The sequence below is a fragment of the Conexibacter stalactiti genome, assembly GCF_033542075.1.
GTDB lineage: Bacteria > Actinomycetota > Thermoleophilia > Solirubrobacterales > Solirubrobacteraceae > Conexibacter > Conexibacter stalactiti.
In genome coordinates, this window is the sequence record NZ_JAWSTH010000002.1 from 1 (window position 1) to 113,549 (window position 113,549).

Below are 113,549 nucleotides of genomic sequence, written 5' to 3' on the forward strand. Positions count from 1 at the left end.
GGGACCGGCGGCGGTGGCGGAACCGGCGGCGGGGGTCAGGGCGGCGGCCAGCCCGCGCCCGCGCCCGACCGCGTCGCGCCGGCCGTGCGCAAGCTGTCGCTCTCCGGCGCGCGGCTGTCGCGCCGCGGCAAGGGCCTGAAGGTCGCCTACCGGCTGTCGGAGCGGGCGACGCTGAAGCTGACGGTCGTGCGCGCCGGCAAGCGCGGCAGAACGGTCGCGCGCGCAGCGCTGACGGGGCGCCCCGCAGGCCCCGGCGCTTTCCGGCTGCGCGCCCGCGTCGGTGGCAGAGCGCTCGCACCTGGCCGCTACCGACTGCTCGTGACGGCGGTCGACGCTGCCGGCAACCGCGGCAGAGCCGTCGCGGTCGCCTTCCGCGTGGTGCGCTGACGGATCCCGGGGCGGCGCGCCGCGCCGCCCCTTCCGCTCGGCAGGGAACCGTCACGCGGTCCGTGCGGCTCAGGCATGCTGCGCAGACCATGCGCATCGGTGCGATCTGCGAGTGGAAGGTCAACGCCCACTACCGCCACCTGATCCCGCTGGCCGCGCTCAGAGCGCGCGGCCACGAGGTCGTTCACGCGACAGAGGGGATCGACGCGCACGACGCGCGCTCGCGGCCGGAGCTGTTGCGCGGCTGCGACGTGATCCTCGGCTACCGCGCGCTGGAGGAGCTGGAGGTGAAGGGCGTGCGGACGGCGATCGCGCGCGGCGCGGCATTCGTGTGGGACACCGACGACGACCTCAGCGCGCTGCCGAGAGAGAGCCCCTACTACAGAACCCACGGCGGCCGTCAGGCGCAGCGGATCTTCGCTCACACGGTCGCGATCGCGCGCGCCGCGCATGTCGTGACGACGTCGACGACGGCGCTCGCGGAGCGCTACCGCGGCGAGGGGATCGAGCGGATCGAGACGATCGACAACCACCTCGCCGGCGGTGCCGCGTCAGCCGGCCGCAGGCGGCACGACGGCATCACGATCGGCTGGACCGCGGGGCTCGAGCACGCCTCCGAGCTGCCGCGGATCCCGATCGTGGACACGCTGCGGCGGCTGCTCGATGCCCATCCGCAGCTGCGCGTCACGACGCTCGGACTCGACCTCGACCTGCCGTCGGAGCGCTACGCCCACCACGCGGAGGTCCGCTTCGACCAGCTGCAGGAGTTCGCCGGCGGCTGGGACGTCGGGATCGCGCCGCTCGCGGACATCCCCTTCAACCGCACCCGCTCGAGCGTGAAGCTGAAGGAGTACGCCTCCGCCGGGACGCCGTGGCTCGCCTCGCCGATAGGACCGTACGCCGGGCTCGGCGAGGCGCAGGGCGGCCGGCTGGTCGCCGACGACGGCTGGTTCGACGCGCTCGACGACCTGGTCCGCCACCGCTTCGCGCGCGGCCGTCTCGGCCGCAGAGCGCGCGCGTGGGCCAAGACGCAGACGATCGACGCGGTCGCCGGGCGCTGGGAGGCGGTGCTGGAGGAGGCCGTGCAGCGGCGCCGGGCGCAGGGGCGCTAGCCGCTGCCCTGCAGGTAGGTCAGCACCGCCAGCACGCGGCGGTGGTCGGTCTCCGACGGGGGCAGCGAGAGCTTGCCGAAGATGTTGGAGATGTGCTTCTCGACGGCGCCCTCGGTGACGACGAGCGCGGCGGCGATCGCGCCGTTGGAGCGGCCTTCGGCCATCAGCTCCAGCACCTCCTTCTCGCGCGGGGTGAGGTCGTCGAGCGGGCCGTCGTGTCCGCGCCGCGTGACGAGCTGGGCGACGACCTCCGGGTCCATCGCGGTGCCGCCGCCGGCGACCCGCTCGACCGCGTCGACGAACTCGCGCACGTCGGCGATGCGGTCCTTCAGCAGGTAGCCGACGCCGCCCTGGCCGTCGGCGAGCAGCTCGGTCGCGTAGGTCTCCTCGACGTACTGCGAGACGATCAGGATCGCCGTCCCCGGCACGCGCTTGCGCGCCTCCAGCGCCGCGCGCACGCCCTCGTCGCGGAACGACGGCGGCAGCCGCACGTCGCAGACGGCGATGTCGGGCTTGTGGCCGGAGACCGCGCGCACGAGCGCGTCGCCGTCCTCGACCGCGGCGACGACCTCGTGGCCGCTGTCGCGCAGCAGCCGGATCATGCCGTCGCGCAGCAGCGCGAGGTCCTCGGCAATCACCACCCGCACGTCGCGCACCTTTGCGGGCTGTGGTGGTGATTGCTGAGGCAATCGCACGCAGACCATCGAGCTTCGAACAGCTGCATGCGATTGCCCGCGATGACGACGCGCATCAGGGGTGGTGCCGGGCGGGTTTCACGACCCGCACGGTACCTCGGCGTGCAACGTCGTGCCGCTGGAGCGCGGCGAGACGACATGCAGCTCGCCGTCGAGCGCCTCGATGCGGCGGCGCAGGCCGAGCAGTCCGCTGCCCTCGGGGTCGGCCCCGCCGACGCCGTCGTCGGCGATCTCGATCACGAGCTGGCCGTCGCTCATCGACAGGCGCACGAGCACGCGCAGCGCGCGGCTGTGCTTGGTCGCGTTCGCGAGCGCCTCGGCGACGACGAAGTAGGCGGCCGCCTCGACCGCCGGCGGCAGCCGGTCGGGCACGTCGGCCTCGATCGTGACGGCCAGCGGCGAGCGCGCGGCGAGCGCGGTGACGGCCGCCGCGAGCCCGCGGTCGGTGAGGATCGGCGGGTGGATCCCGCGCGCGAGGTCGCGCAGCTCGGTGAGCGCGGTCTTCGCCTCGCCGCGCGCCTCCGCCAGCAGCTCGCGCGCCTGCTCGGGATCGCTGTCGAACTTGTCCTCGGCCATGCCGAGGTTGAGCGCGAGCGCGACCAGGCGCGCCTGCGCGCCGTCGTGCAGGTCGCGCTCGATCCGCTGCAGCTCGGCGGCCTGCGCGTTGACGGCGCCGGCCCGCGTCGTCGTCAGCACCTCGACGCGCTCGGCGAGCTGCTCCTCACGGCTGGGGCGCAGCAGCGGGCGCATCAGCGCCAGCTCGGCGACCGTCAGCAGCCGCACGAGCCAGCCGGCGACGGGGATCAGCAGCAGGCCGATGGCGGCGGTCAGCAGCGCGAGCGGGAGCGTGTCGACCTCGTAGATGCCGACGTTGGCCGACTCCGGCAGCGCCCAGTACCAGGCGGGCAGCGTGACGAGGCCGAGCACGAGGCCCCAGATCGTCACGACGAAGACCGAGATCGCGAAGCCGACCGTGCCGCACAGCAGCGTCCAGGCGCAGTCCTTCCACGTCGCCGGATCCTTCGCCATGAACTTCAGCTTCTGGAACCAGCCGCTGCCGCGCGGGGCGTCGCGGTAGCGCTCGGCGATCGGGCCGTCCTGCACCAGAGCGGCGCGGCGCCGCTCCAGCCGCGCGAACCAGCGGAAGCAGTAGAAGGAGCCGAGCGCGACGAACAGGCCGATCAGGAAGATCAGCAGCGACAGCGTCACCGAGACGGCCGTCACCCACAGCGTGAAGCCGACCACGCTCGTGATCAGGCCGACGCTGTGGAAGGCGAAGTCCCGGCCCCACTGGGCGCCGAGCGGGCGGAGCGTCATCGTCGGCGGGTCGAAGGCCACGGTCGGATCATCGTGCATCGCGTCGGTCATGGGGGAGAGCATCCCGCGCGGGTGGGGTCCGCGCCATGGCGCTCGCGGGCGTTCCGGGTTGGGGTTAACCCGACCACGGGTGGGGCGGGGCGCGGGCGGCACGAGGGGCGCCGCCGGCGCGGGCGGGTGCCGGCCCGGCAACGACGAAGGCCCGCCGGGTGGGCGGGCCTTCGTCGTTTCAGTGCGGCTGAGAGGACTTGAACCTCCACGAGCCGAAGCTCACAGGCACCTGAAGCCTGCGCGTCTACCGATTCCGCCACAGCCGCAGGGAACGGTCTCGGAAAGGTACACGGTACGGGCCCTCGAACGCGTTGCGACCCCCGTCGCGTTCGCTCCCGCCAGCCGCACCGCGCCCGCCGTTGCCGCTTTGCTACTCTGATCGCCCCCTGCCGCTATCGTCTAGGGGACTAGGACGCCGCCCTCTCACGGCGGAAACCGGGGTTCGAATCCCCGTAGCGGTACTACGAGAAAGCCCTGCAAATGCGGGGCTTTCTTTTTGCCCCGGGTCGAAGTTGCCGTGGCTACGGCCCTCGTTCGTGCACAAAACGTGCACACCAGATCCGTCCGCCGCCGTTCCGGAGCGGCCCTCCAGGCGGCGCATCACCTCCGCCCGCGCGGCTTCGACCTCGGCTTCCGCGTCGATCGGCGGCTGCTCGGCGTACTCGTCGAACAGGTGCCCGTATGTGTCGAGCACGTGTCTCTCGCTCGTTCCGATCTGTCTCGCGACGTAGTGGACGAGCAGCCCCGCGGCCAGCAGCAACGAGCAGCGTGTATGGCGCAGGGTGTACGGCTTTGGCACGACCGAGAGCCCTGCGAGCCTGCACGCTTTGCCCCAGCGTCTGGCGCGCCACACCTGCCAGTCGGATCTCGTCCAGCCGTGATCGGGATCGGCCCCAGGCAGGATCAGCGAGTCCAGCGGAGGCCGACCGCACGCGACGTAGTACGTCTCCAAGTCGCGGTAGAGAAGGTTGGTCATGCGCGGTGAGCGTCGCTGCCGGTTCTTAGTGGGCTTGAATGTGCCATCCGGGTTCGTGGCGCGCTCGATTCGGATCGTGTTGCTGAGCGCGTCCTCCCAGCGATGACCTCGGAGCTCCCCTGGTCGCTCGCCAAGGTACGCCAACAGGCTGACGATCGTCGCGTCGCGCAGGCGGGTCAGCTCGTCCCGCTCATCCGGGATGACGTAGCCCGAGACCCAGCGCCCGTTTCGAAGGCGTCTCGGCACGACGCTGTCCATCGGCCCGGCGATGATCGCGCGGATGCTCTCGACGAGGATCGGCGGAAGCGGGCGAACGCCATCTCGGTAGTCCGGCTTGGGCGCTCTGACGAGCCCAAGGGGGTTGCCGACAATCTCCTCCGACTCGGCTGCATGGGTCAGGATCGACGACAGCACCGTCCGCACCTTCTCGATCGTCCCCGTCCCCATGCCGAGAGCGACGAGCTCCGCCTGCCACGAACGCAGGCCCCGAACGGTCAGTTCCGTCACGGCCAGTTCACCGAGCGCCGGTTGGATGTGCAGCTCGTAGACCTCGGCGTAGCGATCTCGGGTCGACTGCTCGAGGGTAACGGCGTGCTCGGGGGTCCATCTCGCCACGACCCACTCGTCGAGCGTCAGCGCTCTTTTCGTCAGCTGTTCGACTGCGAGTGGACCGAGCTGTCTCCGGCGCTGCACCTCGCGGTCCCATGCTTCGGCGTCCTTCTTGAGCTCGAACCGCCGGCCGCGCTGCGCGCCACCCTCTCGCCAGCGGACCAGCCACTTCCCGTCGACCTTCTGAACCGACATTTCGTTCCTCCAAGTGTTCGTTCTCTTGGCACCTTAGGACGCAGATGCGACAGCTCACGAGCGCCGGCGTCGCCCCCGGATCGCTCCTGCCACATCTGTGTTGGAAGTTGCCGAGGCCGGGCGGCGAGAGACCGTTCCGCGACTGCCGGCAGGGAGAACCTTGAGATCGGGTGCGACGAATCGCCACTGCCCGCCCACGCGGCGAGCCCCGACTACGCGACCCGCCCGCGCGGCTCGCTCGAGCGTCTTCGGATGGATCTTGAGATGAGCTGCGGCGGCCGTCGTGTCGAGCAGACCTTGGGGTCGAACCTGCTCGAGGTACGGGCTAAGGCGCTGCGCCAGGACGATGAGCCCTTCCTCGTCAAGCGCTTCGATCAAAGCGGTGGCCAGATCCGCGTCGAGACTGCGCGTTGCCGACGACGTCGTGCGGCCAGCACGTGCTGCCGCAGGCGGCTCATTGGGATGTGAGGGCAGCGACACGTCCCTTCATGTCGTAAATCCGCCGAAGGACACCCCTCTGGATTCGGCCCGACCGCAGGTCGCGTTTGTCGCTGGCTCGTCAGCCCCAGCGTGGCTCGCTGGGAAGCGACAACGGTGCTGCCGCCTCGGCTCGCTCGGCCTGCGCGAAGATCGCGTCGCGGAGCCCAGTCAGCGTGTCGGCCCCGATGATCGTCGGCCGCTCGCCCAGCCAGACCGGAAGGTGCCGGTCGCCGACGACGACCCCAGAGGCCTCGGGATAGACGTGCTCGCGCGGCGCGGCGTGCGAATCCATGATGCAGACGACTGCGAGGACGTGCGGCCGGTCGATTCTGAGCAACTCCGCGATGGCCTGCGCCTGGCAATCGGCCTCGGCGAGATGCTCGTACCGCGGGCTGGGCCCTCCGGGCACCACGACTGCGACTCCGCCCGGACCGATGAGGCCGTGTCGAATCTCGACGCGGCCGATCCGGAGCTCTTGCAGCAACAGCCACCCGGAGATCTCCAACGCCTCTCGGCTTGTCTCGAGCAAGCGGGCAGCGTGAGCGCGAACCTCGCCTTCACCTGCCACTCGCGCCAGCGCTCTGAGAGCGCTGACGGCGAAGGGCGATTCGAGTCTCGAGGTCAGGGGCTCCAGTGCCATCGGAACACCGTACTCCTGCGCGACGACGAGATGAAGGGCGTGGTTTGCCCGAAGTCGGTCAGAGCGCTGGCGCGCCACTCGTCGGTACCACCTGTTTCGGGTAGGTCGAACCTCGATCAACGTCGAGCGCCGTGGTGTGCCGGATGAGAACGGGTCGAAACGAGCGGCTTCCAAATCCAGGGGGGTGGATTTTCGCGAATCTACGACGAGGTCGCATGAAACCGCGCGCGCGAGGCGGTCGCCGCTCAGGGTCCCAGCTGGTGAGGGGGGCGTGAGGACGGTGGGTGCACTCCGGATTAGGCAGCCGGTCGGACGACGAGTCCGACGTCAGAGCGCCGCTTGCAGTTCGTCGACGACAACAGTCAGCGCTTCGGTGGCTGCGGCCGAGCAGCTCCTCCGCGAGCAGTACGAGCGGCTGAGATCGGAGGTGATCGCGACGGTGCGCGTGAAGCTCGCCGCGAGGAACCTCCGGTTCCCGGAGATCGACCTCGAGGCCTGGTACAACGCCGCATGGCACGGGCTGTACCGGACCGTGGCGGACGACATCGAGGACGTCAGCAACCCTTGTGGCTGGCTCGTCGTCGCGATGGAGCGTCGCGCGATCGACGAGATCCGCCGGCTGCATCCTGATCAGCTCGCGGAGCTTCCGGAGACCTCGAAGCTCGCCGAAGGTGTGGTCGAGCCCGACTTCGCGGGCCAACTCGATGACATGGATCGCATCCGCAAGTGGCGCAGCGGTATTCGCCTGCGGCTGTCCAAGCGTGAGCGCCAAGCCGCGGTCCTGCACTTCATCCAAGGCTTCTCTCGCGTCGAGACAGCGGAGCTGCTCGGGGTACCGCCGCGACGGGCCGACAAGATCTTTGACGCAATCACCACCAAGACAGCCGGCCTGTTGTCGGCGATCGACAGCGGCAGTTGGTGCAATGACGAGCGGTCGCTGATGGTCGCGTTCGCAGCTGGTGTCCTCGATCCCTCCGGTGAGCGGTACGAGATTGCGCTGCAGCACATCTCGGAATGCGCAGGTTGCGCCGCCTTCGTGCGGAGCACACGCAACGCCTTCCTGATCATCCCCGCGCCCGCCGTCGTTGGCGTCGCTACGGCGGTCGGCGGCGGGGCCCTCGGCGCCACGCTCGGCCTGGCTGAAGTCACCTCGACCGGTGCTGGGGCCGGTGTGACCGCGGGCGGCGCGGGACTGTTCAGCGGTTTGGGAGTGAAGACGGCGACGATGTGCGCATCGGTCGTCTGCGTGACTGGGGCCGGCGCCGGCGTCGCCGTCGTAGAAACCGTGCGGGCACCGAGTACGCCAGCCGAGGCGCGCGCCGCGAGACCGTCGGTGTCGAGACCAAGGAGGACACTCAATACTGCGATCGATCCAAGACCGATCGTCTCGACTCCACCGGCGACGCCGACGACGACCACCGCCGCCGACCCGCCGAGAGGGTCCGGTCCAGCGACGTCTCCTAGACCAGCTGCTGGCAGAAGAAGAGCGCGGCCGTCGCCACAACAGCGTGCGCGGGCGAGGGCCTCGGCTGCACAGCAGCAGCAAGAAGACGAGTTGGGGATCGAGCCGGGCGGGTCAACGGCCCCTGCCAGCTCGACGTCGTCGAGCAGCGCCAGCACAAGTTCGGCGAACTCGACGGCTTCCAGCGGAACGAGCGCGTCGAGCGCGTCCACGGCCGGCAGCGGCACCGCGACCGGCAATACCTCCTCTCCGCCACCGTCGCAGAGCAGCCCGTCGACCGGCACGCGCGGAGGAGGCACGAACGAGTTCGGCATCGAGCCCTGAGCAGCCACCTCCGCGGCCGAGGCCCCGTCTTCTCGTCCCGTTGGGGCGAGAAGACGGGGCCTTTCGTCGTTAAGGACCGACCAGGCGTTGTCGCAGTTGGTCGTGCGCTGACTGAATTCGCAACCCGCCGGGGTGTCCGAGCGTGAATCCGCGACGGCGGGTTCATGTTGGATCGAAACCTCTTCGAGCCGCCCCCCAGGTCGCCGTCAGCGCCTGGTCGCGGATTGGCCACAACCACCCCCGGGCGGGTGCGTCTGTTCGAGACGCCCCTTCCGGAGCGACGCGTTGCTCGACTCGACCGACCGACCGCGGCACCGAGACGGTGCAGATCGTCGCTGGCAGGTACAGCTGCCCATGCCGTACGCCCGTCTTCCTCGACTGGTCGGCTGCGCGTACTTCGCTCCGCCCACGTCGCGCCGCTTGCTGCTGCGACGCTCGTAGTCGCCGCGGGAGCGACTGTTGTCGGCCTGCAGCGGCCGAGCTCGCGGCAGACTGAGGACGTCGCGGCCTCAGCGCGTCACGCGCAGCCTCTGGCAAGAGCGGCGTTGCCGCGTCGCGATCGCCGCAGCGCAGCCGCGCGCTCGCGTTCTGCGTCGTTGCGCGACGCGGCGGCTCGGCGTGGCGGAGAACCGCGCCGCGCCGAAGCACGGCGGCGTGAGACCCCGGCACGCCGCGACGCGCGACGTCGCGACCGCCAGACGGCCCCACCTCCGCCCGGCGCGCGAGCCGAGCGATCTGCTCGGCGTGCCACGCGGCACACCACGCCATTGTCGGCGAGCCGGGCGGCCTCCACAGCGCCGGCGCCGGCGCCGAGGACGACAACGGCGACGACGACGCCCACGGTGAGCTCACCCGCCGGTCCGCCGGCGGCGTCGAAGCTGCCCGACGCAGCCCACTCCGCGCCGCCCACGTCCACGTCGAGCGCGCCGGCGGCGGGCGCCGCGCGCTCGTCCAGCGCAGCTCCTTCTCCCGAAGCCCGCGAATTCGGCATCGAGTGAACGGAGCAGAGAATGCGCCTCTCAATTCAAAAGTGCACGCAGCTGCTGCTGGTCGCCGCAGCGGCAGCCTATTTTTCGGTAGCTACTGACAACAGTAGCCAGGTCGCGATCATCCGGCGAGCTGCCGGAATCCCTGCGAACGCCGGCGGCCTCGAAGGCTTCGTCCAGACCTGCGACGCCCTCGTAACGCCGTGCCTGGTAGCGGCCTCGGCCGCGACACCGCTGGCGGCGATCGGCGGTGGCGTCGCGATGGCGTTCGGCTCGCGGCGCGGCCTTCAGATCGTCATAACGGCACTCGGCATCCTCGCGCTGCTCGGTAGCGTCAAGGGCATCGTGGCTTGAGGTCGGCGATCGACATGACCGTCCTTCCCACGTTTCACCTCTCACGGCCGGCGCTGTCGCCGCGGAGACTCGTGCTCGGCGGCGCCGCGCTCGCTGTCGCGCTGCTGGCGCTGCAGGCGATCGTCGCACCAGCGCGCGCCGATGCTGTCCTTGGCCTGCCGAGCCCCGGCGAGATCGTCAAGGACGGCGTCGAGTCCGCCTTCGACTTCGTCATCAAGCAGCTCTTCGGCGGGATCCCAAGCAAGCTGACCGAGGCCGCCGTCAGCTGGCAGTTGCACCTGCCGTCCGAGGCCTTTACGAACTCCAACGTCGCGGAACTGAACCGCACGACGACGGCAGCAGCGTTCGCGTTGCTCGGGCTCGTCATGACGGCCGGTGTCCTGCGCTACTGGTTGACCGGCTTCCTTGAAGGAGCCGGCGGCGTCGAGGGCGTCTCCGGCTTCGCGCGCGGCATCGCGGCAGCGCTCGGGGTGATCGCATGGCCGTGGGTCTTCGACTCGGCGATCACGCTCGTCAACAGCCTCACCTTCGAGCTGATCCAGGCCCGGAGCGTCCACGACGACGTCTCGCGGATGCTCGGCGCCGCCGTCGGCATCTCGCTGACGAGTGGCCCGGTGGGGATGCTCGCCAGCGTCGTCATCGTGATCGCAGGCACGTTGCTGATGCTCGGCCTCTTCGCCTTGCACATCGTGCTCGCCTGCGGGCTTCTCGTCATCTTCGTCGCCGGGCCGCTGCTGATCGTGCTCGCACCGTTCCCCGGTACGGCGTGGATGTCGGTGCTGGCCTTCCGCGCGTTCACGACGCTGCTGGCGTGGCCGGTCATCTGGGCCGTCTGCTTCGCGTCGTTCGCCGCGGTCTTCAACGACTTCGTGACCTTCAGAGGCGACGGTGGGGTCCTCGACAAGGCGCTCATCAAGCCGCTCACCGGCGTGGCGATGCTGTACCTCTGCGTCAAGCTCCCGCTGCTGGCGACGAAGGCGTCGATGGTCGGCCTCGCCGGCGCAGGTACGGTCGGGTTCGCGGCTCGCTATTTCGCCGTGCGTCAGGCAGGTGCCGCGCTCGGCGGCACGAGCGCCGCGGGCGGGTCCGCTACGCCGAGACACCGCGGCGGCGCGACAGCTGCAGGTTCGGCTCGGCCAACAGACGTTGCACCCCGGAGCGGGGTCGATCGCGGCGAGGCGCCGGCGACTGCGGCTGTGGCCGCGCACGCCGGTTCGACGGCAGCTCAAGCGGCCGCGGCGGGCCGGTCCTCCTCGCACGACACCAGTACAGCCGGTCCGGCGTCACCGAGAGGCGACCAGAGATCGACGTCACGAGCCACCTCTGAGTCGCCGGCAGGGATGCGCGTCCTCGGCGACCGGCCGCGCGAGCTTGAGGAGGCGATGCACAGAGCTCGGCGCCGAGCTGGTGCTCCCGGTCAGCCGGCTCCAGCCACAGACGGCGACGTGGCGACCTCGCTCAGACAGCTCGGCCCCGAGCGTGCGGGCCAGCTCGGCAACGTCTACGACCGCGCCATCGCAAGCGGCCGAAATCGGGAGGAGGCGATGGCGGCCGTCACGAGCGCGTCGGCGATCGGCGCGGCTCGCGCCGAGCACGCGGGCAGACCTGCGGCGGCCAGATCGTTCAGCACCATCGGATCTGCGCCGACGCATGCCTTCTCGGCCGGTCTTGAGGCGTATCGGGCCGAGCTTCCGCAGGAGCGAGCTGGGCAGCAGGGGCCCGTCGCGCTTCCCGGTCGGCCGCCCGCCGAGCCGGATCGGCCAGCCACCAGAGCTGATCGCCCGACCGCGCCGTCGAGACCACCAGGCGGTGTGTCGTGAACTCCGCCTACAAGCACCTCGAGACGAAGCTGAAGCTCGGCGAGCTGACGCTGGGTCAGTGGGCCGGGATCGTGTTCGGCCTCGTCGTCGCGATCGGGTGGGGGATGTACCTGTCGCCGTTCGGCGCGTACGTCTCGCTCTTCTCGGCGGTCTACGTCGGCGGCATTCCGGTGATGGCGGCGTGGGTCGCTTCGCAGGCCGACTTCGACCTCTGGCAGCACCTCGCTGCGGCGGCGCGCTGGCGTCGCGGCAGCCATGTCTTCCTGCCCGGCGCGGGCTCGTCGGCGACCGGCTACGCCGTCGTCGTCGCGCCGACGAGAGCGGCCTCGAACGCCGCCGCCCCCGACCTCGATCTGGAGGCGTTGTGGAACTCGCACTGAGAACCTCTTCCCGGCCGGCACGCGCATCGATGCGCGAAGCCGGCGAGCTGCTCGCCGTCGAGGCGATCTACCGCACCGGCCTGCTCGTCCGCAGCGACGGAGCGCTGGTGCGCGTGCTGCGGGTCTTCCCGCCCAACCCGCTCGTGCTCTCGGAAAGCTCGCGGGCGGAACTGGCCGCATCGTTCTGCCACCTTGCCGGCCGGCTGAAGGCGGGGCAGTCGCTGCAGTATTACGTCGAGGCGCGGCCGGTCGGTCTCGACGCGGTGCTGGCGCGCTGTCGCGACGAGGTCGAGACGTGGGCTGGCCCTGCGCCCACGCGTGACCGGCCGGCGGCCGACGCGCGCGGGCTGGATCGCTGGCGGCTGTACTCGGCGATGGAGCAGTCGATCCGGCTGCACGCCGACGAGCAGGCCGCCGTCGACCTCGGCGCGTACGTGATCGTGCCGTTCGAGCCGTCGCACCGGCAGAACGGCAACCTGCTCGACGAGGTCAAGCGTCTCGGCCGAGCGGCGCCGGCGCTCGAACGCGACGAGCGCGCACACCGCCGTGCCGTGCGCGACGCGACCAGCCACGTCGACCAGATCCGGGGCGAGCTGAACGCAATGGGCATCCGCAGCCGACAGCTCAACGGCGCGGAAGCCGTCGAGCTGTTCTGGAGCCGCTTCAACCCGTCGAGCGCCGATCGCCGCTCGGCTCCGACGTTCGGACCCGAGGTGCTCGGCGAGCTCGACGTTCAGCGCGATCGCGAGGAGGCGCGCTCGGTCGCGCAGCAGCTGCGGGCGGCGATCGCGGCGAGCACGATCGACTTCACCGATCCACGCCACGCGGTCGTCGAGCGCGACCTCGAGCAGACGATCTGCGCGGCGTCTACGGCGGACGGCACCTATTGGGGCTGGCTGCTGGGCGCGATGGTCGCCTGCCAGCAGCCGTACACGATCTCGGTCCATGTCCACGCGCTCGATCGCAACCGCGAGCGGCAGCGGCTGAAGCTCTCCTACAGACGTCGCTTCATGCTCAACCGCGAGCGGGAGGCGAAGAACCGCGCGCCGGACTTCGACGCGTATCAGGCCGAGCGCGAGCAGCAGCAGCTGCTCGCCGAGATGTCGGGTCACGAGCGCGCCTCGATCTACCGGCTCGCGATCTACCACTCGACCCGCGTGCGCGGGCCGGAGCCCGATGTCGGCACGCTCAGTGAGGCAGTCGACCAGGTCGCCGAGCACCTCAGCTCCGCCTCGGACTGCCGGATCGACGCCGGCAAGTTCCAACAGCAGGAGCTGTGGCGCTCGAATCTGCCGCTCGGCGACGACGTCGCCGGTCGCGCGCGGAAGTACGCGACGCGCAACGTCGGCGATTCGACGCCGCTGCTGTCGACGAGCGTCGGCTCGGCGGAGGGGATCCCGTTCGCGTTCAGCTCGCCGGGCCGCACGCTGGAGCGCTGGAATCCGCGGGAGCGCGCGCACCTGACGCAGTCGACGCTGATCTCCGGCCGTTCCGGGTCCGGGAAGACGGTCGCTTGCCTCTCGCTGCTGGCGCGCTCGATCGCGATGGGCGCGCGCGCGTACGTGATCGACCGCAGCAGCCACTACCGCACGCTGACGCGGCTGATCGACGGCGCCCAGCACTTCGACATCGGCGTCGACGGCGGTTGTGCGCTGAACCCGTGGGACGTCGACGACGTCTCGCACGTCACGCGCGAGAAGGTCGCGTTCCTGCTCGGCCTGCACGAGACGATGCTCGCCGAGGGCCTCACGACGCTGGAGAAGGCGCAGCTGGGGCCGGCGATCCGCGCCGTCTACGAGCGCTGCCACCTCGAAGGCCTGGTGCCCCGCGAGTCCCTGCTGGTGCAGGAGCTGGAGGACCGTGCCGCCGGCGAGCAGGACGGCGGCTCGAGCGAGATCGCGTGGGTGCTGCGCAGCCTCGCCGAGCGGCTTGGCGAGTACGTCGGCGACGGCGCGTACGCCCACGTCGCCGACCGCGAGTCGACCCACCTTCCCGACGCGCCGCTGCTCGTCTTCGACACCGAAAGCTGCCCGGAGGCGGTGATCCAGCCGGTCCTCTTCACGGCGCTCGAGTTCGTCAAGCGCGCCGCCGTCAGACACCGCGCCGCGCATCAGCGGCTGATCGCTCAGACCGACGGGCCTCTGCTCGCCGGCTGCTCGATCCTCGTCGGCGACGAGTTCTGGTCATTCGTCCGCGGCTCGCTCGGCGCCTACGCCAACGACCTCGCGCGGCGCCTGCGCAAGCTCGGCCTGACGCTGCTGATCGCCACCCAGCAGCTGACCGACCTCGACTCCCCGGAGGGACGCGCGCTCGTCGCGAACTCGACGCAGCAGATCTTCCTCGGCCAGCACCTCAGAGAGCTGGAGGCGATGCGCAGACAGCTCGCGCTGACCGACGAAGAGGAGCAGCTGATCTCCCAGCTCCGCACCGTCCACGGCAGCTACAGCGAGATCTACTGGATCAACGGCGACGTCGGCCGCGGCAAGGTCCTGCTCCCGCTCGGCTCACTCGAGTACTGGATGTTCACGAGCGAGCCGCTCAGAGACGTCCCGCTGCGCGAGCAGAAGATCGCCGAGCACAACGGCAACGTCTGGGCCGCCGTCCACGACCTCGCCGACTACCGGCCCCCGGCCGCCGGCGAGCAGCTCGTGCCGACCAGGAGCGCCGGCTGATGCCGGCGCCCATCAGAGCCCACGCCGCCGTCGCGTTGCTCGGCAGCGGCCGTGCCGGCCGCGCCGTCGGCGCGCTCGTCGCCGGCATGGTCGGCCTGCTGCTGCTCGTGGTGCTGCCGCTGGTGCTGTTCGCCGGCGTCGTCGGCGGCGCGCAGCAGGCCTGCCAGCAAGGCGCCGTCGGCCCCGACGGCACGCCGCGCTTCCCAGCCGGATCCGGCGAGTGGCTGTCGACCGCATACGGCCCGCCATGGAACTCGCTTCAGGGCTACGGCGTCACGGCGACCGGCATCGACCTGCGGCCCTCCAGACCGGCGTACATCGTCGCCGTCGACCCGTCGGTCATCCCGCTCGGATCCAAGCTCCACATTCGTCCGAACCCGTTCGGCAACCCCGACATCGTGTTCGCCGCCGAGGACATCGGCGGCGCGATCAGAGGCAGACGCATCGACTTCTACGACTGGCGCGGACGGAGATACCAGTACGGCTGGGGCCGACGCCCGGTCGAGGTCGAATACGCCAGAGCGACGGGAACAGGCGGCGTTCTCGAGCAGACGCCGGCGCCGACCGCCACGCCGCTCGCGCCCGACCTCGCCGCCGAGTGCGCCGGGCTGGTCGACGACGGCGGACCGCTGCAGCTGACGCCCGGCCAGCGCGCGAGAGTCCTGCCCGACGGCTCCGCAGCCGCGCCGGCCGACGCGCCGGAGGAGATCAAGAAGTACATCGCCGCCGGCAACATGATCCACACGAAGCCCTACGTGTACGGCGGCGCGCACGGCCAGAGCCTCCGCACCATCCGCAGCGGCTACGACTGCAGCAGCTCCACCAGCTTCGCGCTGTTCCGCGCCGGCCTGCACGGCGAGTTCCCCAGAGTCTCCGGCGACCTCGAATCATGGGGCGCGCCAGGACCCGGAAGATGGCTGACCGTCTACGCCAACGGCGGCCACGTCTGGTCAATCGTCGCCGGCATCAGCTTCAACACCGCCCACTACGGCACGACCATACCCGCCGGCTCCGGCCCCCGCTGGAGCACCGACACCATCGGCCAGCTCGCCAACGACAGCTTCGTCGTCCGCCACTGGCCCGGACTCTGAGGAGAACGACGATGAACGCGCGCCTCCCGATCCTCATACTCGTCGCGCTGCTCGCCGCCGCCGGCGTCGGCTGCGGTGCCAGCGATCCCTACCTCGACGAGACGCCGATGACGGAGACGATCGTCGGCGACCCGCGACAGCCGCCTCCGGAGCGAGTCGGACCGCGCCCCGATGTCGATGACGACATCGCCGACGCCGAGCCGACACCCGAGGCGGCGCTGCGCCGCTACGCCGACCTCTCGATCAACTGGACCGCCGACACACTCGCCGACAACCAGCGCGCACTCGCGCGCATCTCGATCGGCGGCGCTCGCCAGACTGCCTTCCTCGCCGCCGAACGCATCGACCGCGACGACACGCTCAGACGCTCGCGGGTCAGCAGCACCGGCAGCGTGCTGTCCGCGGCGCCCGGTTCGGCGTCGGCGAGAGGCTCGTGGGTCGTCGTGACCCGCGAACAGATGGTCGGGCGCGACGCCTACCGTGGGCTGCCTGCCACCTACCATGTCACGATCGCGAAGCTCGAACGACGCTCGGTCGGTTGGGTCGTCTCGAGCTGGGCGCCGCAGTCGTGATCGGGCCAAACTGCGGCGCGACGGGATGTCATCTCATCGCGCAGGTCGATGCGGATGCCGCCGACGGCTGAGAGGTCGGCGACGAGCCGGTCGTCGGCGAGCGTCGCCCGCCGCTGGCGGGCGCCGACGACTTCCCGGCCTCCAGCTCCACCGCGATGAGCATCAGCTCGGCGAATCGTCGATCACCGCCGTCCGAATCCGATCCCGCTACTCACGCGGCAGCAGGTTCGGATCGGTCTGCTCGCATGCAAAAGCCAACGGCGCAGTCATGGCCGTCTCCTTTCGATCGAGCACCGATCGCGTGTCGCAAGCACGGCGCAACCACCGTCTGCGGGATGTGTAGTCGTGCGAACGCGACTGCGCCAGAGGCGACCCGAGCGGTCTACGGTGTGGATGCGCCGAAGTCACTGCTTCGGTGCAACCGGTCCGGGCGGGCGTAGCCGCGCTCGTCCGGACCACTGATATTGGTTGTTCCAGCCGGCGACAAGATCAAGACGAGCAGGCGAATGCAAGCGGGGTGCGAGTGAGGATCAACGTCAACCGGCTGCGCCGCCGCTCTCCTGGCAGACGGGTGCTCGTCTACCTCGATCAGTCGGCGCTGTCAGCGTTGGCTCGGGAGTCGAGGATGGCGGGAGTACTGGCTTCGTTGCGGGCGTCGGTCGAGGGCGGTGATGTGCTCTGTCTTCGGTCGCAAGAGCATCAGGACGAGACGCTGCTGGCCCCTCGCGAGATGTGGGATGCGATCGACACGCTCGGCGACGAACTCGCGACCGGCGTCGAGTTCAGAGCCCGCGAGGAGATCCAGTGGAACGAGATCCATGCGGCCGCCGCGAAGTTCTTGGGCATCGGCGCGCCGCACGATGAGGTCTGGCGAGAGGCGTTCTGGGAAGACCCGCAGACGCCGCGTGATCGTCTGTTTACCGACTTCATGGGCGGTGCGGTTCGGGTTCGCGTTCGGTCAGAACCGGCCGATTGGCAGATCGCCGAAGTCGATCACGAGAAGTCGAAAGAGAGTCGGGCGTTGGAGGAGGCGTACGCCCATGACCGGGCCGTGGCCGGTGGCTCCTTCGACCGGCTCGTAGAGGCGTACGTGCGCGAGAACATCAGATGGACGATTGGGCTTCTGGCCGATCCGCACTGGTTCGCGGCCTACTACGGTCGGCTCCAGGCGGACTTGCAACGAGACGCGGATCTCGTCAATCCGGACATAAGCCCCGGCTCGCCATTCACTCGGCTCCAGGCGTTCGTGAACAAGGGAAGTCAGACGAAGTGGCTGATCGACCGATTCCCGGCGCTGCGGCAGCGTTCGGAAGAGTTCGCGACCAGCGATGAGCTGCGCCACGTGCCGTCGATCGCGTACCCGGCGATCTTGCGCGCCGCGCTGGCGGCGCTCCCCCGGCGGAGAGTCAAGCCCGGCGACGGCTACGACATCGCCCACCTGACGCAGGGCCTCTCGCGCTGCGACGTTGTCACGGCTGACAGCGGCATGGCGCAGCTCTGCCGCGACCGGAAGCTCGTTCCCTCGGGTTGTCGACTGCTGAGCTACAGAGAGCTTGAGCAGCTTCCCGTTGCAATCGAGGGAGCCGCCGATCTTCTGAGCTGAGCGGCAGAACTCAGCGCGCCGCCCATGGCACCGGCTCGACATCGAGGCTCGAACGTGCGAGTCGCAGCCGCGACCAGTAGTCGCCGTCATACCCGAGCACCCGAAGCAGGCAGAGTTGGAGGCACCAGGTAGACAACTGCCATGCCTCGAACAGTTCGTCGCTGTCGGGCCACTCGGGATCGTCGAACTTTCTCGGAGCGTGAATCACAGCGTTGCGGACGTTGTGCAGCGTTTCCGGACCGCCGTCATCTGGTTTTCCGAGTGCCTTCTTCCGCGCGAGCAACGCGTCGAACCCGTCTGGGATATCAGCGCTAACGCCGGCCCACGCCAAGAGGAGTCGGAGCCGCGCTGCCGTGTCGAGCTTGCGCGAAGACGACGTGTCCTGCGTGATCCATCCTTGTCGACGAAGGACTGCCCAGCTGAGGAGTTCAAGCCCCGTACAGGCGACGGGAACGCGTACGTCGAGAACCTCCGAGCTATCAGCCGAAAGGAGGTGGTTGATCGCCCGCTCGACGACCACCTCGAGCGCTCTATCGGTGCCGAGCTGCGCATAGCCATCAGCGACTGATTCGACAGCTGTGGGCACGAGCTGCTTTGGGCACCACGTGGCGAAAGACTTTTCGGGCCGCAGGCGCGGGGAGCCCCAGTTGGCCCATACCACCCGCCCTTTCCGATCAAGTCCGCAGGTGGGGCCGATGCCGACTTCTCGGCTTGACACCAGGCTGAGGACAAAGAAGAGGTAGTGCTGCAGCCGTTCGATCGAAGCGGTGTCGACCGGCGACCTAGTGGGTGTGGCCGCGATGGCAGCGCCGAAATCGTGGTCGCCCCTCGGATCATCGATCGGCGCAAGAACGAGGTTCCAGCCGGGCAGTCGAAACGCGACCTGGCCTTGGCGAGAGCCGTCAGCGAGCTGAGTCAGCACACGGAACTCGGGGTGCTGGAACGACTGGCTCAGGTGCACCACGAATCGAACGGCCGCGCTGAGTTCTCCTGCGTCGAGATTTGAGAGGCGAACGTTGCTTTCCACCCATGAGCCTCTGCCTGGACGCGACGGCAGCGAGGACTTCGTTGGAGGCGTCAGCGACGATCCCGGCGGTACGCCGGTCACGCTTGCGTGGAGGTCGACCACGAGGTGAGGGCTGACCTTGGAGGGTGGTCCCGAAAACCGAGCGCCGAAGCTTGCACCTGGGAAGAGGCGCAGCTCAAGCTGACCGACCGCGTCGCCGCTCGTTCCTCCCGCCTCGACCGCGAGCTTTCCCGCGTAGACGATAATCGCCCCGTCGTTGCCATTCGGACGGTAGATCGGCTCGACGCGGGTGGATCTCTCAGATGGCAATGGGCCTCTTCTCACGCGGCTGGTGATGGATCGGCACCTCCTCGGCGGCCGGTCCCTCCTGGCGGCTAGGCGCAATGCTATAAACGCCAGTGTGTCGGAGGCGCCGAAGCGCGCTGGTTCGAGCCAAGGAGACGCTGGCACATGGCAAGAGGGAATGACAGCGACCGCTACGTCGTGCCGAACCCGGACGGTGGGTGGGACGTGAAGAGAGAAGCCGCGCAGCGCGCCAGCGCCCACACGGGCACCAAGAAGGAAGCAGTCGATCGCGCACGAGAGATCGTGGGCAATCTCGGCGGCGGCGAGATCCGCATTGCGAACAAGGAAGGACGGCTGATCGACTCAGACACCGTCAGAGGCCCTCGGCACTCGGAATCGAGAGCGCGCGACCGCAAGTAGCGGCGACGGGAGACAGCATGAGAGTCCGGTTTGCGCAGGGCGACGACGACGGGTGGTCCGAGTGGTACGAGCTGGAGGTCGTGCCGCGCATCGGCGAGTCGGTCAGCCTCGACGACCCCGATCACTGCGCCGTCGTCGAAGACGTAGTCCATGCGATCGACGGAGCGACGCACGTCGCCACCGTCACGTTGAAGACGGCCAAGCCTCGGACGGGAAGAGCCCTCTTCGCATGAGACGTAGGAGATGAGGTGGACCGCCACACTCAGAGCACGTAAGCAGGACGTGGAGCGGCTACTCGCCGAAGCGGTGCCGGATCTCTCGGTAGCAGGTGAGGACGATTCGCATCTCGTTTTCGCGTTCAGCGACCCGCCCGACGACGGAAGCTTCGAGAGCGAGTCGCATGCCGCGAAGGCTGTGATCGATGCGTTTGTCCGGCACATCAACGGATTCGGAAGGCTCCGTTGGGGACGATCGTTCGAAGGCGTTACGGTTGCGTCAACCAGAGCCACTGACTCGAATGGGAAGGTCACGCAGTACGAGTTTCTTGGGCAGGCAGTCGCGCATCTGACGCCCGAAGACTTCGCCGTCATGGTCGAGCGGCTCGGGTTCCCCAAGCCTTCGCCACCATTAGGTCTTGACGTGGTCAACGCGCTGGATGGTGCCGGCGTGACGAAGCTCGCGGAGTCGAACCCGCAGGTGGCCCGAGTTCTTCAACTCGTCGAACTCATGTTGGAGGGCGACCACGACATCAACTGGGTCGCTGGGTACTCCGCTCTGGAGGCGATAGACCACGACCTTGCCGCTCGGGGGGTGGACGGACACGCTCTAGGTTGGTGGACGAAGCGGGAACGAAAGGACTTCAACGCGACAGCGAACAGCGTGGAAGCACTTGGCTCCCGCGCTCGTCACGGCAAGCCCTCCGGCCTGAGAGAGGCCCGCATGCACACCACAGACGCAAGCTGGTTCGTGCGCCGGGTGACGGCCTACTGGCTGACGCATCTTCTAGGCGAGGGGACCTGACGGGAGGAGGGAAGTCACTCCGTCGTCGTCGGCGGCCGTTCGCGCCGTTCGGTTCGATGGAGGACTCGGAGGAACGTGGCCGCTTGTTGCCAGCCGATGCGATCAAAGTAAGCGGTGGCGGAGACCTTCTCTTCGGCATTCGCAAGCCACGAGTCAAGCCATCGGTAATACGACCAGCCGTAGGGCGACGCAAGAGCCCACGCGCGGAACCTGACGTCTACGGTCAGCCAGCATTCCACGCTTCGGATTCGGGACGCTTGTGCTGCGTCAAGGCCCAGGTAGTGCGTGAGGTAGCCGGGCGGCAACGATCTCGTCGTGCCGGGGCACCACAGTCTCAGTGTGAGCGTGAACCGTCTGGTGCTAACGCGAAGAGCGCCTTGATCGGTACGAGCCAACTCGCTGCCGGCCGGCAGCACGAGATCGAATCTCTCGTAGATGCCACCCCCGATAACGATGGTCATGACGACGGTCTCCGAAGGCTTCAGTCGAGCGGCGGTACCCCCTGAGAAATTGGGACGGTCCTCGATCGGCCGAGAGAAGAACTCGACGAACGGATTCTGCACGAGCGCATCAGGCAGATCACGTGCCGTGATGTGGCGAAGATCTCGCGCCGCCGGACGGCCCCCAAAATAGTCCGTCAAATGCACGGCGAGTTCGTTGAGCACCACGTATTCGGCGAGGGCCTGTGCAAGCGCCATGCGTGGCAAGCCGGTGAGATTGCCCTCACCTGCTGGCCCCCAGGCTTCGCGGATAGCAGGGTCTTCACGCGAGGCGGCGCGGATGTACAGCGCGAACCAGTCCGCAAAGGGGTAGTCGCGGCCAGGCGAGATGGCTTGAGACTCCTCCGGGTCGTAGATGAAGAAGCCGCTGATGCGTCGGCTCCTCGACCGCGCGCTCACGAAGATTCGCGACGCCAGCAGGGCCAGGCCCGCCGCCATCGTCAGCGTTCCGATTACCAGAGCGGTGAGGTCGGGCAGCCGTTCCAGAATGAGCGACGCCAGGACGTTGATGCTGAAGCCGACGAGGATGGCGGCTGCCAGCACCTCCGCAAAGCCGAATTGCGCTCTGAGCAGACCGGCGAGATGACCCGTGGCGGGCTTGTCGTCCTCTGGCACGAAAGTGATCGTATGGGTGCGCGCCGACGCGTTCGGCCTCCGAGAGGGAACGGCATTCTGGAGATTGCCTGAGGTCGTACGACCGAATCGCGTGCATAAGTCCGAGGGTCGCGCCTTGTCGCCGGCAGGGTATGACCGGCCAAGGAGCATCGGCGACGGCAGGCGTCGAGCGGCATTTCCTAACCGAGTCCTGCGGGCGGCGCCACGTAGGCCCCGTCCGCAGTTCGGGCTGAACCGACGCCGGTCCATGACCAGACGGTCGCGGGTTCGGAATCCGCATCATCGTAGATGGACCTGCGCGCACGATTGAGCGACGTAGGAGCAGCCAGCGCTGTCGCGACCTCGCTGGTCCGTCAGCGCTCAGAGAGCGCGCTCATTCGCGCCTGACTTGGTTTCGTGTCCAGGGCCCACGTTGAATACCGCGACGACGAAGGCGCCGATGCCGATCGGGCCGCTGATTTGCTGACGAGGGATGTGTTGCTGGCGTCATGGCGCGGGCATGCTGAAGGGTGCGAGCCGCCGAGACCTTGCTGGCTCAACGCACTGGACGAGCGATGCCGACGACGGCTGCCGAGCTGCTCTCTTCGCAAGGTCGACCACGACAAGGGGCCCCTTTGACATGTGCACAGCAGTCAGGTTCTCAGACGGCAACGGCCATCTCTACCTCGCACGCAACCTCGACTGGACGAGCGGCTACGGGGAGCGGGTTGTACTGACGCCCACCGGATACGCCACCAGGTCGCCGTTTGGTGCGGTGGCCGGCATCCGGCATGCCGTTATCGGCATGGGCCTCGTCGAGGAGAAGACGCCGCTCTACTTCGACTGCGGCAACGACGCGGGCCTCGCCGTCGCGGGCCTCAACTTCCCAGGGTACGCGCAGTACGCACCGGAGCCGGTCGAGGGAGCGACAAACGTCGCCGCTTTCGAGTTCCCCCTCTGGGTGGCCTCGCAGTTCGCCAGCGTCGACGAGGTCGAGGCCGCGCTCGGCGACGTCGTCATCGTTGACAGACCGATCAACCGAAAGTACCCGAGTTCGCTGCTGCACTGGATCATCGGCGATGCCACTCGTGCTGTGGTGGTGGAGTACACCAGCGACGGGATGCACGTTTTCGACGACGATGTCGATGTCCTCGCGAATCAGCCCGGCTTCGCCTGGCATCACGAGAACCTGCGCAACTACCTCAACGCGTCGTCCGGCTTTCCCGAGGACACCGTGCTCGGCCGGGCGCGGCTGGCCCCGTTCGGCTCGGGGTCGCTCATGCGAGGGATTCCGGGCGACTACTACTCGCCGTCCCGGTTCGTGCGCGCGGCCTACGTCAATGCGCACTACCCGGAGAAGGCCAGCGAGGAGGAGAACGTCAGCCGCGCGTTCCACACCCTGCAGCAGGTCGCGATGGTCGACGGCTGCGCGGCCATGAGTTCGGGCGAATTCGAGAAGACCATCTATACGGGGCTCTTCTCGTCCCGGACTACGACGTACTACTGGAACACCTACGACGCTCCGGCGATCCGCAGCGTCGCGATGGCCGACCACGCATCCGACGGGACGGAGCTCGCTGTCATCTAGGCGAGGCGCGCCGAGACGGGAGCTCTCAGGGCGAGGTCCGGTGAGGTCGAAGCAGGCGCGGGTGCGGCGGGCGGTGGCGATGCCGAGTCGGCGGATCGCGAGTCTTCGAGCAGTTCGCGGTCTCCCTTGCCCGGATCCTCGGCGCGCAGTGCGGCGAGTAGGTCGGAGTCGAAGTCGATCAGTGTGGTGCGCGAACCGCTCATGAACTCAGCGTAACGCTGCCGCGGCGATGTCGCGTCATCTGCGCGCGCGGCCCGGATTCGGTCACAGTTCGCGCACCTCCACGAACCGGTACCCGGTCGCGGGATGGTGTTCAAATCCCGCCCGCGATGAACCCGCAACGGTGGTCAGTTTCGAATCTCGATGCGGGGTGTAAATCGTGGGTTTGACCCCCGTCGCTCCCGCCTCCGGCACCCTCTGAACAATCCGACGTCCAGCTCTGCCGAAGCCGGCGAGGATCGCGGCAGCCTTGTCGGGCTGCGGGTCGACGGGCGGCGCATGACGTGCTGTGCTCTGGTCATGTCTCCGCCAACATGACCGGCGACATCGTGCCGCTGGGCTTCGGTGTCGTCGGTGGGGTATCACCTGCCGGTGATGGCCGTGGCCGCCACCGACTGGTTGGCCGGCATCGCCAACGCCGTGGATCCGAAAGGACGTTGATCGCCATGCGTAAGATCCAGACCCAGGGCGTGCATCACATCACGCTCACGGGTGCCGATCGGCAGACCTCGATCGACTTCTGGGAGGGCGTGCTGGGCATGCCGTTCGTCTTCGAGCAGCCCAACCTGGATCGCGCTGAGGAGAGCCACCTGTACTTCGATCCGGGCGACGGCCGGCTGATCACGATCTTCACCAACGAGGAGCGGACCCCCGACGCGTCGCCGCGCTCGCAGGATGCCGGTCACGTCCACCACATCGCGTTCAACCTGTCCAACGCCGTGTTTCGCCAGACGGTCGAGCGTCTCGATGAGCGCGGGATCGAGCACAGCGGGGTCAAGGATCGCGGATTCATGGACTCGATCTACTTCCGAGATCCGCTGGGGCTGCTGATCGAGCTGGCGTCCTACCGCTTCGAGCCGCCCGTCGGGCACACCCACGCCGACGTCCTGCTAGAGGCGCACCTGATCCGCACCGATCGCGGCGATTACAACATCGACCCGCTGCACCTGGCCGATGCGATCGAGCGCCTGGTCGAACGCTCGCAGCGGTCCCTGTCCGACGACCGCGGCCCCGGCGACCCGTACCGCCACGCGCGGACCGACGCTCCGGAGACGACCGAATGAGCGGCGCCGTTCCGGCGCGGTGAACAGGGCCGGATGAAGGGTTCCTCAGCGGTTATCCCGGCGGGTCCTCGGGCCGGATCTTCGCCAGGCGGCCTTCGAGGAGGCCGGTGGCCTGTCCGACCTCGATGAGGTAGCCGTCGGGGTCGCGCATGTAGCAGCGGATCTCTGCGCCGCGGTCGATCGGCTCGGTGACGAACTCCGCGCCCGTGGCCCGCCATCTGTCGTAGCAGTCCTGGATGTCGGCGACCCGCAGGTTCATGAAGCTCGACACCTCGTCTGAGCGCTCGTGGTCGACGAGGTTGATGCCGGGCTTGTCCGGCGTCGGGCCGCCGCCCGGATTCATGATGATCCAGCTGTTGGCGAGCTTGACCATGCAGGGGTTCGCCTGCATGACGATCTGGCCGCCAAGGACCTCGGAGTAGAACTCGCGTGAGGCAGCGACGCTGCGGACGGTCAGGAACTGCGTAACGAGGATGCCCTGGTCGGGGGCGGGGAGGTTGTCGTAGTCGATGCTCTGCCGATCGTCGCTCATCGGCTCCTCGCATTCTCAGTCGCTTGACGTCGTGCGGGTTACGTTCCCAGAAGACGCGTGTGTGGCATCGTTGGGTGCAAAGGCCGTCCTCCTCACGCTGGTGATGGACTTCTCACCGATCCCTGTCCGCTGCTCAGCCGTGCGCTCCCGTGCCATCGCTCTCCGCCTGTGCACGTCGCAGTCGGAGCAGAGCGAGCGCTGGCTTGACGGCGGGCCGGAGCGCGTCGAGGACGGCTTCGGTTCCTGCTGCGGTTGTCGGGGTGGCGTGGGCTGATGGCAGGGAGAGGTAGAACGCGGCCAGCCCTGAAACGATGATCCGGTGTGATGGCCCTCGATGAAGGCGTTCCGCTGATTGAACGCTGCGCGCGGCGAGCTTTCGCATCCCGGTTGCCGCGCTCGTCGCGTCGGGGTAGGCGCTGAAGTAGGAGAAGTTGCCGGTATGGCTGTCTGCGTCGACGTCGACGAGGCTGTCAAGCATGGTGCTGAGCGCGCAGACGAACGCGTACGACTGTGCGATCGCGCGCGCATCCGCGGTCCCGGTTGCGCGGTCGGCGGCTGCGGCGAGCAGCGCGTGCACGCCCAGCGAGGAGATCCCTGCTGCCGCGCTTTCCCACCAGTCAAGCTTGTGTTCAGCGCGATCGTGCGCGGCCCAGTCACGCAGCTCGGTCATGCGTCCGGTGAGCATTGCTGCGTGGGTCTGGCTCTGCGCTTCGGCGCAGCGTCGCGCTTCGATCGCCGCGCTCGGCGCGATGGCGCTGGCGGCGGGCAGTTGCCAGAACCGCTGGCGGCACGTGTCGACGAGGCTGAGGAGGTAGTGACCGTCGCCAGCATCGAAGTCGTCGCTGCTTCGGCGGGAAGCGGGCTCGATCGCGGCGGCGAGTGCGCGGTGCAGGCGGCGGGACCGGTTGAGCGGATCGTGCGCTGGCTGTTCGGTGATTGTGTCGAGGTAGTCGTACATGATTTGCCACGGGACGAGGAGACGGACGACCGCGCCACGTGCGCGCCGCGGGGCCAGGAGGGAGAAGACGGCGGCGGCCTCGGCGTTGAGGTGCTCTGCGTCGAGCGTTTCGAGTGCGAGTCTGCGCGCGGCGGGCTCGGGGATGGCGCTGGCGCGTGTGCGCCAGCGAGCGATTTCTGCCCGTGCGGACGGGACGATCGCGACGGCGTAGCGGGTGAGGGCGGTGAGCATCGCTGCCGTGGCGGCGATGTCGGCCCGACGGCGGTGCTGGCTCATGGGCAAGGTCCCCCAACCTTGCGAGCGCTGCGGTGGCGCTCGTGCCGTTTACGTGTGCGGGTTGACGGCGAGCCGGGCTGGCGGGCGGATTGCGCGTTCGGCCGGGATCGCGGTCAGCACGAGCGCGACGAGGATCAGTGCCGCGCACGTGCCGACCGTGGACGGTATCGAGAGGCTGAAGGGCGCGGGGTATCCGGTCGTCAGTTGGAGCCAGCGGCCGAGCAGCCAGTGGCCGTAGGTGCCGGCGAGCGCGCCGGCGACGCAGCCGACGCCGAGGATCACCGTCGCTTCGATGAGCACGATCCGAAGTGCGAAGGTCGGTCGGAAGGCCTCGAAGCGACGGACTGCCCAGGTGCGGCGTCGCTGCCAGATCGTGGTGCTGAGCGCGGCGGCGAGCGCGAGCGCGGCGGCGGCCAGCAGGATCAGCGCGATCTGGCTCAGGCGCTGCAGGCCAGCGCGCGCGACGGCGTTGGCGTCGTCGGCGCGTTGCTGGCTGGTCTGGACGCGCAGCGCGGCGGCGGCGGTGGCGCCCAGCTCGCGCTTGATCGCGTCGACGACCTGCTGCGGGGCGACGCCGGGCTCAGGGTCGACCTCGATCGCGGTCGGGGTGCTGGTCTTCCAGGCGCGCTGGTAGTCGCGCTGGTTGAGGATGATCGCGCCCGGCCCCCAGCCGAGGTTCGTGGTGATGGCGGCGACTCGCCAGCTGCGAGAGCCGCTAGGTGTCGGCAGGGAGATGCTGTCGCCGAGGCCGACGTGCTCCTGGTCGGCGACGTGGCGTGAGACGGTGACCCAGCCGCCGGCGCGCAGCTGGTCGCTGGCGGTCTTCAGGTCGCCCTCGAGCAGTTGGCTGGGCGGGATCAGGACGCTGTCTCTGGGATCGCGCGCTTGGACCCAGACGCGGCGGTCGCCGAGGTCCGCGAAGCCGCCTTGGTAGGTCCGCACAGCGGCGACGCCGTCGACGTCGGCGAGCTGGGCGGGGTTGACGTTGATCGGCTGTACGGCGAGGTCGTCGCCGTGCTGCGTGATCCACACGGGGCTGGAGGAGATGAACTCGCGGTAGTCCTCGAACAGGCCGTGCAGCAGGTTGCGGTGCGCGCCCTCCATCGCGGTCACGCCGAAGATCGCGACCGCGGCGGTCGCGGCGAGTGCGAGTGAACGCAGCGAGGTGACGCGCAACTCGCGCACGGCTTCGGCGGCGGCGCTTGGCCGATCGCGCCGCGGCCAGCGCGCGATGATCGTTAGCGTGAGCGCGAAGAGGGCCGGGAGCGCGAGCAGCGCAGCGGTGACGAGGCCGGCGACGGCGAGGATCGTGAGCTGAGGCGCGGTTTGGGCGAGCGCGAGGCAGAGCGCGATCAGGACCGCGGAGACGACAGCCGCGCGGCGGCGGGTTGCGGGCTCGATCGTCTGGCCAGGCTCCTCGTCAGCATCGTGGAGGCGCACCGCGCTGCGGCGCAGGTCCAGCAGCGGCTGGGCGCCGGCGATCAAGCTCAGCGCGACGCCGGCCAGCAGCGCCCCGATCACGGTCGTCGACGTGACGTGCTGGCCGCGGCCCAGGGGCCATGCGAAGGCGAGGTAGCCGGGTGGCTCGTGTGCTGAGGTGTGCAGCAGCAGCAGCCCGAGCGCGATGCCGGCAGCGCCGGCGATCAGTCCGAGCACCAGCGACGGGAACAGGACGATCTGCGCGATCTTCCCGCGAGGGGTGCCGTCGGTGATGCAGTCGGCGACCAGGCGGCGCCGTTCAGGGATCGTCAGCAGCACCGCGGTGTAGGCGAGCAGCAGGCCGACGAGCACGCCGATCCCGGCGAAGAGGCTCGTTGCCTGGTCGTTGGGCAGGCTCGCCTGACGCAGCAGTGCCAGTTCGTCGTCGAGGGTGCCGATGTCCATTGTCTCGCCGGCGAGCTGCTGCAGCCGCTGGCGTACGGCCTCTTCCTGGCCGGGCGCGGTCTTGACCAGGACGCGCGTGACGCGTCCTGGCAGGCCGGCCCAGATTTGCGCGCGGTCCAGCGGAGCGCCGGCAATGTTGCCGGCGGCCAACGGGCCGATGACGGCTTCGCCGACCACGTCGCTGACGGTCGTTGGCCACGCGAGGCCGCGCGCTTCGACGACGAGTCGACTGTCGCGCGCGCTCGCGCCCGCGGGAAGGTCGAGCTGCTCTGCGACGACGCTTGGGAGGAGCAGCTGGGGAAGCGAGATCAGCCCAACCAGCAGTGGCGTGGAGGCGATCCCGTTCAGGTTGCCGAGCGAGCGATCCATTCCGACCAGCTCGACGCCGACGCGGCGGTCGCCGTGCGCGAGTGTCACGCGCTGTTCGAGCAGCGGTGCAGCAGTCGCGACGCCGGGCGTCTCTCGGACGGCTGCGACGATGCGCTCGTCGACGCCGTCGGTGGTGCGGGCGGTCATCTGCAGCTGTGAGTCGCCGGCGATTCCGGTCAGGATCTCGCGCGCGCCGGCGGTGATCGAGCTGTTGCTGACGATCACGGCGAAGATGAGCGCGACGCCCGCGGCGATGCCGGCGCCGGCGAGCAGGTCGTGCGGCCAGAAGCCGGTCAGCCGCCATCGCAGGTAGCGCAGCAGCGAGTCGGGGCGCATCATCGCGCGCCGCGCTCCGGTCGGGCAGCCGCGACCGCGGTCGTCTGCAGCCGGCCGTCGGTGAGCGTCAGGCAGCGGTCGGCGATCGCCGCGGCCGCGGGATCGTGGGTGACCATCAGCACCGCACGACGGTGCTCGTGAGCTTCCTGCCGCAGGCGATCGAGCACCAGCGCGCCGTGCTCGGTATCGAGGTTCGCGGTCGGCTCGTCGGCGAGCAGGAGGTCAGGCGAGTTGACCAGCGCGCGCGAAAGCGCGACTCGGCGCCGCTCGCCTCCGGAGAGCTTCTGCGGCGGGTGGTGCAGCCGTGCGCCAAGGCCCAGCTCGACGAGCACCTGTTTGGCGGCGCGTCGCGCGTGCGAGGGACGGGCGCCGTTGCCGACCAGGCGGGACTCGACGTTACCAACGGCATCGACGCCGCGCTGAAGCGGCGGATCCTGGAAGAGCATCCCGAGCGTCTCGCGCCGGAACAGCTCTCGCTCGCGACGGCTCAGGGCCGCGAGGTCTCGGCCGTCCCAGCTGACAGTCCCGCGGGTCGGCGCCTCGATGCCGCTGGCCAGCCACAGGATGGTGCTCTTGCCCGCCCCGCTTGGACCGAGCAGCGCCACAAGCTCGCCGCGTCGGACAGTCAAGGTGACGTCGTTGAGGGCGTGCACGATGCCGTCACCGTCACGGAGGTCGTGGCCGACGTCGTACAGTCGCAGCGTCATCGGCGTTGCTCGCCGGGGAACGGCACGACTCTCGCTGGAGCCTGCGGGCCGGGGCCGTGCACGACGCCGTCCTCGAGCGTGAGGTGCCGCCATCGACCGAACCCGCTGACGGAGTCAGTTGTCGCGAGCACGGCGATCCCGTCCTCGCGCGCGAGCGATCGCAGCAGCGCGACGATGTCATCGCGCTCCTCACCGTTGAGCCCGACCGTCGGCTCGTCGACCAGCAGCAGCCGGGGACGGCACATGAGCGCCCGCGCAATCCCGACCCGCATCCGCTCGCCGTGGTCGAGCGTTTGCCCGCGGCCAGGTTCGCCGGCGAGCTTGACGCCATCGACGCGTCTGAGCAACGCGAACGCTTCTTCCTCCGCCCGCCGCGGGCTTACGAACGCGGTCCGCGGATGGGCGACCTGATCGAGGATCGTCGAGCCCATCGCCCGCGAGAACTCGGTACGCACCAGCGCCAGCCCGTCACTGCGGCCGCGCGCTTCATCGACGCTTGGGAAGCCCGCGAAGCGGATCGAGCCGGCGTCCGGCTCGATCAGGCCCGCAGCGACCTGCAGCAACGTCGACTTGCCGGATCTGCGGCCCGCTCGTATCACGACAAGGTCCTGCTCCTCGACCTGCAAGGAGGCGTCGCTCAGCAGCTCGCGGCGGCCGCGACGGACACAGACGCCATTGAGCGTCAGCAGGCTCACCGTCGCCGCGCCGCCTCCCGGCGCAGCCGGCTGCGCGCGTCACTGATCCAGTCCAGCTGCGCGTCGATCAACCGCGCGTCGAAGTCCGTCGTCAGCCGCCGCTGCAGCGACACGTTCTCGCCCAGCTCCGGCAGATCGCTGGCGGCCTGACGCAGATGCTCGGCGTACGCGTCGAGTATTCCCTCAGCCGACGCTAGATCGTCAGGGCGAGCGGCCAGGAGGCGCACCTTCGCGTCAACTGCCGCACGCGCACCATCCAGCGGCGAGGCGAGCCATTCGCGCCAGCGCTCGACGCCCGCCGCGGTCGCGCGGTACCAGCCACCGACGGCCGTTCCACCGGATCTCGTCCCCGGCAACGGCCGGGTGGCCTCGACGAGCCCTTCGTCAGCGAGCGCTCTCAGCACCGGATACACGTGCCGCGCCTTGGCACCGATGACACCACCGAATCTGACCGTCATCGCCGACCCCACGCCGTAGGCGTGCCCCGGCTCCTCGATTACGCTGGCCAGCACTGCCGCGCGCACCATCGATGCCTCACTGCGGTCCCGTTTTCGTTGCGCCCCAGCCACGCCCTCTCCGTTCCCCTGAAAAGCTGCCCCTTACCGCCGCAAACCTATGTCACCGATCGAGCGATTGCAACCGGGAAACCGCCCGCCACCATTGGGATTGCGCTCTCACTGTTCCCAATGGGAATTCCGAATGGGACTAGTTTTCGGCGTGTTCGGGTGCGAGCTTTCCTGCCATGACGAGCCGCTGCAACACGACCAACGAAACGATGGTTGGCCGCTCCCCCCAGCGGTACGTGCGGCTCGTCGCGGCGCATCCCGGGTTGCGATTCCCCGGGACGTGGTCCGGCCGGCGGTCGAAGGAGGGCCTTCGTGTCGTCCGGCACGCCGCTGTCTCTCCTCCGGTACCCCTCCGGAGGACGGAGACGGCCGCCGCACCGGGTGCTCGCCCTGCGCGCTACGTTCCCGCCGCGTGCTGGGCGAGCGCCTGCCTTTCCCCACGCAGCTCACAGCTCCGCCGGCGGTCCCCGGTTTCCCCCATCGGAAGGCCGTCGGCGGGGAAGGCCCCCGCGTCCGCTCCCACCGCGTGCTGAGGAGCACCCGCCAGCACTCCGATCGTGGCGTGATCGTCATCCCGGCAAGCCGACGCAGCGACGCTGTGCTGGGAGAACGCCTCTCGATTGAGCAGATCGTGCGCGAACAGCTTGCGCTCGCGCTGCGCCGCAGTGGCTACGACGTCTCTGGAATCCGGCAGACGCTCGACGACCGGCCCTCGATCGGCAGCAGCTGGTGGGCCATCGCGACACTCGTCTCCCGCCACCAGCTCTGGATCGTGTGCGAGCTTCGAAGGTCACTGCTGCGATCGGTAGTGAGCTGGCGCCTGGTCACCCAGCCGCCGGCGCGATGACTGCGACCACCCCGCTCGTGTGCAGCAGTCGATCGCCTGCCGCTTCCAGCAGCGCACATCACGCCGTCCCTGCGTCAGTTCACGCGCACCTGCCGGGCCCCGGGGTGGGCATCTATGACTGACGGTCCGACCGCGCGCCGCCGGCGGCCGGGAGAGATGCACTACCTCCCTTTCACGCGGCAGCTCGATCTCGATGCCTGGCGAGCGATTCGTCGAGCGCTGCGCGACTTCGACGAGACCTGCGATGCGCTCGAAGAGGACGCGCACGCCCGCGCGGCCCGCAACCCAAAACGCCCACTCATACGGGGCGCCGTGCACACCATCGGATACTCGGAGCTGCGCGCGCCCGGCAAGAGCCACGCCGACCTCCGCCTGCCCGCGACCAGCAACGCTGCCCGCCGCTCCGACAGATACGGCACCCGCTGACACTGATCCCGCTACCGTTCGCCCGCAGGGGCGGCACCCAGTCGAGAAAGGGGAACACCGATGCCACGCACGCTGTTGACGCTCGTCCTGCTTGCGGCGATGAGCGCCGCGACGCTCGCACCCGCTGCGAGCGCGAAGACGATCACCGTCGCCGAGAAGGCGACCCTTAGGATCGAGCAGGACGGCACTACGCTGACCGGCAGAGGTACTGCGACCGGCACGCTGCCAGGCCGTGTCACTGCCGACGTCAAGGCCGTCGGACTCGGCGTCGGAGGCACCGTCAAGCTCTACCCTCGCGGTGGCGGGTCGCTGACGATCAACGTCGCCGCCAACATCGTCTCTCGCGCCCGCGGCACCGACACCCTGAAGGGCAACATGGCCGTCCGCAGCGGCACCGGCACCTACGACGACGCCGTCGGCGCCGGCCCCGTCACCGCGACGATCAACCGCCGCACGATGATCGCGACCGTCACCGTCACCGACATCCGCCTCACCTACTAGCCCGTGCGCAGCTCCGCCCGCGTCGCCGCGCTGGCCCTCACCGCCGCAGTGGGCTGCACGGCGATCGCCGCCGTCCACGTGGCGGCGCGCCCCGCGGTCCGTGTCACGGCCGCGCTCGACAGAACCGCGAGACTCGGCGGCGGCTCCGCGCTCCGTGTCGGCATGAGCGTCGATACGCGCCAGCGCCGCGCGGCACTGCGCAGCGTCCAGATCCGCTACGACGCTCATCTCGGCGTCACCACCAGCGGGCTCGGCATCGACGCCTGCCGCCGGCCCGCTGCCGCCTACGACGCGATCGTCCTGCCCGGCGACCCGATCGGACGCTCGGGCTGTCCGGTCAACTCGCTCATGGCGACCGGCACCGTCCGCGGCGAGATCCGCCTCGACCCGGAGGCCACGCCGATTCCGGAGAACGCGACGATCGCCATCTACGCTGGCGCAATCGTCGACGACCGCCTCCAGATCGACGCGCAGGTCGACGGCCTCAACCCGATCGGCGCGCGCCTGGTCTACGCCGGCGAGCTGATTCCCGCCCGGCCTCCGTGGGGCGGCACGCTCCAACTCGCGTTGCCGCCCCTGCCGCCGAGATGGGGCGCCGAGATCACACTCGCCGATGTCGACCTCTCGATCGGCGCCAGCACGATCGTCTACCGCGACCCCGTGACAGGCCGCCGCTACCGGCCCGAGGGTGTCCAGATCCCCTCACGCTGCCCCCGCGGCGGATTCCGCGTGCAGACGACGCTCACCTTCGCCGACGGCCTCAGCGACCGCATTAGCGTCGCGATTCGCTGCCCCCGCGTCCGCTGACGCCGGCGCGCGGCGGCCCGCCGACCAACTCGACCGCGCGAATCTCTGCTGTCTCGATCTCGCCGCCGGCTGGCCTACCGGCGCCAGATCGGATGTCCGTCCGTTTGTCCGCTCGTCAGGTGTGAGGGGTCGATTAGGCGCTTTACGTGTGATACACGTGTTTTCTTTACCGGTGAGTGCACTGAAGTGAATCACGAAGCCCGTCAGCGCTGGCGATCGCGCTCGCCTCTGCTCAGCAGTGGGCTGCAGTGGTCCTGTGACAGCTCACGCTTGCGCTCGTCAGGTTCCTTACAAAGAGCTGATTAGTCGAGCGTCGTCGCTCCAGATCTGGCACTGTTCGTGTCGCCGGCACTTCTAATTGAACGGAGCTTGGCCAGCTCCGGTCGTGTCAAATCCCCCGAAGGAGAGATATGAGACCGCTTGGTCAAGCGCGCCGCTGGCTGGTTGGGGCCGTGGGCGCACTGCTGGTCGTCGGCTGCCTCGCTGCGGCGTCGGGTACCGCGTCGGCGGGCTACTACTGCAACATCGCTGTGGCGCCGATGAGCCAGTGCGCGAGCAGCTCGGGTGTCGGCAGATTCACGAACAACATAGCTCAGTATATAGGCGCTGGGACGGTGTCGGTCTGCCAGAAGGAGACGGCGGTGCCTCCGTACGCCCACCAGCTCTCGCGCACGTGTGGGAACAACATCGCGGTCGGCTACCACTCCGACGGGTGGTCGGGGCTCGGCCACTACGAGGAGAACTTCGTCGGGAACAACTCCGGATACACACACACGATTCTCGGCGGCGGCGACATCTACTGGGGCTTCGCGCGTCAGGCAAGATCGTCGAGCAGCAGCCTCGCCGAGGTCACCGGCACGACGATCGCCGCGGAGGACGCGCCCGCTGCTGCGCGTGCGCGGCTCGGCGTCCTGCGCGAGGAGCCGACCGCGGGCCGCGTCGCGACGCTCGCGTTGCCCAGCGACCAGATCTCGCTGCGCTCGACGACCAAGGGGATCTGCCTCGACGCGGCGCAGGTCGGCGGCGAGATCACGTGCCAGGACTACGAGCGAACCATCAACGGCGAGCTGCTGGCCGCGTCGATCTGCGGCCCCGACCAGCCGGACGCGTCGGTCGTGCTCTACGGCGTTGCGCCTGACGGCGTCAGCAGCGTCGAGGTGCAGACGGCCGAGGGCGCGCCGGTCGGCACCGCGGCGGTGACGAGCAACACCTTCCGTCTTCAGCTCTCCACAAACGACGCGGCCGCGGCCGAACGGTTGCAGCACGTGGGTGGCCACGGGGCGGTGCTCTCGCTCGGTGTGATCCCCGAGGACCTCGCCTGCTGAGCGGCGCCTGAGCAGACCCAGCACGCGGAGCGGCGGCGGGCTTGCCTGCCGCCGCTCCACACGTCGGTCTGGCGCTACGCTGAATCACGGGGCAACACGGATGGGAGACAGTTGATGAGACGTTTTCAGGGGACGGTGGCGGCGATCGCCACGCTGGCGGCCGCCGGTGCCGTAGCAGGTGCCGCAGCCGGGGAGACACCAGTACCGATCGGAGCGCCGATCGATCAGCCGAACAGATTCGCCACGATCGAGCGCGGCACCTACAAGGTCATCCCGCTGCGCGTCGACGATCCCGCTGGCGGCCTGCCGTGGGGAATGGCGACCTATCTCGCCCGTGACAAGTACAACCCGCGCACGCAGCTGCTCTGCACCGAGTTCGGGCGCCTGCAGGCCGGGCAGCTCGGCATGCTCACCACCACGGGCGAGTTCCGGCCGATCACCCCCGGCGGCAGTCCCCAGGTCAGCTGCGGCGGTATCGCCGCTCGCTTCGGTGAGCGCGCCAGCGGCGACGTGCTGGCGGCGACCCCGACGATCCTCGGCAGCCAGTGCAGCCCCGCGACTGCCAGCTGCGACCTCAGAGCCGCCTTCCGCACGATCATCGGAATCTCGCTCGGCCGCGGCATCCTCAACGCCTCGATCAGCGACCCACCCGACGGACGCTGGAAGCCGCTCCAACAGGCCAACGACGGCGTCTTCCTCGCCGTTCGCCCCGGCCTCTTCACCGACGCCACGACCCCGTCGATACGCGTGCAGGCCACCACCTGCGGGCCCGACGCGCGTCCCGACCTGAGCGCCCGCGGCACGCCCAGCGGCAGATGCGCTACCACCATCTACATCCCCGGCGGCCCCCGGCCCGCAGCTGAGACCAGAGCATCCAGACGCGCTCGCAGAGCCCGCAGCCTGCACGCGCCGATCCGCATCATCCAGCGGCCGGGCACGGCCAGCAACAGCCGCATCGCGGCCCGCGTGAAGCTGCCGATTACCGTCACCACCGCCACCGAGGGCTACGCCTACCGGCTCCACGGGCCGGCCGGGCGCGACTGCGCCTCGCTGCGGACCGAAGACACCAGCATCGACGCGATCTCCAGCTACCTGATGGTCGCCGGCACCACCTACTCGCTCCCGATCCTCCCGCTCAACCTCAAGCGCGGCGTCTGGTGCGAGGGCCGGTACCGCCTGACCGTCCTCTTCACGCAGCGGTTCAAGGGCAGACGCCTCCGCATCGTCACCAAGCCAGTCGCCAGCGCCACCTTCACCATCCCGCCGCCGCGTTGAACGCGCCCGGGGCGGTGACATTGCGTGGCGCAGCGTTAGCGGCTCGGGTCGGCGCTTTTGGCCGACGGCCGCAAGCCCGCAACGCCGCCTCGCACGCAGATGGGTCGGGAGCCCGATTTGCACCGTACCCGACCCAGCGCGCTACGCCAGCTCCCGCACCGCCACAAACCGATACCCGGACGCGGGACGGTGTTCAACCCGCCCAAGTTGTGAACCCTGCCACCGCGAGGGGCACCGATACGAAACCGTTACGTTGGACACGGCAACTCAACGTATGGTGTGAACTGAACTGAAAATTGTGGGGCCCGGAGGTGCGCTAACACCCCCGGAGCCCCGTGCACAGGAGAAAGTGGGTCTCCCATGCGCGCAAAGCGTATCCAAGGTGCGCGGCGACGTCTGCGCACCAACACCGGCTGTGGGCCATGTCATCGCGGCGCTCAGCTTGAGGTCGCGGCGGTTCAGCAGGACTTGCTTCGGAAGGCGGCCGTGGCCGTCCTCGGCGATGTCGACGTCGTGGCCGCAGCATTTCGACGAGGCGACTGGCGAACGGCACGGCAATTGCGCTGGCGGCGCGAATGCCTCTTCCGACTGCTCGATGATCTCGGCTGGTCGCCCAGCAACAGCTCGGAGGGCACGGCGCTCACGATGCCGCCCGAGGAACTCGCGACGGCGGCATCCGAGATCACCAGCTACGTCGGCGAGATGATCGTCGTGCATCATGCCGAGCCTGCGGTCGATCTCGATAGCGATGAGCTCGAGCGTCTTTACGCGACCCGAGCCGCTTGCCGAGTGCTCCGTCGGCAGGTGCTTGGGCGGCAGGTTCGCGTTGCCACGGTGGGGTGGTAGCCGTGGCGGCGAAGAAGCAGTCCGACGAGCATGTCGTGTTCGGGAGAGCCGTGAAGGAGTTCCGCGCACGTCGCGACCTGTCGCAGGAGCAATTCGGCCGGCAGGCGAGCCTTCATCGCAACTACGTCGGCGCGATCGAGCGAGGCGAGATCAATCCGACGTTGCGAGTCATGCTCAAGATCGCGAGGGGTCTCGAAGCGCCGCTGAGCGAGCTGATCGTCCTCTTCGAGGCACGACGTGACGAGGCGGTCCCCGAACTCCGGCGGCGGACGTGAGCCCAACTCTCATGCACACGACAACCGTGCGCTTCGACCCCGAGACGTGGGAGCGACTGAAGCAGACTTCTGGGCGTCTCGGGATCGCGAGTGCCGAGTACATCCGAACGGCGACGATTCAACGGCTCGAGCGGGGCGAGTACGAGCCGCGTCTTGCGAGGCTCGAAGAGCGCGTCGAGCGGATCGCCAGGGTCGTCGACCGGTGGGTGCGGCGTCTGTCTGAGTCGGCGCGACGCTAACGACGACGGCGCGGCATGTCGGCTGCTAGACCGAGCGGCGTCCCGCCGCTGCAACGCTCTCGGGAAGGAGAGTGACCAGCGTCGCCTCGAAGCTCTCGTCGCCGAGCTGCTCGCGCAGCCGGCGGGGAAGAGGCGGCAGCTGAAGCGCCCGCAGCGAACCGTGATGGAGGTCGCCTTCGGTGGCGAAGAAGGTGTGGGCGCGGCCGGCGAAATACCACTCGTGTTCAGGACGGCCGAGCGGGCCGACGCTGCCGGTCATGGCCTTGTCGGCCTCCTGCATCAGCGCGAGGGTCGCGCGCGGCGAGGGCGACGCGAAGACGACGATCGGCCGGGAGCCGAGCCGGCGATAGCGTGGGCAGGCGAGGCTCCAGCCAGTGAGGAAGGCGTCGTATCGGGCCAGCTTGTCGCGGTTGTATGCGGGCCGCTCGGTCAGGTCGAGCTCGAGCAGGAGGTCGAAGCGCAGCTCGTAGCGGCGACCAGGTCGGGGGCTTGGATCGCTCACGACGTGGAGTTCGATGGCGAGGTCGGCGACGATCTCCTCGAGCTGCTGCGGGACGTTGCTGAAACCATGGCCGGCGCCGAGCGCGACGTCGCTCGGACGCAGCGGGCGGCGGTTGCGCCCGTCGCCGACGCGCGGCGGCGTGAAGCGGGCGGTGTGGTAGCGGGAGGTCCGCCAGTTGTCGGTGCACCAGGCAGGGATCGTGTTGTGGAGTGCCTGCATCCAGTTGACGACGTGGAGGTCGTGCCGAACGCGAGCACCTTCTCTGGCTTCGCTCGGCCGGTAGTGTCGGCGATTGGCGATCACCGGGGGCAGCCCGTCGGGCGGCTCCTGGCCCAGCTTGAAGCCTCTGGCGGTCAGGCACCAGAGCGGCGGACTTGATCGTCTCGACTGCGAGCGCAAGCGGGTCGGGACGCGTTGCAGCAGCCCCGCGCGCTCGAGGCGGGCGAGTGCTTTCTGGACCCCGCGCTCGCCGACCCCGGCTGGCCACGCTGAGCGGCGCAGCTGCGAGGTGGTCATGAGGCCGAAGCGGTCGAGCAGCTTCAGCACGCGCAGCTGCTGCTCGCTGAGACGATCGAGCACGACGCTCGTTCTCGGACTCGCCGGGGGCAGCAGCTCGGAGATCTGGTCGATGACGCCGAGCTCGGCGTAGCTTTCGGGTGTCGGGCCGTCGGGAGCCGGGGCCGTGGCGTCCTTGGCGGTTTTGCCGACGAGTCCGAGAACCGGAGAGTCCATCGCTTCGCAGCCGTCATCGGCGTCGTCGGAGTCCCACAACTCCGGTTGCAGCGCTGAAGCCGTGCGCCGAGGCGGAGCTGAGTCAGATCTCGCCGGACGCGGTTCGGGCGTCTCGGCGGGAGCCGGTTCGTCTTGGCTCGGACTCGACGTCGGCATCGCCCGATCGGCTTGCCGGTTCTGTTCAGTCTGGTCGCGCCGGCCGTCGCGCTTGGAGGTCGAGGACCGCCTGTCGGTGGTGGAATTCCGCTTATAGGTGGAGCCCATCTCGGCCGGGTAGGCGCCGCAGCGGTTGACGAGTCGTTGGTAGTGGTGGCGGGTCCAGCCGAGGCTGCCGGTCGGGATCGGGTAGGTGCGGCCGATGAAGGCGGGCGCGCGCTGGCCGTCGATGATCCAGCTGGCGAGGAAGTACCAGCGCAGAAGGTTGAGCAACGTCTCGGGGGTCGCGCGCGTGCGAGCGCGTGACTCCGGATCGCTGCGGAAGAGCGAGTCGTAGACGGCCATCGCGATCCGCGTCGCGGCTTCGGCGTCGTCGGGGTCGCCGAGGCGGAAGATGCAGCGCGACTGGCAGAGGTTGAGGATGCCCTTGCGGATCTTCTCGCTGCGCGCGCCGGACTCGGCGGAGAGCAGCTGCGCGAAGAACTGGTGGGCGAGCGTGACGTCGAGGCCGGCGGCGCGGTGGGTGGCGAGCATGTCGACGGTCAGCTCGTTGATGACGTAGTGGCACTCCTCGAGGTGCAGCGCGACGCGGGCGCGCGCGGGCGCGTCGACGTGGATCTGGTGCTGCATGTGGGTGTGCAGCATGCGCAGGAGGAAGTGCATGCAGGCGATCGAGTTCTCCTCGCCGATGCCGGGCCGCTGCTCGGTGCCGCCCATGGCGGCGTCGACGATCAGGATGTCGCGGTTCTCGATGATCCGGCTGAGCGGCATGTCGACGGGGTGGTTGAAGAAGCGTCGCAGCGGCGGGACGGAGACGATGCCGCCGACCTTGTTGCGCGGCGCCTTCATCTGCTGGCGGGTGACTGAGCTGGCGCCGTCGATCATGTCGGGGATCTCGCGGCCCCAGAACTCGTGCGTCTGGTCGAGGTCGGGGATGTGCGCGGTCGCGGCTACGACGGCGTCGCGCAGGTCGGCGCGGTAGGGGAGGAGGAGGCCGTAGATGTCTTCCCAGCGCGGGCGGGTGTCGGCGGCGCTGGCGATCGCGAGCGCGCCGATCGTCGCGTGGTAGAGCAGGTCGCGCGAGGCTTGGAAGATCTGGCCCTCGTTGACGTCGAGCAGCGAGTTGACGACGTTGTCCGCGACGCCGGCGACGGCGGCGGCGAGCCGGTGCGGGTTGCGCATCGTCTCGGCCGGCAGTGTCAGCGGCGACATGCCGAAGCGCGGGTAGGCGAGGTCGAGGAACCAGACGGTCTTGCCGCAGTCGGGCGGCACGAGCGCCAGCGCGCGGCGCGCGACCTCGCTCTTGGGGTCGATCATGATCACCGCGGCGTTCGGGTCGCGCACGTCGTTGAGGAACGAGCGCAGCAGGAAGCTTGTCTTCCCTGACCCCTGTCCGCCGACGATCAGCGTGCCCTGCGGCCGGTCGGCCGGCCGCTGCACGACTTCGGCGTTGGAGGCGCGCCCGGTCGGCATCAGCTCCCGCGGCCGCGCCGGCATCAGCTCGTCTCCTCGACGCCGGCACCCTGCTCGGGGCTGATCGTCTCGGGATCGAAGGCATCGTTGTCGACCGGCGGCTCGTCGAGCGCGCCGGCGGCGCGCAGCGCTTCGGGCGGTGCCGGGATGCGCGGCAGCATCAGCCGGCGGACCGGGACGCCGCGCATGCGAGCGGTCGGCAGCTCGATCAGCGTCGCGATCTCGGCGCTGGAGAGCAGGGCGCGGAGCCCGACCGCCGGCGTCGCGGGCAGCAGCGGCGGCTCGCTGGCGACGAACCGGTCGCGGGTCCGGTTCGGCCGCAGGTCGAAGATCCGGCGGTGGAGCCGGTTGGCGCCGCGCAGCGCCTGGACGGTCGCGGTGACGGCGCGGCAGGTCTCGGCGTCGTCGCTGGCGATCGTCAGCTCGAACCAGCACAGGGAGCGGTTCTGGGTCCGCTCGACCTCTTCGAGCTCGCGTCGCCGTTGCGGCGCGCGCAGCCCGGCATCGGGCGCGCCCCACTGCTCCGCGCGGGCGGAGCGGTTCGCCTCTCCGCGCGCGAGCGAGGCGGCGAGCCGCTCGACCGCATGCAGCGTCGGCACCAGCGTCAGCCGCACGACGCTCGGCTGCGCCGCCGCAACCTGCGCCTGCGCGATCAGCTCGACCAGCGGCGCCGCCGGCCCCGACGAGCCGCGGCTGGTGGCGCGCTCGCGGCCGAGCGCGAAGACGAACGAGCGGTGCTTCCGCAGCCGCTCGACGTACGCCGGCCGCCAGGCAGACCCGTCGAGGGGCTGCGGGTCCGCGACGAAGTCGTAGCCGATCCGCACCGCCGGATAGGCGGCGGCAAGCGCGGCGTCGAGCTGCCGCACGACGCGCGGCTGACAGACGACGCACATCGTCCACTCCAACTCACCGTCGCCGGCGGCGTCGTAACGCAGCTCGAAGGCCAGCCACGGCTGTCCCTCGCGCCAGCGCACGTCGGCGCGCTCGCGCACCAGGCCGACGATCGCCTCAACCGCCTCCTCGAGATCCTCAGGCGCGCACTCGTCGTGAGCGGAAAGCCGGATCTCGTAACGCTCGTAGGTACGCGCGCCCCGGTTACGAACCCGCCGCCGCACCGTCCGCACGACGATCGCGATCGCCACGAGCGTGCCGAGCAACGTGCCCGCTGCCGTCGCGATCCCCAGCAATTCGACGACGCTGCGCTCACCGAGCCAATCGATCGGTCCGTCCGCGTCGTCGTGAGAACGCCCTGGGACCTCGGGTCGAAGCATCTGAGGTGACGTCGCAGGGCGCCGTCTTGCGCGCGCTCCCGGTCGTGCGGGTGCAGGCGTCGTGCGCGTGACGCCGCCGGTCGTCGTCGACGGCGCCTCCGGCAGCGACGGCGCCGTGAGCAACGCCACGCCGACAGCGAAGCCGGCGGCCGCCATCGCGAGGAAGACGAGGCCGATCGCGAGCTTGACGTTCGGGACCGGCATGATCAGAAGACGACGAAGACTTCGAGAAGCGCGGCGACCGCCAGGAGCAGCCCGCCGCCGGCGGCGAGCGTGAGCCAGACTCGGCGGTCGACCGGACCGCGCCGGGCCATCAGATAGAGCGCGAGCCCGCAGGAGAACGCCGCCAGCTCAACAGGACCGTGCGGCAAGGTCGCCAGCAACATTCGCTCGCGATATGCGGCCAAGCCGATCCCGACGGTGAGGAGGTTGCGCGCGACGCCGAGCACCAGGACGACATCGCAGAGCGCCCGCGTCGCCTTCCAGCCCCAACCGCGCTCGACCGGCTGGCTGGCGCCAGCCAGCCACGGCGAGTTGACGGCCAGCGCCGCTCCGATCGCGGCGAGCAGGATCCGTCCGTTGTGCAGCAGGATCGACCCAACCTCGCCCACGCTCGGGACCAGCCTCGGGAACGGAACGTCTCGCCAGGCGGAGACGTCGTCGCCGAATGCGACCCCCGCGCCGACCGCCACCGCCAGGACGACGGCCGTGATCGCGGCGTAGGTGGCCACCACGATGCGCAGCACGGCAGGCGGCAGGCCGGGCATCAGCGCAGCATTCCCGCGAACGCGTCAAGCGCGATGGTAGTCCGGGCGAGTCGCTCATCCAGCGGCAACTCGAACATCGCGGGCACGTGCGGAACGAGCACGACGTCGCAGTCGCGCTGCTGCGCGAGCGACGTCCACCTCGTCGCCGGCACCGGGGCGCCGGCCGCCTCGTGACGGACCGCCAGCAGCTCGCGCCCGACCACCGGCAGCTCGAGTGCCTCGAAGATCGCCTCCGCCCGCGCGGCGCCAAGGTCCGTGTCGGGCACCGACCAGACGACATGCGTCGCCCGCCGGAGCGCAACCAGGTCGGCGGCCGCCGTCAGCGAACTGCAATCCACCACGGTCAGCCCATGGGCGACCTTCGCGTCATCGAAGATCATCTCCAGCGCCGACTCTCCAACCTCGCGCTCGAACTGGGCGCCGCCCGCGATCAGGCGCAGTCCGTCGCCGACGACCTCGAAGGGCTCCTCCGCCGCGTGGTCGCCGCTCTCGAGCTGGCGGGCCAGGTCGACGAGCGAACGACGGGAGCCGCCGCCGGCGAGGACGTTCAGCGTCGCCGTCGGCCCACCGGTCTCGACGAGCAAGACCGGGACCGAGCTCTCCGCGGCCGCGGCCGCGGCGAGCAGGAGCGCGATCGTGCTCGTGCCCGCCCCGCCGCACAGGCCGGCAACGGCGACCAGCGGGCCATCCGGGCGACTGAACGCCAGCGGCGGCGTTGGCGAACTCGGCGGCTCATCGTGTCGAAGTGGAAGCGCCATCCCGCCGGATGGTCAAACCTGGCTGCGATGACGAGCCCGCCACCACAGCCGGGTCAGTCGGCAGCAACAGCCACGTACTACGCCTTCCGGAGCTGTTCCCTATCGTCGCGCACGCAACCAGCCATGGGCCGAGAGGAGCTGCAGCAGCTCAACTCGGAGCACCGTCGGGCCGAGGTGACACTCCCGCTTCCTGAGATGTGGAAGCTCCAACGGAGCCCTGGCGCGGAGGCGGCACCGAGACGTGGCCCGGAGGCCGCGGTGAGCGCACGCCTGAGGTCTGACTGCTCATCCCTGAGGGGCTTCAACGGGGCCGCGGCCCGGAGGCCGCGGTGAGCGTCACCCAGCCGCCGAACAGCGCGTCGCCGCCGTATTCGCTTCAACGGGGCCGCGGTGAGCGTACAGCGCCCTTGGCCAGTGGGTCCTCGCGCGTGTCGTGCTTCAACGGGGCCGCGGCCCGGAGGGCCGCGGTGAGGTCGGACAACGCGCTCATCAACGGGTGGCGGGCGTTGCTTCAACGGGGCCGCGGCCCGGAGGCCGCGGTGAGCCGGGAATCGCACCTGGTTGGTGGCGACGGGGACACGGCGGCTTCAACTGGGCCGCGGCCCGGAGGCCGCGGTGAGACTTCCAGGATCTCGTCGACCTGCTGCGTCAGGTTGCTTCAACGGGGCCGCGGCCCGGAGGCCGCGGTGAGGCGCCACCAACGCGCAGCCGGGCATGCCGGTCTGGCTTCAACGGGGCCGCGGCCCGGAGGCCGCGGTGAGGCTCTTCGGTCTGATCCTCTGGCACTGGGCGTTCGCGCTTCAACGGGGCCGCGGCCCGGAGGCCGCGGTGAGACGGTCGCGCGGTCGCACGCGCGCTGTGGGCGCAGGCGCTTCAACGGGGCCGTGGCCCGGAGGCCGCGGTGAGTTCCGAATCCCCCGACGGCTACTTGCACCGCGCTTCAACGGGGCCGCGGCCCGGAGGCCGCGGTGAGCGGATCCATGCCGGTCACAGCGGCGTATCGCTGGATGCTTCAACGGGGCCGCGGCCCGGAGGCCGCGGTGAGTCGCGCTCGCCGACGACGGCCGCTACGACCGGGCTGCGGCGCTTCAACGGGGCCGCGGCCCGGAGGCCGCGGTGAGCGCCCTGCTCGATCACAACGATCTCGCCATCAACCATCCGGCTTCAACGGGGCCGCGGCCCGGAGGCCGCGGTGAGTGGAGGCCGGCGACGTGGAGGCCGTAGCCCCGGCCGCTTCAACGGGGCCGCGGCCCGGAGGCCGCGGTGAGACGCGCCGCGTCGAACTTGTTGTGACATCTGCGGCACTGCTTCAACGGGGCCGCGGCCCGGAGGCCGCGGTGAGTCTATCGAGCGCCTTGGAGACGTCGAGGCTCTTCGGGCTTCAACGGGGCCGCGGCCCGGAGGCCGCGGTGAGAGGGGTCGACGAGGTCGTGTCCCTCCAGCTCGGGCTTCAACGGGGCCGCGGCCCGGAGGCCGCGGTGAGGGCTCGCGAAATCCTAGCCGTATTTGCAGGGGATTTGCGGGCCTTTGCGAGAGGTGTCACTTGCAGCGGTGTGTCGGGTAGCGATGCGCGGCTATGGCAGCTGCGGAAGGCTTCGTTTGCAGGGGGAATAGGTGGTGCGAGCGCTCCCCGGGTAAAAGGACCGCACCCCGACCGCTCGCGCGGGGTCGCACGGGTGCGGCGGATCACCAGATCGCCGGATCGTCGGATCGTCGGTGGGGAGGTCTCTGCGGCGGCCGATGAACTCGATGCACTCGACGCCGCGGGTGGCGGGCGGGCCGAGGTCGAAGATGCTGACGCTGTCCTCGGTCGTCTTCATCGCCTCGTGCAACTGACCTTTGAGCCGCGACAACTCCACACGAGTGAGATCGCAGACGAAGAGCGAGTATTGCAGCGGCTCGCCGAAGTCCTTCGCCAGGCGATGCACCCGGCGGAGCCGCCGCGGCTCGCGGATGTCGTAGGCGAGCAGGTAGCGGGTCCGGTCGGCCACCGCACGCCCTATCGAGTTGTCAAGGAACGGTAGGGAGGAGCGCTGCCCACCAGCACGGCAGCCAGCAGCCGGGCTTGGGTCTCCAGCGCCCGACGGTAGCTGGTCCGGTAGCCGAACAGGGGATGTCTCAGCTCGGTTCTCACGCGGCGCTCGTAGGCGGCGATCACCTTCCGCCGCCCGGCCGTTGTCAACGCGACACCGGCCGCGCGGGTGACGAAGTCGCCGCCGCTCACCTCGCCGTTGTTGATGAGCATCAGAACCGTTGAGTCTCCGACAAGCGGACGCATCTCCTCGATCAAGTCGAGCGCCAACGCGGGGCGGCCGAAGCCGGAGCGGTGGTAGAGGCCGATGTAGGGATCGAGTCCCGCCGCCAGCAGCGCGGTCACCGCATCCTTGACGAGCATCGCGTAGACGAATGACAGCAGCGCGTTCACCGGATCGCGCGGCGGGCGGCGGTTGCGCTCCTCGAACGCGAAGGTCGCGGCTTCCCGACCGCGCAGCAGTCCGCCGAACCGCTCGAAGTAGAGCCGCGCCCCGGTACCTTCGATTCCCAGCAGTGACGCCGGGTCCCGCTCCTCCTCAGCCGTTCTTGCCAGCCGGCCGATCTGCGCGACGGCGTCGCGTGCCCCGGTACCGCCGTGCCGGCGCAGCAACGTCCGCTGGTTGCGCAGCTTGCCGGCGACGAACGCCGATGCGAACTCGCCGGCGCCGATCGCCGCCGCCCGGTGCTGTCGCATCCGGACCAGCACGGTCTTCGATGGCATGCCGCTCGCGAAGCCGCTCAACCAGCCGCCCATCGTCAGCCACAGGACGGGATCCCGGCGTCGAAGCAGGCGCGCAGCAAGGCACTCCCCACGTCGACGTTGCCGAAGACCGCGACGTGCGAGACATCGAGCAGGCGACGAGAGGCGACCTCCTCGCCGTCCTCGATCGCCACCACGCGGCCGCCGCGCTTGGTCACCCGGCTACCGGGCTTGGAGGCGTAGAGCGGCTGCGCGGGCGAGTCGGCGGCGCGACGAGCCGGCACGGGCCCGGAGGGCCGCGGGGAGCGGTCGGCCGCCGGCATCCGTGACATGCAGGAGGCGCTGCTTCAACGGGGCCGCGGCCCGGAGGCCGCGGTGAGAACGCATGACGACCGAACAGTGGATCGACTGGCTGCTTCAACGGAGCCGCGGCCCGGAGGGCGCTATGAGGGGACCAGAACTGCGGCACCTCGACGCCGTGCTGCTCGCTTCAACGGAGCCGCCGTCCGGAGGTCACGGTGAGGCGACGCCCTCGCGGTAGAGGACGAGCGCGTGGTGGCTTCAACGGAGCCGCGGCTTGGAGGCCGCGGTGAGGAGCGTCGAGAAGATGATTCTCGCGCCGCCCTCGTTGCTTCAACGAAGCACGGAGGCCGCGGTGAGGTCGCGCGCATCGACCCGTACGACAAGGCGCACCTGCTTCAACGGAGCCGCGGCTCGGAGGCGGCGGCGAGCGACGCGACGTGGATCAGCTCGCGTATGTCCCGGGGGCTTCAACGGAGCCGCGGCCCCGGAGGCCGCGGTGCGAATTATCTTCTGATGACCGGCCTTGGGGCGAACGCGCTTCAACGGAGCCACGGCCCGGAGGCCGCGGTGAGCCGTCACCTGGATGGAGCCGCGGCCGGCGCCGTCATGCTTCAACGGAGCCCGCGGCCCGGAGGCCGCGGTGAGGATTCCAATCTCGATGTCGTTCAGCGTGGCCTGGAGCGACTTCAACGGAGCTGCGGCCCGGAGGGTCACGGTGAAAGGCTGCGCAGGAGTCTGGCGGGTTCGCCGAAGTCTTTCGCCACGTGATGCACCCGCGCAGCCGCCCCGGCTCGCGGATGTCGTAGGCGAGCAGGTAGCAGGTCCGGTCGCCACCGCGCTCGCCTTATCGAGTTGTCAAGGAGCGAAGGCCGGGGCGCTGCTGACCAGTACTGCAGCCAGCGATCGGGCCTGGGCTTCCAGCGTCTGACGGTAGCTGGCCCTGTTGTTGTGGGTTGGGGTTGCGGCGGCGGAAGCGATGTCGTACGGTATCGGAAACGATACCGTTTACTGATGCAGGTAGGCGCCCAAGGACACCTACCTATGACGTGAATGGTCTGTTCAAACCAGCACCGGGCCTCTGTGGCGCGGCCTCGTTGAAGCACGTCGTTGGTTGGCGTTGTTGGTCGTGCGCGCACGGTCCACCGGGCGGTCGCTCGGCTCCGTCGAAGGACGTAGAACGCAACGGGCGCCTGCTGGCGGCCGATGAAACCGAACCAGGAGGTGTCGTATGACTGTGGACTTGTTGTCAGCGCTGCGTGACGGGCTTTCCGATGAGCCATCGGCGACTCGTCCCGCTGGGATCGAGGTCCGGCAGGATCTCGAACCTGCCGGCGGGCTGCCGGTCCAGCCGCCCTCGTACGAGGGGCGGTTGGAGATCCACGATCGCTACATCGACGGGGAGCCGTGCAGAACGATCGAGCTGGACAGCGTCGGCTCGGCGGCGAACCGGCTCGAGGAGGTGTTGCTCGCCCTCCATCGCGCCGGACGCTACCCGCTGCCGGTGTCGAGCACGACCGTGGAGCCGAGTGACGGCGAAGCGATCACCATCACAACCCTTGAGATGCCCCATCGGTCTTTTGACGCGTGGCTGCGGCTGAGTGAGCCCGTGGGCGGCGGCGGCCGATTCGATGCCAGCGAGCGAGGTCTGGAGCTGTCGTTGGCGCATGCCGCGGCGCTCGATCCGCTGTTGGAGACCTCGTCGCACGACCTTCTGTTCGGCGTCTGGGACTCCCAAAAGAAGGGACCGCACGGTCAGGTGCGGATCGGGCGTGCGCTGACCAGCAGCCTGATCGGGCTGAAGCCGATCGAGCAGGCGCAGTTCGCTGCGCGCAGAGATCCGCTCAACCTCGGTGAGGCGAGTGATCTGCCCAGAGGTGCGAGACGGCTCTCCGAGCAGGGGCTCAGCTCGATCCCGCCGCAGCAGCAGATCCCCTACGACCACGAGCCGGCAAGAACGGCCGGGAAGATACCCGTCGGCTTCCGCGGCGGCGTCGTGATCACCGAGGCGCGCTACCTCGGCTTCCTGTCCTTCGCGGCGCTGCGCCGGCTCAGCTTCGCCCATTACGACAACACGGAGACGCGCGTCCTGCTCGCGGCGCTTGGGCTCTACGCGCTGACGCTGCGCGGGGCCGCTGGCTGGGACTTGCGTGCCCGTTGCGCGCTCGTCCCGCGCGCCGAGATGTGCTTCGACCTGGTCGGCGCCGACGGCAGACGGGAGCGGTTCGCGCTCGCTCCCGACGCCGCGCGTTCGCTGTTGGACGACGCGGTCGCCCGCGTCGGGGTCGCTGATCGCAGCGTCCACCTCAGAGCGGGTGCGATGCTGAACGGCCTGGTAGACAACGCGGTCGCCGCGAGCGCGAAGGCTGGGTGAGCGCGGCTGATGGTGCGACTCACGCTTCGTTTTCCGCTGGGTGTCTACCACGCTCAGTCTGGCTCGTCACCAAACGAGCCGGAGTGGCCGCCGAGCCCGCTGCGGCTGCTCGGTGCGCTGCTCGCCGCCGCGCACGGCCGGCACGGCGGCGACCTCGCGGCTGACCGCACGCTGCTGCAGCGGCTGTGCGACGCTCCGCCGCCGCGGGTCTTGGCTCCCGACAGCGTTGGCGTCGGCGAGCCCAACCGCGACGCCGCGGCGGCGGTGCGGCTGCGCGGCGCGACGCGGTGGGCACCGCGCAACTACGTCGACACCGGACGCGGCGTCTCGCCGCGCAACCTCGGGCGTGAGCGCGCCGAGGTCAGCAAGGTCGGGGTCGCGATCGGAGATCGACCGGTGCACCTCGTGTGGGACGAGCTTGAGCTGACCGGCGAGGAGTTGGAGCGCTTGCGCTCCCTGGCGGCGGACGTCACGTTCGTCGGCACGAGCCGCTCGCCGGCGCTCGTCCACGTCGCGCCGGATCCGCCCGGCAATGAGGACCCGATGCGCGAACGTGTGTGGCGGCCGGCAGGCGTAGAGGCCGGCGACGGGATCGCGGTGCGCGTGCCGGATGGCGCCACGCTCGATGGCTTCGACCGCCGCGAGGCGGCGCGACGCAGCGACCGGGCGAGGGTTCAGCCGACGGGGCTGATCCCGCAGATCGCGATCGGCCAGTCGGTGCGCTACGTGCGGCCCGGGTGGCGACCGGCTCCACGCCCTGTCGACCCGCGCTGGTGGGGTGAGATGATCGTGCTGGCAATCGACGACGGGAACTCGCAGCTGCGGCCGAAGGCGCCGGCGGCCTACCTTCTGGCGCGCGCGGTGCGCACCGCGTTGTTGAGCGGCTACGGCGCGGAGGGAACGGTCGAGGAGGCGCCGGCGATCCTCACCGCCCGTGGAGCCGATCCGCACTGCGCGGTCGTGCCGCTCCCGTTCGTGTGGGGTCCGCACCCGACCGGTCGCGTGCTCGGCGTGGCGCTGGTGCTGCCGCATGAGCGGCGCGTCGCTGACCTGGTCGAACAGCGCGCTGCGGTCGTGCGCGGCCTGCGCGCGCTGCTGGGCGCTGATGACGCGACGCCGCGACCGGATGTGCGGATCCCGGGAGCCGGGTTGGTGCGGTTGGCGCTCCCGACGGCCGACGACGCGCGCAAGGTGACGCTGCAACCGGCCTCCTATGCGCGGCCGTCGCGGCACTGGGTGACTGTCACGCCGGTCGTTCACTCCCGCTGGCGCAAGGGCGGTGCCGAGGGGCTGATGCGCCAGGTCGCTGCCGACTGCGCTCACGTGGGGTTGCCGACGCCGTCGTCCGTCGCGGTGTTGCGCGGACCGGGACGGCGCGGTGGGGCCGGGCGCATGGTCTCGGCCGGACAGGTTCCTGAGCGTTGGCGTGGCCCGGTGCAAGGGCCGGCGGATCATCTCGCGCTGACGTTCGAGCGTCCGGTCGCCGGTCCGCTGCTGCTCGGCAAGGCACGTCACTTCGGGCTCGGGCTGTGCGTTCCGGCCGAGAAGGAGGCGTGGGCGATCACGCAGCAGGAGCGGGCGGCGTGATCTCGTTCGCGGAGTACTTCAGGGCCATCCACGGGCACGATCCGTATCCGTGGCAGGAGCGCCTCGCGCAGCGCTGCGCGGCCGGCGAGCCGCCGACTGTGATCGCGGTCCCGACTGGCGCGGGCAAGACCGCGACGGTCGATGCGCTTCTCTGGGCGCTCGCGATGCAGGCCGATCGACCGGCAGTGGAGCGGACCGTCGGCGTGCGGATCGTCTGGGCGATCGACCGCCGGATCCTCGTCGACGAGGTCCACAGGCACGCGACGCGCGTCGCCGTGGCGCTGGCCGCCGCGCGCGATGACACGGAGGCCGCGCTCTACCCGGTCGCGACCGCGTTGGCCGGTCTCGCCCATCAGGGCGCAGTGCCGCTCGTCGCGACGCGCTGGCGTGGCGGCATCGACCCGGAACGCGCGCTGCACGGCCCGCTGCAGCCGCAGATCATCACCAGCACCGTCGGGCAGATCGGGTCACGGTTGCTGTTCCGCGGCTACGGCGTCGGCGCGGCGTCGCGCGCGCTGGAGGCCGGCCTGGCCGCCGTCGACACGACGATCTGCCTCGACGAGGCCCATCTCGCCGAGCCGTTCCGGCAATGCGTCAATCGGATCCGGGAGCTGCGTCTCGCCGCACCTGAGGCGCCGGCGCTGCCCGGACTGCGATCGATCACGATCACCGCGACGCCGGCCGCTGGCGTTGCGCCTGAGCAGGTCGTCGCGTTGACCGACGGCGATCGCGCCGACCCGGAGCTGCATCGGCGTCTGCACGCCGTCAAGCGGGCGGCGCTGGTTGACCCAGGCGACGTCAACGACCGTGAGCGGGCGGCCGCGCTCGTGCGTGAGACGCTCGCGCACGTCGAGCGCGGGGCGTCGACCGTCGCTTGCGTCGTCAACACGGTCCGTCGCGCGCGCGAGGTCCATCGGCAGCTGGAAGCAGCGCTCGACGGCGACGAGGTCGCGTGCGGGCTGCTCGTCGGGCCGCAGCGCCCCATCGACCGTCACGACTTCCTCGACGGCCCGGGCGCGCGCCTGTTCGATCCGGACGCAGGCGGGAAGCGGGTGGTCTGCGTCGCCACGCAGACGTTCGAGGTCGGGCTCGACGCCGACGTCGACGCGATGGTGACCGAGTCAGCGTCGGCGGCCGCGCTGGTCCAGCGGCTCGGGCGGCTCAACCGCGGCGGCCGGCCGGCTCGCGAGGGGCACGCGACGATCGTGCGCGACCCGCAGCCGTGGCTCTACAGAGAGGACGAGCCGCTGGCATGGAGCATGCTCGAAGGGTTGCTGGGCGACGGCAGCGTCGACGTCTCGGTCGCGGCGCTCGAGGCGCTGCGACCGTACCCGCAGGCGAGTGCGCCGCCGGGCGCGCCGTTCCTGGCACCCGAGACCGTCGAGCTGCTGTCGCACACCGCCCGCGACTTCGGCGACTGGCAGGAGGTCGACGCCGAGGTCTTCTGGCGTGGCGTCGAGAGCGGTGCTGATGCCGACGTCTCCGTCTGCTGGCGCGCGGACCTGCGGCCGGAGCGCAGCGGCGCGGCGGCGAACGGGTACCGCGAGCTGTTGCTCGCTGCCGCCCCGCCGCAGCGCGATGAGCTGCTCACGCTCAGCGACGTCGCGGCGCGTGCGCTGATCGCGGCGAGCTTCCCGGCAGGGTCGTCGGCGGGTGCGAGAAGAGTCGCGCTCGGCGACGGCGACGGCGACGTCGAGGGCGGGTCGCAGACGGCGGCGCCGCCGGCGTACGCCGCTGCCGCCCACGAGCTGCCGTTCATCGTGCTGCGCGGCAATCAGGTGCTCGTCGGGGATGACCCGTTCGACGAGGACGAGCTGCGCGAGGGCGTGCTGAACGCTGGCGGACGCAGGACGATCCGGCCGTGGGAGATCAAGGCCGGCGACATCGTGATGCTGCCGGCGAGACGCGAGCCGATCGTCGACGGCCTGCCCTGGAACGACCAGGCCGGTGACGTACGCGAGGCGGTCGCGCTCGATGAGGAGGTCGACGGTGGCGACCGACCGCGGCTGCCCGCACCGGTCCGGCTCAACCCGCAGGCGCTGAGCGCGGCACTCGGTCGCTCGCCGAGACGACCGCTCACCGTCGGGAGCTGGCGACGGGTGTCGACCGCATGTCGGAGGGCCGCCGACCGCATTGTTAGGGCTCGCGGCACGAGCGACCGGAACACCGCACTGGAGGATCTGGTCAACGCCCTTGCAGACCTTCTGCCTTCGCATCCGGCGTTTGCTTCGCTCGCCCCCGATGCGCTGGCGGGGGTCGGCGCGACGCTCGTGCTGCGCGAGATCGGGGTGGTCGCGTCAGACGGGTTGCCGCAGTACGAGCCCGGCGACGCCGAGGGGGAGGCGGCCGACGATGCGACCTCTGTGAATGCGCACGAGGACGACCCGGCATGGGACGCCGCCGCGCGCGCCCGGCCGCTGGAACGGAGCTGGGTGCTCGTGCCGGTGCCCACCGATGATCTCGAGCGAGCCGACCGCCGGGGGGCCGGTGACCTCGCGCCGCCGACGCTGCGCTCTCATCTCGCCGACGTCCGCGACCAGGTCGACGACTACACGAGCGCGCTGGGACTGGCAGCGCCGCTTCGCGATTCGCTGCGGCTCGCCGCGCAGGCACACGATCTCGGCAAGGTCGACCCCCGCTTCCAGGCGTTTCTGCGCGGTGGAGTGCATGCGATCGGTGCGGCTCCGATCGCCAAGAGCGAGTTCGGGACCGGCGACCGCGGCACAGCCCGGATCGCGGCCCATCTCGCCGGACTGCCGCGGGGCTGGCATCACGAATGCGCATCGGTCGCGATCCTCGAGGACGCGGTCAGCACAGGACAGTTCGTGCCATCAGAGGGCGTCGACCTCGACCTCACGCTCCACCTCGTCGGCGCTCATCACGGCCGCGATCGCGAGCGTCCCTCCGTCGCGGACGGCGGCGCTACGCCAGGGCCGTTCCGGGTTTCGGTCCACGGGATCAACGGTGTTCTCCGCGGTGACGACGATGGCTGGGCCGACGGTGAATGGCTGAGGCGGTTCGGCCGCGTCAACCAGCGCTACGGCGCATGGGGGACCGCCTATCTGGAGGCGGTGCTGATGCTCGCCGATCGCGTCGTCTCGTCGAGAGGGAAGTGATGGCGCTCACGCTGAAGTGGATGCAGGCGCACGCGCCGTACATGCCGATCGCAACCGCCGGATTGCTCGCGCTGCTCGAAGGCGCGGGCGAGGAAGCGGCCGCACGGTGGGAGGTCGACCGCGCCGGACGGGCGGCGCTCCAGATCGAGACGAACCTCGACGCCGACGGCGTCGCGGCGGTGATCGCCGACGCGCCGTGGCCCGACGAGAGCCGCGTCGACTGGCCCGGAGGGAGCCGCAACGGCGCGCAGGCGCTGAAGCCGCTCCTGAAGGCGACCGGCCAGCCACTTCAGACGTTCCGCGACATGGTCGCCGCCGCACCCGAACTTGAAGCCGCGACACTGCGAGCGATCGTCACCGACGGCGTCCTCGACAGCGAGGGGCTCCCAGCCCGCAGCCGGTTGCTGCGCGGCGTCAAGTCCGACCTCACAAGCGCCTTCAAGCCACCGCGACGCTTCGCCGGCGACGAGTTCGCCGCCGAGCTGCGGGACGGTCTGACGTTCCGGACCGACGCGAAAGGACTCGGCCTCGGTCTCGTGCCCGAAGTGCAGACCTTCGGCGGCACGACCGGACCGGACCCGGCGAGCATCGACGCCTACTCGCCACTCCTGCATGCGCTGATCTGGAACGGCATCGTCGCGCTGCCGCCGGTGCCGGTCATGCGCGGTCGCACACGCATGGTCGGCGGACCGCTGGCCAGCGGCTCCGACGTGCTCTCCTGGCCGCGGTGGCGGGTCGCGGTCGGCCTGAGCGGCCTGCGAACGCTCTTCAGCCTGGCCGAGGTGCACGCCGACGAGCCCGACCTGACGCATCTGTCCCGCCGCGGCATCGACCGCGTCTACCGCGCCCGCGCCATCCCGCTCAACAACATGATCGCCGTCTACCGCTGGGGCGAAGAGATCGCCGCCGGTGCGGGGAGGAGGTGATGCGGCGCGACGATGCTGGAGCCAGCGCCGGCTCGAGCACAACTGGCATCCGGCGTCGTCGAGCGGGCGTCCAAGTGACGGACCGTCGTTGCGTCCATGAGCGGTCCTAGACAACCGGACCCCGTGAAAGGGCCGCGCCGGTGCTCATCTCGGACGCGAGCGAGCGCTGAGGTGCGTCCGCTGCAGATCGCGGCCGTATCCTGCGAGCCGTCACCGCGGCCTCCTGGCCACGGCTCCGTTGAAGCGAGGGCTGGCCGAACGGCGGCCACCCGTACAACGATCACCGCGGACTCAGGGCTGCGGCTCCGTTGAAGCGACGTGGTGCGCACCGACCGCGCCGGGCGCTTCAAGTCACCGCGGCCTGCTGGTTGCGTCTCCGTTGAAGCGTCGGCGATCGACCTGCCACTCCCGCGAGCCACCTGTCCTCACCGCGGCCTTCGAGGCCGCGGCCTCGTTGAAGCATTCGCTGCCTGGCGACGGAGGAGTGGCAAGCCGGCACACCGCGGCCAGGCCGCGGCTCCGTTGAAGCGTGATAGATCGTCAGGGCAACTGCGTCTATATCGTCGAGCCATCGCGGCGCTGGACCGCGGTTCCGTTGAAGCCCGTCGCTGGGATTCGTCGTGGCGGAGTGAACCGAGCGTCACCGCGGTCTCAGGGCCGCGGCTCCGTAGAGCGAGTCGGAGCAGGCAACACTTCGACTCCAATCGACTGCTGCCTCAGCGTCGCTGCGTTCGCAGGCGCGACCTTCGCCGACCGCTCTGTTTCGGCCTGTTTGACGAGAGGACGGGGACGGCTTGTGTTCGCCTCATCTGTGGTGGCTCAGCGGCCGCCGTGTCAACAGAACGGTGGTCGGCAGAGGGATCTTCTCGGTCGGATGCGTATTGCCGCTGACCCATTGCCCGCTCGTGGCAGTCCGTACGCGAAGGCGAGGTGACCGAACCGCCATTCGATGCGGCGTGTCGTGCCGGTTCGGTCGGAATCCTCGCTCCTCCGTTTCGCCAGCTGTGGCGGCGAATTCTGCGACCGAACCGATCTGGCAGCGGTTCGGTCGCAGGCTTCGATAAACGGCCGTCTGAAGCGTCTGCGGAAGCCGCGAAACGCGTTGGGCCACGGGGTTCCCGCCAGCGGCGCGGACGTCGTCTCAGGGCTGATCAACACGGTGACTTCGTTGTGGCACAGACGATCAGCCACATCGGCGGCCTTGTCATCGCAGAACCGGAGGAGAGTCCCCGGCTCTGATCGATTGCGTGACGGCATCCCGTCAGCTCGCCTCGCCAGCGTCACAGGCTCATCCACATAGGTCGCCCGCAGCATCGGCTCCGCCTCTCGTCGCACGTCTCGTCTTCGTCCTCGTGATGTCGATCGTCGTGCGGCTGTGGCTCTGCTCCGGGACGTCTTCACCGCGATCGGAACGGCTCGTTCTCGCACCTGCGGCTCGAGTGAATCCAACCGCTGGAGGTCCTCATGTTCGTTCCCACCGTTTCCGACGCGCTCCTCTCCGAGCACGAGCGCGCCGCCGTTCGCGCCGACCGGCTCAACCAGCTTGTCGGCGCTCGTCGCGCAGAGGCGCAGCGCCGGTTCGACCAGCGGCTCGCGCAGGGCTTCACGAGGGCCGAGGCGCTCGCGTTCGTCGCGCGAGATCTCCGGGCCGGACGGCGGGCGATCGTGATGCGCGATGTCGCTCGGATGGAGGTGCGCGAGCTGCTGTAGCTGGCATCCGCCGGGGTGGATTTCTCGCGAGCTGCGACGTGCCCGTCATCAGCCCGCGATGAGGGAGCGAGAGCATGTCGGTCGAGGTCGTGTCTTCAACCGGGTCCGCAGGGCGTCGCTGCGAGATCTGCGGTAGCCCACCTCAAGCGGGCTGCGGCACCTGCGCTCGACGGAGTCGGGACCGGCGCCGCGGCGAGGCGCTCCAGCTTGTTCGGAGCGGCACGACGCTGCGGCGCGCGGCGCGCGAGGCGGGCGTCGACCGCGAGGCGCTGAGACGGGCGCTGACGGGAGATCAGGCGGACGAGACGATCTCGAATGGCCCGCTTCGACTCGCAGTCGAGCACGCGATGCGGCGAGGTGGGCTGAGCCTGTCGGAGATCGCGCGGCGCGCGGACCCGCCGTTCGGCGACGCGACGCAGGTCGCGCGGCTGATCGGTCGGATCAGAACTCCGCGCTGTCGACGCGGCGAGCGGTTCTACCCGCCTCGCTACCGCACCGAGATCTCGGTGGACGACGCCGTCCGCGTCGCTCGAGCGGCCGGCATCGACCCGATCGACATCGAAGGACTCTGAGCGAAAGGAGGTGACCTTGTCCGTCACGACTGCTCCACGCCTTGCTTCATCGGCGCGAGAACGTGCGCGCCGAGCCGCCGTCGCGGTCGGCGACGATCCGACGGCCGAAGTCGAGCTGCCGTGCCAGATCCGGCTGCCCGGCGGCCAGGTCTATGACGGAGAGATGCCGGCGTGGCGGCACCGGCGACTGCATCTCTCGCTGCTGCATGGCGGCAGCGACGGGATCATGGAGCTCGGCTGCGGTCGTCGCCCGCCGGGCGGCAAGACGCGGTGGTCCAGCCGCGACGACGAAGACTCGTTCCTTCCGGGCGGGGCGCGTGCTGGCGACCATGCGATCTGGCTCGACCAGACGCTCGCCCGCGTTGCCGCAATCGCCGCGCGACCTCGAACCGAGGTCGCCGTCGTGCCGTCGGTGCGCAGCGAGCCCTCCGGCGGGAAGGCAGCAGTCGCGTCGACCAGCTGGCTGTGGCTCGACGTCGACCTGCCGGAGGCGCTGCCGCGGCTCTACGAGCTGCTGCTCGAGCGGCCGCCGCACCTGCGCGTCGAGTCGGCCGGCTCCGGCGGTGAGCACGCCTACTGGAAGCTCGACCGGCCGCTTCCGGCGAGGATGGTCGATCCGCGGACCGGCGAAGTGCAGGAGTGGATCGAGCGGGCGCACCTGCGGCTCGTTCGCCGCGTCGGCCGCTGGGCTGAGGTCGGCGGGCGGCCGAAGCTGCTCGGCGCCGACCAGGCGTGCGTCGACCGCGGCCGGCTGATGCGGCTCAGCGGCACGGTCAACTACAAGCGCGGACGTCACGCGCGCATCATCTCTGCCGACCTCGCCCGCCCGTCGTACCGGCTGCGTGACCTCGTCGGCGGTCTGCCGGATCTCAGAGGTCGTCGGCGGCCGCGCCGCGTCGGCAGCTGGGTCGCCAACGTCGACCCGTACAAGCGGATCCCGCCGGCGGACTACTTCCTCGCCCTCGCCGGCGTCGAAGTGCCCGACCGCGGCCTCGTCCGCTGTCCGGCGCCTGACCACGACGACGCGCACGCCAGCTGCAACGTCGGCGACGACGCGTCGATCGGCTGGTGGTGCCATGGCTGCGCGCGCGGGGGGTCGATCTACGACCTCGCTTCCATGCTGCTCGGCGGTCCGACCGGTGCCGCGCTCCGCGGCGCCGACTTCCGCGCAGCGAAGGCGCTCGTCGTCGAGCGGTTCGGTCACCGCGGCTAGTCACATCACATAGGCGCTCAGCGCCGTCCGAGGAGATGCGCCCGCTGGCCCCCAGGTCGGCGGGCGCTTCGTCGTTAACGAGCGGGCCGCTGAGCGGCCCAGGAGGACCGACTATGCACAGGAAGCTGACTGGCTGGGAGCGGACGATCGCGGTCTTCGCGGACGGCTGCTGCCGTCGTTTCATCGAGCCGCTCTCCAGCGGCGGGTTCGACGTCATCGTGATGGACGACGTCGGCCAGCTGCACGCCAACGCCGGCAACGGCCTTGTCGATCTCGCGATCGTCGAGTGGCCTGCCGAGGAGCCCGGCCTCCGGAATGTGATCTCGCCGTTGGTCGAGTCGTGCGGCGTGATCGTCGCCACCGGCGCTCCGCGCGCCGCGGGATTCCCTGACCGCGCTGTCGCAATCCAGGCGGGCGCGGACGCCGCGATCTCGACTCAGTTCGAGGCCGATGAGCTCCACCGGACGGTCCGGGCCGTTCTGAGGCAGACGAGGTGCCGGCGGAGCGCGTTGCGGCGCGTTCAGCTCTGCGTCTTCGAGCTGCGAGACCGGGTGCGGCGATTCAGCCGTCGCGTCGGCGGCTGTCTTCGCAGGTGACGGCTGCTCGCCGCGGCCCGGACCCCATCGCGATCAGGAGTGCTCTGGAGCGGCGGCGACGCCGCCCGGAGGTGTTGACGAGGCTCGTCGTCCCGTTCGGGGCGGCGGGCCTCTTTCGTCGTTAACGAACGGGGCTGCTTCGCGCGGCTCAGGAGGCTTTCGATGACCCAGACCACCGCGCCGCCGGCGGTCACGAACTCGCTCGCGATCGCCGTCTTCGCCACCGACCGGTGTCGGCGGCTGGCACAACGACTTGCCGGGCACGGCTACGAGATCGTCTTGATCGACGACGCCGGGGAGCTGGTCGCCCGCGCCGGCGCCGGCAACCTCGCTGTCGCGATCGTCCACGTCGCGAGCAATCGACCGCATCACCGTGCCCTTGTGGCCCAGCTCGCGCCGGCGTGCAGCGTCCTCGCACTCACGGGCGACTCCGGACCCGACGGTGAGACGGCCCGCATCCGAGCGCTGATGGCCGGAGCGGAGGCTGCGCTGCCGGTGGACGTCGACTACGTCGAGCTGCTCTGGAACGTCCAAGCCCTGCTCCGACGGAGCGCAGCGCGCACTCCGAGGCTCAGGGTCGGGCCGCTGGCGATAGACAGCCAGCGACGGGATGTCCGCCTCCGTGGCGAACCGCTGGCGCTGACGCCGATCGAGTTGCAGCTGCTCGTCGCGCTGGCACGCAGCCCTGACGTCGCGCAGCGCCGCGAGGAGCTGCTCGCAACGGTCTGGGACTGGCCGGATGCCGACCGCGCCGGCTCCCGCACGCTCGACAACCACGCTTCGCGCCTGCGACGCAAGCTCGCCCGTGATGGCGACGACTTCGTCGTGGCCGTGCGCGGCGTCGGCTACCGGCTGCGCTGACCCAGCCTGCCCTCGCCGACGTGCCGCCCGTTGCGTGCGCCGACGCGGGCTACCTGATCTACCGCAACCGCCGCCATCACGGCGGCGATGAAGGAGGTGGTCGCGATGATCGCGACGCCCACGATGACCTCGCCGATCCCTGACGCCGTCGAGCACGAGCTGCTCCAGACGCGGGCGCGGCTGAGAGCCGAGCATCACCATCTGACGCTCGCTCAGCAGGAGCTGGTGGCGGCCGAGGCGCTGCGGGCCGTCTCCGCCGAGTGGGTGTGCGACGCGCTGGTTGCCGACGAGTCGACGGTGCCGCTCTTCGTCGGCTGTGCCCGCCGAGCCGAGGACGAGCGAGAGCGGCTCAGCTGGTTGACGCTGAGTGCGCTGCGCGCCGCCGCGCTGAAGACGCCGACGATGCTCGCGCTCGGCGCTGACGCCGGCGCCGCCGCACCAGATCGCCGCGCTGCGCTGAGACACGCCCTGGATGCCAGCGGCGGGGCCGTCACGGTCGGGACGCTGCGCGACGTCCTGAGACGCGGCTGCGGCCGCTGGACGCACTGCAACGAGCAGATCGCGGCCGCCAGCGACGGCGCGGTGCGCCGCAGCTGGCAAGTCGTGCGGCTCGCCGGCCATGAGGAGCTGCTTGAGCTCACCGCCTCCGGATCCAGCCGGCGCGGACGCCGACGGCCCGCGCCGCGGCGCCGGCGCGGCGCGTGACGCCGCCTCGTCCTTCGACAACCCAATCCCCACGGAGGCATCGATCATGAGCATCTACGACGACCCGGAGTTCGAGCAGGAGTTCGTCTACCTCGACGGCGAGGCGGCCGAGTTCGGCATGCAGGCGATCGACCCGGCCGAGGTCCTCGACGCGCTCGCGCGCGACGAGGCCGGCTACCCCGAGGAGCTGCCCGCCGAGCTCTTCGACGAGGACGGCGAGCTGGTCGGAGAGGACGGCGATCTCGATGAGCGTCGCTGAGCCCCTTCACCGACCCGGCCAGTTCGCGCCGACGCCCGAGCAGCGGCAGGTCGTCATGCACGGCAGGGGACCGCTGCTGGTCAACGCAGGCCCCGGCAGCGGCAAGACCTCGACGCTGACCAGCCGCATCGCGCGCCTGGTCAAGGACGGCACGGCCAGACCGTCGGAGATCCTGGCGATGACGTTCACCAACCGCGCCGCGCTGGAGATGCGCAGACGGCTCGCCGATCCGCGCATGCTCGGTCGCGAGGGCGTCGCCGGGCTGACGGTCGGGACCTTCCACTCGATGTGCGCGCAGGTCGTGCGGCAGTACGCGGCGATGTTCGGCCGCACCTCGGCGTTCACGATCTACGACCCCGAGACGGTCGGCCGCGTCGTCGAGCAGCTGCTCGCGCGCAGCGAGCGGGCCGACCTGCGCGACGAGCTGGAGGCGCACGGCCGCGGCGCCGTCGGCGAGGTGCTGCGGGTGATGTCGCTTGGCAAGAACCGGCTTCTCTCGCCGGAGAGCTACGCCGAGAGAAGCCGCCATCCGGCGCGCGAGGCGATCGCGATGCTCTGGCGCGAGACGAACGCCGAGCTCGCCGCCAGCAACGCCTTGGATTTCGATGACCTGCTCGTCTTCACGTACTCGCTGCTGCGCGCCAACGAGTTCGTCCTGCGTCATCTGCGGCATCGGTGGCCGTGGCTGCTGGTCGACGAGCACCAGGACTGCAACCTCGCGCAGATCTGGTTGGTCTGTCTGCTCGCCGGTCCCGGCGGCAACGTGACCGCCGTCGCCGACGACGACCAGTCGATCTATCGCTGGCGCGGCGCCGAGCTTGACGGCACGCTCAGGTTCGGCAACTGGTTCCCGGACTACCAGGCCGTCGTCCTCGGCCGCAATTTCCGCAGCCACAGCGAGATCGTCAACTCCGCGCGGACGCTGATCGAGCACAACCAGCAACGGGTGCCCAAGGCACTCGTCTCCGACAAGGGCGCTGGGGCGACGATCGAGACGCCGACCTTCGCCAACGAGCACGCCGAAGCAAAGTGGGTGCGCGGACGGATCCAGGAGGCGATGGCCGCGGGCGTACCGAGCGGCCAGATCGCGATCATCGCCCGAAGCGGCTACTTGACCAAGACGATGCGCCGTGAGCTCACCGAAGCCGGTATCCCACACCGTGTGCTTGGCGACCTCGGCTTCTACGAGCGGGCAGTCGTCAGAGACGGTCTCGCCTACCTGGAGCTGCTCGCCAACCCACGGGACGCGCGGGCGCTGCAGCGCGCGCTCCAGGCGCCACGGCGTGGCGTCGGCGACGCCACCGTCGAGCAGGTCGTCGCGATCGCGCGCGAGCGCGATCTGGACCTCATCGAGGCATGCCGGACGCTCGCCGGCGACGGTGTCGTGCGACGCAGAGACACGCGGGCGGCACTCGTGCGGTTCGCCGACGAGCTCGACCGCCTGCGGCTCGACGCCGCAGCGGGCAAGCCGATCGACGACGTCGTCAAGGAGGCGCTGATAATCCCCGGCGGGCTCGTCGAGCACCACACAGCGAGCGTCAGAGGCGAGAAGCGCAGCGCGCGTCGAACGGACGCCGAAGAAGCACTGGCCGACCTCAAGTCGCTCTACGAAGCCGCGCGCTCCTACCGCGTCGCGGATACCGACGCCACGGTCGCCGGGTTCGTCCAGGGCGTCATGCTCGAGGAAGACCGCGATCTCGACGGCAACGACCGCGTCGACGTCTCCTCGGTGCATCGCGCGAAAGGGATGGAGGCGCAGCTGGTCGTCGTGCTCGGCTGCGAGGAGCGCGTGACGCCGCTCTGGCGCTCGATCGAGTCGCACGATCCGGCCGATCTCGAGGAGGAGCGGCGCGTCTTCTACGTCGCCTTCACGCGCGCCATGAGACACCTGATCCTCACGCGGGTCAACGAGCGCGGCGGCCGCGCCTCCGCCGGGCCCTCGCGCTTCCTCGTCGAAGCCGGCGTGGCCGGCTGACGACCGCATCTCGGCGACTTCCGTCGCCGTTCCAACCGACCTGAAGGAGGTCTTCATGACCGACACCAACACGAGGACGCGTGCCGCTGACTGGTGGGACATCACCCGCCGGCCGCGCGATCAGCAGTCGGAACCTCGCTTGTTCGAGCGCGGCGAGGCGAAGACGACCGACGCCTGGAAGCAGCTGCTGCGCTGCCTCGGCGCCAACGCCGGCAGAGGCCTGCCGCCACTGAGCAGTGATGCGCGTCAGCGACTGGCCGAGAACCAGTCTGTCGACCCCAACGACGCGACGACGTGGAGCACTCGCGACGCCCACGTCTCGGCCGTGCTCCAGCGCCACGGGATCGAGCTGGCGGGCCGGAAGGTCAGCGAGGAAGCACGCGTACGGCTTATCGAACAACAGCGAGTCGCCGACCGCGATGCCGGGCTCGACTGGGCGACCATCACGACTCCCGCCGAGACGCTCGACGAGCGCCTCAAGGCAGCACTTGCCGCGACGATCGATACGGACGACCCACAGCTGTACGCGTACGAGCGGGACAAGGCGCGAGCCGTCGCCCGCCGGCACAGACTCGACGTCGACACCATCGACGACCTCGCACGCTACGCCCTCGTCTCCGCCGAGCGCTTCGACGCGCTCGATCCCCGCTGCTGGCAGATCGGTAGCCCCCGGTGGGGAGAGGCGGTCACCAACTCGATGGGAATCGTCGAGGCGGTCGACCGGCCGGTCGGCGTCTTCCTGCACCCGGTCGACGGCACCCGGGGCGGCTGGGCGCTGACACCAACGTTCTCCGCCGACATGATCCGTCTCATCCTTCAGCTCGGAGGTGCGATCGAGAAGTCGCTGCAGAAGGCCGCGATACCCCGCCTGAACTCTGACGATCTGCTGCACGCGATCAACCAGCAGGTCCTCGAGACGCCGACCGTGCCGCTCTACCAGCTCCGCCGTCCGCCGCGGACTCCCGAGCAGCTGAAGGATGCGCTGCTCGACGAAGCTGACCTGGACGTGAACGTAGGCCCCGTCGTCGATCCGCGGGACAAATGGGGTCGCATCCGAGTCCGGCGGCTCGGCGAGGCAGTCGACCTCGCCGTGGTCACCAATCACGCGCGCCAGTTCCCGAACCGGCTGCTCGGTCGCGGCGCCGCCGGGAGCAGAAAGGACGGCAGCCCCGGACGTGCGATGGCGCTCGGGGAAGCGGTCGCGGTCGCCGCTCAGCGAGAGCTGCCCGTCGTCCTCGGGCAGGCCGCGACCGAGGCGCTCGACGGCAGAGTCCGGGTCGGGCGCATGGCAGGTCGGCCCGGTGAGCTGACGATCACCACGGCTGCCATCTTCACCGCGACCAGCAGACGGCTTGCGGTCGACCGTGCGATCCCGCAGCTGCGCGCGCTCAAGCAGGCCGGCACCGCGGTCTCCCTCGACCCGACAGCCGTCGAGACGATCGCGATGTCGCTCGCCAGACCGCTCGCCGACGATCCGATCCTGCTGGGCCGCCAACAGGCGGTGACGCCCCTGATGGTGCTCGGCTCCGGTCTCAATGCCAGCCAGACGGCGACGGGGAAGACGATCATGGCCGGCCGCGCGATCTACCATCGCGCGGTCACGACGCCGCGCTTTCGCGGCATGCTGGTCGCGCAGGCGCTGCTGCTGCCACAGTGGCGTGAGGAGCTGACCAGAGGCGCACCTGAGCGTCGCCTGCCGCCGCTTGCCCCGAACGTTCGGGTCGTGACGATCGAGGAGGCGAGCTCGGTCTCCGCGCAGCTCCAGCAGGCCGATCGCGACGCCGGCGACGAGGCGCTGCTGCTCCTCGTCTCCAAGAGCATGCTCGAGCGGTTCCCGCACGAGCTGGCGGCGCTCCGCTACCACCTGCTGCTCGTCGAAGAAGCACAGAGCTACCGCAACCCGGCGACCGAGGCGCACCGCAGCCTGCGCGAGCTGCGCATGAGAGCGGTCCTCGACTGCTGGCTGCTGAGCGCCACGCCGAAGTCCAAACGCTCCGAGGAGATCGACATCCTCGTCGGCCTCGCGATCGGCGACGAGGTGATGATCGACGAGCGCCCCAACGTGCGAGAAGCCGGCGACCTCGTTCGCGAAGAGAACGCCCATCGCGTGCGGATCGGCTACGGCCCGCACATGGTGCGCGTCACCAAGAACGACATGCGACCGTGGATGCCAGAAGTGCGGCCCGCCCGTGCGATGCCGGTCGAGCCCGACGGCGCTCTCGCCGACTTGCTGCAGGCGATCCGCGAAGGCGGCCAGCGGGCCTACGGCAAACTCGTCGCGCTGCTGCGCCGCGCACGCGCGCTCGAACCCGGGTCGGCCGCTCACAGAGCTGCGCTGGCCGAGATCGCGCGCGCCCAGGGCGTCGTCCTCGGCAACGTCGGCGTCTTCCTCGACGCCTCCGTCGACCCCGAGACACTGCTCCACTCCAGAGCCGCGCTCGCCATCGCGCTCGCGCGCGACGGCCTCGTCGAGCCCGCTGTCCGCGGCGGCGGCGACGGTCTGCCGCTGCTGCGCGGCGCGGTCGCCGAAGTTCTCAACGACGCGGCCGCCGGCGGCGTGCAGACACTCGTCTTCGCCGAACGGGTCAACTGCCTTCACCAGCTCGCCGGCACCCTGCGCGATCGCCACGGCCTCGAAGCTCACGTCGGCGACGGATCGGTCGACCCCGAGACGTTCGCCGAGATCAAGCGCCGCTTCCTCGCCGGCGAGTTCTCGACGCTGCTGCTGAGCTCCGTCGGCCAAGAGGGTCATAACCTCCAGACGGCGTCGCTCACCTGCAACCTCGACTTCCCCTGGACGACCCCGCCACTCGAGCAGCGGCTGGGGCGCGCCGCACGGCCCGGCGCTACGAGTCCCGTCATCGACGTGATCAACCCGTACATCAAGGGCGGGGCGATCGAGCACGTCGTCTCGATCCTCGCCCCGCGCGGCGCCGAGAGCCACCACTTGCTCGACGGCTTCGAAGGGATGCGGCCAGCCGACTCGGCGGTCGCCAGCCAGCTCGGCGAGATCACGGCTCAGGTCGCTGCCAGTCGGCACGACGAGGGCCGCGCCGTCACCGCAGCGAAGCTGCGCGTCGCCGCGGCGGTCTTTGGTTCGAACGCCAACTCATGAGCAACCGATGAACTCCGCCACCGCGACGACGAATGCGCCCACCGTCGCCCACTCGATCATCCATCGTCGACGTTCTCCACGCACCTGCAGCTCAGTCTCGCGTGCGCGCAGTTCGACCTCGCGTGCGCGCAGTTCAATCTGGCGTGCGCCCAGTTCAACCTCCCGTGCGCGCAGCTCGACCTCCCGTGCGCGCAGCTCGACCTCGCGTCCGCGCAGCTCGACCTCGCTTCGACGTGCTGCGAGGAGAAGCTCATACGTGTGGTCGGGTGCGTCGGGTCTTGAGCCGGTCTTGATGCCACGATCATGCGCCCGCGCGTGGACCTGAGCCGACGCAGTGCCGGTCTCGGGCAGCAGAGGCTGGTCGCTGCCAGTGGGCGGGAGGAAGCTCACACCTAGATAGATGCCGCTGCGGCGAATCTGGATCAGCACACTTGGTCGGGCCACCTCCTTCCTGTGTCATTCGGGTCGTCCGTCTTCACTTCGACCTCAAGATTCCAACCGTCTTCGACCGAGGGGCACGCGTCTCATCCATCGACGACGACCGGCTCGCCCGCGCCCGCGGGCTTGAGCCCACCGCTTCACCTCTCGCCGCGACCATCGCGCCGCGGCACCACAAAGGGAGAGTGCGATGACCGCACTTGGAAAAGCCCTCGGCACTATCGACGGAGTCGCCGACGAGGGAGACCTGCGCCCGCCGGACTTCGACGAGATCTCGCTGGAAGGATCGTGTGATCCGATCACGCTGCCGGACGGGCGTCAGATCTTCCCGCCGATGCTGCACGGTGCGCCCGTTCACGAGATCGCGAGCGGCCTGCTCGACCACGACAACCCATCGCGCTCGAAGTTCCTGCGACTCGTCGGCCCGCCCGGGACCGGCAAGAGCCAGGTGGCCCGCTTGATCGCCTACTACCGCTGGACGAATGCCGGTCGCGATGTCGAGGACCGCGCCGGCACCCCGTTCTATGGGCTGGTCGAGCTGCAGCCCGGCCCGTCTTCGGACGAGTTCTTCTTCCGCTACGACTACGTGCCGTTGAGAGACGGCTCGGTGTCGATGGTCGACGCCGCCTTCGTGCAGGCGATGCGCAACGGCTGGCTCGTCGTGATCGACGAGGTCAACACCGCGCGCGACGTCGCGCTGCTGAGTATCAACGCCACCCTCGACGGTCGTCTCTCGCTGTACCTGCCAGCAACCGGCGAGACGGTCGTCGCCCAGCCCGGCTTCGGCGTCCTTCTCTCCTACAACCCCGGCCTCGTCGGCGCGACCGACATCCCGGACGCGTGGCGATCGCGGTTCCCCGCCACGCTCGAGGTCACCTCGAACTGGACCGGGCTGCGCGAACTCGGCGTCGACGAGCAGCTCGTCAAGGCGGCCAAGTGGCTCGACGGCCGCCGGCTCGCCGGCGACGACGGCCTTGTCTGGACGCCGCAGTTCCGCGACATCGAGGCGCTGTGGGACATGACCAGACGCGTCGGCACCCGCGCCGGGCTCGCGCTGTTCATGTCCAACCTGCACGAGCAGGTCGAGACCGGCGCCATCCAGCAGGAGGAAGCGGCTTCGGTCTGCCGCATGCTGGACATGGCCGGCTTCGGCAGCCTGCGCGTCGCGGAGACGAGCGCGATCGCCAACCTCAACGGATACCCGCGGGCGGTGACGACGTGACCGCGTCGCTGCCGGGTGACAGCGCGATGCGATCCCTTTCGCGCGCCGTTGCCCATCGCGGGCAGCTGCCCCCCGTTTGGCGCGAGGTCTCCGACCGCATGACGCTGAGCATGCAGCGCCTCTACCCGGTCTGGGTCCTCATGGGGCCGGGCCTCAGCGCGCCCGGTCACATCGATCTCAGATCCCGCACGGTCTACCTCGACAGCGACGAGCTGTTCGCGACGCTCGAGGACGTCCAGGCCGGCCGGATCGAACGCCGCCGAGTGCTCGTGACGTTCGGCACCGCGATCCACGAGACGTGGCACGCGAAGCACACGAAGACCTGGGTCAAGGAGTACGACGCTGAGCTCCGGGACGACCAGCTCCGAATCGACCGCGAGCTGCTCGAAGAGCCGCGGATGGAGGCCCACGGCGCGCGCGACCATCCGCCGGCCAGCCGCCGCGGCAGATTCGTGCGGGCGGCCGTGAAGGCGACCGTCACCGACGTGCTCGTGCCGCGCTTTCGGTTCCAGCTCGCGCTCGAGGAGCTGGCCTTCGGCGAGCCGACCCGCGACCTCTGCGGTCAAACGGTCGTCTACCTGCTCGCACGCACGCTCTACGGCACCTTCGACCGTGCCGAGCTGGCGCCGTTGGAACCGGTCTGGCGACAGGTCCTCGGCGATGAGGATCTCAAGCGCCTCGAGGCGCTCTTCGCCGAGCTGATCTGGATCCCGGACGGCGAGATCGAACTGCTTGACGCGGCGGCCCGCCGATACCGGGAGATCATCGGCCCGCCGCCGCCACGCCCTGGGCAGAAGCGCAGGAGCGATAGAGGACGAGACGGGGATCCCGAGCAGGACGCTGACGGCGGCGACGGCGACGGCGACGGCGACGGCCAGGCCGGCGGCGACGGCGACGATCAGGCCGACGGCGACGGCCAGGCCGACGGCGACGGCGACGACCAGGCCGACGGCGACGACGACGACCAGGCCGACGGCGACGACCAGGCCGACCGCGACGGCGACGGCGAGAACCAGGCCGACGGCGAGAACCAGGCCGACGGCGACAACCAGGCCGACGGCGACGACCAGGCCGACGGCGACAACCAGGCCGACGGCGACAACCAGGCCGACGGCGACGGCGACTCTCGCGGGAGTGCGCGTGCGACGCTCGGCGATCTGTTGGACGAGGTGCTGAGCAGCGCGCGCGAGAGCCAACTGGAGCAGTTCAACGAGGTGGTCGACCTCGAGGAGCTGCTGCAGGACCCGGCGAGTGCGGCCCGGCCGATTGGACGCGGAAGTGGCACGGGCGCTCCGACGGGGCGGCTGCCAGATCGCGGTGTCGATCGCCCGCCGTGCCCCGACGAGCTCGCGATCGCGCGCCGCTTCGGGACACGTTTGCTGAGAGCGCGCACCTTTGCGCAGAAGCGCATCGACAAGCGCACGCCGGGCGGGCACTTCAACTCGCGCAGCTACATGCGCGGCCGGGCCCAGCGCATGTCCCGCCGGCCTGTGAGTGCACGCCCGTGGGAGCTCCGCCGTGCCGTTCACGCGCCGATCGAGGAGCCGCATGTCGGGCTCGTGATCGACACATCGGGTTCGATGTGGGAGTACGAGTACGCGTTGGGGCCCGTCGCGTGGGAGCTGCAGACCGGGATGCATTGCGCCGGCGGCAAGATGCCGATCGGACTGTTCGGCAACGGCTCGGCGCTGCTCTGCGACGGCAGCGCTCCCATGCCGCAGGTGCCGGGGATCAGAACCGGCGGCGGAACTGCCTTCGCCGGTGACACGATCGAGATGGTCACCGACCTGCTCGACGTCACCAACCCCCGCCGACCGCGCGCGCTCTACATCCTGTCCGACGGCGGCTGGTACGACACCGCGGCCGGCGTCGCGCGGATCCGAGCCCTCGCCGAGCTCGGCGTTCCCACGATTCACATCGCCCTCGGCATCGCGCCACTGAGCGTCGAAGCGAGCCGTGTCTGCGTGATCGACGACCCGGCCGACGTGCTCGACGTGATCGCCGCGGACACCGTCGCTGCCCTCGAGGCGCAGGCCCGGCGACCGCACCGCCAGCGGACCTGACCGTGCCTCCGGCGCGCCCTCTCGCGCGCCCACCGATGACCTTCCCGAAGCGGCCTTCGCGCCGTTCAAGGAGATGAAGACCATGCCCAAGATCAGCAGAGCCGCAAGAACGGCAAGACCCGCGAGCACCACGTCCCGGAGACGAACGAGACGCGGGACGCGGAGAACCCTGACACGCAGAACCACCGTCAGAGCGGCGCCGAGCGGCGGTGTCCAGGCGCTGTTCACGTCGCCGGGCGGCGCGGAGCGGTGCGATCAGGTGATCGAAGCCGTGCCGCTGGCGCAGATCAGACTTGCGCCGAACCCGCGCAAGCGGATATCCGACGACGGCCTGGTCCGGCTGGCGCGCATGATGATGACGGTCGGGCAGAAGATCCCCGCGATCGGCCGGCGGCTCAGTGCGAGCGAAGTGCTGCTCTACGAAGGGCAGCGCCGGTTTCTCTCAGCCGGGCGTAGCGTCGAGCTCGCCGGCAGTGAGGGGTTCGAGGAGCTGAAGCCGATCGGCACGCTCTGCGTGATTCTGCTCGACCACGAGCCGACTCCGCGCGAGATCCGTCAGCTGCAGGCGCACGCCAACGCGCGCGAAGACTTGACGGTGCAGGATCAGCAGGACCAGTTCGACGATGTCTGGAAGGAGCTGGGCGGCCTTCCCGACGAGCAGCGGATCCTCGGCGTCTGCGACGAGCTCGCGCTCCCGCCGGTCGTCGTCCACAACCTCCGCCGGCAATGCACGCTGCCGGAGGAGCTGCGCGGCCGTGTGGCCAAGGAGCCGTCCGGCGATCAGATCTCGATCACGCTCGCCAACCAGCTCGCCGAGATGAACGCGACCGCGCCGGCGCTGACGCAGGCAGTCGGCGACCGCGTCGTCAGCGCCGAGCACGAGCGCCAGGCGCGTGACGACTTCGGCGCGTTCGTCCACCGGACCGTCGTCGAAGGCGATGGCGCGGTCTACGCCCAGCGCATCGACGAGGGCGCCCACCTCGAAGCAGCCCAGCTGCTGGTCGACGCCCGACGTCACCTTGACGACGACGGTCGCGAACGACTCGGCGGCCTCCTCGGCTCCGGCGAGAAGTCCCTCGACACGGTGCTCGAGGAGCTGACGAGAGAGGCGCGGGAGCGAAACGCCCATGTCGTGGTCGACGAACACGTTCGCGACCGCGCCTCGAACGGCAAGTTCGCGTGGACGCTCGATCGGGGCCGCGACTACGCCCGCGGCATCTGGGTCGTCGACCCCGTCTTCATGATCGGACTGATCAACGAGCAGATGCCCAAGGAGACGGTCGCAGGCCAGGACGAGAGCTACTTCGCCGCCGCCGGCGTCTCCGACGAGGATGTGGCGGCCGCTCAGGAGGAGGACCGCAAGGCCCGCGCAAAGGCAAAGAGAGATCGCCACGCGGCCGCCAGCGCCAACCTCGCGCTCGGTCTCGACATCAGCGCGAAGCTGCTGGAGCCGACCGAGGCTCAGGTGCGCGCCGGCTGCGAGTTCCTCATGCGCCTGCTCGCCCGCGACTACGTCGAAGTGATCGCCTTCGGTGCCGGCTGGACCGATCGCGATCGCCAACAGCCAGTCGGCGCGGGCGAGCGGACGGCCCCGCGAAGCCCCGAAGTGATCATCGACGCGGAGCTGACCCGGGCGCTTGAGCATCGCGACCCGGTCCGGGGCCTGCTCAGCCTGCTCGCGCGGTTCGGCGCCGCGTTCGTGCTCGACCCCAACGGCGTCTCGAGCAGCAAGCACCTCGGCGCAGCGCGCACCGCACGGCACCTGAGCGAGGCGCTGCCAGGCGGGCGCAGCCCGATGCGCTCCGCGCTGTGGCAGCTGATGGCGCCGATGCTCAACCCGCACCTGACCGTCGCCAGCCGCGACGCCTTCGTCTTCGACGAGCTCGCCGGGAGCAGTACGGTCGACCTCGCCGAGCGCGCTCGCGAGCGCGACCTTGCCGACGTCGACCTCGGCGACGAGAGCGCCTCGGCCATCGCCGCGTAGGTCAGCGAGCATGGAGATTCACTGCTACAGCTGCGGGCTCGAGATCGGCGAGCGCGCCGCCGAGGTCGAGACCGCGGCCCACAATCTCACCCCGTCGTCGCAGGCGGTGGTGCGGATGCTGCTGGCACAGACGGTCTTCAGCGAGATCCCGCCAGCCAGCTTCTGCACGTTCTGCCTGGGGATGATCACCGCGTTCACCGACCTGTTCGACGCCACCGTGACGGTGCCGCACACCCGGTTTGACCTCCGCACGGCCATCGGCGGCCACAGCTCGACCGCCGAATGGGCGTCGTGCGCCGACTGCGGTGTGACGTTGCGCGAGCCGTGCTCGCACTCGTCGAGCCTGCTTGCGCCCGACGTCCGTCTCCGTCGACGGATGATGCTCCACGCCGCCGCCGTCCGCTACGGCCGCGGCGGCCATACGCGGGTGTTCGCCGAGATGCTCGATCACCGCGACGGCGCCTGAAGGCGGCGCTGGCCGGCCACTCCGCCGGCCCACCCAACTTCCTCTTCCTCAACAGGAGGGACCTGATGATCCAGGCTCGACCTGCTGGCGGTCCTCGCATGGTGCAGACGCACAGCGAGGCCGTCGAGCAGTTCCGCCGGCCGTTCGCCGCCGGTGCGATCGGGTTTCGCATCACCCACCAGCTCGCCGCGGGCGATGCATACCCCGACGGCGCCGTCGTGGTCGTGCCGTACGTGCGTGCTCAGAGCGTGATAGTGCGCCTGAACAGCCTCATTCCGGGCCGCTGGTCGATGCGGTTCGACGAGTTCCAGCTGGACCTCAACCAGATCGGCGGAGGCGCACGCCTCTTCCTCATCTGCAGGCTGACGGTGACCTTGCCGCGCGAAGCCGGCGGCCCCGACGTCGACGTCATGTACGAGGACGTCGGCGAGGCCGGCACCACCGTCCGCCACCCCGTCAAGGCGCTGTACTCCGACGCCCGCAAGCGCGCGGCCGCGGCGGCCGGGATCGGCACGTACCTCTACACCGTCTTGCCGGAGACGACGCTGCCCGCCAACGGCGGGCGCGTCGCGAACGCCATCGACGGCGAGCTCGTGCTGACGTCGACGGCCATTACGGGCCTTCGCGAGCGGTACAGAGAGCAGGTCGCTCGCGCGGCGGTCACCGACGAGCTCGGCGAAGTGCTTCAACACGGCGAGCCCGACGACGGCCCCGCCGATGATCCGGCTCGGAGCGCGACGGCGATGGCGTCTTCGTCAGCTCCGGGGCCCGCCTCGACCGTCGCGTCGACAGACGAGCCGGTGCGGGATCTGGGCGGGGCGGTCTCCGCGCCGACCGACGGCGCGGAGCGCGATCGAGTCGACGGCGACCGCGCCGAAGGCGACTCGCTCGGCGGCTGGGGAAACGGCCGGCCGGTCCCACCGCCGGCGCCAGTCGCGCTGACGCGCGGTGTCGTCGGCGCGGCGCCGACCGGCAGTCCGCAGCAGACGTTCAGCTCGACGGCGATCCTGAGCGCCGACCACCGCGAGACGATTTGTCGCGAAGCCGAGCGAGCGAACCTCAGCGGGAGCGCGCTCGCGAACATCGTGATCGAGGCCAGCGGCAAGCCGACGCTCGACGAGCAGGCAGCAGCTCGCGAGTTCGATTCCGGCCTGCTGAATCGCACGCCCGACACGCTGGTGCCGAAGGTGCTCGCAGCCATCCGGGCCCGCGGGACCGTGGCCGCTGACCGCCCCGCGCCCGCGCAGCTGGTGCTCGCCGGCGACGCCGTCCCACTCGACTTCGGAGCGCTGTCCGATGACGCCGCGTGAGCGGCTCGCCCTGCAGGCGTGGCGCGCCGGCTTCAGCACGAAGACGGTCGCGCTGATCGCCGAGCTGACGGTCCGCCGCCAGTTGGACGGGCTCGACGATCCGCGCATCGAGCAGACGACCACTGCCCTCGAGGTCTGCGCGCAAGCCGGTCTCGATCACGAGGCGATCCTCGAGATCGCCCGCTACAACGTCGGCGCGGCCGTCGGGCCGGAGGATTGGCGCGTGCGCTTCTGGAGCCGGGTCCTCGCAACGGCCAACCGGCGTGCCTCGGCACCGGAGCGGTTCGGCCTCTCGCGGTGCGACCGGCCGATCGTGCCGCCGGCGGTGCTGCCCGACGACCTCGACGGCATCGTCACGCCGGTCTCGTTCGCAAGGGGAGGGACCTGATGTCGATCACCGTCAACGGGAGCGCGCCCGCCGGCGCCGACTCGCCGCAGCCCGCAGCCCGGCCGCCTGCGGCGGCCGGCGGCGGCGGAATCAACGTGCCGCTCCAGCTGCCGCCGCGGCTCGGCGGCCGCCCGATCACGACGCTCTCAGCAAGCTCATACGAGCTGTGGCAGAACTGCGAGGAGAAGTGGCGCCGCCGGTACCTGCTCGGCGAGCGCGAGCCGAAGTCACCGGCGATGTTCCTCGGCATCGCCGTCGACCAGACGCTCGGCTGGCTGCACGAGCAGCAGATCGCAGGCGCCGATCCTGAGCCCGGTGACGTCCTCAAGGCGTATGGGGAGCTGTTCGAGGCCAGCGAGACCGATCGTCGGGAAACGAGGTGGACCGACGACGAGCCGGAGTCCATGATCCGCGCCGCCGGGGTGCGCTGCGTCGAGATCTACCTCGAGCAGATGCTGCCGCTGATCGGGCGGCCGACCGCGACCCAGCGCGAGATCGAGGTGCGACTCCACCCGGCGTGCGAATGGTCGATCAAGGGCTTCATCGACCTCGAGACTGTCCGCGACGAGCCCGTTGACGTCACCGACAAGGGCATCGTCATCCCCGCCGGAGCAAAGGCCCCCAGCGGCCAGCAGGTCATCGCTCGGCGGCCCGAGGGCGAGCCGGCGATCAACGACTACAAGGTGAAGACGAGATTCATCTCGGCAGGCGAGGCCGCCGGCAACGTGCAGTGCGGCATCTACGTGCTCGACCGTCGCCTCCGCGGCGAGCCGCCCGTGCCGTTCGTGTTCGCCAACCTCGTGCGCCCAGGCGGCAATCGCAACGGCTTCGACGGCCGGCTCCAGCTGACCGAACGCACCGACGCGCAGCTGCGCGGCGTGATGGTCCGCTTCGCGCAGATGGCCAACGCGATCGTCGAGCGCGTCGAGCAGTACGGCTACGAGCAGCCGTGGAAGTTCGCCGACCCCAGACAGACCTTTCCATGCCGAAAGCGGTTCTGCAGCTGGGCGGCTAGCTGTCCTGGCTGGTCGGGCCTTTAACCTGAGAAAGCGCGCCGGGCCGGGAACGCGCAGAATTCACCGGCATGTTGAACGGAGTCATCGGCGAGCTGCTCCCTGCGGCCCTGGCGGTCGCGTTGAGCCCGGTCCCCGTCGTTGCCGTCGTGAGCGTGCTCGGCGGTCGCGGCGCCCGCACGTCGGGACTGGCGTTCGCGTGCGGCTGGATCGCCGGCCTGCTGGCGATCGGCGTCGCGGTGGAGCTGCTCGTGGACAGCTTCAGCGATCCCGGCGAGGACGATCCCGGCCTCATCTGGTGGAAGGTCGCGATCGGGATCCTGTTCCTCGTGCTCGCCGCGAAGCAGTGGACCAAGCGGCCCGAGTCCGGCGAACAGCCGCGCGAGCCCGGGTGGATGGCGACGCTCGACGGCGCGGGTCCGGTGCGCGCGGTCGCGCTCGGGGCGATGCTCTCGGCGGCGAACCCGAAGAACCTCGCGCTCACGGTGACCGCGGGAGCGTCGATCGCCGAGGCGGGGCTGGACGCGACCGGCACCGCACTGTCGCTCGCGGTGTTCGCCGCGGTCGGCTCGATCACGGTCGCCGGACCCGTGCTCTTCCACCTCGTGGCGGGCGAGCGCGCCGCGCGGCCGCTCGCCGGCGTCAAGCGGTTCATGGCGGACAACGACGCGGTCATCAAGACGGTCGTCCTGCTGCTGCTCGGCGCGATGCTGCTCGGCGACGGCCTCGCCGGGCTCTGAGGACGGCTCCGCACCCGACGGCGCCCGCCGCCGGCGCCGTACCCTCGCCGAGCTGCTCGACCGCCGGTTCACAGAGCCGACGCTGAGCACGCTCGCCGCAGCGGCGTAGCCGTCGCTCGGCACGGCCGACATGTCGTCGGCCCACCTTCACCAGCTCGTGAAGTGAAAGGAGCAGACATGTCTGCGCCACGTAGTCCGCTGCCGCAGCTCGAGGAAGCGCTGCAGTTGGTCGAGGAGGCCGTGCTGACCGGCAATACCCATCTGCTGCGGCGCGCCAGAGAGTGCCTGGTCGCGATGATCGGGATGGCCAAGCCTGCCCACCCGGCGTCGATTAGCGGCGTTCCGCATCTCTACTGGCCGCCGCGCGGCTTCACCTGGACCGAGACTGCGTCGTCCTACGCCGGCTGGAACGACCGCTTCATCGTCTCGCTCATTGTCGGGTACGGGCCCGACGAGGCCGCGACGGCCGAGGATGCCTGCGCGCTGGCACGCGACCTCGTCGTCGGCGACGGCAGCGACGGCACCCGTTGGTTCGTCCACGACCGCGCGAAGGGCACCGACCTCGTCGTCCACCAAGGCGAGCTGCCGCACGTCCCCGACGGCGCGCCGAACGGTTCGCCCGCGGCGGCGTGAGCCGCCGGCCGGGCCCGTCGGCTCTGACTGTCAGCAGCGCCGGGGGCAGAGGCTCGGCGCTGCCGGTCGCGGATCGCGTGGTGCTCGCCCTGGCGGAGGGCGCCACGCGCGCCCGCGACGTCGCGTACGTCGTGAGATGCGCTGAGCGAACCGCTCGCCGAGTCCTGGCCGGTGAGCTGTGCTGGAAGTACAGCGGCCGCGGGGACTGGACGCTGTCACCCGCCGGCCATCGCCATGCCCGTGAGCTGACGGACCCGCTGCGCCGATCGGATCCGTCGCTGCACCTCCGCGACGCCTGCCGCGTCCTGCTTGGGCTCCCGCGCCAGCCCGCGCCCGAGCCGAAGGCCAGGACCGTCTGCACCCTGTCGTGGCGCTGCGCACGCTGCAGACAGAGCGGGCAGGCAGCCGACGACAGTGATCCGGCCGTGCCGCGTTGTCCGTGCTGCGGCTCTCTCGAACTCGCGTTCGCGCCGCTGCCCAAGCAGCCCTCGTAGGTCGTGCTTTCGCGCGCCCGTGCACGCCACCTGAGTGAATGCTGATCAAGGAGAGCGTGATGCTTGACGAACCGATCGATGTGCTCGATTCATACATCCGCTTTGTCGATGTCGATAAGGCGGCAAACAGCATCTCGGCGTACGGCAGAGCAGACGTGCCGCCGGAGATCGAAGCGCGTGGCCGCCTGGCGGCGAACCTCTGGAGATGCGGATGGCTGCTTGAGTCCGACGACCTTGCCGGCGAGGTCTTCAGGCTCAGCTACACCGAAGAGCCGGGGGCGCCGACCGACGCGACGTATCAGGGCATCTTCTTCTCGGCCTACTTCATCGCTGAGGGGAGCTTCGTGCTCCTGCGGGGCGGCGCGACGACGCAGTACCTGCGCTTCCGCAAGAGACGCGTCGACTTCGAGCGCGGCCACTTGGCATTCGTGCCGGCGGGCCGAACGGGCCGGCTTCGCGGCCACATCGCCGTCGGACTCAAGGACAGAGGCCTCCGGTCGGTCGACGCCGACTTCCTCACCCACGGAGTGCGCCAGGCGGTCGAAGCCTGCGGCATGCAGACGTTCGAGATCCGCACCGAGCTGATCGGGCGCGGCGGGCGACACGTGCGCGCCGCTGGCGACGGCAACCGACCGCGCTGATTCAGCCCGATCCGACGCGCTCGTTCGCGTCGTCGATCACCGCGCGCCACCGCCGCGCCACCGAACCGCCTTTCTGAAGGGAACGCAACATGTTCGACCGTCCGATCCAGGTGCTCGATTCGCACCTCCGCTTTACGAATCTGCTTGACGCCGCCGCGGCACTCGGCGCCATCGGCCGCGCCAGCGTCGACCCGGTGATCGCGAGCCGTGGCCAGCTCGTCGCGAACTTCTGGAGATGCGGCTGGGACGTTACGGCCGCCGACGACGGTGAGTCGTTTCGGCTCCAGTTCACGAGAGCGCCGCTGGAATCCTGGGAGGTGAGCTATGAGGCCCTCCGGGCCGTCGCGCCGTTCGTCGTCAACGGCAGCTTCCTGCTCTTCGCCGGCGACCACCGATCTGTGCAGCAGGTTCGCTTCTCGAACCAAGAGGCAGGCTTCGAGCGCGGCCGGCTCGCGTTCGTCCCGCACGGCCCCGACTCGCTCACGGCAAGGGGCGGCCACGTCGTCATCGGGATCGACGACCACGAGCTGGCTGCGGTCCACGCAACGTGGCTCGCGCGCGAGCTCGTGCCGCTGCTGCTCGATAGGGGCATGGCGCGCTTCGAGGTCCGCGCTGAGCTCGACACACGAGTGGGACGCTCCGTCGAGATCTCCGGGCCGCATGACGGCCGTGCGCGATGAGCCGGCGCCTGCATCTCACGACCCTGCTCGGATTCAGCGGGGAGCGGCACTCGGCTGAGCACGCGCTCGCGTTCCTGTTCCTCCGGCTGCTCGGCACCAGCCTGCCGGGCACGTCCAGTTCCTCCACCGCCTGGGACGGCCTCGCGGATGTCCCAGGTGACTGTCTCGGTTCCGTTCTCGACGAGACGTGCCGCGGTTGCGAGAAGCTCTGGCCGGCGCTGACGGGCTTCTTCGACGGGGTCGAGTTCACCCGCTGCTCGGCGTCCTCGCTTCAGCGATCAGTCGAGCGGGTCGAGCGCGTCGTCGCGTCCTACCCCTCGGCGACCTGCCTGGCTGAGGCGTACCAGACGACGCGCAGCCTGACCACGGCGCAGTGGCAAGGAGCGTTCTTCACGCCGTACTCGCTGGCGCGCGTGCTCGCGCAGGTACAAGAACCGTCGCCGACCGACTGGGTGCTCGACCCTGCCTGCGGCGGCGGCGTCATGCTGGTGGCAGCGCTCGACGTCGCGCGCGAGCTGCACGGGACGACGGCCGCCTTGGCTCTCACGCTGATCGGCGTCGAGCTGGACCCGCGGACGGCGGCGATCGCGCGCGCCAGCCTCGTGCTCGCTGGCGCCCATCCGGACCAGTTCTGGATCGGCTGCGGCAACGCGCTCGCGCAGCCGCTCGTCGGCTTCGATCGGCGTCGCGGTCGCCTCCAGCCCCTGCAGTGCACGCTCTCGCTCGCCAATCCGCCGTTCGGCAGGGCGGCGTCGGTCGGCGCTCGCTTCGAGGGTGGCAAGCCGCTCGTCGTGCCCGACCGGGTTCTCTATCGCCTGATTCCGCGCCGACGAGAGGAGTCTCGGTGACGCCTTCATGCCAGCGGCTCGCCGAGCTGGACGCAGACGAGCTTGTGGCGGCGCTGGTGCGCGAGCGGGCGCCTGAGCTGCTGCGTTTCGCACGTCGATTCGCAAGGTGCGTCGAGGATGCCGAGGACGCGCTCCAAGGCACGTTGGCCGAGCGCCTGGGCCGCCGAGACGGCTGACGTACGGCCGCGATGCGAGGCCCTCGGACCGAAAGTTCCGGGCGAGCGCGACATCGTGAGGCTGGGTGGGTGGGTGGCCGATGCTGTGTCGGGCTCGGGGGTCAGGGGGTCGTTTCGGTTGCCGCTTGCTGGAAGACGGTCGATCACCGAGGATCCCTTCATGACCGCCGGGGAAATCGTTGGAATCTACGCCGCGGTAGCGAGCACGTGTGCTCTGGGTTGGCAGGTGTACTCGTGGAAGCGTTCGAGATCGACACGGGTCGAAGTGCTCGCTGAAATCGGGATGACTGTCGATCCCCCCGAGACGCTTGTCACGGTCACGGTCATCAACAGCAGCGAGCACCCAGTACGCGTCGCGAGTTGCGGGCTCGACCTGCAAGACGGCTCGGAAGGCCAACTGCCGATGATGCACCAGGCTAACGTCGCCGGCACCGTGCCCGGCACTGTCCCCGCGCGTGATGCTGGCACAGGACACTTCTACGTCCAAGAGGTTCAGGCGGCGGGGATCGACCTCGACGCACCTCTCACCGCGTACGCCTGGCTCTCGACTGGCAGACGCCTTACGTCGAGGCCGACGATCTTGAAGCTGCACCCAAGGCGCTCGCGGCCGAGGTGAAGTCGGTCAGTCGCGCGCGGGAGCCGAGCCGATGATCCCGCCGGTCACCGAGAAGAAAGCAACGACGGCATCACTGAGGTCATCGCTGGCCGGGTGGACTTTGGCGTAGTGGAACATCACGTTGCGCCGTCCTCCAGCCAGTCGCCGAGGTACTTCTCTGACTTAGCGTCGTTCGCCGCCAGGACCGCCGTCAGCGCCTCTCTGGCTGCGGGTGCTGCAAGCAGTCTGTCGACCTCTCTCAGGAACCACCTGCGCGTGTTCGAGCTGAAGTCGATCGCCTCGAACTGCGACGCCGTCAGCCAGCGGAACAGCCGTGTGCGCCGAGCGCGAGCCTCGCCCGTCTCGCTGACGGAGTCCTCCAGTTCTGCGACGGCGCGGAGGTGGTCGTTGCTGACCATCGAGAGGACGGCACGAAGCGGGCGATCGGGTCGTCGGCGGGGAACGCCGAGCCGATCTTGAACCGGGCAGTGAGCGCCATCGGCGCATCGTGCCAAGAACCAGTCGCGCGAGCGCCGAAGCGGTAGACCCCGCCGATCGCCGAGCGGACGATGCGGGGAAGTTGGCGGACTTGTCATGGAGTTCACACATCGCTCATGCAGCCTCGCTAGCCTCCGCAGAGCGGCCGCCCCGCCTCGCGTCCGTACTAGGGAGTCTGCGAGGCGGGGCGACTGGCCTGTCACGCCGCTGCCGATGATGCACGTTCGTGCGGGGGCTGTTGGCTAGTGACCTCGCTCAGAGCGGAAAAACAGACCCGCGGGCCCAGGAAATGCCTGTCAGGAAAGCGCAGACGCAGCAGTTCCGTCGTGTCCTTCTGCACGACGACCATCGTCTTGACGGCCTCGACGACGACCATGCGGGTGCCGATGTTGCGGATTGGCACCCGGTGCTGGAACCGCGTGTGTACTACATGAGGTTGCCGACGGTGCCGAGGATCAGTCCTCCGAGAACAAGTACTGCCCCCGTCGCTTGGCGCGTCAACAAGGTTCTCAGCATGGCTCTGTGTTCGGCTTCCCTGCGGGCGATCTCCGCTGCGAGCTGATCAGCTCGCTCGGCAGCCCTCACGTCGACTTCGCGCGCTCGCTCGGTCGCGTCGGCGGCTGCTGCACGTCGGAGGTCCTCGGCGACCATCTCTGACGCCGTCACGGGGTCTGCGCCGAACGCCATGAACTCAGCTGCCGACCGGACCCTAGGTACCGTCGGCAGCGCAGAATCGCCGGAGACGCGGCCCATTCCGTGCTCCTTAGAACTGGGATCTGCCGCGTCAGGGTCTCCACCGGATGTGAGGGATCGAGCCCAGGGGAGCGGCTGGTGGAGTTCTCTGCTCCGGATGGTTGCCAGCTCGATGAAGACGAAGCCGAGGCCGACCAGCTCGAACGACGCGCCCGCGATCGTAAGGATCGTCGCCCAGTCCCATCCGCACATGCGCTGAGCGTCGCACGGCACGCGGAGGCGCTGCGCAGGTTCTGATCGACGTCGCGCATCCGCTCGGACACCGGCACGTCTGCGGCGGGCGGAACCGGCCGAGCAGCGCTTCGCGCCGCTCGGCTCCGGATCGAGCGTGACGGTCTTCCCGCCGCCGCGCGGCGGCGCTGCCAAACGGACCATGCCGGTGGAACTGACCTGCCCGGCTGCGTAAAGACCTACGTCCCCGGCCCCGGCGGCGCCTGGCACATCGTCTTCCAGGTGACGCGCCTGGACGACGGCCAGCTCGGGCTGACGTTCATCGCCGCCGGAGTCGGACACCTCGACGGCGGCCTTCGCCAAGACGTCTATGCGCTCGCACACCATCGCCTCCACGGCAGATGGCCGAAGCGGCGCGACCGCTAGCGCGCGGGAGCGCTGACGAAACTCGAGGGGGTGCTTTTCGCGCCATCTCCGACGAGTCGCCATGTCCTCGACCTGTTCACGGACGGCATGACGTTCTCGGTCCGCAGCGACCTGTTGCCGAGCTGGACGCGCATCGAGCTGCCTACGCCGGCGATCCCGTTCTGGCGCGACGAGGCTGACGGTCAACGCCGTCACGTCCACGAGCTGCTGGTCGGTGCGACGGACGCAGATCGGCACCGCCTCGAGCAGGAACACGCCGCCGCGATCGCGACGATCGCGGCGGCGGCGATGGACGCCTGGCGAACGGGAGATCACGGCGAGGCGAGGCGACTCGCCCACGCCGCCGCTCGATTGAGCGAGGAGATTGTCGGCTTCTGGCCCATCTCCTCCCAGACAGTCGAGCGCAGCTGATGGCGCTCGACGCCGGTCCGAACCAATGCCCACGACCACCGAAGGAGGCCTCGATGCAGAGCCGGCAGGACAGCGATGGAGTCGGCGTCCACCACGGTACGACAAGGAGGGCGCGACGATGAAGACCGCAGGGATCAAGAACGACGACATCGTCCTGGTCGATCGCCGCGGGCGGCAGTTCGAGGCGATCGTCGCGGGCCGCGAACCTGACGGCCGGCGGCTCTCCATCCGACCGCTGCGCCCGGCGGTCTCGTACATGAGCGCCGGCGCCCGGGAGATCATCGGCCACTGGCGCGCGCGGCCTCACGTCTCCACCGGAAGAGTCTCGACGCGGCCGATTCGGGCGGGCGACGTCGTCAAGTTCCGCGTCGGCGACTGCACAGCCTTCGGTACCGTCAGCTCGAAGGATCAGGGCACGCTGAACGTCACCCCGCTGAAGCGATCGGGCGCACCGGTCCCGGTCGCGGCGGGCGACATCGTCCGTCACTACGCGCGTCACGGCCGAGCCCGTGGGCGCGCCGTGTAGAAGAAGGGGCGGCGAGTTTTTGCCGCCCCTTTTTCTGTCTCGAACACGAACCGGCGGTTGCGCCAACGGCGGCTGGTCCGTCGTCGCAGCCCCGCGCGAAGCTCGTGGTGTGGATCGACGAGCAACCGCGCTGCAGATGTCTCGGAGGGGTGCCTCCCGTCGTGAGATCGGAGAACGACTCGGCGTGGCCCCAAGCACGGTACGAGGCTGGCTGACCGATCCCGCCGGATCGCGGGCGCGGCGACGTCGAGCTGGCTATGGGTCACATTGCGAGTGCTGCGGCACCCGCACGAGCGGCAACCGTCCTCGAGCGGCGCGCCGACACTGCCGCCGCTGCGCTGGCGGGCGCTCCCGAAAGTGGGATCGGCAGCTGATCGTCGAAAGGATGCTCGAGTGGCGCCGGCGCTACGGCCGCTGGCCGAACTCGTCCGACTGGCACGCGACGCGTGCTCGCGAGCGCAGCGGCACAGCGTGGGCACGCTGGAGCGGAGACAGATGGCCGCCGGCGAGCACCGTCACCCGCACCTTCGGCCGGTTCTCGATCGGGGTCGACGCCGCGGTTCTCTGGCTTGAAGACCGGCGGCACCAGAAATGAAGGTGTTGAATGGTCAAAAACCATTCAGAGTGGGCACACTGGCACTCATCTTGTCGTTTGGCCGGAGGTCGACGCGCTACCGGCTGACGGCGACGTGTCGGGTTCGTGAGGGCAGGCAGTTGGTCGACGGGGCGAGACTGCGACGGCGGGGATGCGGCTTCAGACGCTGGTGGAATGCGCTGCTCGTCGTCGCTGCGTACGCCCTCCTGGCTCAACCCAGCGCAGCCGAGACCGTCGTCACGTCGCAGGCTCGCAGCACCGTGGCAGAGTTCCTCGTGACAGCGGCTCCGCCGTCGACGATCGGCGCCGTCTGCATGGTCGACACGGGCGTCGAGCTCACGCCGGACACGGCGTCGGTCGCGGCGCGGATCTCGGTCTGGGACGACCTCGTGGGGGACATGAGCCCGACACGTCACGGCACGCTCGTGGCGGCGCTGATCACCGCCGCGCCGAACAGCTGGGGCACGGTCGGCATCTGGCCACCGGCGCGGGTGGTGAGCGTCCGGGCGAACGTCAACGGAGCGGACGAGTTCACGGTGCCGAGCTACTACCACGGACTGCAGCGCTGCGACGAACTCGCCAGCTACTACGGCATCACGGTCGTGCTGATGGCGCTCGGATCCGCCGCGTCACTGACCGAGGAGCAAGCCGCTGCCATGGCAGACAGAGTCGCGAGCGCGCGCAGACGCGGCCTGAACGTCGTCGCCGCTGCGGGCAACAACGGCGGTGGGGCGCTCGAGACGCCCGCGCAGCTGCCGGGGGTGCTGTCGGTCGGCGGGGCCGCCGCCGACGGCTCCCGTTGTGCATTGAGCGCCGTGGGTGCCCGCCTCCAAGCGCCCGGGTGCGGCGTCGATGCGACCGACCCGATCACCGGTGCCGGTGTCGCCTTCGAGGGGACGACTGCTGCCGCCGCCATCACCGCCGGAGCACTCAGCGCGCTTCGCTCGTGGCGTCCGGACCTCGGGCCGGACGCCGCCGAGCAGCTGCTGCTTGCCGGAGCGAGAGCTTCGCCGGCCGGCGCCTACCTGCACGTCGCGGGAGCGTTCCGTGCCGCCGGCCTCGGCGCAGTCGTCGACACCGCCCCGAAGCTCGGTCCAGTGCCACCGCCGACACCGCCATCGCCGCCGGACGACGGCCGCCCCGATCTTGCTCCGCCGGCCGAGCGTCTCGCGCGTCCGAGAGTCGTCGTGCGCCGCACGGCGAGACGACCGCGGCGTCTCGTCGTGAGGTTCAGCAACCTGCCTCACGGGGCGGCGGCAACCGTCGTCTTCTCGGTCCGATCTCGTGGCTCGAGACCGGACCGGATGCGCCGAGTCGGAATCTTGCGGACGAGACGACGCGCCAGCTACGCCGTCGTCAGGTCGCTGCAGGCAATCCGGGCAACCGTCCACTACACCGACCTCGCGCGCAGACGTCCCACGAGCGCGACAACGATCGTGAGGGTTGGGCCAGCGCGGAGAGCACGTCGATGAAGCCACGGTTCGTCGTCTTCGCACTCAGCGGGATCGGCGCGCTCGCGCTGTCCGGCGAAGCGGCGGCCGCCACGTTCGACGTCCACCTCTGCGCGGACTCCGCCGTCACCGCACCTGTCGCCTCCGAAGCGGTCGGGCACAGCTCGCATCCCATCTCGCTCTCGGTGACCAGCTCGTGTCGGGCCAACCCGGCCGCTCAGTTCGACGGACTCGCGGCGGTGGACGTGACCGACGCGCCGAATGCGCCGAGAGGTGCCATCGCCAACTGGATCGTGAACGCGGTCACCGGCACGACGATCGTCTCGGCGAGGTTGCGACGCTACCTTGGCAAGCGCTCCAACAGCTGGGACGTCTGGACGAGAACGGGCAGCGGCGTGACGCTCGACACGTGCGAGATCAGCTCGGCGCTCAGCTGCACGGTCGGCGCGCTGCCGACGGACCCCGCCGCGCTCGAGACCTACAACGGTCTCGATACGACCTCGTTGAGCTGGGGCATCAGCTGCCGCGCGTCGATCGGCGAGTGCACCACCGGCACCTCGCTGCGCAGCGCTTGGGCGATCGTCTACGGCGCGACGTTCACGGTCAGCGATCCTGACCCTCCGCAGCTGTCGCCGCTCGCCGGCGGCTTGGCCGACGGACGCCGTTGGCGAACCGGAACGGAGCAGGCGGAGATCAACGCGAGCGACGCGAGTGGGATCAAGCGCCTGGAGCTGCTCGTCGACAGCGGGGTTGTCTCCGCCGCGAATCAGAGCTGCAGCTATGACCGCATGCGGCCTTGCCCGCGCGACGCGCAGCTGACGACGGCTGTCGATCTGACGAGGTTGGTGGACGGCGCGCATACCGCCGCCGTGCGCGCCACGGACGCGGCGGGGCAAACGTCGACGGCGGCGCCAACGCCGTTCTCGATCGACAATCACGCGCCGGGCGCCCCGATCGGCCTCGGCTTCAGACACCGAGCGGACGGAGCGATCGACGTGGCCTGGGGGAACCCGGAGCAGGGCGCCGGGGCTCCGATCATGGCCGCCCACTACCAGTTCTGCCCGATCGGCTCGTCCACGGCGTGCGTCGGCAGCGGCATCGTCTCGGCTGATCACGTCTCGTCACTGGAGGGCGTCCGTCCACCGGCTGGGAGATCGCCTTGGGACTTACTGGTCTGGCTCCAGGACGAGGCCGGCCATGTCGATCGCGCGGCGGCCGCGCGGGTCCTCGTCGAGCCGGTCCCGACTCAGGCGCCCAGTGGCGGCCGTCCTCCGGGGAGCGGACCGCCGAGAGCCCCGCGCGCCCAGCCCGGGAACCTCGGGCTCCGTGTCCGAAGTGTGGTCCGCCGGCGAGGCAAGGTCCGTGTCGTCGGCACTCTTGACCGGAGATTCAGCGGACGGATCACCGTCGCGGTTCGGAGCACCGCGAAGGGCGCGCCGCTCGCCCGCCGAACGGTCCGAGTTCGAAGAGGCCGCTTCGTCGCCGAACTCGAAATCGGCAGACGGACACTTCGGCCGAGCTGGATCGTGACCGCTCATTTTCGAGGCAGCGCCCTCTACAAGAAGACGACGGTCGTCCAACGCGTTCGACAGATCCAAGGGGGTGGATCCAGGTGAAGCTGCGACAGGAGTACACGATGCTCAGATCTCATCGACGGACACCACGGCTCGCTGAGATCGTCGCGCTCATTGTCGGGGCCGCCCTCGGTTTCGCCGTCGCCGCGCCGCTGGCTGCGGCCGGCACATATGTCGCGCACAGCTGCCACACGCCTTCTGGGGGATGGGCCTCGACTGAGGGGTGGTCCACGGAGGTCTCGGTCGCAGCTCCGCACCTGGCCACGATCTACGAAGACTGCTCGCAGGTGGGAAGAACCCACCCGGCCGGTGCTCTCCGCGCCACGCTGCTCGCCCAGTCCGATGTGAGCAGAGTCGACGATCGGGTGGGGTGGAGCTTCGCGGCGCCCAACGGAACGTCCATCGCCGGCATTCGTGTCGGTCTCTGCGCCGAGGCCGGACCTCTCAGCAGCGGGCGGGTAGCCATCGGACCCGTCGTCAGCGTGACCGATCCTGGAGTGATCGTCCGAGACGGATTCCCGTTCACCGATGGGTTCGGGTGCGGCTCGGCCCCGTGGTGGAAGGCCGACGGAATGAACGGGGCGATCAACTACGTCGACCTCGGCGGGCTGAACACGCCGCGCATGTACTTCATGGCGTGGTGCGTGCGCGAGACGGCCGACGGAAGATGCGAGACGGGGCTCGGCGGCGCCCTCGGCAGAGTCGAGATCGCGGCGGCAGCCGTACGCCTTGGCGACGACCACGCTCCGACGGTTCAGCGCGCGACCGGGACGTTGGCGAGCGGCAGCCCGGTCAGCGGACGGCTCGAGGCGGCGTTCGACGCGGCCGACGTCGGAGGCGGGGTCTACCGAGCGATCGTCGAGGTGAAGATCAACCAGTCAGGAGGCTGGCGGGAGCTCGCAGCCCCGATCCTCGATCGACTCGACGGCCGCTGCGCTCCAGCCGGCGAGACGAGCGATGCGTACGAGTTCCTCCATCCCGTTCCGTGCCCGCGAGTTGTTGCCGACAAGCGCGTCGCGATCGACACGAGCCAGCTGCCCGCCGGCGATCATCTCGTGCGCGCGCGCGTCGAGGACGTGGCGGGCAATCGAACCGACATCGTGCCGCCTCGGATCGTCCACATCGCGGAGCCGGACCGCGGCAGACCGCTCGGCACGACGGTCGTCGAGCCCCCGGCGTCGCGGCCGAACAACGGAGCGGGCGCGAGCGCGAAAGCGCTGGTTCGGCTCCGCGCCGATGAGAAGACCGTTTCGTATCGCAAGCGACTCGACGTGCGCGGCCGCCTCGTCGATGAGAACGACCGAGCGATCGCCGGCGCGACGTTGCAGGTCGACACACGGCGGCTGGTCCCGCGGCGCGGCGCCAAGGGAGCGGCCTGGAAGTCGCTCGGCAAGGTGGCCACTGACAGAGCCGGTCGCTTCACGGCGCGCGTCCCGACCACGACGTCGCGCACGCTCCGCTTCTCCTACAAGGCCAGCGTCGAGCAGGAGGGCTTTACGTCGGCGGCCGAGTTCAACCTGCAGGTCCGCGCCTTCGTGACCGTCAGAGCCGTGCGCGACCGCGTGCGCAACGGCCGCGCCGCGGTCTTCGTCGGTCGCGTCGCCGGCACGCCGCGCGGGGGCGTCCCGCTGTCGTTGCAGGCTTGGGTCACTCGCCGCGGTTGGACGCCGGCACGCACGGAGCAGAAGGACCCCCGCACCGGGCGCAACGGACGCTTCAAGGTTTCCTACCGCTTCGCCCGCACCTTCGATCCAGTCGTCTATCGCTTCCGCGTCGTCGTCGGCGAGGACTCGAGCTTCCCGTTCGTGGGAACGGCGAGCAGACGGCTGAAGGTGGTCGTGCGGCCGTAGGCGTCTGTCGCGAGGGCACGTTAGGCGCGCATCGAGATGCTCCGCCGCCTCACACGCCCCCGCTCCCTCTTGTGAGACACGCTGCGCGTCGACCGGGCAGCTGACGTCAATCCGATCGGCGCTCCGACGAGCGCTGAGGTCGCAAGCTTGCTCGAACCGGCGACGGCCCACTCCTGATCCCGGGCAGGAGACGCAGTGCCACGGCGAGCTGCTTGAGGCGCAGGGTTCCATCGAGTTTCTCTATGGACGGTATTGCGTTGTCGCCGGTGCCTTTCGCTCCCATCCCGACCATAAGATCGCATCATCGCCCATGATCGACCAGCGGTGTCGGTCGGGGCGACAACGGAGTTCAGGAGAGTTCCGAGTGCGCCTAGGTCGCTCGGTGAAGGAGGAGAGATGGCGAAATGCAAGCGAGTGACGCTCGCGATCACCGTGGCAGCGACGCTGGGCGCGGCGACGCCGGCGATGAGTGCGCCGCCGCCCCGAGCGGCGGAGGCCAGTGCGCCGTTCGCGTCGGTCGCGTGGGATCCGCTTAAGAATCCCGGGGCGTTCTTGGCGCCGCCCAACGACGCGCGTCCAAAGATCCGCTGGTGGTGGGCGGCCCCGTATGACACCGACGAGACGCGCAGAGAGCTTGAGGCGATCAAGGCTGCGGGCTTCAGCGGCGCGGAGATCGCGTACGACGCCGCGAGCTGGGCGACCGATGCCCAGCGTGAGAACCTCGGTCTCGCGATTGACTTCGCCAGCAGAAACGACTTCGAAATCGACATGACGGTCGGTGCGAGTTGGCCGGTGGCGACGCCGGCCACGAGAGCGGGCACGGACCTGTCCCAGAAGGAGCTGCAGTACGGGCGCGCGGATGTCGCCGGGGGCGGGATCTTCTCGGGCTCGCTCCCGTATCCGTATGACGATCCCACCAACGCGCGCAACGCGAGACTCGTCGCGGTCACCGCTGCGCGGGTCTCGACGCCCGGACCGCCAGTCCAGCCACCTGCTAGACCCGGCGGAACGATCAACCCGCCGGCGACGTCGACGGTCCTGGATCCCTCCTCGTTGCGGGACATCACCGATCAGGTCTCGGGCGGCAACCTGACGTGGACCGCACCGACCGGCGACTGGATCGTCTTCGCGTTCTGGTCGCGGGACACTGCGCAGGGCGCCAGAGGCGTCGCGAGCCTCTTTGACACTGAGAGCATCAACGCCGCGGCCGGCTATGTGTCTGAGAACCAGATCGGTCCCGCGAACACCGATCCGTTGCGTGCCGTTGGAGGTAGCTTCTTTGAGGACTCGCTCGAGCTGAACGCTACGTCTGCGTACTGGTCGCGCCAGATGCTCAGCGAGTTCAAGAACCGTCGCGGTTACGACCTGACCAAATACCTGCCGCTGATCTTCCGCCAAGGCGAGGCGCTGTACAAGGTCAAGGGCCGCGACGCCGTTCCTGACTTCGATCTCCCTTCGCAGGCCGCCGATCGGGTGCGCGCCGACTATCACGTCCTGCTCGACGATCTGTACGCGGACGAGCACATCGATAAGCTCGCCGACTGGTCGGCCAACTACGACATGCGCTTCCGCACGCAGGCCGCCTACGGTGATTCGCTGAACACCAGTCGCGGGGCGCGAGAGGTTGCCGAGGCGGGCGGTCTGCCCGACGACGAGAGCCTGAACGCCGGTGGTTGGTTCACACCACCCTACGACACTAGCTCGGACGGCTGGTTCCAGTTCATGATGGACCACTACCGCTCGGTCGCCGGCGGCGCGCACCAGGGCGGCGAGAACGAGGTCGGCAACGAGCTCGGCGCCAACCGCGTTCCATTCCAGATGACGCTGCGCAGATACGAGCAGCTCATGAACATCGCATGGGCGACGGGCGTTTCCCGTCCGATCCCGCACGGCTACAACTACCAGGCAACCGGCGCGAGATGGCCGGGCACGAGCCGCTTCAGCAACGGGATCTCCGAGACGTGGAATGCCGACACGTACCCGCAGTGGTCGATGTGGAAGCCGCTCACCGACTATTGGGCACGCGGCACCTACACGCTTATGTCAGGCAGCTCCCGCTCCGACGTCGCGGTCCTCTACGACGGCTTCATTACCTCAGCCGCCGACGGGCAGAACAGAGTCCCGCCAAGAGCGCTCTTCGACACCCGCTCGATGGAGACCCGCGGCTACCAGCTGCAGTACATCGACTCGGATGGCATCGCCCAGCCGGAGGCCCAGGGCAACGGGACACTGTTTCCGAGAGGTCCGGCCTACCGGGCGGTCGTGATCAATCAGAAGGCACTGCGCCCCGACACCGCTGAGGCGCTCGCTGATCAAGTCGAGAAGGGGCTGGCGATCGTGTTCGTCGGCGAACGTCCCAACCGTGCGGCGACGAATCTCAACCCCAAGCAGGCCGACGCACGCGTCGCCAAGGCGATCGAGCGGATGGTGGAGCGCCCCAGCGTCCGCCAGGTCGCACAGCCGTCTGAGGTCGGCGCCGCGCTCCAGGCGATCGGCGTGCGTCCTGACATCGATTGGTCGACGGGCGAGCAGGTCTACGGGCAGCACCGCGAAACCGCCTCCTCCGACATCTACTACATCCACAACCCCACGACCAGAGACGTCGCGTTCTCGCCCGCCTTCAAGGCGACCGGGCGGCCGCAGACGCTCGATCTCTGGACCGGCGAGATCCGTCCGGTGTCGACCTACAGCGCCGAGAGCGGGCGCGTTACGGTGCCGATCAACCTCGAGGCGGGCGAGAACGTCGTCATCGCCTTCCCCAAGGGCAACCTCGACGATTCCATCCACGTCGTCGCATCCGACGCGGAGGCGATCCAGCCCGGCGCCGGGTCGACCGTCGACATCGTCGACACAGGCAGCGGCACGCGGACGCTGAAGCTCAGCAACGGCCACGATCAGACAGCCTCCCTGCCGGCCCTTCCCGCAGCCGTCACGGCGACCAACTGGAAGCTGACCGTCAGACAGGTCGGACCCGAGCCGATCCAGCCGACGATCGAGGTCGATCTCGCAGACCTCACGGATTGGCGATCGATCGACGCGCTCAGATCGGCTGCCGGAATCGGCACCTACGAGACCATCGTCAACCTGCCCGACGACTGGACAGCCGCAGCACGAGGGGCCTACCTCGACCTCGGCAGAGTCGAAGGAGGCTCGGCGCAGGCATATGTGAACGGCACGCTCGCTTCGGCGGCGCCTGTCGCAGCCGACACCATCGACGTCTCGTCACTGCTGCGCTCCGGCGGGAACACAATCAAGGTCGTCTTCGCCTCGACGCTGCGCAACAAGCTGACTGCGGTCGTCGCATCGGGAGCAACCGAGACGACCGGCCTGATCGGGCCGGTGCGTCTGACGCCCTACAACCGCGTCACCGCTGATCTGCGCGTGCCCAGTGAACAGCCAAGACCGCCGGTCGAGCAGCCCAGACCGCCGATCGAGCAGCTCAGACCGCCGATCGCGAGAAGACCTTCGTCGACGGTCACCTCGACGGTTGCGAAGACCGTCCGTCTCAGCGGCTTGCGCAGCAAGGGCCTGCTTGTGCGCGTCGAGCTGCCACAGCGCGCCACGATCACGGTCACGTTGTCCGCGCGACTGCCGGGAGAAAGGCGAGCGACGAACCTCGCGCGGATCCAACGCACAACGACGAATGCCGTGACGGTGCGTATGCGCCTCAAGACGGGCTCGGCCGCCACCCGCAAGCTGCGAGTCGCGCTTCGAGCGCATCGCGCGATCAAGGCGCGCGTCGTGGTCAAGACGACGCTGCCAGGCCGCAAGCCGAAGACCCAGACGATGCCGGTGACGATCCGGCGCTAGCAGCCACCACTCGCAGACGGGCAGGCGCCGAAGATGGCGCCTGCCCGCGCGACCGTCGCGCTCGGCTCGTCACGTTGCCAGCTGCGACGTCTCGCCACATGCACTCCTGGTCCCTCGGTGCGGCGCCTGCTGCCCTGACCGGCGACGCGCGGGACATGAGCGCCTCCTAGATATGTGGAGAAACACGCGCTAGCATCGCGGCGTACCGTACGCGGCATGCCGTATACAAGGACATTCGAGTGGAGAACGGTTGCATGACCGGTGCAAGCGCACGTGAGGACTCTGCGTTCATCTCGTCTCGGTCGCGGGCGCAGGCCGTGCTGTGGCATCCGTTCAACGAGATGGCACCCGTCAGCCTCAGCGAGTTCGTAGAGCGGGCTGACGAGGTCTGGATCTACGTTCGCGAGGGGCGTCCGTGCCTCGGCGCGGCCGCGAGTCCCCGGTTCGTCGACGCCGCGAAGAGCGGCAGCGGCAGAATGGCGGCGGGCTGGGAGGACATCGCATGAGTCCCGATCCCGCCTGTCCGCTGGAGGGGGTGCGCGTGCTCGACTTCACGCGCATTCTCTCAGGGCCGTACTGCTCACTGCTGCTGAGCGACCTCGGCGCCGACGTCATCAAGGTCGAGCGGCCGCGGGTCGGTGACGATACGCGCCACTGGGGCCCGCCGTACCTCGATGAGGAGGCGGCCGTCTCGACGTACTTCGCAGCGCTCAACCGCGGCAAACGCAGCATCGCGCTCGACCTCACCGACGACGACGACCGAGCGACGCTGGACCGGCTCGTCGAGCGCGTCGACGTCGTGATCGAGAACTTTCGCCCGGAGGTCGCCGAGCAGCTCGGGCTCGCGCACGAGCGGCTTGCCGGGATCAACCCGGCGATCGTCACCTGCTCGGTGTCCGGCTACGGGCGCACTGGCCCCTACGCCGGGCTGGCCGGCACCGAGATCGTCGTTGAGGCGATGTCGGGCCTGATGGAGGTGACCGGGCCGGCCGACGGCGAGCCGGTGCGGATGGGGATCGCGATGGTCGACATCGCGACGGGTCTGGCAGCCGCGACGCGGATCGTCGCCGCGCTGCTGCACGCGCGTGAGTCGGGCGTCGGCGCTCCCGTCGACGTCTCGCTCTACGCGACCGCAATCGGCGCGCTCGGGACCCTCGTCACGAGCTACTCGGCGACCGGCGACCAACCGCGGCGCTGGGGCTCGCACCATCCGACGATCTCGCCCTACGGCGGTTTCCCGTGCGCCGACGGTCACCTCATCACCGGCGTCATCAACGACGCGCGCTGGAGCGTCTTCTGCTCCGTGATTGAGCTGCCGGACCTGGCCGAGCGCGAGCAGTTCGCGACCAACGCGCTGCGCGTCACCCACCGCGAGGAGCTGGAATCGGCGATCGCGGCGCAGACGCGCACGCGACCGGTCGAGCACTGGGTCGGGCGGCTGCGTCGGGAGGGGCTGCTGGCGGCGCCGATCCGGACGGTCGGCGCAGCTGTCGACGATGCCGCGACGCGGCAGATGGGCCTGTTCGTCGAGATCGACGGCCACCCCGGCGTCGTCTCGCCGCGCTTGGACGGCGTCGCGCACGACGGCGCCCCGCAAACGGTGCCGCGGCTCGGCGAACACCAGCAGACGGTGCTCGCCGAGCTGCTCCCGGACGTCAGCGCTGCGTGAGCAACGTCGTCAGCTGGGCGCCGCGCTCGCTCTCGACCTGCGCCGCCCAGCCGTCGGCCGCGTTGCGCCGCAGCGTCCGCGTTGCGAGCCGGGCCAGCGCCGGGTTCGCGGCCGAGGCCAGCTCGCGGGCGCGGGCAGGACGTCGCCGCTCGCGCAGCAGGCGCATGGGAGCGCCGCCGGGATGGATCGCGAGTGGCGCGAAAGCCGGAGGTCAAGCGCGCACGCTGGCGATGACGGTCACGTCGGCGGCGAGCGCCAGGTTGAGCCAGGGCGCTGACCGGTCCGCCTTCGACCGCCGCGATCGTCGGTACGGGAGGCGGCGCCGAGCGAGGAAGTGGTTGCAATTCGCGTCTCCAGCTCTCGCCGCGCCTCGACCTCGGCCGGGTCGCCGGCGCGGGCCAGCACGTCGCGGACGCGCGCAGAAGGCGAAGCGTGATGGTCGCGATGCCGTCGGCTGTTCACTACTCACGTCTGCGGAGGCGCATCTGTATGCGGCATACTGCGTACGGTGATTCCCGAGGAAGCGTCACTTCAGCCGCCGGTTCGGACTGCACGGGTAGGGGCGGTCGCCGTCGTTACGCTCACGCGCCCGGAAGTGCGCAACGCGCTCTCGCCGCAGTTGATGTCCGCACTCGCGGAGGCGCTCGAGCAGGCCGACGCGGACAACACCGTCGGCTGTGTCGTGATCGAGGGCAGCGAACGGGTCTTCGCCGCCGGCGGCGACCTGAAGTGGATGCGCGACCAGGGGCGCGAAGGACTGCTGCGCTTCGGTGCCGGCGACTGGCCACGGATCCGCGCGATCGGCGTTCCAACTATCGCGGCGGTCTCAGGGCTCGCGCTCGGCGGTGGCTGCGAGCTGGCGCTCAGCTGCGACATGATCGTCGCCTCGGAGACGGCGACCTTCGGCCAGCCGGAGATCCTGCTCGGGCTGATCCCGGGCGCCGGCGGTACGCAGCGTTTGAGTCACCTGCTCGGACGTCAGCGCGCAATGGAGCTCGTGCTGACCGGCCGCCGCATCGACGCCAGGGAGGCGCTCGAGATGGGGATCGTCAACCGCGTCGTGTCGGTCGAGCGGCTGCGCGAGGAGGCGCTGACGCTGGCGGCCGAGGTCGCCTCGCGGCCGCGTCACGCGGCGCGTCTCGCCAAACGCGCCGTGCGCGCGGCAGAGCGGATGGGGCTCGACGCCGGGCTCGACCACGAGCGCCGCCTGTTCGAGCAGGCGCGCGCAACCGACGACTGCGAGGAGGGGATCGATGCCTTTCTCTCCAAGCGCCCGTCGCAATTCGCCTCCGTCCGTGAAACGCGCGAGGATTCGGCGTCTGCATGAGCAGCAACGACACCCCTACGACGACCCGCCCCGGAGGCCGCGCACTGCGCCCGGTGCGCGTCACGCTCGCCGAGCAGACTGCGCAGATCCTGCGCGACCGGATCGTTTGGGGCGAGCTGCCGCCCGAGTCGTGGCTGGCAGAGAGCGAGTTGGCGAGAGACCTCGGCGTCAGCCGCACCCCCGTCCGCGAGGCGCTCCAGCGGCTGGAGGCCGACGGGCTGCTGGTGCGCCAGGGGACGAGACTGCTGGTAGCGCCGTTCGACCAGGGCGTCGCCGTCGAGACGCTGATCATGCGTGAGCTGCTCGAGCCGTTCGCCGCGACCGAGAGCGTGCAGCGGATGAGCGCCGCCGACGTCAAGCGGCTTCGCGGCGTTCTGCGCGAGATGGAGAAAGCCGGCGCCCACGGTAGGGCAGCGAGCCCCAGACGCGGCGCGCAGCTGAACATCGAGTTCCACAGCCTGCTCAACGCCCGCTGCCCCTACCAGCGGATCATCGAGTCGATCCAGGTCGCACGCGACGCGTACTCCGCGCTGCGTCTTTACACCAGCTACTCCGCCGACGAACTCGAACGCGTTCACGACGAGCATGTCGAGATCGTAGAAGCGGCCGCGGCCGCCGCCGGCTCGGGCAACATCGCGGCGGCCGAGCATGTCGGCGACCTGATCCGCGACCACATGCGCGCGGCGCGCGAGACGCTGCTGCGCAACCGTACGCACGGGTAACCGCAGGCTTGGCCGACGATACGTTGGGCGGTGGGTTCCCGTAGACGCCCTCTCCCCAAGGGGCGTTTCTGTGAGGCGGTTACAACATGCGGACGGTCGAAGCGCGCGCGGCACGTGCTTCCGGTTCCCCATGGCCTAGACGGCTGGTTGGGCTATCCGTCGCGCCGCGGCGTCCGCGCAGCCAACTCTGACGTCAGGAGGCTGCGGTAGAGAATCTCGATCTCCCGGACACGTCGCATCCGTTTGATCGCCTGTTGCGCCTGGGTTCCGCGGTCAGGCTGGCCGCACGGTTGCTCGGCGAGCGCCTCGACTAAGCGCAACTCTGCCCAGAGCTTCTGCAACGAGTGATGTCTGAGCGTCGTCGGCATACCAGAGTGGCGAGCGCGACTGGAACGCAGTCTAGAGCCGTGTGGGCGTGAGGGGCGGCTGCGTGGCACTATCTATCGCCCTTGGAGGGGGGAGGGGGGTCGTTTCACTGGGCATTCCCGGAGGCTTGGGTTCGCGTGGACCTGTTCGGTCCTCTCGAGGACATCGGGTGACGTTGCATACCAACTAGACCTCGAACCAGACCAGCGTGCGCGCGCCGTCGTGCTGGACGCCCCAGCGCGAGCTGACCGCGCCGACGATGTCCAGCCCCCAGCCGCCGACGAGTGCGTCGGCAGCCCCGTGTCGGCCGTGCAGCGCGGCGACCTCGTCGGTCGAGAACCCGTTCGCGGAGCGGTTGAGCACCCCGACGCGGAGGTGGTCGCCGTCGTCGCTCAGCCGCAGCTCGATCACGTCGTCGTGACCGAGATCGCCGTGCAACAGCGCGTTGGTGACGACCTCCGAGGTTGCCAGCAAGGCAGCTTCGGCGCGCGGGTCGCCGCTCCACGAAGCATTGACGGCTGCCCGGGCCTGCGCCGGCGCGTCAGCTGTCACGACAAGCTGCATGAGCATGCTCGACGGCATCGCTAGACGAAGGAACCTGCGCGAGCCGTACTCCTCAACCACTCGCTACCCCAACAAGCAATCTGCCACGCAAGTGGCACCGACGCGCCTGCTCAAGGGCCCACTCCTTGGCAGTTCCCTGGCGACTTGGCGGTGCTCGCGGACTGGGTCGGTCACCGACTCACACAAGAGCGTCGGCGTCAGCTCGCGAGCGGGTTTGGGATCGTCGCGAATGCGTCCATCCAGAGGATCTCGAGGCGGCGGTGAGCGATTTGCCAGCCTTCGGGGCGGCGTTCGACGCGGTCGACGTCGTCGGCGCATGGCCCTGAGCAGCGCCGCGGGTCGCGACTGATCGCGCGCGACGGCTCAGGCGATCGGGTTGGGGGATCTCAGCTGACGTGCATGAGGCCGTCGTGGACGGCCCGAGCGGCTGCGACGCCGAGGTCGAGACGTCGAGTCTCTCGAGGATGTGGGCGATGTGACTGGCGACGGTGTGACGGCTGACGATCAGCGCGGCCGCGATCTCGGGGTAGGTCGCTCCGTCGACGAGCAGGGTCGCGACGCGCTGGCGCCGCGCCGACGAGCAGCGCGTCACCCGCGGCGCCGTCGGCGGGGCGGAGGTCGTGAGCCGGCCGTCGTCCCGCTCGGCCGGCGACCCATCGTCGATAGTGTACTGTACCGTTTCGTACTGATCGCATGGTCACACCACATGGACATCACTCCGTCGCCTCGTCCGCCGGTGGCTCTCCGTTACGGGGCGAGCGGCGCATCGCGGCGATCTTGGCCGCCGCCGCCGAGCTCGTCGCCGAGATCGGCTATGAACGGGTCACGGTCGACGCGATCGCCAGGCGCGCGAAGGCGTCGAAGGCGACGATGTACCGCAACTGGCCCACGAAGGCGGAGCTGATCGCCGACGCGCTGCGGCGAAACGCCGACGGCGGGCACGTTCTGGTACCCGACACGGGCACTTTGCGGACCGACCTGCTCGCAACCGTCGAGGAGATCGCGCAGAGCTTCGCCAGGGACAGCGGCCCGTCGCTCCTGGGTCTCACCGAAGCGATCCGTCAGGACGCAGTGCTGCGCGATCTCGTCCGCTCGCAGATCCAAGCGCGCATCCGCGAGGTCGGAGCGCTCATCCTCGATCGCGCCCTGGCCCGGGGCGACGACGTCAACTCGGCCAGCTACGACATGGTTCTCGAACTCGCATTCGGGTGGCTCCTCACCATGACGCTCCTCAACGGCCGAATGCCTGATGTCGATGAACGAACGCGGCTCGTTGACGAGGCCATGCTGCCGCTCCTGCGCACCGCCTCCCCAGACTGCCCGACTGAAGGCAACGTATGACTGATCGAATCGAACCGTTCCATCTGTCCGTTCCCGAGTCCGATCTCGCTGACCTGCGCGACCGCGTGGCCCGGGTCCGCTGGCCCGACCGCGAGACCGTGCGGGACACCAGCCAAGGGCCCCAGCTGGCGAAGCTGCGAGCGCTTACAGAGCGGTGGCGTGGCGAATACGACTGGCGGACGTGCGAGGCCGAGCTCAACGCGTTGGGCCAGTACCGCACCACGATTGACGGCCTCGGCATCCACTTCCTGCACGTGCGCTCGCCAGAGCGGGACGCCCTGCCGCTGCTTCTGACTCACGGCTGGCCCGGCTCGATCCTCGAGTTCCGCAAGGTCATCGGCCCGCTCACCGATCCCGCCGCGCACGGCGGAGATCCAAGGACCGCGTTCCACGTCGTCGTGCCCTCGATGCCGGGCTTTGGCTTCTCCGAGCGGCCGCGTGAGCCTGGGTGGAACATCGCGCGCGTCGCGGATGCCTGGATCGAGCTGATGCGCCGGCTCGGCTACGACCGCTGGGGCGCGCAGGGCGGCGACCTCGGATGCGCGGTCACCGACACGATCGCGAGCAGAACTCCTCCGGGGCTCGTCGGCCTGCATCTCAACTTCGCGATGTTCCCGCCCCTGCCCGACGAAATCGAGAACGCGACCACGGACGAGCAGGCGATGCTCGACAGCGCGCAGTTCTTCTGGGACCAGCTCTCGGGCTACGCCAGAGTGCAGTCCACGCGCCCCCAGACGATCGGCTACGCGCTCGCGGACTCACCGGTCGGGCTGGCGGCATGGATCTACGCGATGTTTCAGGACACCTGCGGCACTCCCGGCGACGCGGAGGGCTCGCTCAGCCAGGACGAGATGCTTGACGACATCACGCTCTACTGGCTGACCAACACAGCGGCGTCCTCGGCCCGGCTCTACTGGGAGATGGTGAGATCCGGCCGGCCCTCACCCGCCTCGCCGGCGACGCCGATCACGCTGCCGACCGGATTCACCATGTTCCCGGAGGAACACGTACGCAAGTCTCGACGTTGGCTGGAACGTCGCTATAGCAATGTGATCTTCTTCAACCAGCCTGAGCGTGGCGGCCACTTCGGCGCCTTGGAGCAGCCGCTGCAGTTCGTGGACGACGTCCGGGCAACGTTCGCGACCATCCGCGCAGACGACCATCCCGGACGTCCCTAGGCGAGCCCGTCCCGGCGCGCCCGACGACGATGCTGCGGCCGTGAAGTAACTGGCGGTGTGGCGTTGGAAGGCCGGTCCTCGGCGCAGGCCCGGACGCGCGCTCTGCCTCCCCGGCAGCCCGATAACTGTCGCGATGCGTCAGCCCTTTCTTGAGGCACAGCTATCCCCGCGCGGGTGTTGGTCCCCTGATCCCTGAGCACCTTGAGCGGCGCTCCCCGGTCGCGCGAACTCTAGAACGCGGGAGGTTGGGCGAGCCGGTCTGCGTCGCCGTCTGCTAGCGGGTTGTGGGACCAGTAACGCCGGCATACCGCGAACCGCGCGCCATTGCTCCCCGACGCCGGCCGCTTCGCCCGCGATTCACCTGCAGCGGGCTGCCGGCCTCGACGCTGCGCTACTACGAGCAGCGCGGCCTGATCACCTCCAACGGCCGCCGCGGGCTGCGGGGCCAGTTCGATGCGCAGGTGCTCGAGCGGCTCGCGCTGATCTCGCTCGGCCGCCGGGCCGGGCTCGCGCTCGACGAGATCACGCCGATGCTCACCGACGACGGACGGCCGCACGTCGACCGCGCGCTGCTGGCCGCGAAGGCCGACGAGCTGGAGCGGACGATCGCGCGGCTGAGCGCGATGCGCGACGGCCTCCGCCACGCCGCCACCTGTCCCGCGACCGACCACGCCGACGGCTGACGTTCCGCCGTCTGCTGCGCGCGGGCAGACCGGGCAGGCCGTCGAGACGCCCGGCGTGATCCTAAGCGCCGGGGCGCCACCGGCCGGTGGACCGAACGGAGCGCAGCCGCGCCGGGTGCCCTTCGGCCGCTAGATGCACGTCAATGAGCTTGAATCCGCTTGACGCGCTCGGGAGCGTGGCGGGCGCCGGGAGCGATCGCGGGTGCGGGAGCCCGCGTGCTCGACGACCTGCATCAACTCGCCGACCGCGCGCGGCAGGACCTGAGGCCGCGCGCTCCCTCCGTCGAGCCGGTGCCACGCAACCGCACGCTGCCGCTGCGATCCTTGCCTGGATCCCGGCAGCGAGCGCGACGCGTCGTTGGTCACAGGCTCGAGTCGGGAAGGCGATAGGCGAGCGCGGTGATGTCCTCGCGCGTGTAGGCGCCGGCTTGCTGCGGATGCCGTCTTGTCAGGTGGTCGTTCACACGTGCGATGAGCTCTTCCTCATCCGAGCCCGATATCTGAAGTCCGCACGGGCAGCGAAGCGCGAGCATGGTGGTCAGTAGGCGCCCTGCGCGGCGAACACGCGCCGCGGGTTGTGAACCAGCAGCGCGTCGATCTGCTCCTCGGTCACGCCGCGCTCACGGAGAGCGGGGATCACGGCTGACGAGACATGTGTGAACGACCATTCGGACGCGACTGGGAGAGGGTTCTCGAGGAACCAGTCAGAGTGCGCCGTGTAGTCGTGCGAGAGCACGATGCGATCGCCGTACCCGGCCTCGATGAGCCTCACGAGCGTTTCGATCCGCTCCTCGAACGACGGGAAGTGCGGTGCCATGTAGAGGCCGAACCGGTCGGCGCCGATCATCGAGCCCGCGTCCATCAGCTCGCGAAGGTAGTCGAGGTCTGTGGAGTCGCCGCTGTGGCCGATGATCACGCGAGTGAGATCGACCCCCTCTTCCTTGAAGATTCGCTGCTGATCAAGCCCGTTGCGCTCCGACACCTGCGTGTGGGTGGTAATAGGCGCGCCAGTCTCGCGATGCGCGCGCGCCGCGGCGCGCAGGATCCGTTCGATGTTCGGCGTGACGCCCTTCAGGTCAGTGGCGACCTTGATGATCGCCGCGCGGACATCCGTGCCTGCGATCCCGTCGCGGATGTCGCGCACGAAGATCTCCGTCATCACGTCTCGTGCCGATGCGTCGGCCGGCGCACGGTACTGGAAGTAGAACGGCAGGTCGTCGTAGGTGTAGATGCCCGTCGACACGATGATGTTCAGATCGACCATCGCGTTGATCTCTCGCAGCGCGGCGATGTCGCGACCGTGGCCGATCGCCGTGGCGTCGACGATCGTGTCGATCCCGGCGGCCTTGACGTCTCTGAGCTTCGAGGCGATCGCCTCGAGCGCGAGCTGACGGTCGCCGCCCCAGCTGAGCTCCGGTTGGTCACGGGAGATCTCTGCGTTGATGTTGACGATGTGCTCGTGCATGAGCGCCTGTCCGAGCTCGTCGACCTCGACGAGTCCACGAACAGTGGAGACGGTAGACATCGGGCTCCTTGCATTGACGATGGCGCTGGTTCGCCTGTGGCGTAGACCAGGCCCGGGGGGAACGGCGATGACGACCACGGTGCACCTCCCGACCTCGCATGTCGCGGGGATGGGTTACAGCGAGGGTCACGCCGCTGATGGTGACGGCACCGTAGCCAGCTCGATGCAAAATTGCAACGGCGTTTCGAAACTGAGTTGCTGAAGCAGAGCGGAATCGGCGGGCGATAGTCTTCGGTACGTGGGCTCAATCACTTCGCGCGAGAGCAGGCCGACGGGGGCTCCCCGGATCCCTCCTGGCTGGGCCCAGGCCGACCCTGAGTTCGACGAGGTCGTGTTCGATGTCGCGCCCACGACGCTCGCGCCGTTCTTCGAGGGCAAGGCCCCAAGCGCCTTGACCCTCCGTCAGCAGGAGCGCCTGCGGGTCGTGTTGCACGCGACGTTGAAGCTCGCCGACCGAGGCGGATACGACGCCGTCAGAATGCGCGACCTTGCAAGCACTGGTGTGGCGCTCGGAACGATCTATCGCTTCTTCGGATCGCGGGACTTCCTCGTCTTCCGCGCGACGAGCGCGTGGTGTGAGCGCGCAGCGTTGCGGAGCCTCCCGCAGGGGGGCAGCCAGGATTTCCGTCGCAAGTCGCGCTACCAGTGGCACCGTCTCACCGCGCAGTTCGAAGCGCATCCAAAGGTCGTCGAGGCGTGGGTTCGCGCTGCTATCAGCGACGACCCGGCGGTCGTTGCCTTTCGTCGCGCCTATCCGCCATGGGCCTTCGGGGCTCACATATCGCCGCCCATGGACGAGCTGGACCCCGACTATGCAGTCCGTCTCCGTGCGATGATCGAGACCCACGCGTTCGGAGGCCTCGTGCGCTGGGTGCACGGCCAGCGCACGCTTGAGGAGCTGCGCGAGGACTTCGCGGATCTGCTCGAGCTGGTCTTCACTCCTCCGAAGTACCGGGACGCTGATCCCACGTAGCGCCTGTCGGGGCAAGGCCGCCAGCGACGTCCCGGGCTAGACGCAGCATGCCGCTCGGCGGGGTGATCGGCCCACAGCGGCCGGAGGCTTCACCTCCGGCGAGCTGCGGCTGACGGTCAACCTTCGAACGTGATGGCTCGCTTGGGGCACGCGCGAGCAGCGGCCTCGAGCTTGGCGCGCAGCGCATCGGAGGGCTGCTCGTCCAGCACGACGAGGTTGTCGTCGTCATCCATCTCGAACAGTTCGGGTGCCTCGACGGCGCACGCGCCGTTGCCTTCGCAGAGATCCCAATCGATGACGGTCTTCACGGCCGGCTCCTTCGTGTGATCGGTGTTCGGCAGACGCTAGCCCGCAGCGCAGAAATTTGCAATGCCGTTTCAATTTCTACTTGACGCGGGCGCCTGCGCTGTGCAAGCTACGCATCGCAGCAGGAGGAGAGAGGCGCTGTGGCTCGTGGAGTCGAGCGCCGTAACGATGGGCCCGTCTCGAGCGGCGGCCCGAACAGCTGTCGACGCGTACCTGCCGCTGAAGGCGGCGGGCGGCGAGTCGCTGGCGTGATGGAGGAGAGAGCATGGGTCTGGCCAACAGGACATCTCCGTCCGCGGCGGATTACGCGCAGTATCCGGAGCGCTTCAACAACTGGGGTCGCTGGGGAGAGGCTGACGAACTCGGGACCTTGAACCACATCACCGGTGACGTCCGCCGCAATGCCGCAGCGCTCGTACAGGAAGGGCGCGCCGTGTCGATGGCACGACCGATCCAGACGCAACCGGGGCCGGCAAACCCATGGCCTGCGCACCATCTCGTCGGTATGCCGCATGCGCGCGGCGCCGGCGACTACCTCGCGATGTTCCTGCACAGCTTCGTCGACACGCACATCGACGGGCTTTCACACATTGCTGGTCCCAATGGGCTGGCGTGGAACGGCAAGCGCCTCGGCGAGAACGGGATGCCGATCGAGCACAGCGGAACAGTCGACTTCTGGCGTGACGGGATCGTCACGCGCGGTGTGCTGTACGACGTTCCGCGCTTCCGCGGGACTGACTTCGTCGCGTCGGGTGAGCCGGTTCACGGCTGGGAGCTGCAAGATGTCGCCGACGCCCAGGGCGTTGTGCCGCAGAGTGGCGACGCCGTGATCATCCGATCCGGTCACGACCCCTACTGGGCCGCGACGGGCCGGCCACCGGGATTCGAGTCGGTGGCCGGTGTGCATGTCTCAGCCCTGGAGTTCTTGCACGACACTGAAGCGTCGGTCTTGGTGTGGGACTTCCAGGACGCGCCGTCGCACGATCAGGGACTTCCCAATCCCCATGGCAGCGAGATCCCGATCGCGCTTCACGTTCACGCCATCGCCTTGCCCCACATGGGTCTTCCGCTGGTCGACAACGCAAACCTCGAGGACATCGCGGTCGCGTGCGCCGAACTCGGCCGATGGGCATTTCAGGTCGTCGTGGCGCCGCTGATCATCCCGGGGGCCACCGGCTCTCCCGTCAATCCACTCGCGATCCTCTGACTGCGGAGCAGACGAGATGACTTCGCTTGACAACGGCGGCTGGTACGAGCTCGGCGTCTCCCGACGCCACCTGCTTCGCAGTGGGGGCCTGCTCGCACTGGCTGGAACGCTCGGCTCGGTCCTGGCCGCATGCGGCGACAGCAGTGACGGAGGCGAGCAGACAAGAAGCGCCGCGCTCGGTCCGTCACCTGCGGATCTCGGCGAGCGGATCACGCGCTACGTCGGACCGATCGACGCCAAGACTTCGGGCAGAGATCTCTCCTTGAAGCTCGGGGCCCTTGTTTCCCTGAGCGGGCCCGCGCGTGCGTTTGGAACCGACCAGGTCAACGGCGCGAAGCTCGCCATCAAGCACATCGAAGCGGCCGGTGGTCCGAAGTTCACCTTGATCGCCAAGGACGACCGCTCGGCCAATCCGACTGTTGGCGCACAGATCGCTCGCGAACTCGGGGAAGAGGGCGTCCAGATGGCGCTGATGGCGAACGGCGCCAACGGCGGCGGCTCGATCGGTCCGGTCGGGCAGCACAACATTCTCTCGATCGACGGTGGCGCTGGGATCATCGCCACCACGATTGGCAAGCCATACATCTGGGCAGGCCGCTCGACCGCTCCTGACGACGGCTACCCGGCGATCGCGCAGTACGTCGCGAAGGCGATGCCCGACGCGAAGAAGATCGTGGCTGTGGTGATGGAAGGCCCCGCCGCGTTCACCGATGCCTACACGGAGCTGATCGACAAGGCGTTCTCGAACGCAGGCGCTCCCAAACCAGAGATCGTCATCGGCCCGACGTTTGGGTCGACCGACTTCTCCGGTCTTGTGAACGATCTTCGTCAAGACGCTCCCGATCTGGTCGTCGCGCAGATGTACGGCACGGACCTGGGGCTGTTCATCAAGCAGTTCCGCACATCGGGTCAGCAGACCCCGGTGATCGGCATCGACTACACGGCGGCTGCCACGGAAGCTGCGGGCTCGGCCCTTGACGGCTACATGTTCGCGCAGGACACGTTCAATCCAGCAGACCTGGCCAGCGACTGGGCCAAGCTCTACGCCGATGAGTATCAGCGGATGTTCAAGACGCCGGCGGGCACGTTCAACGCGAACGGCTACGAGGACGTCTTCGTCTTTTGGGCGCTCGTCCGACGAGTCCTCAAGGCCGGCGGCGACCCCAAGAGCGGCAAAGACCTGCAGGAGGCGCTCATCGACGACCCCACGTTCCCGAGCCTCTATGGCGGGCAGGGCGACAGAATCGGTCGAATCAGACTCGACGCCAAGACGCACAAGGCGGTCGAGCGCACCATGAGCGTCTCGAAGTACGAGGACGGCAAGCTCGAGACGCTGGCCACGTGCAACCTCGACGGGTCGAACTTCCAGTTGAGCGCGTGAGAGGGCCTGGACGATGAATTTCACGGCCCACAACGTGCTGCAACTGCTCGCCAACGGAGCCGTGCTCGGTGCGTTCTACGCGGCGATCGGGTGCTCGTTCAGTCTCATCCTCACCGTGACGGGGCGCTTCCACATGGCCTGGGCGATGTCGTTCACCGTGGCCGCGTTCCTGGCGGCGAGCTTGACCGAGAACGGCGTGAGCTTCTGGCTCGCGCTGCTCGCGGCGGGCATCGCGGCAGCTGGTGTCGGCGTCGCGATCGAACGACTGATCTACCGCCCGCTGCTGGCAGCAGGTGGTGCCGCCGGCGGCGCCGCATCCGCTCTGCTCACGGTGGTGGTCGCGTCGCTCGGCATCGTGATCGTCGGTCAGAACCTGATCAGCTTGTTCTGGGCGCCGGACGGGCTCGGCAAGTCGATCGCCAACATCGACGTGAAGCCTGTCGATCTCGGCGGGATCGCTCTCACCTCGCTGGACATCACGGCATTCACCATCAACGTCGCGATGATAGCGGCGCTGTTTCTGATCCTGCGCCGGACGAAGCTCGGTCGCAACATCCGCGCCACAAGCGTCAACGCCGACATGGCGCGCGTCGTCGGTATCGACACGAAGCGGATCTTCCTCATCGTCTTTGGAATCGGTTCGTTCATCGCGGGGGTCGCGGCCGTCCCATACGCCGCCAAGACGGTCGCAGTGCCCGAAATGGGGTTCATCCCCGTGCTCTACGCGCTGCTGGTCGCGTTCCTGGGCGGCTTTCGCAACAACCCGCTCCAGACGGCGGCCGTCGGCTTCGGCATCGGAATCCTCGAGGCGGAGGCATCTCTCTTGGTGGACCTGCAGTACACACAGCTGGTCGTCTACTCGGTGCTGTTCATCTTCGCGGCCTCACGCGCTTTCGTCGGTGGCGGACGGACGGCGCTGGCGTGACCTCCTCCATCGTCACGAGCTTCGCGTTTCTCGGCGAGACCGATATCAGCTACATCAACCTCGCGTTGATCTATGCGATCTACGCGGTGTCACTCAACCTGCTCCTGGGCTACGCAGGCCAGGTGACACTTGCTCCCGCGGCCTTCGGGGCGATCGGCGGGTACTCGGTCGCCCGGCTCTTCCTCGACGGGAATGGGCTGGAGGTCGGGCTGCTCGTCGGCTTCTCGGTCGCCCTCGTGTTCGGCGTCCTGATCGGCATCATCGCCCTCCGGCTGACGCTGATCTGGTTGGTCGTGCTCACGCTCGCCTTCTCGACCATCGTGCCGCAGGTCATCATCGTCCTGCGCAAGCCCGATCTCGGTCAAGTCGGAGGCCTGACGAACATCGTGGACGTTCCGTTCTTCGGACACGTCTTGCGTGATCCCTCCGATCTGCTGCCGGTCACGCTCGCGTTCGCCGCAATCGTGTTCCTCGTCTGCCTGCGGATGGGGGAGTCACCATATGGGCGGGTTCTGCGGGCGGTCCGCGACGATACGACGGCGATCCAGACGCTTGGCAAGAACACATTCCGCTACAAGCTGCAGGTGTTCGGTCTGACGTCGGGGATGGCTGGAATCGCCGGTGGTCTGATCGTCGTGCAGTCGACGGTGGCAGCGCCCGGAACGTTCAGCTTCGATGCCTCGCTTGCGATCTTCGCGATCGTCGTCATCGGGGGGATGGGGAACCTCTACGGCTCCCTCCTCGGCGCCGCGCTCATCACGGCGGCCACGCCGTTCTTTCAGAACGTCCTCGGTATCGATCCCCTGAAGGCCACGCTCTGGCAGCTGATCGCGTACGGGGCGGCGCTCATCATCGTCATCCGGTTGCGCCCGCAAGGTCTGCTGCCGGCGGGGAGCCGGTACACACGGGATCTGATCGCCCGCGTGCGCGGAACGCGACCGGCGCCGGAACCGCCCGATCGCGGGCCGGCGATGCAGGCGCCGTCCGTGCGACCACCGGCGATGCCCGCTTCACGCAACGGAGGACAATCGGCGCGGCCAGTTCTCGACGGGGAGATCGCCGTCCGTGCCCGCGGGCTGGAGAAGTCATTCGGCGGTGTCCGGGCAGTGCAAGGAGTCGACATCGACCTCAAGCGCGGGGCCGTCACAGCGCTCGTCGGTCCGAACGGGGCAGGAAAGACGACGGTGTTCAACCTCATCGCGGGCGCGTTGCGACCGGACGCAGGAAGCGTCGTGCTGGACGACGTCGAGATTGCCGGCAAGCGGCCGGACGAGATCGCGGCGCTCGGGATGGTGCGTTCGTTCCAAGACGTCCGTCTGTTTCCCCAGATGACCGCGCGAGACAACGTCGCCGTCGCGGTACCAGGCCAACCAGGGGAGTCGCTTGCCCGGCTCTTCGCTGCTCCGGCGGCGGTCGGCCGAGGTGAGCGGGCTGCTCTGGAGATGGCCGACGAGTGGCTGGAGTTCGTCGGCATGAGCGGCGCTGCGACGACACCCGCAGCCGCGCTCAGCTACGGCGAGCAGAAGCTCGTGTCACTCGCGCGTGTTCTGGCCACAGACGCGCAGGTCATCTTGCTGGACGAGCCGGCGTCGGGCATCGAGGGCAGCTGGGTTCAGGCGATGCTGGATCTGATCGACCGTGTCCGCGACCAGGGCCGAACGGTCTGCATCGTGGAGCACAACATGCACGTGATCGAGCAGATCGCGGATGTCACGTACTTCATGGAATCGGGCCGCGTCGTCGCGTCCGGAGACGTCGGCGAGCTGCTCAAGGACAATCATCTGGCGGAGGTCTATTTTGGGACCGTCTGACGCGACCACGATGGACGAGGCGCCGACGGCGATCACGCCGCGTCCGCTGCTCGAGGTGGACGGTCTGCGCGGGGGCTATGGCCGCAAACAGGTCCTCTACGGCTGCGACCTGGCAATCGGTGATGGCGAGGTCGTCTCCCTCCTCGGGCACAACGGCGCCGGCAAGACGACGCTGCTCAACACGATCATCGGACTGCTGCCGATGCGGGACGGGAGCGTCCGGTTCGAGGGCGTGGACATCACGCGCTCGTGCTCCCCCGTCCGCAACAAGCAGCGGGGCATCTCACTGATCCCGTCCGAGCGCATGGTGTTCGGCACGCTCTCTGTCCTCGACAACCTTCGACTCGGAGCGACGCTCGAGCGCTCGGCCACACGACGCGCGGAGCGTTTGGAGGAGATGTTCGAGCTGTTTCCGATTCTGCGGGAGCGTGCGAGCCAGATGGCAGGCACGCTGAGTGGCGGGCAGCAGCGAATGCTGGTGATCGGTGTGACGCTGATGTCGTCGCCGCGCGTGTTGCTGCTCGACGAACCCTCTCTCGGCCTCGCGCCGGCCGCCGTGGACTCGGTCTTCGAGACGCTCGGTCGGCTCGCGCGCGAGCAGCAGCTCACGATCCTGCTCGTGGAGCAGAACATCGGCCCGGCGCTGAAGATCTCGGACCGCGTCTACACCATGCGGTCCGGCGAAATCCGGCGTGAGCTCTCCGCCACGGAGATGCTCGCGATGGATCGAACTCAATGGTGGGAGCTGCTGTGAACAAGACCCTCTTGAGCATCGACTCGCCCGTCGACTTCGAGTACGACCCGTACTCAGACGAGGCGTTGCGGAATCCGACGGAGCTCTACCGCGAGCTGCGCCGGCGGTATCCGGCCTATCCGCTGCCGCAGTACGACGCATGGGCGCTGTCGCGGTTCGATGACGTCTGGCTGGTCGGCGAGGACGCTGAGCGTTTCACGATGGACATCGGACCGGTCTTCGAGCCGGCAGCGCTCGAGCGCTCCAATGGTGGCGTTGCCCCGGAGCCGGCCGAGTTCACCTCGACCTCGTCGTTCTCCCAGCTCGATCCGCCGCTGCAGACGAAGCTGCGGCAGGGCCTGGGCGCGCCGTTGCGGCCGCGCGCGGTATCGCGGCTGGAGGAGTACATGCGGGAGCTCGCGCGCGAGCGGCTCGACGTGCTCGTCCCGCGTGGGGAGTTCGATCTGTACACCGAGTACGGAGGTGTGGTGTCGGCCGGGGTGATGTGCCGAGTGGTCGGCCTGCCTCGGGAACACGCGCCCCGCCTGCTGGAGCTCGTCAATGAGGGCCTGCGTCGGAAGCCCCCTGGCATCGCCGACGACACCGCGCAGTATCAGATCGAGATGCATCAGTTGCTTGTGGCGCGGGTGAACGCCCGGCGCGCGGAGTATCCCGATGGCGAGCCATCGCCTGCGATCGATGGTCTTCTCCGCACCGAGGTCGGCGGCCGCCCCTTGACCGACGATGAGATCGCGGTACAGCTCTTCGCGATCGTGTCGGGCGGCACCGAGACGGTGCCGAAGGTGGTGGCGCGCTGCCTGCTGGAGCTCTCCCGGCGGCCGGAGCAGCTGGCGGCGGTGCGCGCCGATCCGCCGGTCAACTGCGCCGCGGCCTTCGAGGAGGCCATGCGGTTCGGCGCGCCGCTGCAGTACGTCGGCCGCACCGCCAAGCAGGATGTGGAGATCGCGGGTGCCCATATCCGCGCGGGCCAACGGGTGTTCCTGCTCATCCCGGCTGCCAACCGGGACGAGCGTGAGTTCGCCCATCCGGACGAGTTCATCTGGAACCGGCCGATCGAGCGCCACTTCGCGTTCGGCCACGGACTGCACTTCTGCATCGGGGTCCACGTGGCACGACTCGAGGGACGCGTTCTCCTCGAAGAACTGCTCGCCCGGATTCCTTCCTTCCACCTCGACGAGTCGCGAGCCCTGATGCCGCCGTCGGACTTCCAGATCGGCTACGTCAGATTGCCGCTCGTCATCACCTGAACGAAAAGGGTCTTCCCAATGCCAGACACCTTCACCGCCTCAACGAACGCGTTGCGCGAGAAGCTCACGAGCGGCTCGCCAGTGTTCGGCACGTTCTGCTCGATTCCCCACGTGACGTCGGCCGAGGCGCTCGGTGGCGCCGGTTTCGATTTTGTCCTCGTCGACGCTCAGCATGGGGCGCCGACGTTCGACACGCTCGTCCAGCTCATCCCGGCGATCCAGCTCGGCGGCGCACCGTCGCTGATCCGCCTGCCGTGGAACGACCCGGCGCTGGCGATGCGCGCCCTGGACCTTGGCGCGGCAGGCGTGGTGGTGCCGCTGATCAGCACGCGACAAGATGCCGAGCGGGCCGCCACCGCATGTCGCTACCCGCCCTCGGGGATCCGCTCGTTCGGCCAGGTGCGCGGCCTGAGCTACGGCAGCACCGCAGCGACCAACGACGAGGTGCTGTGCATCGCGATGATCGAGACCGCAGAAGGTCTCGAGAACGCGGACGCCATCGCGTCGACGCCCGGCGTGGACGGCATCTTCATCGGGCCTGTCGACCTTGCGCTCTCGATGGGCCTCCCAGTGGATTTCACGCTCTCGGACCCGCGGCTGAAGGAGGCGATGACGGCGATCCTGGAAGCCGGTCAGCGCCACGACTGCCCCGTCGGGATGCCGCTGTTCGGGATCGGGATGGCGTCCGGCGCAATCGAGGCGGGCTACCGCTTCATGACCGCCGGCGGCGACGGAGGCTACATCCGCATGGGAGCGATGGGCGACATCACCAAGCTGCGCGAGATCGCGGACGGAGAGAACCGATGAGTACGAAGGTCTTTGTGATTCAGCCGACCATCCAGCCGGAGGCCGCAAGAGTCTTCGCCGGCCACGTTGAGCTGGTGGAGCCGCTGCGTGGCACCGACAACGACGGGAAGTACACGCCCGACGCGTTGGGCATGATCACGGCTGCCCTCCACGAGACGCTGCCTGAGATCCATGGCATCTTCGGCTACGGCCAGGTCACCGCCGACATGTTCGAGCGCGCGCCCCAGCTTCGCTGCGTCATGACACCGTCATCGGGAGCCGAGACGATCGACCTGGAGGCGGCGACCGCCCATGCGGTGCCTGTGATCAATGCCGCCGGCGCCGCGTATGTGCCAGTCGCTGAGCACGTGATCGGTCTGGCACTCTCGCTGCTGAAGCTGATCGCGCTGCCCGACCGAGAAGTTCACGCCACCGGTCACCAGCGCTCCAACGCCGACCTCATGCGCGCCGGACTCGTCCCCTCGGTGATGTGGCGGAAGACCATCGGAATCGTCGGATACGGCTTCATCGGCCGCAGCCTTGCGCAGAAATGCCTTCGCGGCTTCGACATGGACGTCATCGCGTACGACCCGTTCTTCGATCCGGTCGAAGCGGACATGCACGGCGTCCGCCTCGTCGACAACCTCGACGAGCTGTTGGCCACCAGTGACATCGTCTCCGTCAACAGCCCGCACACGCCGGAGACCGAACGACTGATCGACGCGCGCGCGCTCGGGCTGATGAAGAAGTCCGCGCTGCTGATCAACTGTGCTCGCGGCCCGATCGTCGACACGCAGGCGCTCGCCGACGCGCTGCGCGACGGCGTCATCGCAGGAGCCGGGCTCGACGTCACCGAGCCCGAGCCGCTGCCCGACAGCCATCCGCTGCTGAGCATGGACAACGTCGTGCTCACACCCCACATCGGTGGCGTCGCCAAGGAGTTCCTGCCTCGCATGGCCGAGCAGACAGCTCGCGAGGGCCTCGCGGTCCTCAACGGCCGGTTCGCCCATCACATCGTCAACAAGGCCGTCTGGCCCGCGTACCTCGAGCGGATGCGTGAGCGTGGTCTCGCAGCCTGACTCACCCCGCAGGGTGGTCATCGTCGGGGCGTCGCTTGCGGGGCTGCATGCCGCGAGGACGCTCCGTCAGGAGGGCTTCGACGGTCTGCTGACGATCGTCGGGGGCGAGCACCACCTTCCCTACGATCGACCGCCCCTGACCAAGCAGGTGCTGAGTGCCGGCTGGGAACTCGACCGCATCGATCTCAGCCGGGAAGAGGATGCGTCGCTCGCCATAGACTGGCGTCTCGGAACTCGCGCGACGAGCCTCGACACGCGCGCGCGGAGGATCGGGCTCAGCGACGGCAGCTCTGTCGCGTACGACGGTCTCGTCATCGCGACGGGCGCGACACCTCGCAGACTGCCGGGCACGCCCGACCTCGACGGCATCCACGTCCTGCGAACGCTCGAGGACGCCCTTGCGCTTCGTGCCGAGCTGGACGACATGCCCGGTCGTGTCGTGATCGTGGGAAGCGGGTTCGTCGGCGCAGAGGTCGCCGCCGCGTGCCGACTGCGCAACATCGACGTCACGATCGTCGAAGCCCTTCCAAGCCCGTTTGCGCGCGTACTCGGCACATCCGTGGGCGAGGCGTGCGTCGCGATGCACCGAGATCGCGGGGTGGACGTCCGCGGCCACGCCGCCGTCATGCACTACGACGGCGGCCGGCGCGTCGGCCGTGTGGTCCTGGCCGATGGCGAGGTGATCGAGGCTGACGTGGTCGTGGTGGGGATCGGTGTGCAACCGGAGACCGGGTGGCTCGAGGGCTCCGGACTCGACCTCACGGATGGGGTGCTCTGTGACGAGACCTGCTTGGCCGCTCCTGACATCGTCGCTGCTGGCGACATCGCGCGCTGGCCGAACCCGCGGTTCGGGCGGACGATGCGCGTCGAGCATTGGGACAACGCGATCCGTCAGGGCGAGCACGCGGCGCGGCGACTTCTCGGCAGGAAGGAACCGTTCGACCCACTCCCCTGGTTCTGGTCTGACCAGTACGACCGCAAGCTCCAGCTGGCGGGCGACCCGATCTCGCATGACGAGGTCGTCTTGCTGGAGGAGTTCGGCGACGCCGAGCGGCTGGTCGCGCTCTACCGACGCGGAGACCGCCTCGCCGCCGTCGCCGGCATCAATCGGTCACGTCGGGTGCTCGAGTTTCGGCGCCTCATCCAAGAAGGTGCGAAATGGACCGACGCGATCTCGGTCGCGTCCCGCTGACCGGAGGCGGCAGCACTCACGCGGAGTCCTCAGCGTCGGCTCCCGTGCGTCGGGGTCCATGTGCCCAGAACCATCAACGTCTTGGTACCGGTGACGTGCCGATTATGACGCAGCAGATCGATCACCCGCTTGAGGTCCTCAACGTCGTGGGCACGGACGAGGGCCAGGGCGTCGGGGTCGCCGGCAGTCGTGTAGAGCGTCTCCACCTCACTCACGCCGGCGGCGGCCGCGGCAATGGCGTCGACCTTCGTGCGGCCGTCGAAGCGCAGCTCGACAAACGCCTGCAGCGGGAGACCGATCCGCCCATGGTCCAGGACCGTCGTGTACCCGAGGACGAAACCGTCTCGTTCGAGCCGGTCGACGCGTCGCTTGACGGCCGGCGCAGAGATGCTGACCCGCTCCGCGATGTCGGCGAAAGTCCGCCGAGCGTCCTGCGTCAGCAGAGCGAGGATCTCGCGATCGGTCCCGTCGAAGTCTCCGATTGAGCTCATAGACGCAAGATTCTAACGTGAGAAGTGGGAATGACATCGATCTATTGCAGATTTATTTGGGATACCGGAGATCCGGTCGCGCGCGCGCACCGTCGCTCCTAACGTGGTCGGCATGTCCCAGGTCACCGAGATTTCGAAGTCCGCGGCGCCAGAGGAGCTGGCGGTGCTTGAGACCGTGCAGCGGAGGGTCCTTTGGCTGGCGACCTCGATCGTCCACTACGCCAACAAGGTGCGCGCAACCTCCTCGGGCGTGAAAGTCGGCGGTCATCAGGCGTCGTCGGCTTCGATGGTGAGCATCATGACCGCGCTGTACTTCCATCACCTGCGCGCACCCGACCGGGTCTCGGTCAAGCCCCATGCAGCGCCGGTGCTGCAGGCCATCAACTACTTGCTCGGGACGTTGGAGGAGCGCTACCTCACCGAGTTGCGCGCCTTCGGGGGACTGCAGAGCTATCCGAGCCGCATCAAAGATCCCTATCCCGTCGACTACTCGACAGGCTCGGTCGGTATCGGCGCAACGGCGACACTGTGGAGCACTCTCGCGCATCGGTACGTCGCGGGCCATTTCGACGTGCCCCAAGGCGGTCGGCAGGTGGCGCTGCTCGGCGACGCCGAGCTCGACGAAGGTGCGATCTGGGAGGCGCTCGTCGACCCCATGGTTCCGCGTCTCGGCGAGGTGATGTGGATCGTCGACCTCAACCGGCAGTCGCTGGACCGGGTCGTGCCTGACATCGCTGCCGGTCGCATCGGGCGGATGTTCGAAGCGGCCGGCTGGGAGACGATCACGCTGAAGTACGGGCGGCTGCTGCGCGAGCTGTTCGCCCGCGACGGTGGCGAGGCGCTGCGGCGTCGGATCGACGCGATGAGCAACGAGGAGTACCAGCGCCTGCTGCGCAGCCCAGTGGCCGAGCTGCGAGAGCGCCTGCCGGGGGAGGGACGCGGACGCAGATCGGTAGAGCGGCTCATCGGCGAGGTCGATGACGACGAGTTGGGCCGCGCTGTCCGCGATCTTGGGGGCCATGACCTCGCGGACCTGATCGACGCCTACGCTCGCGCAGACAGCATGCCGGACCGGCCCTGCGTCCTCTTCGCCTACACGATCAAGGCATGGAATCTGCCAACCCAGGGCCACCCAGCCAACCATTCGGCGCTGCTCTCGACGGCGCAGTGGGAGCAGCTGGCGAGAGCGTTGAACGCCGATGCTGGCGATCCGTGGGCGCGGTTTGCCGGTGACAGCCTCGAGCGGGAGATGTGCGA

General features: G+C 69.4%; 105 protein-coding genes, 2 tRNA genes, 4 pseudogenes and 1 CRISPR repeat array (1 of these 112 running past the window's edge). Of the genes and pseudogenes, 77 read left to right on the top strand and 34 right to left on the bottom strand.

The features are described 5' to 3' along the window. Both R7226_RS01255 and R7226_RS01260 read left to right on the top strand, forming a co-directional pair. Positions 1-387, top strand: a pseudogene (locus R7226_RS01255) (hypothetical protein); the annotation flags it as partial. Between the two features lie 89 nt (positions 388-476). Next, positions 477-1,499, top strand: a complete 1,023-nt coding sequence (locus R7226_RS01260; protein WP_318595207.1) for a hypothetical protein — start codon at positions 477-479, stop codon at positions 1,497-1,499. Here the strand turns inward: R7226_RS01260 and R7226_RS01265 are convergent. The 3 genes from R7226_RS01265 to R7226_RS01275 all read right to left on the bottom strand — a co-directional run bounded on the left by R7226_RS01265 (position 1,496) and on the right by R7226_RS01275 (position 3,828). Further along, entirely contained in the window at positions 1,496-2,146 is a 651-nt protein-coding gene (locus R7226_RS01265) for a response regulator transcription factor (protein WP_318595208.1), read from the bottom strand. The genes R7226_RS01260 and R7226_RS01265 overlap by 4 nt on opposite strands. 126 nt (positions 2,147-2,272) lie before the next feature. Continuing rightward, on the bottom strand, positions 2,273-3,562 hold the full coding sequence (locus R7226_RS01270) for a sensor histidine kinase (RefSeq protein ID WP_318595209.1): 1,290 nt from the start codon (positions 3,560-3,562) through the stop codon (positions 2,273-2,275). A gap of 182 nt (positions 3,563-3,744) precedes the next feature. Beyond that, a tRNA-Leu gene (locus R7226_RS01275) sits at positions 3,745-3,828 on the bottom strand. 122 nt (positions 3,829-3,950) lie between these two features. Between R7226_RS01275 and R7226_RS01280 the strand changes: the two genes are divergently transcribed. Next, positions 3,951-4,023, top strand: a tRNA-Glu gene (locus tag R7226_RS01280). A gap of 986 nt (positions 4,024-5,009) precedes the next feature. Here the strand turns inward: R7226_RS01280 and R7226_RS31630 are convergent. Continuing rightward, positions 5,010-5,342 (bottom strand): annotated as a pseudogene (locus R7226_RS31630) (tyrosine-type recombinase/integrase); the annotation flags it as partial. Between the two features lie 54 nt (positions 5,343-5,396). Then, complete coding sequence (locus R7226_RS31635) at positions 5,397-5,690, bottom strand: helix-turn-helix domain-containing protein (protein WP_404827742.1); 294 nt, start codon at positions 5,688-5,690, stop codon at positions 5,397-5,399. Between R7226_RS31635 and R7226_RS01285 the strand changes: the two genes are divergently transcribed. Next, entirely contained in the window at positions 5,595-5,810 is a 216-nt protein-coding gene (locus R7226_RS01285; protein WP_318595210.1) for a hypothetical protein, read from the top strand. The two genes, R7226_RS31635 and R7226_RS01285, sit on opposite strands and share 96 nt — an antisense overlap. A gap of 91 nt (positions 5,811-5,901) precedes the next feature. Here the strand turns inward: R7226_RS01285 and R7226_RS01290 are convergent, their stop codons facing one another. Next, the gene (locus R7226_RS01290; RefSeq protein ID WP_318595211.1) at positions 5,902-6,462 is read right to left on the bottom strand and encodes a hypothetical protein; all 561 of its coding nucleotides are present in this window, start codon (positions 6,460-6,462) and stop codon (positions 5,902-5,904) included. A gap of 373 nt (positions 6,463-6,835) precedes the next feature. On the opposite strand from R7226_RS01290, the gene R7226_RS01295 reads away from it, so the two are divergent. The 7 genes from R7226_RS01295 (at position 6,836) to R7226_RS01325 (ending at position 16,123) form a co-directional block, all read left to right on the top strand. Continuing rightward, positions 6,836-8,248, top strand: a complete 1,413-nt coding sequence (locus R7226_RS01295; protein WP_318595212.1) for a sigma-70 family RNA polymerase sigma factor — start codon at positions 6,836-6,838, stop codon at positions 8,246-8,248. A 1,010-nt stretch (positions 8,249-9,258) separates the two neighbouring features. Then, complete coding sequence (locus tag R7226_RS01300) at positions 9,259-9,588, top strand: hypothetical protein (RefSeq protein WP_318595213.1); 330 nt, start codon at positions 9,259-9,261, stop codon at positions 9,586-9,588. A 14-nt stretch (positions 9,589-9,602) separates the two neighbouring features. After that, on the top strand, positions 9,603-11,408 hold the full coding sequence (locus R7226_RS01305; protein ID WP_318595214.1) for a hypothetical protein: 1,806 nt from the start codon (positions 9,603-9,605) through the stop codon (positions 11,406-11,408). Further along, on the top strand, positions 11,405-11,788 hold the full coding sequence (locus R7226_RS01310) for a hypothetical protein (RefSeq protein ID WP_318595215.1): 384 nt from the start codon (positions 11,405-11,407) through the stop codon (positions 11,786-11,788). Before R7226_RS01305 ends, R7226_RS01310 begins: the two co-directional genes overlap by 4 nt. A 29-nt stretch (positions 11,789-11,817) precedes the next feature. Beyond that, a complete protein-coding gene (locus R7226_RS01315; protein WP_318595216.1) occupies positions 11,818-14,460 on the top strand; it encodes a VirB4 family type IV secretion system protein in 2,643 nt (880 codons plus the stop codon). After that, complete coding sequence (locus R7226_RS01320; RefSeq protein ID WP_318595217.1) at positions 14,460-15,551, top strand: 3D domain-containing protein; 1,092 nt, start codon at positions 14,460-14,462, stop codon at positions 15,549-15,551. The genes R7226_RS01315 and R7226_RS01320 overlap by 1 nt, the downstream gene beginning before the upstream one ends. Before the next feature lie 11 nt (positions 15,552-15,562). Continuing rightward, complete coding sequence (locus R7226_RS01325) at positions 15,563-16,123, top strand: hypothetical protein (RefSeq protein ID WP_318595218.1); 561 nt, start codon at positions 15,563-15,565, stop codon at positions 16,121-16,123. Between the two features lie 28 nt (positions 16,124-16,151). On the opposite strand, the gene R7226_RS01330 is transcribed toward R7226_RS01325, so the two are convergent. Further along, positions 16,152-16,286, bottom strand: coding sequence for a hypothetical protein (locus R7226_RS01330; protein WP_318595219.1), 135 nt, complete (start codon positions 16,284-16,286; stop codon positions 16,152-16,154). Positions 16,287-16,694: 408 nt separating this feature from the next. On the opposite strand from R7226_RS01330, the gene R7226_RS01335 reads away from it, so the two are divergent. After that, positions 16,695-17,726 carry a hypothetical protein gene (locus tag R7226_RS01335; protein WP_318595220.1) on the top strand — a complete coding sequence of 344 codons (1,032 nt, stop codon included), beginning with the start codon at positions 16,695-16,697 and terminating at the stop codon, positions 17,724-17,726. A 10-nt stretch (positions 17,727-17,736) separates the two neighbouring features. Here the strand turns inward: R7226_RS01335 and R7226_RS01340 are convergent, their stop codons facing one another. After that, complete coding sequence (locus R7226_RS01340) at positions 17,737-19,062, bottom strand: hypothetical protein (protein ID WP_318595221.1); 1,326 nt, start codon at positions 19,060-19,062, stop codon at positions 17,737-17,739. 141 nt (positions 19,063-19,203) lie between these two features. On the opposite strand from R7226_RS01340, the gene R7226_RS01345 reads away from it, so the two are divergent. From R7226_RS01345 to R7226_RS01355, 3 genes are read left to right on the top strand one after another with little or no spacing between them, the layout of a single operon-like run. Beyond that, positions 19,204-19,458 carry a DUF2188 domain-containing protein gene (locus R7226_RS01345; RefSeq protein WP_318595222.1) on the top strand — a complete coding sequence of 85 codons (255 nt, stop codon included), beginning with the start codon at positions 19,204-19,206 and terminating at the stop codon, positions 19,456-19,458. 17 nt (positions 19,459-19,475) lie between these two features. After that, complete coding sequence (locus tag R7226_RS01350) at positions 19,476-19,691, top strand: hypothetical protein (RefSeq protein ID WP_318595223.1); 216 nt, start codon at positions 19,476-19,478, stop codon at positions 19,689-19,691. 10 nt (positions 19,692-19,701) lie between these two features. Beyond that, a complete protein-coding gene (locus tag R7226_RS01355) occupies positions 19,702-20,478 on the top strand; it encodes a hypothetical protein (RefSeq protein ID WP_318595224.1) in 777 nt (258 codons plus the stop codon). Positions 20,479-20,492: 14 nt separating this feature from the next. Here R7226_RS01355 and R7226_RS01360 read toward each other — a convergent pair whose 3' ends face one another. After that, positions 20,493-21,593: a hypothetical protein gene (locus R7226_RS01360; protein WP_318595225.1), complete on the bottom strand. Its 1,101-nt coding sequence runs from the start codon at positions 21,591-21,593 to the stop codon at positions 20,493-20,495. 619 nt (positions 21,594-22,212) lie between these two features. Here R7226_RS01360 and bsh point away from each other — a divergent pair. Next, entirely contained in the window at positions 22,213-23,160 is a 948-nt protein-coding gene (bsh, locus tag R7226_RS01365) for a choloylglycine hydrolase (protein ID WP_318595226.1), read from the top strand. Here bsh and R7226_RS01370 read toward each other — a convergent pair. Continuing rightward, positions 23,157-23,363 carry a hypothetical protein gene (locus R7226_RS01370; protein WP_318595227.1) on the bottom strand — a complete coding sequence of 69 codons (207 nt, stop codon included), beginning with the start codon at positions 23,361-23,363 and terminating at the stop codon, positions 23,157-23,159. The genes bsh and R7226_RS01370 overlap by 4 nt on opposite strands. A 462-nt stretch (positions 23,364-23,825) precedes the next feature. Here R7226_RS01370 and R7226_RS01375 point away from each other — a divergent pair, with 462 nt between their 5' ends. Further along, positions 23,826-24,443 (top strand): VOC family protein, encoded by a 618-nt coding sequence (locus R7226_RS01375; protein ID WP_404827743.1) that lies wholly within the window; start codon positions 23,826-23,828, stop codon positions 24,441-24,443. Positions 24,444-24,495: 52 nt separating this feature from the next. Here R7226_RS01375 and R7226_RS01380 read toward each other — a convergent pair whose 3' ends face one another. The 6 genes from R7226_RS01380 to R7226_RS01405 all read right to left on the bottom strand — a co-directional run bounded on the left by R7226_RS01380 (position 24,496) and on the right by R7226_RS01405 (position 30,727). Next, positions 24,496-24,975: a VOC family protein gene (locus R7226_RS01380; protein WP_318595229.1), complete on the bottom strand. Its 480-nt coding sequence runs from the start codon at positions 24,973-24,975 to the stop codon at positions 24,496-24,498. 133 nt (positions 24,976-25,108) lie between these two features. Then, positions 25,109-26,209 (bottom strand): DUF2600 family protein, encoded by a 1,101-nt coding sequence (locus tag R7226_RS01385; protein ID WP_318595230.1) that lies wholly within the window; start codon positions 26,207-26,209, stop codon positions 25,109-25,111. Positions 26,210-26,257: 48 nt separating this feature from the next. Then, the gene (locus tag R7226_RS01390; protein ID WP_318595231.1) at positions 26,258-28,798 is read right to left on the bottom strand and encodes an ABC transporter permease; all 2,541 of its coding nucleotides are present in this window, start codon (positions 28,796-28,798) and stop codon (positions 26,258-26,260) included. Further along, positions 28,798-29,451: an ABC transporter ATP-binding protein gene (locus R7226_RS01395; protein ID WP_318595232.1), complete on the bottom strand. Its 654-nt coding sequence runs from the start codon at positions 29,449-29,451 to the stop codon at positions 28,798-28,800. Before R7226_RS01395 ends, R7226_RS01390 begins: the two co-directional genes overlap by 1 nt. A 50-nt stretch (positions 29,452-29,501) precedes the next feature. Next, entirely contained in the window at positions 29,502-30,200 is a 699-nt protein-coding gene (locus tag R7226_RS01400) for an ATP-binding cassette domain-containing protein (protein ID WP_318595233.1), read from the bottom strand. Next, positions 30,197-30,727, bottom strand: a complete 531-nt coding sequence (locus R7226_RS01405) for a PadR family transcriptional regulator (protein WP_318595234.1) — start codon at positions 30,725-30,727, stop codon at positions 30,197-30,199. Before R7226_RS01405 ends, R7226_RS01400 begins: the two co-directional genes overlap by 4 nt. A 601-nt stretch (positions 30,728-31,328) precedes the next feature. Between R7226_RS01405 and R7226_RS01410 the strand changes: the two genes are divergently transcribed. The 8 genes from R7226_RS01410 to R7226_RS31640 all read left to right on the top strand — a co-directional run bounded on the left by R7226_RS01410 (position 31,329) and on the right by R7226_RS31640 (position 37,307). Further along, positions 31,329-31,613, top strand: a complete 285-nt coding sequence (locus tag R7226_RS01410; RefSeq protein ID WP_318595235.1) for a hypothetical protein — start codon at positions 31,329-31,331, stop codon at positions 31,611-31,613. A 486-nt stretch (positions 31,614-32,099) separates the two neighbouring features. Beyond that, positions 32,100-32,540 carry an autotransporter gene (locus tag R7226_RS01415; RefSeq protein ID WP_318595236.1) on the top strand — a complete coding sequence of 147 codons (441 nt, stop codon included), beginning with the start codon at positions 32,100-32,102 and terminating at the stop codon, positions 32,538-32,540. 3 nt (positions 32,541-32,543) lie between these two features. Further along, positions 32,544-33,347 carry a hypothetical protein gene (locus R7226_RS01420; RefSeq protein WP_318595237.1) on the top strand — a complete coding sequence of 268 codons (804 nt, stop codon included), beginning with the start codon at positions 32,544-32,546 and terminating at the stop codon, positions 33,345-33,347. 641 nt (positions 33,348-33,988) lie between these two features. Next, the gene (locus R7226_RS01425) at positions 33,989-34,672 is read left to right on the top strand and encodes a hypothetical protein (protein ID WP_318595238.1); all 684 of its coding nucleotides are present in this window, start codon (positions 33,989-33,991) and stop codon (positions 34,670-34,672) included. 114 nt (positions 34,673-34,786) lie between these two features. Continuing rightward, positions 34,787-35,947 carry a hypothetical protein gene (locus R7226_RS01430; protein WP_318595239.1) on the top strand — a complete coding sequence of 387 codons (1,161 nt, stop codon included), beginning with the start codon at positions 34,787-34,789 and terminating at the stop codon, positions 35,945-35,947. Between the two features lie 486 nt (positions 35,948-36,433). Continuing rightward, positions 36,434-36,793 carry a hypothetical protein gene (locus tag R7226_RS01435; protein ID WP_318595240.1) on the top strand — a complete coding sequence of 120 codons (360 nt, stop codon included), beginning with the start codon at positions 36,434-36,436 and terminating at the stop codon, positions 36,791-36,793. Between the two features lie 2 nt (positions 36,794-36,795). Further along, the gene (locus R7226_RS01440) at positions 36,796-37,068 is read left to right on the top strand and encodes a helix-turn-helix transcriptional regulator (protein ID WP_318595241.1); all 273 of its coding nucleotides are present in this window, start codon (positions 36,796-36,798) and stop codon (positions 37,066-37,068) included. Between the two features lie 11 nt (positions 37,069-37,079). Beyond that, positions 37,080-37,307: a ribbon-helix-helix domain-containing protein gene (locus tag R7226_RS31640; protein ID WP_404827736.1), complete on the top strand. Its 228-nt coding sequence runs from the start codon at positions 37,080-37,082 to the stop codon at positions 37,305-37,307. Positions 37,308-37,332: 25 nt separating this feature from the next. Here R7226_RS31640 and R7226_RS01445 read toward each other — a convergent pair whose 3' ends face one another. The 6 genes and pseudogenes from R7226_RS01445 to cas1 all read right to left on the bottom strand — a co-directional run bounded on the left by R7226_RS01445 (position 37,333) and on the right by cas1 (position 46,032). Next, positions 37,333-40,194, bottom strand: a complete 2,862-nt coding sequence (locus R7226_RS01445) for a replication-relaxation family protein (protein ID WP_318595242.1) — start codon at positions 40,192-40,194, stop codon at positions 37,333-37,335. Beyond that, positions 40,194-41,645, bottom strand: a complete 1,452-nt coding sequence (locus tag R7226_RS01450; protein ID WP_318595243.1) for a hypothetical protein — start codon at positions 41,643-41,645, stop codon at positions 40,194-40,196. The genes R7226_RS01445 and R7226_RS01450 overlap by 1 nt, the downstream gene beginning before the upstream one ends. Positions 41,646-41,647: 2 nt before the next feature. Further along, complete coding sequence (locus R7226_RS01455) at positions 41,648-42,208, bottom strand: hypothetical protein (RefSeq protein ID WP_318595244.1); 561 nt, start codon at positions 42,206-42,208, stop codon at positions 41,648-41,650. Continuing rightward, positions 42,208-42,966, bottom strand: coding sequence for a hypothetical protein (locus tag R7226_RS01460; RefSeq protein ID WP_318595245.1), 759 nt, complete (start codon positions 42,964-42,966; stop codon positions 42,208-42,210). Before R7226_RS01460 ends, R7226_RS01455 begins: the two co-directional genes overlap by 1 nt. Positions 42,967-43,474: 508 nt before the next feature. Next, positions 43,475-44,449: a CRISPR direct-repeat array (repeat unit 36 nt; unit sequence GCTTCAACGGGGCCGCGGCCCGGAGGCCGCGGTGAG). A 91-nt stretch (positions 44,450-44,540) separates the two neighbouring features. Continuing rightward, positions 44,541-44,957 (bottom strand): CRISPR-associated endonuclease Cas2, encoded by a 417-nt coding sequence (gene cas2 / locus R7226_RS01465; RefSeq protein WP_318595246.1) that lies wholly within the window; start codon positions 44,955-44,957, stop codon positions 44,541-44,543. A gap of 8 nt (positions 44,958-44,965) precedes the next feature. Further along, positions 44,966-46,032: pseudogene (gene cas1, locus R7226_RS01470) on the bottom strand (CRISPR-associated endonuclease Cas1). Between the two features lie 1,199 nt (positions 46,033-47,231). Between cas1 and cas7g the strand changes: the two are divergent. From cas7g to R7226_RS01540, 13 genes are all read left to right on the top strand, one after another. Beyond that, entirely contained in the window at positions 47,232-48,374 is a 1,143-nt protein-coding gene (gene cas7g / locus R7226_RS01480) for a type I-G CRISPR-associated RAMP protein Csb1/Cas7g (RefSeq protein ID WP_318595250.1), read from the top strand. 9 nt (positions 48,375-48,383) lie between these two features. Next, positions 48,384-49,961 carry a type I-G CRISPR-associated protein Csb2 gene (gene csb2 / locus R7226_RS01485; RefSeq protein ID WP_318595251.1) on the top strand — a complete coding sequence of 526 codons (1,578 nt, stop codon included), beginning with the start codon at positions 48,384-48,386 and terminating at the stop codon, positions 49,959-49,961. Continuing rightward, the gene (gene cas3g, locus R7226_RS01490) at positions 49,928-53,077 is read left to right on the top strand and encodes a type I-G CRISPR-associated helicase/endonuclease Cas3g (protein WP_318595252.1); all 3,150 of its coding nucleotides are present in this window, start codon (positions 49,928-49,930) and stop codon (positions 53,075-53,077) included. The genes csb2 and cas3g overlap by 34 nt, the downstream gene beginning before the upstream one ends. Then, the gene (locus R7226_RS01495) at positions 53,077-54,003 is read left to right on the top strand and encodes a hypothetical protein (RefSeq protein ID WP_318595253.1); all 927 of its coding nucleotides are present in this window, start codon (positions 53,077-53,079) and stop codon (positions 54,001-54,003) included. The genes cas3g and R7226_RS01495 overlap by 1 nt, the downstream gene beginning before the upstream one ends. Before the next feature lie 1,464 nt (positions 54,004-55,467). After that, on the top strand, positions 55,468-55,713 hold the full coding sequence (locus R7226_RS01500; RefSeq protein WP_318595254.1) for a hypothetical protein: 246 nt from the start codon (positions 55,468-55,470) through the stop codon (positions 55,711-55,713). Positions 55,714-55,787: 74 nt separating this feature from the next. Continuing rightward, positions 55,788-56,285 carry a hypothetical protein gene (locus tag R7226_RS01505; protein WP_318595255.1) on the top strand — a complete coding sequence of 166 codons (498 nt, stop codon included), beginning with the start codon at positions 55,788-55,790 and terminating at the stop codon, positions 56,283-56,285. A gap of 16 nt (positions 56,286-56,301) precedes the next feature. Continuing rightward, positions 56,302-57,498 carry a hypothetical protein gene (locus R7226_RS01510; RefSeq protein ID WP_318595256.1) on the top strand — a complete coding sequence of 399 codons (1,197 nt, stop codon included), beginning with the start codon at positions 56,302-56,304 and terminating at the stop codon, positions 57,496-57,498. A gap of 113 nt (positions 57,499-57,611) precedes the next feature. Continuing rightward, complete coding sequence (locus tag R7226_RS01515; protein WP_318595257.1) at positions 57,612-58,094, top strand: hypothetical protein; 483 nt, start codon at positions 57,612-57,614, stop codon at positions 58,092-58,094. A 162-nt stretch (positions 58,095-58,256) separates the two neighbouring features. Then, positions 58,257-58,955, top strand: a complete 699-nt coding sequence (locus tag R7226_RS01520; RefSeq protein ID WP_318595258.1) for a winged helix-turn-helix transcriptional regulator — start codon at positions 58,257-58,259, stop codon at positions 58,953-58,955. 105 nt (positions 58,956-59,060) lie between these two features. Further along, positions 59,061-59,660 carry a hypothetical protein gene (locus tag R7226_RS01525; RefSeq protein ID WP_318595259.1) on the top strand — a complete coding sequence of 200 codons (600 nt, stop codon included), beginning with the start codon at positions 59,061-59,063 and terminating at the stop codon, positions 59,658-59,660. 46 nt (positions 59,661-59,706) lie between these two features. Continuing rightward, on the top strand, positions 59,707-59,919 hold the full coding sequence (locus R7226_RS01530) for a hypothetical protein (RefSeq protein WP_318595260.1): 213 nt from the start codon (positions 59,707-59,709) through the stop codon (positions 59,917-59,919). Beyond that, entirely contained in the window at positions 59,906-61,894 is a 1,989-nt protein-coding gene (locus tag R7226_RS01535) for an ATP-dependent helicase (protein WP_318595261.1), read from the top strand. Before R7226_RS01530 ends, R7226_RS01535 begins: the two co-directional genes overlap by 14 nt. Before the next feature lie 55 nt (positions 61,895-61,949). Beyond that, positions 61,950-65,009 (top strand): helicase-related protein, encoded by a 3,060-nt coding sequence (locus R7226_RS01540; protein WP_318595262.1) that lies wholly within the window; start codon positions 61,950-61,952, stop codon positions 65,007-65,009. On the opposite strand, the gene R7226_RS01545 is transcribed toward R7226_RS01540, so the two are convergent. Further along, complete coding sequence (locus R7226_RS01545; protein WP_318595263.1) at positions 65,004-65,438, bottom strand: hypothetical protein; 435 nt, start codon at positions 65,436-65,438, stop codon at positions 65,004-65,006. The genes R7226_RS01540 and R7226_RS01545 overlap by 6 nt on opposite strands. Before the next feature lie 199 nt (positions 65,439-65,637). Between R7226_RS01545 and R7226_RS01550 the strand changes: the two genes are divergently transcribed. From R7226_RS01550 to R7226_RS01610, 13 genes are all read left to right on the top strand, one after another. Then, a complete protein-coding gene (locus R7226_RS01550) occupies positions 65,638-66,669 on the top strand; it encodes an AAA family ATPase (RefSeq protein WP_318595264.1) in 1,032 nt (343 codons plus the stop codon). 98 nt (positions 66,670-66,767) lie between these two features. Next, entirely contained in the window at positions 66,768-68,732 is a 1,965-nt protein-coding gene (locus R7226_RS01555) for a vWA domain-containing protein (protein ID WP_318595265.1), read from the top strand. Positions 68,733-68,991: 259 nt separating this feature from the next. Continuing rightward, positions 68,992-70,716: a hypothetical protein gene (locus R7226_RS01560; protein ID WP_318595266.1), complete on the top strand. Its 1,725-nt coding sequence runs from the start codon at positions 68,992-68,994 to the stop codon at positions 70,714-70,716. A 10-nt stretch (positions 70,717-70,726) separates the two neighbouring features. Further along, a complete protein-coding gene (locus tag R7226_RS01565; RefSeq protein WP_318595267.1) occupies positions 70,727-71,182 on the top strand; it encodes a hypothetical protein in 456 nt (151 codons plus the stop codon). A gap of 65 nt (positions 71,183-71,247) precedes the next feature. Continuing rightward, on the top strand, positions 71,248-72,492 hold the full coding sequence (locus R7226_RS01570) for a hypothetical protein (protein WP_318595268.1): 1,245 nt from the start codon (positions 71,248-71,250) through the stop codon (positions 72,490-72,492). Further along, entirely contained in the window at positions 72,479-72,880 is a 402-nt protein-coding gene (locus tag R7226_RS01575; protein ID WP_318595269.1) for a hypothetical protein, read from the top strand. Before R7226_RS01570 ends, R7226_RS01575 begins: the two co-directional genes overlap by 14 nt. Continuing rightward, the gene (locus tag R7226_RS01580; protein ID WP_318595270.1) at positions 72,880-73,920 is read left to right on the top strand and encodes a PD-(D/E)XK nuclease family protein; all 1,041 of its coding nucleotides are present in this window, start codon (positions 72,880-72,882) and stop codon (positions 73,918-73,920) included. The genes R7226_RS01575 and R7226_RS01580 overlap by 1 nt, the downstream gene beginning before the upstream one ends. Positions 73,921-73,964: 44 nt before the next feature. Further along, entirely contained in the window at positions 73,965-74,633 is a 669-nt protein-coding gene (locus tag R7226_RS01585) for a GAP family protein (RefSeq protein WP_318595271.1), read from the top strand. A gap of 177 nt (positions 74,634-74,810) precedes the next feature. Next, positions 74,811-75,266, top strand: coding sequence for a hypothetical protein (locus R7226_RS01590; RefSeq protein ID WP_318595272.1), 456 nt, complete (start codon positions 74,811-74,813; stop codon positions 75,264-75,266). 532 nt (positions 75,267-75,798) lie between these two features. After that, positions 75,799-76,401, top strand: coding sequence for a hypothetical protein (locus R7226_RS01595; RefSeq protein WP_318595273.1), 603 nt, complete (start codon positions 75,799-75,801; stop codon positions 76,399-76,401). An 89-nt stretch (positions 76,402-76,490) separates the two neighbouring features. Then, positions 76,491-77,081, top strand: coding sequence for a hypothetical protein (locus R7226_RS01600; protein WP_318595274.1), 591 nt, complete (start codon positions 76,491-76,493; stop codon positions 77,079-77,081). Then, positions 77,078-77,929 (top strand): HsdM family class I SAM-dependent methyltransferase, encoded by an 852-nt coding sequence (locus tag R7226_RS01605; protein WP_318595275.1) that lies wholly within the window; start codon positions 77,078-77,080, stop codon positions 77,927-77,929. The genes R7226_RS01600 and R7226_RS01605 overlap by 4 nt, the downstream gene beginning before the upstream one ends. Before the next feature lie 336 nt (positions 77,930-78,265). Beyond that, the gene (locus R7226_RS01610) at positions 78,266-78,721 is read left to right on the top strand and encodes a hypothetical protein (protein WP_318595276.1); all 456 of its coding nucleotides are present in this window, start codon (positions 78,266-78,268) and stop codon (positions 78,719-78,721) included. A gap of 116 nt (positions 78,722-78,837) precedes the next feature. On the opposite strand, the gene R7226_RS01615 is transcribed toward R7226_RS01610, so the two are convergent. From R7226_RS01615 to R7226_RS01625, 3 genes are all read right to left on the bottom strand, one after another. After that, entirely contained in the window at positions 78,838-79,119 is a 282-nt protein-coding gene (locus R7226_RS01615) for a hypothetical protein (protein ID WP_318595277.1), read from the bottom strand. Positions 79,120-79,397: 278 nt separating this feature from the next. Beyond that, entirely contained in the window at positions 79,398-79,574 is a 177-nt protein-coding gene (locus R7226_RS01620; RefSeq protein ID WP_318595278.1) for a hypothetical protein, read from the bottom strand. 50 nt (positions 79,575-79,624) lie between these two features. Beyond that, entirely contained in the window at positions 79,625-80,143 is a 519-nt protein-coding gene (locus tag R7226_RS01625) for a hypothetical protein (RefSeq protein ID WP_318595279.1), read from the bottom strand. Positions 80,144-80,404: 261 nt separating this feature from the next. Between R7226_RS01625 and R7226_RS01630 the strand changes: the two genes are divergently transcribed. From R7226_RS01630 to R7226_RS01670, 10 genes are all read left to right on the top strand, one after another. Next, positions 80,405-80,548, top strand: a complete 144-nt coding sequence (locus R7226_RS01630; RefSeq protein WP_318595280.1) for a hypothetical protein — start codon at positions 80,405-80,407, stop codon at positions 80,546-80,548. An 87-nt stretch (positions 80,549-80,635) separates the two neighbouring features. Then, complete coding sequence (locus tag R7226_RS01635) at positions 80,636-80,959, top strand: hypothetical protein (protein WP_318595281.1); 324 nt, start codon at positions 80,636-80,638, stop codon at positions 80,957-80,959. A 118-nt stretch (positions 80,960-81,077) separates the two neighbouring features. Then, positions 81,078-81,485 (top strand): hypothetical protein, encoded by a 408-nt coding sequence (locus R7226_RS01640; protein ID WP_318595282.1) that lies wholly within the window; start codon positions 81,078-81,080, stop codon positions 81,483-81,485. A gap of 109 nt (positions 81,486-81,594) precedes the next feature. Then, complete coding sequence (locus tag R7226_RS31645) at positions 81,595-82,080, top strand: helix-turn-helix domain-containing protein (RefSeq protein ID WP_404827737.1); 486 nt, start codon at positions 81,595-81,597, stop codon at positions 82,078-82,080. Beyond that, positions 82,077-83,552, top strand: coding sequence for a S8 family serine peptidase (locus R7226_RS01645; RefSeq protein ID WP_318595283.1), 1,476 nt, complete (start codon positions 82,077-82,079; stop codon positions 83,550-83,552). The genes R7226_RS31645 and R7226_RS01645 overlap by 4 nt, the downstream gene beginning before the upstream one ends. Beyond that, entirely contained in the window at positions 83,549-85,147 is a 1,599-nt protein-coding gene (locus R7226_RS01650; RefSeq protein ID WP_318595284.1) for an Ig-like domain-containing protein, read from the top strand. The genes R7226_RS01645 and R7226_RS01650 overlap by 4 nt, the downstream gene beginning before the upstream one ends. 530 nt (positions 85,148-85,677) lie before the next feature. Beyond that, the gene (locus tag R7226_RS01655; protein ID WP_318595285.1) at positions 85,678-86,955 is read left to right on the top strand and encodes a hypothetical protein; all 1,278 of its coding nucleotides are present in this window, start codon (positions 85,678-85,680) and stop codon (positions 86,953-86,955) included. Between the two features lie 396 nt (positions 86,956-87,351). Then, positions 87,352-90,765 (top strand): glycosyl hydrolase, encoded by a 3,414-nt coding sequence (locus tag R7226_RS01660; protein ID WP_318595286.1) that lies wholly within the window; start codon positions 87,352-87,354, stop codon positions 90,763-90,765. Between the two features lie 341 nt (positions 90,766-91,106). Beyond that, on the top strand, positions 91,107-91,271 hold the full coding sequence (locus tag R7226_RS01665) for a hypothetical protein (RefSeq protein ID WP_318595287.1): 165 nt from the start codon (positions 91,107-91,109) through the stop codon (positions 91,269-91,271). Then, on the top strand, positions 91,268-92,434 hold the full coding sequence (locus tag R7226_RS01670) for a CaiB/BaiF CoA transferase family protein (RefSeq protein ID WP_318595288.1): 1,167 nt from the start codon (positions 91,268-91,270) through the stop codon (positions 92,432-92,434). Before R7226_RS01665 ends, R7226_RS01670 begins: the two co-directional genes overlap by 4 nt. Here R7226_RS01670 and R7226_RS01675 read toward each other — a convergent pair. Beyond that, on the bottom strand, positions 92,421-92,600 hold the full coding sequence (locus R7226_RS01675) for a hypothetical protein (protein ID WP_318595289.1): 180 nt from the start codon (positions 92,598-92,600) through the stop codon (positions 92,421-92,423). The two genes, R7226_RS01670 and R7226_RS01675, sit on opposite strands and share 14 nt — an antisense overlap. Positions 92,601-92,942: 342 nt before the next feature. On the opposite strand from R7226_RS01675, the gene R7226_RS01680 reads away from it, so the two are divergent. Next, positions 92,943-93,761, top strand: a complete 819-nt coding sequence (locus tag R7226_RS01680; RefSeq protein WP_318595290.1) for an enoyl-CoA hydratase/isomerase family protein — start codon at positions 92,943-92,945, stop codon at positions 93,759-93,761. Continuing rightward, positions 93,758-94,483, top strand: coding sequence for a GntR family transcriptional regulator (locus R7226_RS01685; protein WP_318595291.1), 726 nt, complete (start codon positions 93,758-93,760; stop codon positions 94,481-94,483). Before R7226_RS01680 ends, R7226_RS01685 begins: the two co-directional genes overlap by 4 nt. Positions 94,484-94,635: 152 nt before the next feature. Here the strand turns inward: R7226_RS01685 and R7226_RS01690 are convergent, their stop codons facing one another. The 3 genes from R7226_RS01690 to R7226_RS31650 form a co-directional block, all read right to left on the bottom strand. Continuing rightward, positions 94,636-94,851, bottom strand: a complete 216-nt coding sequence (locus R7226_RS01690) for a hypothetical protein (RefSeq protein WP_318595292.1) — start codon at positions 94,849-94,851, stop codon at positions 94,636-94,638. 184 nt (positions 94,852-95,035) lie between these two features. Then, the gene (locus R7226_RS01695) at positions 95,036-95,431 is read right to left on the bottom strand and encodes an ATP-binding protein (RefSeq protein WP_327019409.1); all 396 of its coding nucleotides are present in this window, start codon (positions 95,429-95,431) and stop codon (positions 95,036-95,038) included. A 160-nt stretch (positions 95,432-95,591) separates the two neighbouring features. After that, positions 95,592-96,005: a response regulator transcription factor gene (locus R7226_RS31650; RefSeq protein WP_404827738.1), complete on the bottom strand. Its 414-nt coding sequence runs from the start codon at positions 96,003-96,005 to the stop codon at positions 95,592-95,594. Between the two features lie 185 nt (positions 96,006-96,190). Between R7226_RS31650 and R7226_RS01700 the strand changes: the two genes are divergently transcribed. From R7226_RS01700 to R7226_RS01710, 3 genes and pseudogenes are all read left to right on the top strand, one after another. Further along, complete coding sequence (locus tag R7226_RS01700) at positions 96,191-96,754, top strand: TetR/AcrR family transcriptional regulator (RefSeq protein WP_318595294.1); 564 nt, start codon at positions 96,191-96,193, stop codon at positions 96,752-96,754. Beyond that, the gene (locus R7226_RS01705; protein ID WP_318595295.1) at positions 96,751-97,932 is read left to right on the top strand and encodes an epoxide hydrolase family protein; all 1,182 of its coding nucleotides are present in this window, start codon (positions 96,751-96,753) and stop codon (positions 97,930-97,932) included. The genes R7226_RS01700 and R7226_RS01705 overlap by 4 nt, the downstream gene beginning before the upstream one ends. A 323-nt stretch (positions 97,933-98,255) precedes the next feature. After that, a pseudogene (locus R7226_RS01710) lies at positions 98,256-98,674 on the top strand (helix-turn-helix domain-containing protein). Positions 98,675-98,977: 303 nt separating this feature from the next. Here R7226_RS01710 and R7226_RS01715 read toward each other — a convergent pair. Continuing rightward, a complete protein-coding gene (locus R7226_RS01715) occupies positions 98,978-99,148 on the bottom strand; it encodes a DUF1059 domain-containing protein (RefSeq protein ID WP_318595297.1) in 171 nt (56 codons plus the stop codon). 5 nt (positions 99,149-99,153) lie between these two features. Continuing rightward, entirely contained in the window at positions 99,154-100,140 is a 987-nt protein-coding gene (locus R7226_RS01720) for a phosphotriesterase family protein (RefSeq protein ID WP_404827744.1), read from the bottom strand. A gap of 331 nt (positions 100,141-100,471) precedes the next feature. On the opposite strand from R7226_RS01720, the gene R7226_RS01725 reads away from it, so the two are divergent. Then, positions 100,472-101,113 carry a TetR/AcrR family transcriptional regulator gene (locus R7226_RS01725; RefSeq protein ID WP_318595299.1) on the top strand — a complete coding sequence of 214 codons (642 nt, stop codon included), beginning with the start codon at positions 100,472-100,474 and terminating at the stop codon, positions 101,111-101,113. A 116-nt stretch (positions 101,114-101,229) separates the two neighbouring features. Here R7226_RS01725 and R7226_RS01730 read toward each other — a convergent pair whose 3' ends face one another. Then, complete coding sequence (locus R7226_RS01730; protein ID WP_318595300.1) at positions 101,230-101,421, bottom strand: ferredoxin; 192 nt, start codon at positions 101,419-101,421, stop codon at positions 101,230-101,232. A 263-nt stretch (positions 101,422-101,684) separates the two neighbouring features. Here R7226_RS01730 and R7226_RS01735 point away from each other — a divergent pair, with 263 nt between their 5' ends. The 9 genes from R7226_RS01735 to R7226_RS01775 are packed head-to-tail and all read left to right on the top strand — an operon-like array spanning position 101,685 to position 111,801. Next, positions 101,685-102,626, top strand: coding sequence for a cyclase family protein (locus R7226_RS01735; RefSeq protein ID WP_318595301.1), 942 nt, complete (start codon positions 101,685-101,687; stop codon positions 102,624-102,626). A gap of 16 nt (positions 102,627-102,642) precedes the next feature. Beyond that, the gene (locus R7226_RS01740) at positions 102,643-104,007 is read left to right on the top strand and encodes an ABC transporter substrate-binding protein (RefSeq protein ID WP_318595302.1); all 1,365 of its coding nucleotides are present in this window, start codon (positions 102,643-102,645) and stop codon (positions 104,005-104,007) included. 13 nt (positions 104,008-104,020) lie between these two features. Next, the gene (locus tag R7226_RS01745; RefSeq protein ID WP_318595303.1) at positions 104,021-104,932 is read left to right on the top strand and encodes a branched-chain amino acid ABC transporter permease; all 912 of its coding nucleotides are present in this window, start codon (positions 104,021-104,023) and stop codon (positions 104,930-104,932) included. After that, entirely contained in the window at positions 104,929-106,743 is a 1,815-nt protein-coding gene (locus R7226_RS01750) for a branched-chain amino acid ABC transporter ATP-binding protein/permease (protein ID WP_318595305.1), read from the top strand. The genes R7226_RS01745 and R7226_RS01750 overlap by 4 nt, the downstream gene beginning before the upstream one ends. Before the next feature lie 10 nt (positions 106,744-106,753). After that, the gene (locus R7226_RS01755; RefSeq protein ID WP_318595306.1) at positions 106,754-107,497 is read left to right on the top strand and encodes an ABC transporter ATP-binding protein; all 744 of its coding nucleotides are present in this window, start codon (positions 106,754-106,756) and stop codon (positions 107,495-107,497) included. Continuing rightward, positions 107,494-108,744 carry a cytochrome P450 gene (locus tag R7226_RS01760; RefSeq protein ID WP_318595307.1) on the top strand — a complete coding sequence of 417 codons (1,251 nt, stop codon included), beginning with the start codon at positions 107,494-107,496 and terminating at the stop codon, positions 108,742-108,744. Before R7226_RS01755 ends, R7226_RS01760 begins: the two co-directional genes overlap by 4 nt. Positions 108,745-108,762: 18 nt before the next feature. Further along, positions 108,763-109,551 carry an HpcH/HpaI aldolase family protein gene (locus R7226_RS01765; protein WP_318595308.1) on the top strand — a complete coding sequence of 263 codons (789 nt, stop codon included), beginning with the start codon at positions 108,763-108,765 and terminating at the stop codon, positions 109,549-109,551. Then, positions 109,548-110,609 carry an NAD(P)-dependent oxidoreductase gene (locus R7226_RS01770; protein WP_318595309.1) on the top strand — a complete coding sequence of 354 codons (1,062 nt, stop codon included), beginning with the start codon at positions 109,548-109,550 and terminating at the stop codon, positions 110,607-110,609. Before R7226_RS01765 ends, R7226_RS01770 begins: the two co-directional genes overlap by 4 nt. Further along, a complete protein-coding gene (locus R7226_RS01775; protein ID WP_318595310.1) occupies positions 110,587-111,801 on the top strand; it encodes an NAD(P)/FAD-dependent oxidoreductase in 1,215 nt (404 codons plus the stop codon). The genes R7226_RS01770 and R7226_RS01775 overlap by 23 nt, the downstream gene beginning before the upstream one ends. A 29-nt stretch (positions 111,802-111,830) precedes the next feature. Here R7226_RS01775 and R7226_RS01780 read toward each other — a convergent pair whose 3' ends face one another. Next, the gene (locus tag R7226_RS01780; protein WP_318595311.1) at positions 111,831-112,292 is read right to left on the bottom strand and encodes an Lrp/AsnC family transcriptional regulator; all 462 of its coding nucleotides are present in this window, start codon (positions 112,290-112,292) and stop codon (positions 111,831-111,833) included. 112 nt (positions 112,293-112,404) lie between these two features. Here R7226_RS01780 and R7226_RS01785 point away from each other — a divergent pair, with 112 nt between their 5' ends. Further along, positions 112,405-113,549: the beginning of a transketolase-like TK C-terminal-containing protein gene (locus tag R7226_RS01785; RefSeq protein WP_318595312.1), read on the top strand. 1,192 nt of this gene lie beyond the right edge of the window; the window shows 1,145 of its 2,337 coding nt (coding positions 1-1,145); its start codon is at positions 112,405-112,407; its stop codon lies off the right edge, out of view.

Excerpts from the sequence above, each read along its gene's own strand:
- R7226_RS01260 (WP_318595207.1), top strand. The coding sequence starts at position 477 with ATGCGCATCGGTGCGATCTGCGAGTGGAAGGTCAACGCCCACTACCGC.
- R7226_RS01270 (WP_318595209.1), bottom strand. The coding sequence starts at position 3,562 with ATGACCGACGCGATGCACGATGATCCGACCGTGGCCTTCGACCCGCCG.
- R7226_RS01285 (WP_318595210.1), top strand. The coding sequence starts at position 5,595 with ATGGATCTTGAGATGAGCTGCGGCGGCCGTCGTGTCGAGCAGACCTTG.
- R7226_RS01290 (WP_318595211.1), bottom strand. The coding sequence starts at position 6,462 with ATGGCACTGGAGCCCCTGACCTCGAGACTCGAATCGCCCTTCGCCGTC.
- R7226_RS01300 (WP_318595213.1), top strand. The coding sequence starts at position 9,259 with ATGCGCCTCTCAATTCAAAAGTGCACGCAGCTGCTGCTGGTCGCCGCA.
- R7226_RS01305 (WP_318595214.1), top strand. The coding sequence starts at position 9,603 with ATGACCGTCCTTCCCACGTTTCACCTCTCACGGCCGGCGCTGTCGCCG.
- R7226_RS01315 (WP_318595216.1), top strand. The coding sequence starts at position 11,818 with ATGCGCGAAGCCGGCGAGCTGCTCGCCGTCGAGGCGATCTACCGCACC.
- R7226_RS01320 (WP_318595217.1), top strand. The coding sequence starts at position 14,460 with ATGCCGGCGCCCATCAGAGCCCACGCCGCCGTCGCGTTGCTCGGCAGC.
- R7226_RS01325 (WP_318595218.1), top strand. The coding sequence starts at position 15,563 with ATGAACGCGCGCCTCCCGATCCTCATACTCGTCGCGCTGCTCGCCGCC.
- R7226_RS01330 (WP_318595219.1), bottom strand. The coding sequence starts at position 16,286 with ATGCTCATCGCGGTGGAGCTGGAGGCCGGGAAGTCGTCGGCGCCCGCC.
- R7226_RS01345 (WP_318595222.1), top strand. The coding sequence starts at position 19,204 with ATGGCAAGAGGGAATGACAGCGACCGCTACGTCGTGCCGAACCCGGAC.
- R7226_RS01350 (WP_318595223.1), top strand. The coding sequence starts at position 19,476 with ATGAGAGTCCGGTTTGCGCAGGGCGACGACGACGGGTGGTCCGAGTGG.
- R7226_RS01355 (WP_318595224.1), top strand. The coding sequence starts at position 19,702 with ATGAGGTGGACCGCCACACTCAGAGCACGTAAGCAGGACGTGGAGCGG.
- bsh (WP_318595226.1), top strand. The coding sequence starts at position 22,213 with ATGTGCACAGCAGTCAGGTTCTCAGACGGCAACGGCCATCTCTACCTC.
- R7226_RS01370 (WP_318595227.1), bottom strand. The coding sequence starts at position 23,363 with ATGAGCGGTTCGCGCACCACACTGATCGACTTCGACTCCGACCTACTC.
- R7226_RS01375 (WP_404827743.1), top strand. The coding sequence starts at position 23,826 with ATGCGTAAGATCCAGACCCAGGGCGTGCATCACATCACGCTCACGGGT.
- R7226_RS01380 (WP_318595229.1), bottom strand. The coding sequence starts at position 24,975 with ATGAGCGACGATCGGCAGAGCATCGACTACGACAACCTCCCCGCCCCC.
- R7226_RS01385 (WP_318595230.1), bottom strand. The coding sequence starts at position 26,209 with ATGAGCCAGCACCGCCGTCGGGCCGACATCGCCGCCACGGCAGCGATG.
- R7226_RS01390 (WP_318595231.1), bottom strand. The coding sequence starts at position 28,798 with ATGCGCCCCGACTCGCTGCTGCGCTACCTGCGATGGCGGCTGACCGGC.
- R7226_RS01405 (WP_318595234.1), bottom strand. The coding sequence starts at position 30,727 with ATGGTGCGCGCGGCAGTGCTGGCCAGCGTAATCGAGGAGCCGGGGCAC.
- R7226_RS01415 (WP_318595236.1), top strand. The coding sequence starts at position 32,100 with ATGCCACGCACGCTGTTGACGCTCGTCCTGCTTGCGGCGATGAGCGCC.
- R7226_RS01430 (WP_318595239.1), top strand. The coding sequence starts at position 34,787 with ATGAGACGTTTTCAGGGGACGGTGGCGGCGATCGCCACGCTGGCGGCC.
- R7226_RS31640 (WP_404827736.1), top strand. The coding sequence starts at position 37,080 with ATGCACACGACAACCGTGCGCTTCGACCCCGAGACGTGGGAGCGACTG.
- R7226_RS01445 (WP_318595242.1), bottom strand. The coding sequence starts at position 40,194 with ATGCCGGCGCGGCCGCGGGAGCTGATGCCGACCGGGCGCGCCTCCAAC.
- R7226_RS01450 (WP_318595243.1), bottom strand. The coding sequence starts at position 41,645 with ATGCCGGTCCCGAACGTCAAGCTCGCGATCGGCCTCGTCTTCCTCGCG.
- R7226_RS01455 (WP_318595244.1), bottom strand. The coding sequence starts at position 42,208 with ATGCCCGGCCTGCCGCCTGCCGTGCTGCGCATCGTGGTGGCCACCTAC.
- R7226_RS01460 (WP_318595245.1), bottom strand. The coding sequence starts at position 42,966 with ATGGCGCTTCCACTTCGACACGATGAGCCGCCGAGTTCGCCAACGCCG.
- cas7g (WP_318595250.1), top strand. The coding sequence starts at position 47,232 with ATGACTGTGGACTTGTTGTCAGCGCTGCGTGACGGGCTTTCCGATGAG.
- csb2 (WP_318595251.1), top strand. The coding sequence starts at position 48,384 with ATGGTGCGACTCACGCTTCGTTTTCCGCTGGGTGTCTACCACGCTCAG.
- R7226_RS01495 (WP_318595253.1), top strand. The coding sequence starts at position 53,077 with ATGGCGCTCACGCTGAAGTGGATGCAGGCGCACGCGCCGTACATGCCG.
- R7226_RS01500 (WP_318595254.1), top strand. The coding sequence starts at position 55,468 with ATGTTCGTTCCCACCGTTTCCGACGCGCTCCTCTCCGAGCACGAGCGC.
- R7226_RS01505 (WP_318595255.1), top strand. The coding sequence starts at position 55,788 with ATGTCGGTCGAGGTCGTGTCTTCAACCGGGTCCGCAGGGCGTCGCTGC.
- R7226_RS01515 (WP_318595257.1), top strand. The coding sequence starts at position 57,612 with ATGCACAGGAAGCTGACTGGCTGGGAGCGGACGATCGCGGTCTTCGCG.
- R7226_RS01520 (WP_318595258.1), top strand. The coding sequence starts at position 58,257 with ATGACCCAGACCACCGCGCCGCCGGCGGTCACGAACTCGCTCGCGATC.
- R7226_RS01525 (WP_318595259.1), top strand. The coding sequence starts at position 59,061 with ATGATCGCGACGCCCACGATGACCTCGCCGATCCCTGACGCCGTCGAG.
- R7226_RS01530 (WP_318595260.1), top strand. The coding sequence starts at position 59,707 with ATGAGCATCTACGACGACCCGGAGTTCGAGCAGGAGTTCGTCTACCTC.
- R7226_RS01535 (WP_318595261.1), top strand. The coding sequence starts at position 59,906 with ATGAGCGTCGCTGAGCCCCTTCACCGACCCGGCCAGTTCGCGCCGACG.
- R7226_RS01540 (WP_318595262.1), top strand. The coding sequence starts at position 61,950 with ATGACCGACACCAACACGAGGACGCGTGCCGCTGACTGGTGGGACATC.
- R7226_RS01550 (WP_318595264.1), top strand. The coding sequence starts at position 65,638 with ATGACCGCACTTGGAAAAGCCCTCGGCACTATCGACGGAGTCGCCGAC.
- R7226_RS01555 (WP_318595265.1), top strand. The coding sequence starts at position 66,768 with ATGACGCTGAGCATGCAGCGCCTCTACCCGGTCTGGGTCCTCATGGGG.
- R7226_RS01565 (WP_318595267.1), top strand. The coding sequence starts at position 70,727 with ATGGAGATTCACTGCTACAGCTGCGGGCTCGAGATCGGCGAGCGCGCC.
- R7226_RS01570 (WP_318595268.1), top strand. The coding sequence starts at position 71,248 with ATGATCCAGGCTCGACCTGCTGGCGGTCCTCGCATGGTGCAGACGCAC.
- R7226_RS01575 (WP_318595269.1), top strand. The coding sequence starts at position 72,479 with ATGACGCCGCGTGAGCGGCTCGCCCTGCAGGCGTGGCGCGCCGGCTTC.
- R7226_RS01580 (WP_318595270.1), top strand. The coding sequence starts at position 72,880 with ATGTCGATCACCGTCAACGGGAGCGCGCCCGCCGGCGCCGACTCGCCG.
- R7226_RS01585 (WP_318595271.1), top strand. The coding sequence starts at position 73,965 with ATGTTGAACGGAGTCATCGGCGAGCTGCTCCCTGCGGCCCTGGCGGTC.
- R7226_RS01590 (WP_318595272.1), top strand. The coding sequence starts at position 74,811 with ATGTCTGCGCCACGTAGTCCGCTGCCGCAGCTCGAGGAAGCGCTGCAG.
- R7226_RS01595 (WP_318595273.1), top strand. The coding sequence starts at position 75,799 with ATGCTGATCAAGGAGAGCGTGATGCTTGACGAACCGATCGATGTGCTC.
- R7226_RS01600 (WP_318595274.1), top strand. The coding sequence starts at position 76,491 with ATGTTCGACCGTCCGATCCAGGTGCTCGATTCGCACCTCCGCTTTACG.
- R7226_RS01605 (WP_318595275.1), top strand. The coding sequence starts at position 77,078 with ATGAGCCGGCGCCTGCATCTCACGACCCTGCTCGGATTCAGCGGGGAG.
- R7226_RS01610 (WP_318595276.1), top strand. The coding sequence starts at position 78,266 with ATGACCGCCGGGGAAATCGTTGGAATCTACGCCGCGGTAGCGAGCACG.
- R7226_RS01615 (WP_318595277.1), bottom strand. The coding sequence starts at position 79,119 with ATGGTCAGCAACGACCACCTCCGCGCCGTCGCAGAACTGGAGGACTCC.
- R7226_RS01620 (WP_318595278.1), bottom strand. The coding sequence starts at position 79,574 with ATGGTCGTCGTCGAGGCCGTCAAGACGATGGTCGTCGTGCAGAAGGAC.
- R7226_RS01625 (WP_318595279.1), bottom strand. The coding sequence starts at position 80,143 with ATGTGCGGATGGGACTGGGCGACGATCCTTACGATCGCGGGCGCGTCG.
- R7226_RS01635 (WP_318595281.1), top strand. The coding sequence starts at position 80,636 with ATGACGTTCTCGGTCCGCAGCGACCTGTTGCCGAGCTGGACGCGCATC.
- R7226_RS01640 (WP_318595282.1), top strand. The coding sequence starts at position 81,078 with ATGAAGACCGCAGGGATCAAGAACGACGACATCGTCCTGGTCGATCGC.
- R7226_RS01645 (WP_318595283.1), top strand. The coding sequence starts at position 82,077 with ATGAAGGTGTTGAATGGTCAAAAACCATTCAGAGTGGGCACACTGGCA.
- R7226_RS01650 (WP_318595284.1), top strand. The coding sequence starts at position 83,549 with ATGAAGCCACGGTTCGTCGTCTTCGCACTCAGCGGGATCGGCGCGCTC.
- R7226_RS01655 (WP_318595285.1), top strand. The coding sequence starts at position 85,678 with ATGAACGGGGCGATCAACTACGTCGACCTCGGCGGGCTGAACACGCCG.
- R7226_RS01660 (WP_318595286.1), top strand. The coding sequence starts at position 87,352 with ATGGCGAAATGCAAGCGAGTGACGCTCGCGATCACCGTGGCAGCGACG.
- R7226_RS01665 (WP_318595287.1), top strand. The coding sequence starts at position 91,107 with ATGGCACCCGTCAGCCTCAGCGAGTTCGTAGAGCGGGCTGACGAGGTC.
- R7226_RS01670 (WP_318595288.1), top strand. The coding sequence starts at position 91,268 with ATGAGTCCCGATCCCGCCTGTCCGCTGGAGGGGGTGCGCGTGCTCGAC.
- R7226_RS01675 (WP_318595289.1), bottom strand. The coding sequence starts at position 92,600 with ATGCGCCTGCTGCGCGAGCGGCGACGTCCTGCCCGCGCCCGCGAGCTG.
- R7226_RS01685 (WP_318595291.1), top strand. The coding sequence starts at position 93,758 with ATGAGCAGCAACGACACCCCTACGACGACCCGCCCCGGAGGCCGCGCA.
- R7226_RS01690 (WP_318595292.1), bottom strand. The coding sequence starts at position 94,851 with ATGCCGACGACGCTCAGACATCACTCGTTGCAGAAGCTCTGGGCAGAG.
- R7226_RS01695 (WP_327019409.1), bottom strand. The coding sequence starts at position 95,431 with ATGCCGTCGAGCATGCTCATGCAGCTTGTCGTGACAGCTGACGCGCCG.
- R7226_RS01705 (WP_318595295.1), top strand. The coding sequence starts at position 96,751 with ATGACTGATCGAATCGAACCGTTCCATCTGTCCGTTCCCGAGTCCGAT.
- R7226_RS01715 (WP_318595297.1), bottom strand. The coding sequence starts at position 99,148 with ATGCTCGCGCTTCGCTGCCCGTGCGGACTTCAGATATCGGGCTCGGAT.
- R7226_RS01720 (WP_404827744.1), bottom strand. The coding sequence starts at position 100,140 with ATGTCTACCGTCTCCACTGTTCGTGGACTCGTCGAGGTCGACGAGCTC.
- R7226_RS01735 (WP_318595301.1), top strand. The coding sequence starts at position 101,685 with ATGGGTCTGGCCAACAGGACATCTCCGTCCGCGGCGGATTACGCGCAG.
- R7226_RS01740 (WP_318595302.1), top strand. The coding sequence starts at position 102,643 with ATGACTTCGCTTGACAACGGCGGCTGGTACGAGCTCGGCGTCTCCCGA.
- R7226_RS01745 (WP_318595303.1), top strand. The coding sequence starts at position 104,021 with ATGAATTTCACGGCCCACAACGTGCTGCAACTGCTCGCCAACGGAGCC.
- R7226_RS01755 (WP_318595306.1), top strand. The coding sequence starts at position 106,754 with ATGGACGAGGCGCCGACGGCGATCACGCCGCGTCCGCTGCTCGAGGTG.
- R7226_RS01765 (WP_318595308.1), top strand. The coding sequence starts at position 108,763 with ATGCCAGACACCTTCACCGCCTCAACGAACGCGTTGCGCGAGAAGCTC.
- R7226_RS01770 (WP_318595309.1), top strand. The coding sequence starts at position 109,548 with ATGAGTACGAAGGTCTTTGTGATTCAGCCGACCATCCAGCCGGAGGCC.
- R7226_RS01780 (WP_318595311.1), bottom strand. The coding sequence starts at position 112,292 with ATGAGCTCAATCGGAGACTTCGACGGGACCGATCGCGAGATCCTCGCT.